This is a genomic window from Ruegeria sp. CG8 (assembly GCF_056537165.1).
The window spans coordinates 163,968-274,715 of sequence record NZ_JBQFRA010000005.1; the positions used below are offsets into that span (position 1 = coordinate 163,968).

General features: G+C 62.0%; 113 protein-coding genes, 1 tRNA gene and 1 riboswitch (2 of these 115 running past the window's edge). Of the genes, 48 read left to right on the forward strand and 66 right to left on the reverse strand.

Translation table 11 applies throughout. The annotated features are described in order from the left end of the window. From ACR0EF_RS15695 to soxR, 3 genes are all read right to left on the reverse strand, one after another. Window positions 1-1,551, reverse strand: partial view of a tetratricopeptide repeat protein gene (locus ACR0EF_RS15695; RefSeq protein WP_170372292.1) — the 5' portion only. It extends 162 nt beyond the left edge of the window; only the first 1,551 of its 1,713 coding nucleotides appear in the window; it begins with the start codon at window positions 1,549-1,551; the stop codon falls past the left edge of the window. A 105-nt stretch (window positions 1,552-1,656) separates the two neighbouring features. After that, window positions 1,657-3,303: an electron transfer flavoprotein-ubiquinone oxidoreductase gene (locus ACR0EF_RS15700; RefSeq protein ID WP_170373095.1), complete on the reverse strand. Its 1,647-nt coding sequence runs from the start codon at window positions 3,301-3,303 to the stop codon at window positions 1,657-1,659. A gap of 136 nt (window positions 3,304-3,439) precedes the next feature. Then, window positions 3,440-3,895: a redox-sensitive transcriptional activator SoxR gene (gene soxR, locus ACR0EF_RS15705; RefSeq protein WP_170342262.1), complete on the reverse strand. Its 456-nt coding sequence runs from the start codon at window positions 3,893-3,895 to the stop codon at window positions 3,440-3,442. Between the two features lie 89 nt (window positions 3,896-3,984). Between soxR and ACR0EF_RS15710 the strand changes: the two genes are divergently transcribed. The 3 genes from ACR0EF_RS15710 (at window position 3,985) to ACR0EF_RS15720 (ending at window position 6,079) form a co-directional block, all read left to right on the forward strand. After that, complete coding sequence (locus ACR0EF_RS15710) at window positions 3,985-4,365, forward strand: VOC family protein (protein WP_170373096.1); 381 nt, start codon at window positions 3,985-3,987, stop codon at window positions 4,363-4,365. Between the two features lie 238 nt (window positions 4,366-4,603). Then, on the forward strand, window positions 4,604-5,074 hold the full coding sequence (gene greA / locus ACR0EF_RS15715) for a transcription elongation factor GreA (protein WP_170372294.1): 471 nt from the start codon (window positions 4,604-4,606) through the stop codon (window positions 5,072-5,074). A 12-nt stretch (window positions 5,075-5,086) separates the two neighbouring features. Continuing rightward, the gene (locus ACR0EF_RS15720; protein WP_170372296.1) at window positions 5,087-6,079 is read left to right on the forward strand and encodes a hypothetical protein; all 993 of its coding nucleotides are present in this window, start codon (window positions 5,087-5,089) and stop codon (window positions 6,077-6,079) included. Here ACR0EF_RS15720 and ACR0EF_RS15725 read toward each other — a convergent pair. From ACR0EF_RS15725 to ACR0EF_RS15745, 5 genes are read right to left on the reverse strand one after another with little or no spacing between them, the layout of a single operon-like run. Continuing rightward, the gene (locus ACR0EF_RS15725; protein WP_367646420.1) at window positions 6,076-6,672 is read right to left on the reverse strand and encodes a GNAT family N-acetyltransferase; all 597 of its coding nucleotides are present in this window, start codon (window positions 6,670-6,672) and stop codon (window positions 6,076-6,078) included. The two genes, ACR0EF_RS15720 and ACR0EF_RS15725, sit on opposite strands and share 4 nt — an antisense overlap. Continuing rightward, window positions 6,669-7,928: a molybdopterin-binding protein gene (locus tag ACR0EF_RS15730; RefSeq protein ID WP_170372298.1), complete on the reverse strand. Its 1,260-nt coding sequence runs from the start codon at window positions 7,926-7,928 to the stop codon at window positions 6,669-6,671. The genes ACR0EF_RS15725 and ACR0EF_RS15730 overlap by 4 nt, the downstream gene beginning before the upstream one ends. Window positions 7,929-7,948: 20 nt before the next feature. Beyond that, window positions 7,949-8,458: a molybdopterin-guanine dinucleotide biosynthesis protein B gene (gene mobB / locus ACR0EF_RS15735; RefSeq protein ID WP_170373097.1), complete on the reverse strand. Its 510-nt coding sequence runs from the start codon at window positions 8,456-8,458 to the stop codon at window positions 7,949-7,951. Then, entirely contained in the window at window positions 8,455-9,111 is a 657-nt protein-coding gene (gene mobA / locus ACR0EF_RS15740) for a molybdenum cofactor guanylyltransferase MobA (protein ID WP_170372303.1), read from the reverse strand. The genes mobB and mobA overlap by 4 nt, the downstream gene beginning before the upstream one ends. After that, window positions 9,101-10,045 (reverse strand): formate dehydrogenase accessory sulfurtransferase FdhD, encoded by a 945-nt coding sequence (locus ACR0EF_RS15745; RefSeq protein ID WP_170360056.1) that lies wholly within the window; start codon window positions 10,043-10,045, stop codon window positions 9,101-9,103. The genes mobA and ACR0EF_RS15745 overlap by 11 nt, the downstream gene beginning before the upstream one ends. Between ACR0EF_RS15745 and ACR0EF_RS15750 the strand changes: the two genes are divergently transcribed. Next, complete coding sequence (locus tag ACR0EF_RS15750; RefSeq protein ID WP_170342980.1) at window positions 10,044-10,760, forward strand: AzlC family ABC transporter permease; 717 nt, start codon at window positions 10,044-10,046, stop codon at window positions 10,758-10,760. The genes ACR0EF_RS15745 and ACR0EF_RS15750 overlap by 2 nt on opposite strands. Continuing rightward, window positions 10,757-11,089, forward strand: coding sequence for an AzlD domain-containing protein (locus ACR0EF_RS15755; RefSeq protein WP_170360054.1), 333 nt, complete (start codon window positions 10,757-10,759; stop codon window positions 11,087-11,089). The genes ACR0EF_RS15750 and ACR0EF_RS15755 overlap by 4 nt, the downstream gene beginning before the upstream one ends. Here ACR0EF_RS15755 and ACR0EF_RS15760 read toward each other — a convergent pair. From ACR0EF_RS15760 to ACR0EF_RS15790, 7 genes are all read right to left on the reverse strand, one after another. Then, the gene (locus ACR0EF_RS15760) at window positions 11,078-11,710 is read right to left on the reverse strand and encodes a hypothetical protein (RefSeq protein WP_170373098.1); all 633 of its coding nucleotides are present in this window, start codon (window positions 11,708-11,710) and stop codon (window positions 11,078-11,080) included. The two genes, ACR0EF_RS15755 and ACR0EF_RS15760, sit on opposite strands and share 12 nt — an antisense overlap. 16 nt (window positions 11,711-11,726) lie before the next feature. Next, window positions 11,727-11,861 (reverse strand): aa3-type cytochrome c oxidase subunit IV, encoded by a 135-nt coding sequence (locus ACR0EF_RS15765; RefSeq protein ID WP_093963530.1) that lies wholly within the window; start codon window positions 11,859-11,861, stop codon window positions 11,727-11,729. Between the two features lie 91 nt (window positions 11,862-11,952). Continuing rightward, window positions 11,953-12,513 carry a hypothetical protein gene (locus tag ACR0EF_RS15770; RefSeq protein ID WP_170372307.1) on the reverse strand — a complete coding sequence of 187 codons (561 nt, stop codon included), beginning with the start codon at window positions 12,511-12,513 and terminating at the stop codon, window positions 11,953-11,955. Next, complete coding sequence (locus tag ACR0EF_RS15775) at window positions 12,500-14,338, reverse strand: glycerophosphodiester phosphodiesterase family protein (RefSeq protein WP_170373099.1); 1,839 nt, start codon at window positions 14,336-14,338, stop codon at window positions 12,500-12,502. Before ACR0EF_RS15775 ends, ACR0EF_RS15770 begins: the two co-directional genes overlap by 14 nt. Before the next feature lie 64 nt (window positions 14,339-14,402). Beyond that, window positions 14,403-14,855, reverse strand: a complete 453-nt coding sequence (locus tag ACR0EF_RS15780) for a DUF6173 family protein (RefSeq protein WP_170342276.1) — start codon at window positions 14,853-14,855, stop codon at window positions 14,403-14,405. 4 nt (window positions 14,856-14,859) lie between these two features. Beyond that, window positions 14,860-15,906: an MBL fold metallo-hydrolase gene (locus ACR0EF_RS15785; RefSeq protein ID WP_170373100.1), complete on the reverse strand. Its 1,047-nt coding sequence runs from the start codon at window positions 15,904-15,906 to the stop codon at window positions 14,860-14,862. Next, a complete protein-coding gene (locus tag ACR0EF_RS15790) occupies window positions 15,906-17,609 on the reverse strand; it encodes an acyl-CoA dehydrogenase (RefSeq protein WP_170373101.1) in 1,704 nt (567 codons plus the stop codon). The genes ACR0EF_RS15785 and ACR0EF_RS15790 overlap by 1 nt, the downstream gene beginning before the upstream one ends. A gap of 136 nt (window positions 17,610-17,745) precedes the next feature. Here ACR0EF_RS15790 and ACR0EF_RS15795 point away from each other — a divergent pair, with 136 nt between their 5' ends. After that, entirely contained in the window at window positions 17,746-18,696 is a 951-nt protein-coding gene (locus tag ACR0EF_RS15795; protein ID WP_170372315.1) for an L-threonylcarbamoyladenylate synthase, read from the forward strand. Here ACR0EF_RS15795 and ACR0EF_RS15800 read toward each other — a convergent pair whose 3' ends face one another. Next, window positions 18,697-19,251 carry a YqgE/AlgH family protein gene (locus ACR0EF_RS15800; protein ID WP_170367594.1) on the reverse strand — a complete coding sequence of 185 codons (555 nt, stop codon included), beginning with the start codon at window positions 19,249-19,251 and terminating at the stop codon, window positions 18,697-18,699. It abuts the gene before it with no gap. A gap of 142 nt (window positions 19,252-19,393) precedes the next feature. Between ACR0EF_RS15800 and ACR0EF_RS15805 the strand changes: the two genes are divergently transcribed. Together ACR0EF_RS15805 and ACR0EF_RS15810 are read left to right on the forward strand one after the other, a co-directional pair. After that, complete coding sequence (locus tag ACR0EF_RS15805) at window positions 19,394-20,206, forward strand: protein-disulfide reductase DsbD domain-containing protein (protein ID WP_170372317.1); 813 nt, start codon at window positions 19,394-19,396, stop codon at window positions 20,204-20,206. 4 nt (window positions 20,207-20,210) lie between these two features. Beyond that, on the forward strand, window positions 20,211-20,642 hold the full coding sequence (locus ACR0EF_RS15810) for an NUDIX hydrolase (RefSeq protein WP_170372319.1): 432 nt from the start codon (window positions 20,211-20,213) through the stop codon (window positions 20,640-20,642). Here the strand turns inward: ACR0EF_RS15810 and ACR0EF_RS15815 are convergent. The 6 genes from ACR0EF_RS15815 to ACR0EF_RS15840 all read right to left on the reverse strand — a co-directional run bounded on the left by ACR0EF_RS15815 (window position 20,609) and on the right by ACR0EF_RS15840 (window position 28,107). Continuing rightward, the gene (locus tag ACR0EF_RS15815; RefSeq protein ID WP_170372321.1) at window positions 20,609-24,010 is read right to left on the reverse strand and encodes an efflux RND transporter permease subunit; all 3,402 of its coding nucleotides are present in this window, start codon (window positions 24,008-24,010) and stop codon (window positions 20,609-20,611) included. The genes ACR0EF_RS15810 and ACR0EF_RS15815 overlap by 34 nt on opposite strands. Window positions 24,011-24,015: 5 nt before the next feature. Then, window positions 24,016-25,470: an efflux RND transporter periplasmic adaptor subunit gene (locus tag ACR0EF_RS15820; protein WP_170372323.1), complete on the reverse strand. Its 1,455-nt coding sequence runs from the start codon at window positions 25,468-25,470 to the stop codon at window positions 24,016-24,018. A gap of 107 nt (window positions 25,471-25,577) precedes the next feature. Continuing rightward, window positions 25,578-26,120 carry a molybdenum cofactor biosynthesis protein B gene (gene moaB, locus ACR0EF_RS15825; protein WP_093963541.1) on the reverse strand — a complete coding sequence of 181 codons (543 nt, stop codon included), beginning with the start codon at window positions 26,118-26,120 and terminating at the stop codon, window positions 25,578-25,580. A 6-nt stretch (window positions 26,121-26,126) separates the two neighbouring features. Then, window positions 26,127-26,747, reverse strand: a complete 621-nt coding sequence (locus ACR0EF_RS15830) for a LysE family translocator (protein WP_170367589.1) — start codon at window positions 26,745-26,747, stop codon at window positions 26,127-26,129. Beyond that, complete coding sequence (locus ACR0EF_RS15835) at window positions 26,744-27,343, reverse strand: metallophosphoesterase family protein (RefSeq protein ID WP_170373102.1); 600 nt, start codon at window positions 27,341-27,343, stop codon at window positions 26,744-26,746. Before ACR0EF_RS15835 ends, ACR0EF_RS15830 begins: the two co-directional genes overlap by 4 nt. Beyond that, window positions 27,340-28,107 (reverse strand): uracil-DNA glycosylase, encoded by a 768-nt coding sequence (locus ACR0EF_RS15840; RefSeq protein ID WP_170373103.1) that lies wholly within the window; start codon window positions 28,105-28,107, stop codon window positions 27,340-27,342. Before ACR0EF_RS15840 ends, ACR0EF_RS15835 begins: the two co-directional genes overlap by 4 nt. Window positions 28,108-28,192: 85 nt before the next feature. Between ACR0EF_RS15840 and ACR0EF_RS15845 the strand changes: the two genes are divergently transcribed. The 9 genes from ACR0EF_RS15845 (at window position 28,193) to ACR0EF_RS15885 (ending at window position 34,304) form a co-directional block, all read left to right on the forward strand. Further along, window positions 28,193-28,807 carry a scavenger receptor class F, member 2 gene (locus ACR0EF_RS15845; protein WP_170372329.1) on the forward strand — a complete coding sequence of 205 codons (615 nt, stop codon included), beginning with the start codon at window positions 28,193-28,195 and terminating at the stop codon, window positions 28,805-28,807. Window positions 28,808-28,872: 65 nt separating this feature from the next. After that, window positions 28,873-29,808: an aspartate carbamoyltransferase catalytic subunit gene (locus ACR0EF_RS15850; protein WP_170343014.1), complete on the forward strand. Its 936-nt coding sequence runs from the start codon at window positions 28,873-28,875 to the stop codon at window positions 29,806-29,808. Next, window positions 29,805-30,323, forward strand: coding sequence for a hypothetical protein (locus ACR0EF_RS15855; RefSeq protein ID WP_170373104.1), 519 nt, complete (start codon window positions 29,805-29,807; stop codon window positions 30,321-30,323). Before ACR0EF_RS15850 ends, ACR0EF_RS15855 begins: the two co-directional genes overlap by 4 nt. Further along, window positions 30,308-30,694, forward strand: a complete 387-nt coding sequence (locus tag ACR0EF_RS15860; protein WP_367646421.1) for a hypothetical protein — start codon at window positions 30,308-30,310, stop codon at window positions 30,692-30,694. The genes ACR0EF_RS15855 and ACR0EF_RS15860 overlap by 16 nt, the downstream gene beginning before the upstream one ends. Continuing rightward, window positions 30,691-31,971, forward strand: a complete 1,281-nt coding sequence (pyrC, locus tag ACR0EF_RS15865; protein WP_170373105.1) for a dihydroorotase — start codon at window positions 30,691-30,693, stop codon at window positions 31,969-31,971. The genes ACR0EF_RS15860 and pyrC overlap by 4 nt, the downstream gene beginning before the upstream one ends. Then, the gene (gene plsY / locus ACR0EF_RS15870) at window positions 31,971-32,576 is read left to right on the forward strand and encodes a glycerol-3-phosphate 1-O-acyltransferase PlsY (protein WP_170365480.1); all 606 of its coding nucleotides are present in this window, start codon (window positions 31,971-31,973) and stop codon (window positions 32,574-32,576) included. Before pyrC ends, plsY begins: the two co-directional genes overlap by 1 nt. Then, entirely contained in the window at window positions 32,573-32,842 is a 270-nt protein-coding gene (locus ACR0EF_RS15875; protein WP_170373106.1) for a hypothetical protein, read from the forward strand. Before plsY ends, ACR0EF_RS15875 begins: the two co-directional genes overlap by 4 nt. 198 nt (window positions 32,843-33,040) lie before the next feature. Beyond that, entirely contained in the window at window positions 33,041-33,514 is a 474-nt protein-coding gene (locus ACR0EF_RS15880) for a YHS domain-containing (seleno)protein (protein WP_093963550.1), read from the forward strand. A gap of 256 nt (window positions 33,515-33,770) precedes the next feature. Then, window positions 33,771-34,304, forward strand: coding sequence for an outer membrane protein (locus ACR0EF_RS15885; RefSeq protein ID WP_093963551.1), 534 nt, complete (start codon window positions 33,771-33,773; stop codon window positions 34,302-34,304). Window positions 34,305-34,352: 48 nt separating this feature from the next. Here ACR0EF_RS15885 and ACR0EF_RS15890 read toward each other — a convergent pair whose 3' ends face one another. Next, entirely contained in the window at window positions 34,353-35,336 is a 984-nt protein-coding gene (locus ACR0EF_RS15890) for a quinone oxidoreductase family protein (protein WP_170373107.1), read from the reverse strand. Between the two features lie 192 nt (window positions 35,337-35,528). Here ACR0EF_RS15890 and ACR0EF_RS15895 point away from each other — a divergent pair, with 192 nt between their 5' ends. Then, complete coding sequence (locus ACR0EF_RS15895) at window positions 35,529-36,386, forward strand: DUF2189 domain-containing protein (protein WP_170373108.1); 858 nt, start codon at window positions 35,529-35,531, stop codon at window positions 36,384-36,386. A 35-nt stretch (window positions 36,387-36,421) separates the two neighbouring features. Here ACR0EF_RS15895 and ACR0EF_RS15900 read toward each other — a convergent pair whose 3' ends face one another. Then, window positions 36,422-37,408, reverse strand: coding sequence for an NAD(P)H-quinone oxidoreductase (locus ACR0EF_RS15900; RefSeq protein WP_170373109.1), 987 nt, complete (start codon window positions 37,406-37,408; stop codon window positions 36,422-36,424). 64 nt (window positions 37,409-37,472) lie between these two features. Continuing rightward, the gene (locus tag ACR0EF_RS15905) at window positions 37,473-38,165 is read right to left on the reverse strand and encodes a COQ9 family protein (protein WP_170372341.1); all 693 of its coding nucleotides are present in this window, start codon (window positions 38,163-38,165) and stop codon (window positions 37,473-37,475) included. 111 nt (window positions 38,166-38,276) lie between these two features. On the opposite strand from ACR0EF_RS15905, the gene rpsU reads away from it, so the two are divergent. After that, a complete protein-coding gene (gene rpsU, locus ACR0EF_RS15910) occupies window positions 38,277-38,483 on the forward strand; it encodes a 30S ribosomal protein S21 (RefSeq protein WP_005614280.1) in 207 nt (68 codons plus the stop codon). A gap of 308 nt (window positions 38,484-38,791) precedes the next feature. Next, a complete protein-coding gene (locus ACR0EF_RS15915) occupies window positions 38,792-39,868 on the forward strand; it encodes a CAP domain-containing protein (protein WP_174825238.1) in 1,077 nt (358 codons plus the stop codon). Window positions 39,869-39,913: 45 nt separating this feature from the next. Here ACR0EF_RS15915 and ppk2 read toward each other — a convergent pair whose 3' ends face one another. Together ppk2 and ACR0EF_RS15925 are read right to left on the reverse strand one after the other, a co-directional pair. Continuing rightward, window positions 39,914-40,831 carry a polyphosphate kinase 2 gene (gene ppk2, locus ACR0EF_RS15920; RefSeq protein WP_170360005.1) on the reverse strand — a complete coding sequence of 306 codons (918 nt, stop codon included), beginning with the start codon at window positions 40,829-40,831 and terminating at the stop codon, window positions 39,914-39,916. Between the two features lie 150 nt (window positions 40,832-40,981). Further along, window positions 40,982-41,440, reverse strand: coding sequence for an Lrp/AsnC family transcriptional regulator (locus tag ACR0EF_RS15925; RefSeq protein ID WP_093963556.1), 459 nt, complete (start codon window positions 41,438-41,440; stop codon window positions 40,982-40,984). Window positions 41,441-41,575: 135 nt separating this feature from the next. On the opposite strand from ACR0EF_RS15925, the gene ald reads away from it, so the two are divergent. Further along, the gene (gene ald / locus ACR0EF_RS15930; RefSeq protein WP_170342313.1) at window positions 41,576-42,694 is read left to right on the forward strand and encodes an alanine dehydrogenase; all 1,119 of its coding nucleotides are present in this window, start codon (window positions 41,576-41,578) and stop codon (window positions 42,692-42,694) included. Window positions 42,695-42,782: 88 nt separating this feature from the next. Here ald and ACR0EF_RS15935 read toward each other — a convergent pair whose 3' ends face one another. Beyond that, window positions 42,783-43,589 carry a mechanosensitive ion channel family protein gene (locus tag ACR0EF_RS15935; protein WP_170373111.1) on the reverse strand — a complete coding sequence of 269 codons (807 nt, stop codon included), beginning with the start codon at window positions 43,587-43,589 and terminating at the stop codon, window positions 42,783-42,785. Window positions 43,590-43,803: 214 nt separating this feature from the next. Here ACR0EF_RS15935 and ACR0EF_RS15940 point away from each other — a divergent pair, with 214 nt between their 5' ends. Beyond that, window positions 43,804-44,502 (forward strand): glutathione S-transferase family protein, encoded by a 699-nt coding sequence (locus ACR0EF_RS15940; protein WP_170372345.1) that lies wholly within the window; start codon window positions 43,804-43,806, stop codon window positions 44,500-44,502. A gap of 48 nt (window positions 44,503-44,550) precedes the next feature. Here ACR0EF_RS15940 and ACR0EF_RS15945 read toward each other — a convergent pair whose 3' ends face one another. Together ACR0EF_RS15945 and ACR0EF_RS15950 are read right to left on the reverse strand one after the other, a co-directional pair. Next, window positions 44,551-45,000 carry a YtoQ family protein gene (locus ACR0EF_RS15945; protein ID WP_170373112.1) on the reverse strand — a complete coding sequence of 150 codons (450 nt, stop codon included), beginning with the start codon at window positions 44,998-45,000 and terminating at the stop codon, window positions 44,551-44,553. Window positions 45,001-45,089: 89 nt separating this feature from the next. Next, the gene (locus ACR0EF_RS15950; RefSeq protein WP_170372348.1) at window positions 45,090-45,722 is read right to left on the reverse strand and encodes a class I SAM-dependent methyltransferase; all 633 of its coding nucleotides are present in this window, start codon (window positions 45,720-45,722) and stop codon (window positions 45,090-45,092) included. An 84-nt stretch (window positions 45,723-45,806) separates the two neighbouring features. On the opposite strand from ACR0EF_RS15950, the gene ACR0EF_RS15955 reads away from it, so the two are divergent. Continuing rightward, complete coding sequence (locus ACR0EF_RS15955) at window positions 45,807-46,691, forward strand: LysR family transcriptional regulator (protein WP_170372350.1); 885 nt, start codon at window positions 45,807-45,809, stop codon at window positions 46,689-46,691. Between the two features lie 46 nt (window positions 46,692-46,737). On the opposite strand, the gene pheT is transcribed toward ACR0EF_RS15955, so the two are convergent. The 7 genes from pheT to ACR0EF_RS15990 form a co-directional block, all read right to left on the reverse strand. Further along, a complete protein-coding gene (gene pheT / locus ACR0EF_RS15960; protein WP_170373113.1) occupies window positions 46,738-49,134 on the reverse strand; it encodes a phenylalanine--tRNA ligase subunit beta in 2,397 nt (798 codons plus the stop codon). A 74-nt stretch (window positions 49,135-49,208) separates the two neighbouring features. Then, window positions 49,209-50,282, reverse strand: a complete 1,074-nt coding sequence (gene pheS / locus ACR0EF_RS15965) for a phenylalanine--tRNA ligase subunit alpha (RefSeq protein ID WP_170372354.1) — start codon at window positions 50,280-50,282, stop codon at window positions 49,209-49,211. A 73-nt stretch (window positions 50,283-50,355) separates the two neighbouring features. After that, complete coding sequence (locus ACR0EF_RS15970; RefSeq protein ID WP_170373114.1) at window positions 50,356-51,423, reverse strand: Hint domain-containing protein; 1,068 nt, start codon at window positions 51,421-51,423, stop codon at window positions 50,356-50,358. 112 nt (window positions 51,424-51,535) lie between these two features. Then, window positions 51,536-52,906 (reverse strand): glutamate--cysteine ligase, encoded by a 1,371-nt coding sequence (locus tag ACR0EF_RS15975; RefSeq protein WP_170343046.1) that lies wholly within the window; start codon window positions 52,904-52,906, stop codon window positions 51,536-51,538. A 77-nt stretch (window positions 52,907-52,983) separates the two neighbouring features. Further along, a complete protein-coding gene (locus tag ACR0EF_RS15980) occupies window positions 52,984-53,511 on the reverse strand; it encodes a hypothetical protein (protein ID WP_170373115.1) in 528 nt (175 codons plus the stop codon). Continuing rightward, window positions 53,508-54,356: a GNAT family N-acetyltransferase gene (locus tag ACR0EF_RS15985; protein WP_170373116.1), complete on the reverse strand. Its 849-nt coding sequence runs from the start codon at window positions 54,354-54,356 to the stop codon at window positions 53,508-53,510. The genes ACR0EF_RS15980 and ACR0EF_RS15985 overlap by 4 nt, the downstream gene beginning before the upstream one ends. Next, window positions 54,356-55,081 carry a 16S rRNA (uracil(1498)-N(3))-methyltransferase gene (locus tag ACR0EF_RS15990; RefSeq protein ID WP_170343052.1) on the reverse strand — a complete coding sequence of 242 codons (726 nt, stop codon included), beginning with the start codon at window positions 55,079-55,081 and terminating at the stop codon, window positions 54,356-54,358. The genes ACR0EF_RS15985 and ACR0EF_RS15990 overlap by 1 nt, the downstream gene beginning before the upstream one ends. A gap of 12 nt (window positions 55,082-55,093) precedes the next feature. Between ACR0EF_RS15990 and ubiA the strand changes: the two genes are divergently transcribed. The 3 genes from ubiA to ACR0EF_RS16005 all read left to right on the forward strand — a co-directional run bounded on the left by ubiA (window position 55,094) and on the right by ACR0EF_RS16005 (window position 58,363). Then, window positions 55,094-56,056 carry a 4-hydroxybenzoate octaprenyltransferase gene (ubiA, locus tag ACR0EF_RS15995; protein ID WP_170372361.1) on the forward strand — a complete coding sequence of 321 codons (963 nt, stop codon included), beginning with the start codon at window positions 55,094-55,096 and terminating at the stop codon, window positions 56,054-56,056. Window positions 56,057-56,121: 65 nt separating this feature from the next. After that, entirely contained in the window at window positions 56,122-58,041 is a 1,920-nt protein-coding gene (locus ACR0EF_RS16000; RefSeq protein ID WP_170373117.1) for an OmpA family protein, read from the forward strand. A 1-nt stretch (window position 58,042) separates the two neighbouring features. Then, window positions 58,043-58,363 carry a hypothetical protein gene (locus tag ACR0EF_RS16005; RefSeq protein WP_093963571.1) on the forward strand — a complete coding sequence of 107 codons (321 nt, stop codon included), beginning with the start codon at window positions 58,043-58,045 and terminating at the stop codon, window positions 58,361-58,363. Between the two features lie 4 nt (window positions 58,364-58,367). Here the strand turns inward: ACR0EF_RS16005 and ACR0EF_RS16010 are convergent, their stop codons facing one another. From ACR0EF_RS16010 to pgsA, 3 genes are read right to left on the reverse strand one after another with little or no spacing between them, the layout of a single operon-like run. After that, on the reverse strand, window positions 58,368-58,811 hold the full coding sequence (locus tag ACR0EF_RS16010) for a molybdenum cofactor biosynthesis protein MoaE (protein ID WP_170373118.1): 444 nt from the start codon (window positions 58,809-58,811) through the stop codon (window positions 58,368-58,370). A 4-nt stretch (window positions 58,812-58,815) separates the two neighbouring features. Further along, window positions 58,816-59,061: a molybdopterin converting factor subunit 1 gene (gene moaD / locus ACR0EF_RS16015; RefSeq protein WP_170373119.1), complete on the reverse strand. Its 246-nt coding sequence runs from the start codon at window positions 59,059-59,061 to the stop codon at window positions 58,816-58,818. 3 nt (window positions 59,062-59,064) lie between these two features. Next, on the reverse strand, window positions 59,065-59,733 hold the full coding sequence (gene pgsA, locus ACR0EF_RS16020; protein WP_170342342.1) for a CDP-diacylglycerol--glycerol-3-phosphate 3-phosphatidyltransferase: 669 nt from the start codon (window positions 59,731-59,733) through the stop codon (window positions 59,065-59,067). Between the two features lie 191 nt (window positions 59,734-59,924). Between pgsA and ACR0EF_RS16025 the strand changes: the two genes are divergently transcribed. Next, the gene (locus tag ACR0EF_RS16025) at window positions 59,925-60,824 is read left to right on the forward strand and encodes a DMT family transporter (RefSeq protein ID WP_170373120.1); all 900 of its coding nucleotides are present in this window, start codon (window positions 59,925-59,927) and stop codon (window positions 60,822-60,824) included. Here ACR0EF_RS16025 and uvrC read toward each other — a convergent pair. The 8 genes from uvrC to ACR0EF_RS16065 form a co-directional block, all read right to left on the reverse strand. Further along, window positions 60,809-62,683 carry an excinuclease ABC subunit UvrC gene (uvrC, locus tag ACR0EF_RS16030; protein WP_170343065.1) on the reverse strand — a complete coding sequence of 625 codons (1,875 nt, stop codon included), beginning with the start codon at window positions 62,681-62,683 and terminating at the stop codon, window positions 60,809-60,811. The genes ACR0EF_RS16025 and uvrC overlap by 16 nt on opposite strands. Window positions 62,684-62,973: 290 nt before the next feature. Further along, entirely contained in the window at window positions 62,974-63,753 is a 780-nt protein-coding gene (locus tag ACR0EF_RS16035; protein WP_170342348.1) for an SDR family oxidoreductase, read from the reverse strand. A gap of 22 nt (window positions 63,754-63,775) precedes the next feature. Beyond that, window positions 63,776-64,726, reverse strand: coding sequence for a calcium/sodium antiporter (locus tag ACR0EF_RS16040; protein WP_170365514.1), 951 nt, complete (start codon window positions 64,724-64,726; stop codon window positions 63,776-63,778). Window positions 64,727-64,894: 168 nt separating this feature from the next. Next, window positions 64,895-65,692 (reverse strand): S49 family peptidase, encoded by a 798-nt coding sequence (locus tag ACR0EF_RS16045; protein ID WP_170373121.1) that lies wholly within the window; start codon window positions 65,690-65,692, stop codon window positions 64,895-64,897. A gap of 104 nt (window positions 65,693-65,796) precedes the next feature. After that, window positions 65,797-66,558 carry an ABC transporter permease gene (locus tag ACR0EF_RS16050; protein ID WP_170372374.1) on the reverse strand — a complete coding sequence of 254 codons (762 nt, stop codon included), beginning with the start codon at window positions 66,556-66,558 and terminating at the stop codon, window positions 65,797-65,799. After that, entirely contained in the window at window positions 66,555-67,484 is a 930-nt protein-coding gene (locus ACR0EF_RS16055; protein ID WP_170343068.1) for an ABC transporter ATP-binding protein, read from the reverse strand. The genes ACR0EF_RS16050 and ACR0EF_RS16055 overlap by 4 nt, the downstream gene beginning before the upstream one ends. 91 nt (window positions 67,485-67,575) lie before the next feature. Then, complete coding sequence (locus ACR0EF_RS16060; RefSeq protein WP_170343069.1) at window positions 67,576-68,100, reverse strand: SRPBCC family protein; 525 nt, start codon at window positions 68,098-68,100, stop codon at window positions 67,576-67,578. Between the two features lie 85 nt (window positions 68,101-68,185). After that, a complete protein-coding gene (locus tag ACR0EF_RS16065) occupies window positions 68,186-69,460 on the reverse strand; it encodes a TAXI family TRAP transporter solute-binding subunit (RefSeq protein ID WP_170372376.1) in 1,275 nt (424 codons plus the stop codon). Window positions 69,461-69,645: 185 nt separating this feature from the next. Between ACR0EF_RS16065 and ACR0EF_RS16070 the strand changes: the two genes are divergently transcribed. Continuing rightward, window positions 69,646-70,740, forward strand: a complete 1,095-nt coding sequence (locus ACR0EF_RS16070) for a CaiB/BaiF CoA transferase family protein (protein WP_170372576.1) — start codon at window positions 69,646-69,648, stop codon at window positions 70,738-70,740. A gap of 53 nt (window positions 70,741-70,793) precedes the next feature. Here ACR0EF_RS16070 and hemE read toward each other — a convergent pair whose 3' ends face one another. After that, window positions 70,794-71,828, reverse strand: a complete 1,035-nt coding sequence (gene hemE / locus ACR0EF_RS16075) for a uroporphyrinogen decarboxylase (RefSeq protein WP_170372378.1) — start codon at window positions 71,826-71,828, stop codon at window positions 70,794-70,796. A 106-nt stretch (window positions 71,829-71,934) separates the two neighbouring features. Here hemE and hemC point away from each other — a divergent pair, with 106 nt between their 5' ends. Continuing rightward, window positions 71,935-72,897 carry a hydroxymethylbilane synthase gene (gene hemC / locus ACR0EF_RS16080; protein WP_170367559.1) on the forward strand — a complete coding sequence of 321 codons (963 nt, stop codon included), beginning with the start codon at window positions 71,935-71,937 and terminating at the stop codon, window positions 72,895-72,897. A 232-nt stretch (window positions 72,898-73,129) separates the two neighbouring features. Here the strand turns inward: hemC and ACR0EF_RS16085 are convergent, their stop codons facing one another. Both ACR0EF_RS16085 and ACR0EF_RS16090 read right to left on the reverse strand, forming a co-directional pair. Beyond that, window positions 73,130-75,364, reverse strand: coding sequence for a CHASE2 domain-containing protein (locus ACR0EF_RS16085; RefSeq protein ID WP_367646422.1), 2,235 nt, complete (start codon window positions 75,362-75,364; stop codon window positions 73,130-73,132). A gap of 38 nt (window positions 75,365-75,402) precedes the next feature. Further along, window positions 75,403-76,188, reverse strand: coding sequence for a FecR family protein (locus ACR0EF_RS16090; RefSeq protein ID WP_342355393.1), 786 nt, complete (start codon window positions 76,186-76,188; stop codon window positions 75,403-75,405). Window positions 76,189-76,896: 708 nt separating this feature from the next. Here ACR0EF_RS16090 and ACR0EF_RS16095 point away from each other — a divergent pair. Together ACR0EF_RS16095 and ACR0EF_RS16100 are read left to right on the forward strand one after the other, a co-directional pair. Beyond that, window positions 76,897-76,986: transfer RNA gene (locus tag ACR0EF_RS16095), tRNA-Ser, on the forward strand. A 341-nt stretch (window positions 76,987-77,327) separates the two neighbouring features. Beyond that, window positions 77,328-78,383 carry a DUF262 domain-containing protein gene (locus ACR0EF_RS16100; protein WP_170373122.1) on the forward strand — a complete coding sequence of 352 codons (1,056 nt, stop codon included), beginning with the start codon at window positions 77,328-77,330 and terminating at the stop codon, window positions 78,381-78,383. 1,120 nt (window positions 78,384-79,503) lie between these two features. Here ACR0EF_RS16100 and ACR0EF_RS16105 read toward each other — a convergent pair. Genes ACR0EF_RS16105 through ACR0EF_RS16120 form a run of 4 tightly spaced genes read right to left on the reverse strand, consistent with a single transcriptional unit; the run spans window position 79,504 to window position 82,683 of the window. Next, complete coding sequence (locus tag ACR0EF_RS16105; protein WP_170372389.1) at window positions 79,504-80,532, reverse strand: FecCD family ABC transporter permease; 1,029 nt, start codon at window positions 80,530-80,532, stop codon at window positions 79,504-79,506. Next, the gene (locus ACR0EF_RS16110) at window positions 80,533-81,486 is read right to left on the reverse strand and encodes an ABC transporter substrate-binding protein (protein WP_170373214.1); all 954 of its coding nucleotides are present in this window, start codon (window positions 81,484-81,486) and stop codon (window positions 80,533-80,535) included. A 1-nt stretch (window position 81,487) separates the two neighbouring features. After that, complete coding sequence (locus tag ACR0EF_RS16115) at window positions 81,488-82,288, reverse strand: ABC transporter ATP-binding protein (protein ID WP_170372393.1); 801 nt, start codon at window positions 82,286-82,288, stop codon at window positions 81,488-81,490. Beyond that, window positions 82,285-82,683, reverse strand: a complete 399-nt coding sequence (locus ACR0EF_RS16120) for a DUF1636 family protein (protein WP_170373215.1) — start codon at window positions 82,681-82,683, stop codon at window positions 82,285-82,287. The genes ACR0EF_RS16115 and ACR0EF_RS16120 overlap by 4 nt, the downstream gene beginning before the upstream one ends. 103 nt (window positions 82,684-82,786) lie before the next feature. Then, window positions 82,787-82,994, reverse strand: a riboswitch (cobalamin riboswitch). 645 nt (window positions 82,995-83,639) lie between these two features. Here ACR0EF_RS16120 and ACR0EF_RS16125 point away from each other — a divergent pair. From ACR0EF_RS16125 to ACR0EF_RS16155, 7 genes are all read left to right on the forward strand, one after another. Beyond that, window positions 83,640-83,939, forward strand: coding sequence for a hypothetical protein (locus ACR0EF_RS16125; RefSeq protein WP_170372398.1), 300 nt, complete (start codon window positions 83,640-83,642; stop codon window positions 83,937-83,939). Window positions 83,940-84,263: 324 nt separating this feature from the next. Beyond that, window positions 84,264-84,602, forward strand: a complete 339-nt coding sequence (locus tag ACR0EF_RS16130) for a hypothetical protein (RefSeq protein ID WP_170367557.1) — start codon at window positions 84,264-84,266, stop codon at window positions 84,600-84,602. 55 nt (window positions 84,603-84,657) lie between these two features. Continuing rightward, window positions 84,658-85,272 carry a hypothetical protein gene (locus ACR0EF_RS16135; protein ID WP_170373216.1) on the forward strand — a complete coding sequence of 205 codons (615 nt, stop codon included), beginning with the start codon at window positions 84,658-84,660 and terminating at the stop codon, window positions 85,270-85,272. A 49-nt stretch (window positions 85,273-85,321) separates the two neighbouring features. Beyond that, on the forward strand, window positions 85,322-85,627 hold the full coding sequence (locus ACR0EF_RS16140) for a hypothetical protein (protein WP_170343103.1): 306 nt from the start codon (window positions 85,322-85,324) through the stop codon (window positions 85,625-85,627). A gap of 41 nt (window positions 85,628-85,668) precedes the next feature. Beyond that, the gene (locus ACR0EF_RS16145; protein ID WP_170372404.1) at window positions 85,669-85,842 is read left to right on the forward strand and encodes a hypothetical protein; all 174 of its coding nucleotides are present in this window, start codon (window positions 85,669-85,671) and stop codon (window positions 85,840-85,842) included. 782 nt (window positions 85,843-86,624) lie between these two features. Further along, a complete protein-coding gene (locus ACR0EF_RS16150; protein ID WP_170372406.1) occupies window positions 86,625-88,058 on the forward strand; it encodes a hypothetical protein in 1,434 nt (477 codons plus the stop codon). 67 nt (window positions 88,059-88,125) lie between these two features. Continuing rightward, complete coding sequence (locus ACR0EF_RS16155) at window positions 88,126-88,989, forward strand: metallophosphoesterase family protein (protein ID WP_367646426.1); 864 nt, start codon at window positions 88,126-88,128, stop codon at window positions 88,987-88,989. Here ACR0EF_RS16155 and ACR0EF_RS16160 read toward each other — a convergent pair whose 3' ends face one another. Beyond that, window positions 88,990-89,712: a DUF4956 domain-containing protein gene (locus ACR0EF_RS16160; protein ID WP_170373218.1), complete on the reverse strand. Its 723-nt coding sequence runs from the start codon at window positions 89,710-89,712 to the stop codon at window positions 88,990-88,992. A gap of 79 nt (window positions 89,713-89,791) precedes the next feature. Here ACR0EF_RS16160 and ACR0EF_RS16165 point away from each other — a divergent pair, with 79 nt between their 5' ends. Beyond that, window positions 89,792-90,835, forward strand: coding sequence for an SdiA-regulated domain-containing protein (locus tag ACR0EF_RS16165; protein ID WP_170373219.1), 1,044 nt, complete (start codon window positions 89,792-89,794; stop codon window positions 90,833-90,835). Between the two features lie 176 nt (window positions 90,836-91,011). Here ACR0EF_RS16165 and gyrB read toward each other — a convergent pair whose 3' ends face one another. After that, entirely contained in the window at window positions 91,012-93,429 is a 2,418-nt protein-coding gene (gene gyrB / locus ACR0EF_RS16170; protein WP_170373220.1) for a DNA topoisomerase (ATP-hydrolyzing) subunit B, read from the reverse strand. A 125-nt stretch (window positions 93,430-93,554) separates the two neighbouring features. Beyond that, entirely contained in the window at window positions 93,555-94,127 is a 573-nt protein-coding gene (locus tag ACR0EF_RS16175; RefSeq protein ID WP_170373221.1) for a TetR/AcrR family transcriptional regulator, read from the reverse strand. A 97-nt stretch (window positions 94,128-94,224) separates the two neighbouring features. On the opposite strand from ACR0EF_RS16175, the gene ACR0EF_RS16180 reads away from it, so the two are divergent. Beyond that, window positions 94,225-94,791 (forward strand): carboxymuconolactone decarboxylase family protein, encoded by a 567-nt coding sequence (locus tag ACR0EF_RS16180; protein WP_170373222.1) that lies wholly within the window; start codon window positions 94,225-94,227, stop codon window positions 94,789-94,791. A 5-nt stretch (window positions 94,792-94,796) separates the two neighbouring features. Here the strand turns inward: ACR0EF_RS16180 and recF are convergent, their stop codons facing one another. The 7 genes from recF to mutM all read right to left on the reverse strand — a co-directional run bounded on the left by recF (window position 94,797) and on the right by mutM (window position 101,422). Next, entirely contained in the window at window positions 94,797-95,897 is a 1,101-nt protein-coding gene (recF, locus tag ACR0EF_RS16185; RefSeq protein WP_170373223.1) for a DNA replication/repair protein RecF, read from the reverse strand. Between the two features lie 59 nt (window positions 95,898-95,956). Beyond that, the gene (gene dnaN, locus ACR0EF_RS16190) at window positions 95,957-97,078 is read right to left on the reverse strand and encodes a DNA polymerase III subunit beta (RefSeq protein WP_170343114.1); all 1,122 of its coding nucleotides are present in this window, start codon (window positions 97,076-97,078) and stop codon (window positions 95,957-95,959) included. A gap of 221 nt (window positions 97,079-97,299) precedes the next feature. After that, window positions 97,300-98,691, reverse strand: a complete 1,392-nt coding sequence (gene dnaA, locus ACR0EF_RS16195; protein WP_170372420.1) for a chromosomal replication initiator protein DnaA — start codon at window positions 98,689-98,691, stop codon at window positions 97,300-97,302. A gap of 76 nt (window positions 98,692-98,767) precedes the next feature. Then, a complete protein-coding gene (locus tag ACR0EF_RS16200) occupies window positions 98,768-98,995 on the reverse strand; it encodes a hypothetical protein (protein ID WP_170343116.1) in 228 nt (75 codons plus the stop codon). A gap of 238 nt (window positions 98,996-99,233) precedes the next feature. Continuing rightward, window positions 99,234-99,497 (reverse strand): 30S ribosomal protein S20, encoded by a 264-nt coding sequence (gene rpsT, locus ACR0EF_RS16205; RefSeq protein WP_093963612.1) that lies wholly within the window; start codon window positions 99,495-99,497, stop codon window positions 99,234-99,236. A gap of 230 nt (window positions 99,498-99,727) precedes the next feature. Further along, window positions 99,728-100,504 carry an enoyl-CoA hydratase gene (locus ACR0EF_RS16210; protein ID WP_170373224.1) on the reverse strand — a complete coding sequence of 259 codons (777 nt, stop codon included), beginning with the start codon at window positions 100,502-100,504 and terminating at the stop codon, window positions 99,728-99,730. A 66-nt stretch (window positions 100,505-100,570) separates the two neighbouring features. Next, window positions 100,571-101,422 (reverse strand): bifunctional DNA-formamidopyrimidine glycosylase/DNA-(apurinic or apyrimidinic site) lyase, encoded by an 852-nt coding sequence (gene mutM / locus ACR0EF_RS16215; protein WP_170372422.1) that lies wholly within the window; start codon window positions 101,420-101,422, stop codon window positions 100,571-100,573. Between the two features lie 86 nt (window positions 101,423-101,508). Between mutM and ubiE the strand changes: the two genes are divergently transcribed. Continuing rightward, complete coding sequence (ubiE, locus tag ACR0EF_RS16220) at window positions 101,509-102,261, forward strand: bifunctional demethylmenaquinone methyltransferase/2-methoxy-6-polyprenyl-1,4-benzoquinol methylase UbiE (RefSeq protein ID WP_170342404.1); 753 nt, start codon at window positions 101,509-101,511, stop codon at window positions 102,259-102,261. Window positions 102,262-102,264: 3 nt separating this feature from the next. Further along, window positions 102,265-103,794, forward strand: coding sequence for a 2-polyprenylphenol 6-hydroxylase (gene ubiB / locus ACR0EF_RS16225; RefSeq protein ID WP_170372424.1), 1,530 nt, complete (start codon window positions 102,265-102,267; stop codon window positions 103,792-103,794). A gap of 94 nt (window positions 103,795-103,888) precedes the next feature. Here the strand turns inward: ubiB and ACR0EF_RS16230 are convergent, their stop codons facing one another. Further along, window positions 103,889-105,064, reverse strand: coding sequence for an acetyl-CoA C-acyltransferase family protein (locus tag ACR0EF_RS16230; protein WP_170373225.1), 1,176 nt, complete (start codon window positions 105,062-105,064; stop codon window positions 103,889-103,891). Window positions 105,065-105,181: 117 nt separating this feature from the next. Here ACR0EF_RS16230 and ACR0EF_RS16235 point away from each other — a divergent pair, with 117 nt between their 5' ends. From ACR0EF_RS16235 to ACR0EF_RS16260, 6 genes are all read left to right on the forward strand, one after another. After that, window positions 105,182-105,748, forward strand: coding sequence for a helix-turn-helix domain-containing protein (locus ACR0EF_RS16235; RefSeq protein WP_170343122.1), 567 nt, complete (start codon window positions 105,182-105,184; stop codon window positions 105,746-105,748). Window positions 105,749-105,865: 117 nt separating this feature from the next. Next, complete coding sequence (locus ACR0EF_RS16240) at window positions 105,866-107,050, forward strand: glycine C-acetyltransferase (RefSeq protein ID WP_170373226.1); 1,185 nt, start codon at window positions 105,866-105,868, stop codon at window positions 107,048-107,050. Beyond that, entirely contained in the window at window positions 107,050-108,000 is a 951-nt protein-coding gene (locus ACR0EF_RS16245) for a PLP-dependent cysteine synthase family protein (RefSeq protein WP_170372432.1), read from the forward strand. Before ACR0EF_RS16240 ends, ACR0EF_RS16245 begins: the two co-directional genes overlap by 1 nt. 20 nt (window positions 108,001-108,020) lie before the next feature. Next, entirely contained in the window at window positions 108,021-109,049 is a 1,029-nt protein-coding gene (gene tdh, locus ACR0EF_RS16250) for an L-threonine 3-dehydrogenase (protein ID WP_170367774.1), read from the forward strand. 64 nt (window positions 109,050-109,113) lie between these two features. Then, window positions 109,114-110,001 carry a tryptophan 2,3-dioxygenase gene (locus ACR0EF_RS16255; protein WP_170359924.1) on the forward strand — a complete coding sequence of 296 codons (888 nt, stop codon included), beginning with the start codon at window positions 109,114-109,116 and terminating at the stop codon, window positions 109,999-110,001. Between the two features lie 3 nt (window positions 110,002-110,004). Continuing rightward, window positions 110,005-110,748, forward strand: partial view of an alpha/beta hydrolase gene (locus ACR0EF_RS16260; protein WP_170367540.1) — the 5' portion only. 84 nt of this gene lie beyond the right edge of the window; the window shows 744 of its 828 coding nt (coding positions 1-744); its start codon is at window positions 110,005-110,007; its stop codon lies off the right edge, out of view.

Here is a 110,748-nt window from a genome sequence, read left to right on the forward strand (position 1 = left end):
ACGGGTGCGCCCGACGGCCCAGTAGACGTCGCCCAAGTGGTCGTTGACCACCGGGTCCACGGCCATCAGTTCAACGGCGCGCTCCATATGTTCGACCGCCTCGTCGTACCGGCCCAAGCGAAACAGAACCCAGCCCAAGCTGTCGACGATATAGCCGCTGTCAGGCTGGATCGCGACAGCGCGCTCGATCATGTCCAGCGCCTCTTCCAGTTTTTCCTGCCGCTCGACCAGCGAGTAACCGAGATAGTTCAAAACCTGCGGCTGATCCGGATTCAACTCCAGGGCACGCCTGAAATCCGCCTCGGCCTTGTCCCAGGCCTTGAGCCGTTCGTGGCAGATGCCGCGGGCGTAGTGCAGGAACCAGTTGCCACCCGAACCGGTTTCGGTCAGTTCGATGGCTCGGTCATACGAGGTGACAGCTGCGGCGTAGTTTTCCTGACGCCGCTGCAGGTCGGCCAAGGCGACGTGGACACTGGGCAGGTTGGGCTGCCGGGCCGCCAGATTTTCCAGCACTTCGATCGCCGCATCCGGTTTCCCCGACTGAGCCAGGATTTCGGCACGCCCCAGCTCGGCTGCGTGGAAATCGCTGCTACCCGTGGGAACCTTTCGATAGGCTTCGGCGGCCAGGTCGTACTGGCTCAACTGCTCAAGCAGTTCCGCGCTCAGCAGGATCGCATCGATGTGATCGGGCCGGAGGAAAGTCGCGATCCGCGCGTAGAGCAGCACATAGTCATGTGCGGCCTCGGTGTTCAACGCCGCCCCGACCGAGAAAAAGACCTCGGCCACGCCTTCGGTGGCCGATCCGACATGGGTGAATGGCAAGGTGCCACCGGCGCTGAGCGTGTCCACGTAGGACTCGATCGACGGATCGCTGCCTGCCGCAAAGACGTTTTCCAGGAATTGCAGAGCTTCGTCATTGCGGTTGAGCTGCGACAAGACTTCGACCCGCGCCAGCGCTGCACGTCGCGAGAATCGCGCAACGATACTGTCGTCGGCCGCAAAGATCGCCTCGGCCCCCTCGAAATCGCCAACCGACGCCAGCGCCAACGCCTTGTGATACAGCGCGAATTCCCGCAGACCGTCCTGCTGGGCGACCTCATCGAACTGCGCCATCGCCTTGGTCATTTCGCCCTTGCCCAGATGCGCCCAGGCCGTCATCAGCCCATCGACCAGCGGGCCAACGCCCTGATTTTCCGGGTCACGGGCCAGCAATTCGTCGAACTTTCCGTCAGATACCAGTTTGGCGGAAACAACCATACGTGCGGCCTGGTTGGGCTGCCCGTTCGCCTCCATGTCCTCGGCGATCGGCAATGCACGTTCCACATCGCCAAGCGCCACGCGCGCCAGTAGCACGCTTTCCTTGAGCTTGGTGTTGCCCGGATCGAAAATCAGGGCCTTGGAGTAGTACTCCTCGGCAGCCTTGTAGTCGCTTTCATAGATGGCCTGGCGTCCAGCCAGATAGGATCCCGCGCCGGAATCCGCGTGAACCGGAACGACAGCCGCTGTCGCAAGAAACACGGCCAGCGCCGTGCGACGAACCAGTGAAACCACCTAATACCTGCCTTGTCTGCCTATGATTGCAGAACAAGCTAGGGCCTTGGCCCGCCAGAGGCAATGGCCGAGCGTTCACGGCCCCGCCATTGCCCGGGTTTTTGCCTACATGTTGGGGTAGTTCGGTCCGTCCCCACCCTGCGGCGTGGTCCACGTGATGTTCTGGCTGGGATCCTTGATGTCACAGGTCTTGCAGTGGACGCAGTTCTGGAAGTTGATCACGAATCGCGGCTCGGCCTCGTCCTTCACCACTTCGTACACGCCCGCCGGGCAATACCGCTGCGCCGGTTCGTCAAACTTGGGCAGGTTGACCTTCACCGGAATCTCGGGGTCGGTCAGCTTCAAGTGACAGGGTTGGCTTTCTTCGTGGTTGGTGAACGAAAACGCCACGTTGGTCAGACGATCGAAAGACAGCGTGCCATCGGGCTTCGGATAGTCGATGGGGGGGTGCTTGCTGGCATCCTCGGTCGCCTCGGCGTCGTTCTTGCCATGGCCCAGCGTCCCCAGCAGCGAGAAGCCCAGCGTGTTGGTCCACATGTCCATGCCACCCAGCACCAGCGAAGCGGTCAGGCCGTATTTCGACCACAGCGGCTTGACGTTGCGAACCTTCTTGAGGTCGCGGCCGATCGTACCGTTGCGCACCTCGTCTTCATAGGCGTACAGCTCGTCGCCAGACCGGTCGGCCTTGAGGGCCTCGAACGCGGCCTCGGCCGCTGCCTTGCCCGACAGCATCGCGTTGTGGTTGCCCTTGATGCGCGGCACGTTGACCATGCCCGCCGAACAGCCCAGCAGCGCGACACCCGGCGCCACCAGCTTCGGCATCGACTGATATCCGCCCTCGGTGATCGCGCGGGCGCCATAGGCCACGCGCTTGCCGCCTTTCAGCAGGTCGGCCACCACCGGGTGGTGCTTGAACCGCTGGAATTCCATGTAAGGAAACAGGTGCGGGTTCTTGTAGTTCAGGTGAACCACGAAGCCGACATAGACCTGGTTGTTTTCCAGGTGATAGATGAACGACCCGCCCCCGGCATTGCCGCCCAGTGGCCAGCCCATCGTGTGGGTGACGCTGCCTTCCTTGTGCTTGGCGGGGTCGATCTCCCAGATTTCCTTCATGCCGATGCCGTATTTCTGCGGCTCTTTCCCGGCGGACAGGTCGTATTTCGCGATCACTTCCTTGGACAACGACCCGCGCACCCCTTCCGACAGGAAGACGTATTTGCCGTGCAGTTCCATGCCCGGCTCGGTGTTGGGGCCATAGGACCCGTCGGGTTCCAGCCCGAAGACACCTGCCACGACACCCTTGACCTCGCCATTGTCGCCATAGACCAGTTCGGAACAGGCCATGCCGGGGAAGATCTCGACGCCCAGTTCTTCGGCCTGTTCGGCCATCCAGCGGCAGACATTGCCCATCGAGACGATGTAGTTGCCGTGGTTGTTCATCAGCGGCGGCATCGGCCAGTTCGGGATGCGCAACTGGCCGGCCTCGCCCAGCATATAGAAGTTGTCTTCGCGCACGGGCACGTTCAGCGGCGCGCCCTTTTCCTTCCAGTCGGGGATCAGCGCATCCAGACCGCACGGGTCCAACACCGCGCCCGACAGGATATGCGCGCCCACTTCCGAGCCCTTTTCCAGCACGACCACGTTCAGGTCGGCGTCCAGCTGTTTCAGACGAATGGCCGCCGACAGGCCCGCCGGGCCTGCGCCCACGATCACCACGTCGTATTCCATCGCTTCGCGTTCAATTTCGGCCATCGTGGGCTCCTCCGCTAACTATCCGAATTGGCGCCTGGGGCGCGGGCTCGGCGAAATTTTGTTTCCCGGCTGATTACCTGCTGGAAAAGACCTTGGTCAATCAAAACACGGCGTAACATTGCTGCAATGCGGCAGATCAGCCCTCGGGCGCGTCACCCATCAAGTACCTGGGACCGCTACCATGGGCCTTGGCCCGGTCGTCGGGGTTGTAGAGCGCGCATTTCGGAAGGCTCAGACAGCCACAGCCGATGCAGCCGTCCAGATTGTCGCGCAGACGCAGCAGAGTATCGATTCGCTGGTCCAGATGCGCGCGCAGGCCGACGCTGATCTTTTTCCAATCCGCCGGCGTGGGCGTGCGGTTGTCGGGCAGCCCGGCCAGAACCTCGCGGATTTCGGGCAGGGTCAGACCGAACTGCTGGGCAATCATCACGAAGCTCAGCCGACGGATGTCGGCGCGCTGATACCGCCGCTGACCGCCCGGATTGCGCCAGGGGGAAATCAACCCCTGCGCCTCGTAATAGCGGATGGCGGATACCGCCAACCCCGTGCGGCGCGCCAGCGCGCCGATGGAAAGGCCTTCGGATGCGGGCATGCTCTCCTCCTGAAAAAATCTCTTGAGCTAAAGTTAAGTTTAGGAATTACGGTGAGTCGAAACAAGCCTGAACATGAGAAGGAGACCCCATGATGGCGACGCTGGAACACACGAACTTCACCGTCCGCAACCCGCAGGCAACCGCCGCCTGGATGCAGGACGTCTTCGGATGGAAAACCCACTGGGAAGGCCCCGCCATCGCGGGGGGCTATACCGTGCATGTGGGCAGCGCGCATACCTATCTGGCGCTTTATGCCCCGGCCGACCCGAAACCGTCGGGCGAAAGCAGCTATGACATCGTCGGCGGGCTGAACCATGTGGGCGTGCTGGTCGAGGACATCGACGCGACCGAGGCCAAGGTTCGCGCCGCGGGTTTCGAGCCGCACAACCACGCCGACTATGAACCCGGCCGCCGGTTCTATTTCGACGATGACAACGGCATCGAATTCGAGGTCGTTCAATATGATTGAGATGCTCTGGTTCGGCGCCGAGGCGCATCGCTGGAAACGCGGTGATCTGCTGGGGCATAGGCACAATCGGAAACCCCCACCGCCCCGACGGCGTTAAGTTGCGGATTGCAGGGGCCGAACCCCTTGGCCTCTTGCATTTCGCGCCATATTTGGGTCAGGTAATTGCCAACCCATCTTTCGCCCCGACGCTGGTCTCATGCGGCGGGGCGACTCAATTTGTGCGTGGAAAAAAGAAGATATGGAAAAGATCCCCATGACGCCCGCGGGCTTTGCCGCGCTCCAGGCAGAGCTCAAGCAACTCAAGTCCGTTGAACGCCCCGCCATCATCGAGGCCATCGCCTCGGCGCGCGAACTGGGCGACCTGAAGGAAAACGCCGAATACCACTCGGCCCGCGAAAAACAGGGCTTCATCGAAGGCCGCATCAAGGAACTGGAAGGCGTTCTGTCGCTGGCCGAGGTGATCGATCCGACCAAACTGTCGGGCGCGATCAAGTTCGGCGCCAAGGTCACCCTGGTGGACGAGGACACCGACGAGGAAAAGACCTGGCAGATCGTGGGCGAGCATGAGGCCAATATCGAAAAGGGCCTGCTGAACATCAAATCGCCCATCGCCCGCGCCCTGATCGGCAAGGAAGAAGGCGACAGCGTCGAGGTGCGCACCCCCGGCGGCGTGCGCTCGTACGAAGTGCTGAGCATCCACTACGCCTGATCGGAGCGCGTCATGTCGGGCCAAGCCCCTGATCCGGACAGCAAACGCCCCACCTGGCTGGGCATCTATGACCGTCCGGGCCGACCCAGCGTCACCGGGATCGAGATTGCGGCCGCGGCCCTCAGCCTGATCTGGCTGGTGGTGGCCGTGGTCTTTCTGGTGCTGCCCGAGCAGACGCAGGCCGGCGGTTTCATCGTGATGCTGCTTGCGGTTTTCATGCCGGTGGCGATGATCTGGGTCGCGGCACTGGCCATGCGCGCCAGTCGCATCATGCGCGAAGAGAGCGCCCGGCTGCAGACCGCGATCGACGCGATCCGCCAAGCCTATGTATCGCAGCAACAGCGGTCGGCCAGCACCTACGAACCCGCGGTGGCCCGGAAACTGGATGAAATCGCCGCGGCTGCCCGGCACACCCAAAGCACGCTGGCCACGTTCTCCAGCAAGCGGCGGGATCTTGCGCCGCTGGCAAGACCTGCGGCACCCTCGGGCCAGACCTCGTTGGAACTGGGCACTCCGGCCGAGGAGATACCGACTCCTCTGCCCACCGACATTTTTATACGCGCGCTGAACTTTCCCGAAACCGCCGAGGATACCGAAGGCTTCAACGCCCTGCGCCGCGCGATGAAGGACCGCAAGACCGCGCAACTGGTGCAGGCCGCCGAGGACGTGCTGACTCTGCTCAGCCAGGAAGGCATCTACATGGACGACCTGCGCCCGGACATGGCCCGCCCCGAGGTCTGGCGCCAGTTCGCCAAGGGCGAACGCGGGCGTGCGGTCGCTGCTTTGGGCGGCATCCGCGACCGGTCGTGCCTGGCGCTGACCTCGGCGCGGATGAAACAGGACCCGATCTTTCGCGATGCGGTGCATCACTTCCTGCGCCGCTTCGACACCATGATCGTCGAGTTCGAACCTGTGGCCAGCGACGCCGACCTGACCGCCTTGGGCGACACGCGCACGGCGCGCGCCTTCATGCTGCTGGGCCGGGTGGCCGGGACCTTCGACTAGCCACCGTCGGTCACGACCCACCGCATTTTCGTAGCCGAACTGAATCCGAACAGATGCTTGAACGGGCCGGTATAATCCTGCCCGATCGCCTGAAACCCTTCGCGCTCGTACAGGGTCCGCGCGCTCGGGTTGGTGTTGATCACGTCCAGGTGCACCTCGTGCATGCCCAGCCTCTGCGCTTCGTCCTTGATCGCCCGCAGCAATAGGGTCCCGACACCCTGCCCGCGCGCCTCGGCTGCCACGCATATGCCATCCATCTGGAACACGCCCGGCTTCAGGTCGCGCTCCAGAACGCTCAGGACAAGGCCCCGCCACAGGGCGCCGAACCAGCCATAGACCCGGGCCAGATCCGCCAACCTTCCCTGCGTCAGCCCACCGTCGCAGGTCTTGTACCCGGCCAGCCCCAGCATCCGCCCATCCGCATCCCGCGCCACCAGGGCGAAACCGGGGTTCAGCACCCGTTCAAAAAAGGCCAACCCGCGCGCGTCCGGCCCCATGACGCGCGACAGTTTGCCCGAAAACGCCTGCCAGAACAGCGCGGCCGCCCGCGCGCGCTCATCAGGGGAAAACCCGCACGAGACCGAAACCGTCACAGGCCGAAACTGCCATAGGGTATGAAACGCACAGGGTCTCCGGGCTGGATGTCAAGAGGACCGTCCGGCAGTTCGACCAGCCCTTCGGCCCAGCTGAGCCCGCTGATGCGACCCGACCCTTCCGAATGAAACACCTCGACCCGGCCGTCGCGGACCCGGGCGCGCAGGTATTCACGGCGGCCCGGTTTCTTGCACTTGGCGAACCCGGCGGGCAAGTCAAAGCCCTGCGGCTGCCGCCACCCCTCGCCCGCCATCAGGCCCAGCGCGGGCCGGGCAAAGATCAGGGTGCAGACCATCGCCGCAACCGGGTTGCCCGGCAGGCCGAACACCGGCGTGCCCTGCCACAGGCCCAGCGCCAGCGGGCGGCCCGGTTTCAGCGCGATGCGCCATTCCTGCAAGGCCCCCGCCGCGCGCAACAGGGCCGAGACATGATCCTCGTCCCCCGCCGAAGCGCCGCCACTGGTCAGGATCGCGTCGGTCTGTTGCGCAGCTTGGTCCAAGCGGTCCCGCAGCGCGGCCCGGTCGTCGCCCACGCGGCCCAGATCGACCGGCACAAAACCCATCCGTTGCAGCATCGCCAACAGCATCGGGCGGTTCGCATCATAGATCTGGCCCGGCCCCGCGGCCTGACCCGGATCACGCAATTCATCGCCGGTGGACAGAACCCCCACGCGCAAGGGGCTGCGGACCGGGACCTCGGCCACGCCCACCGCTGACAGCAGCGCCAGATCGGCGGGTGTCAAGCGTCGCCCGGCCGGCACAGCCAAGGCCCCGGTCTGCAGGTCTTCGCCCGCCTTGCGCGTGTTTGCGCCGGCCTTCAAAGGCCCGTTGAAGGCGATGTGGCCGTCCTGCACGGTCACGTCCTCTTCCAGAATGACGGTATCCACCCCCTCGGGCAGCGGCGCGCCGGTCAGAACGCGCAGCGCCTGCCCCTCCGGCACGGCCCCCGCGAACGGCACGCCCGCCGCCGCGCGCCCCTGGGCCAGCGGCAGGACATGCGGGCCCTCGGGCCGACCACCGGCAAAACCGTACCCGTCCACCGCCGTGTTGGGCAGCGGCGGATTCGACCGTTGCGCGATCACGTCCTGCGCCAGAACGCGCCCGCAGGCTTGACCAACGGGCAGGGTCTCGACGCCGGCCACCGGGTGCAACCGGTCGCGCAGCAGGGCCAGCGCGTCATCGACCGGGGTCCATTCGACCCCCGGCGGCAGGGCGAAACAGTCGTTTTTCAGCGGTGGAGGCGCGATCTTCGGCATGGTCCGGTCCTCGGGCATGGTCAGGGGCTTGGCCGCCGCCCCAAGCCGACCTCGGCCAGGATGAAATCGGCAATGGCAGGCGTGTCGTTCAGATCGAAAACCGGACGGTCCAGATCCAGCGGCGTGTCGCTGGCCACCGCGCGGATCGTCGGATCGTCAGCGGCAATCAACGGATTTCCAGGCTGGGCGCGAAAAGCCTCGACCTTGGGGTGGCGCGCGCGCTTGTACCCCTCGACCAACACCAGATCGACCGGGGAAAGACGCGCCAGAAGGTCGTCCAACGGCGGCTCGGGCGCGCCGCGCAGTTCCTGCATCACGGCGATGCGCCGGCTGGATGCAAGCAGAACCTCGGACGCACCGGCGGTTCGGTGGCGGTGGCTGTCGGTGCCCGGCCGGTCCACGTCAACCGCGTGATGAGCGTGTTTGACGGTCGAGACACTGAACCCGCGCCCGGTGATCTCGGCCACCAGCCGCTCGACCAGCCCGGTCTTGCCCGCATTCTTCCAGCCGGTAACGCCGTAAACCTTCATGCCTGCTCCAACAGGTGCTGCGCCCGGATCAGATCTTCGGGCGTGTTGACGTTGAAGAACGGATCGAACGGGTCGGCCGGAAACAGCGCCTCGCGCCCGTCATGGCGGTCGGTCCACAGGACCACCTTGCGCAACCCGTCCGTCAGGGCCGCGCGCAGATCGTCGCGCAGCGACACGGGCCACAGACCAAAGGTCGGGTGCCGGTTCACCCGGCGGCCACCGCCCGATTTCAGCGCCTCGTCACCGGTGCGCGGCGTGGTGGCCAGAGCCAGCGGATGAGCCTGCCCCTGCGCCGCCCGCGTCAGCCGCTCGACCAGATCGCGCGGAAAGAACGGCGTGTCGGCGGCAGCGGTGACGATGCAATCAGCGCCCTGCCCCGCCGCCCAATCCAACCCGGCCAGAACGCCCGCTAACGGCCCGGCGTAACCCGCGATGCTGTCCGGCAGGACCGGCAGGCCAAGATCGGCAAAGCGCGCAGGGTCGCCATTGGCGTTCAGCGCCAGCCCGGCCACCTGCGGCGCCAACCGGTCGATCACATGCGCCAACAGGCTTTGCCCCCCCAGTTGCAGAAACCCTTTGTCTCCGCCGCCCATCCGCGTGGCCAGACCTCCGGCCAGTATGACGCCGAGGGGGCGTGATGCTTCAACTTCCATCGGCGCTTTTCCTTCGATGCTTCCTGTCCTCGACCGGGACGGTGGCCGGGTCCGCGTCGCGCAGCAGCCGGTCTTCGCCCGACAGGCAGACGAAACGTTGGCCGCGCATCCGGCCGATCAGGGTCAGGCCGACCTCGCGCGCGATTTCGACGCCCCACGCGGTAAAGCCGGACCGCGAAGCCAGAACCGGGATGCCCATCATCGCCGTCTTGATCACCATTTCCGAGGTCAGCCGCCCGGTGGTGTACAGGATCTTGTCGCCGGACGCCTCGCCTTCGGACAACATCCAGCCCGCGATCTTGTCCACCGCGTTGTGGCGGCCCACGTCCTCCATATAGACCAGCGGGCGACTCTCACGGCACAGAACCGTGCCGTGGATCGCCCCGGCCTGCAGGTACAGCGACGGCGTGCGGTTGATCTTGGCCGCCACATCATACAGCCACGAGGTGCGCACCTGAACCTGCGGCAGGCGCACTCCCTCCAACCCCTCCATCATGTCGCCGAACACCGTGCCCACCGCGCAGCCGCTGGTGCGGGTCTTTTTCTTCAGCTTGTCCTCGTACGAGGTTTCGCGGGTCGTGCGCACCACGACGGTTTCCAGATCGTCATCGTAATCGACACGCGTGATCTCGTCATCGGGGCGCAACATGCCCTGGTTGCGCAAAAAGCCCAGCGCCAGATATTCGGGGTAGTCGCCGATGGTCATCGCGGTCACGATCTCTTGCGAATTGAGGAAGATCGTCAGCGGGCGCTCCTCGACAACCGAGATGCGGCTGACCTCGCCGTTCTGGTCCACCCCCTCGACCACGCGGGTCAACCGCGCCGCGCCGGGATCGGGGGCGATGATGTATTCCGACAGATCGGTTTCGGTGGCCAATTGCAACCCTCTCGCTGACCCGCTACTGCTGCGCAGACCACCATAGGATCTAGCCATGGCAACCTCCACATCCAAGTCATACTATTGGCAGGGTTTTCGCGACGGGACCCCGTTCATCTTCGTGGCGGTGCCCTTCGGCACCCTGTTCGGCGTCTTCGCGACCGAGGCGGGCCTGAGCATTCTGCAGACCATGGTGTTCACCGCAGCCGTATTTGCAGGCGCCGCGCAGTTTGCATCGCTGCAGCTGCTGCAGGACGGCACACCCACGGCCATCATTCTGGTTTCGGCACTGGCCGTGAACCTGCGGATGGCCATGTATTCAGCGTCTTTGACGCCTTATCTGGGCGCGGCGCCCCTGTGGCAACGGGCCTTTGCCGCCTATCTTACGGTCGACCAATCCTATGCCTGCTCGATCGTCCAGTTCGAAAAGGAACCGGACATGTCGGTTCCGCAGCGCATGACCTATTTCATGGGGTCGGTTTCGCCGCTGGTGCCCATGTGGGTACTGGCAACCTTTATTGGCGCCTACCTGGGAACGCAGATCCCGGATAGCTGGGCACTGGATTTCGCGCTGCCGATCACCTTTCTGGCCATGATCGGCCCGATGATGCGCACTCCGGCCCATGTGGTCGCGGCTCTGGTCGCCATCGTCGTGTCGCTGCTATGCGTGGCAATCCCCTACAATCTCGGCCTGCTGATCGCGGGCTGCGCGGGCATGATGGCCGGTGCGCAGGCCGAAGTGATGCTGGAACGCAGAAAGGTAGCGTTATGACCACCCCCGATCAGACAACGGTCTGGACGATCATCGTCGGGCTGGCGCTCGGCAGCTATGCCCTGCGCTTCGTGTTCATCGGCTTTGTCGGAGACCGTCCGTTGCCGCCATGGTTGCTGCGGCATCTACGCTATACGGCGGTGGCCATCCTGCCGGCCCTGATTGCCCCTCTGGTCATGTGGCCCACGGCCACCGAGGGCCAGCCGGACCTGCCGCGCATGGCCTCGGCCGTGGTTGCCCTGAGCGTCGGGTTGATCACCAAGAACGTGCTGGCCGCCATCTTTGCCGGGGCCGGCACGCTGTATGGTCTGTTGTACCTAGTTGGTTGAAGCCGCTTCCAGCTGGTTGAGCGCGGCGTTGTTGGCCGCCAGCCCCGCCTGCAGATCGGCGCTGTCGTTTTCACGATATTCGGTCGTGACGACCCCCGGAATCTGCCCGAACTGATCGGACAACTTGACCGGGTAGAAGGTGGTCTGGATCTGCTCGAACCCGGGAACCTGCTGCAGCAGCCGAGCCGTCGAGTTGGCGCAGTAGGCGCCCGGAACCGGTCCGGACTGTTTGGCCAGCTGATAGGCGATCTCGGCCTGCTGGGGGGTCACCTGGATGGTCTGGATGCGCGCATAATGCGTTTCGCGTGCGTGCGAGCTGCGATAGGCACGCTCGACCGCGGGGGTGATGCCATACAGCACGTCATCCTTGATCGGCACCACATCGGCGCGGAACGACCCGGCGGGGTCGAAAATTACCCGCTCGCTGGCGCTGATCATCAGCGAGGTATGCGCGCCAGACCCCGTACGCGTGTTGATCATCGTGTACAGGGTCAGCGTTGAGGGCCCCGGGTCACGGTAGGATCGCGCAACGATCTCGGACTGGTCGGCCTGAGGGCGCTGCGACGTGGCACAGCCTGCGACGGTTGCTGCCAGCAGGCAGGCAATCAAGATGCGAAACATGACCCGTCAGTCCGGCTTATGCCCCGAAGATCGCAAGAAATAGGGCAATGAAGCAGATCACCACGACGCTGTAGGTGGTGAATTTGATGAACCCGTTGAAGGTTTTGGTCTGGACGGTGATGTCCATCTCGCCGTGTTTGTGTTCAGCCATTTCGAAAGATTCCCAATTCGCGTGTTTGCCGGTTTGGATAAATCATATTTTCCGGCCTGTCACGACGTCAATCGCGCGCAGGTGCCCGAGTTCAGTCGCCCGCAGCCTCATCGGTGGCAAAAACCGAGCAGCCGGGATACCCGAAGCCCCACCGCCACGGCAGGCCGGTGCAAGGGCCACCTCCGAATCGGACGGCCATGAACATCGCCTCGGCGGTGATCGACATGGCCGACGTCACCTGCTCGGGCGTCATGTCGTATTGCGTGGCATAGTCCTGCGCATGCTGGGCTCCGAATTCCTTGACGCAGGCGCGCAGGGCGCGGTCAGCCTCCAGCCGGGCGTCGAAACTGGCGCCGGCGGACGTGGCGCCCCCGGCGGTGTGATACGCGCGATCATGAGTCACGCAGCAGGACTCCCACGGCGGGTGGCTTTCATAAACCGCGCGAAATCTGGGAAAGGTTTCTGCCACCAGCCGCCAGCTGGACGACATGCCGCCCGAGCAGCCATCGGTTTCAAACGCGCTCAATGGTTGCCCAACCGATTGCGCGATCAAAGCCCGATGCGCGGGCATCTCGACGCCGCGCATCAGATCCTGCGCCGAAGCCGACCCGGCAAGGCAGGCAAGCAAAAGACCGAAGCTAGGGGCTTTCATCGCGCATAGCCTCGGTATCGACCGACAGGCCGAAGGTCGTGGCCAGCCACAGCAGCAAGCGCTCGCCCGGTTCCATTTCGGCGCGGACACGTAGCACTTCACGCGCCATGGCGGGGCGGTCAGTGATCAGACCGTCGACACCCATCGAGGCCATCGACGACATCTGCAGCGGGTCATTCACCGTCCAGACATAGATATCTTTGCCTGCATCATGGACCGAGCGGATCAGCCCAGGCGTGACCATCCCGGCATTTACCGCGACGAAATCGCCCTCCAGCCCGGTCAGATCGCCCACCGCCGTGGCAGCCAGAACGCCGGCGCGCCAGTCCGGGCGCAACGCTTTCATCTTCTGCACCGCCGGGTATTTGAGCGACATCGTGGCGATGTCCTGCTCCATCCCGAATTCTTCGACGATGGCGGCCACGCGGTTTTCCAGGTCCACATCATGGCCATAGTATTTCAGTTCGATGATGACCTTGGATTTGCCCTTCGCGGCCTTCAGAACCTCGCGCAGGGTCGGAGTGCGCTGATCGGCATATTCGGGGTCGAACCAGCTGCCGATATCGATCTGCGCCATATCCTCCATCGTGGCATCCCAGACCTTCATATTGACCCCGCCCAGCTTCATGAAGTCGCTGTCATGGGCCACGATCACCTGGCCGTCGGCGTTTTCCTGAACGTCGATCTCGACCCAGTCGGCCCCGTCTTCGATGGCCTTCAACACCGCAGCCATCGTGTTTTCCGGCCGCAGCGCCGCCGCGCCCCGGTGGCCGATCACGTCGGCATGATCGGGTGCCGAAATCTGGTCCAGCACGTCCTGGCCGAACCAGATCCCGGCCAACAAGGCCACAACGGCCGCGGCAACGGTCACCAGAACCGGGGCGCGCAGATTTCCGGCTTCGGGATGGGGAAGCTCTGCCGCCCGGGGTTCAAAAAACCCATCCAGCAGAACCGCCAGCGCGCCTAACGCCACCGCCGCTAGCACCAATCCGGCCAGAGACCACAGCCCGGCCACCAGCAGGCTGAGCGTCAGGGCAAACCGCAGGTTCGTGCCCTGTTCCAGAGGTACAAGGTGGAACAACAGGCTGGCCACGGCGGCAATCAGCGCAGCGATCGCCAGACGTACGACCAGCCACAGCGCCAGTTCGATCTTCAACCGGCCGCGTTTGCCCTCCATTCGGCGGGCGCTTTCGGCAAAGGCGTCCGAGGGCGCAATTCCCTCGAACAGCACCAGATGCAGGGCGAGCGCCCAAGCCGACAGGCGGCGGATCAGCACCCAGGCCAAGGCCAGCACCACCAACCCGATCAGTGCGACGGCCACCTGGAACGCGGGCGGATGGAAGGTCAGATAATAGTTGATGTCGTATTCGGTCAGCGTCCACCACGCGATCAGGCCCGCGACCGCTACGAAGGGCACCGCCAGAACAAGCACCCGCAGAATGAAGCGCACCGCGAAGGAAAACAGCGTCGGCAGGCGCGACAGGATCAATCGCAGCGCCGACCCGCCGGCCCCCCACGGGTCGCTCTCGCCCATCCTGAGCGATCCGGCCATGACCGAAAAGACGAACACCTCGGCCAACAAGAACAGGCCCAGAATGACCACCGCCGCCACGAAACCAACCGGCGACAGGATGAACATGGCGATGTCCTGATCGGTCAGCGCGGTTTGGTCGGACAGCATCACCGCGAGGTTCACGGTGAAGGCCACGCCGGGTGCGATCAGCGCGATCAGCAGCAGACGCACCGCCATATAGATGGGAACAAAGGTCCGGCGTCGGGCCCAGGCCCCGCGATAGGCATCTGTTACGGTTGAGAAATGTGACACGCCGGCCCCCTTTGAATGCTGAATTCATTCAAGGCCGCGCAGATGTGAATTGCAAGCGTGACGCTCAGCTTTCCTCAAGCTTGGCCGCGAGGCGGAAGCCGATCCGGTTGGCGGGCTTGTCCTCGACCGTTTTGGGCAGGGCGCGCAGCATGACGTTCAGCTGGCTGACATGCTGCACCAGCTGGGTGCGTGCGCCCGAACCGTCCGAGCCGTAGAAGGTGATCACGTCGGGGTCAAAATATCCCATCCCCTCGATCCGCATCACCCCGGCGTCACCGCCGGTAAAGCCCATGGCGACCTCGTGATCGGCATCGAGGGTCTGCTCGAAGTTCTGGATGTACAGGATCAGCCGTTCATACGCCCATTGGGCGGGGCTTTTGCTGTCGACCGGCTGGCGCAGGGGTTCGGGCAGGTCCTTGGTGCCCGACGTGCTGTCCGGGTCGGCATGCACCTCATAGCACCGGGGCAGAGCTGCCGCTTCGGCGGCCTCGGCCGAGGTTTCGATCTTGTCCTGCATCGTCTCAACCTTTGCGCTGATACACCCATGCGCCGTCCTCACGACGCGCCCGGGTCACGGCTCCAGTGTGATAAAGATGGTTCAGATGCGCAACCGCCTCGACCAGCGCAAGACCGTATTCGCCGTCGCGGATGGGGCGTTTGAACAGGGTCACGAAACAATCCGACGCCGCCTTGGGAGCGTCCAGATCGTCGAGCAGGCGCGCAAGAGCGCCGTGATGGTTCTCGATCAGTTGCTTCATGCGGATCGGCAGGCCGATGAAGGGCAGTTTGTGCCCCGGCAACACCACCTGATCGGGCCGCGCCAGCTGTTGCAGGCGCTCGCAGGCTTCAAGCCAGTCGGACACCGGGTCGGCCATCGGCTCGGTGGCATAGACGCCCAGGTTCGGGCTGATCGAACTGAGGATCTGGTCGCCCGAGATCACCAGGTTGTCGTCGCGGCTCCAGAACGTGGCGTGTTCGGGGGCATGTCCATTGCCCATATGCACGTCCCAGTCCCGGCCGCCCATGCGGATCACGTCGCCCTGCTTGATGCGGACAAAGCCCAGAGGCATCGGATAGACCGTGTCGGCAAAGTTGAAGGGCCGCTCGGCCATGCGTTTGGCCAGGATCTCGGGGGCCATGCCGGCGCTGCGGTAGAATTCCAGCGTCTCTTCCGGCCAGCTCTCCTGCACGTCCAGCGTCAGCATTCGCGCAAACAGCCATGCGGTACGGCTCGAAACCAGATCGGCGCCGTGCTCCGACTGGAACCACCCGGCATTTCCGACGTGGTCGGGGTGGTGATGCGTGACCACAACCCGGGTCACCGGCTTGCCCGCAAGCGGCCCGGCCATCAGGTCGGACCACAGGCCGCGCGTCTTTTTCGATGAAATCCCGGTGTCGATCACCGTCCAGCCATCGCCGTCATCCAGCGCGTAGACATTGACGTGGTCCAGCGCCATCGGCAGCGGCAGGCGCATCCAAAGCACGCCCTCGGCGATCTCGGTGGCTTGTCCGGGCGCGGGCGGCTCGGGCCAGGGATGGCGAAACGCCGGAGGCCGCGCGCCGTCCATCACGCGGCCAGTTCGTCGGCGCTGAGCGCGAACAGGTCTCCGGCTCCGATCTGCGCCTGATCCAGCAGGCCCGCGTATTCCGGCAGGCGCGCGGTGATGTAGTACCGCGCGAGCTTGGCGCGCGGACCATCCGGATCGGCCAAAGCGGCGATCAGGTGGTAATGCGCACCCAGCACGCGGGCAAAGGCGTTCAGATAGGCCACGGCCCCGGCAAAGCGATTGTTCATGTCCTCTTGCGCCGCCAGCCACTCGGTCGCCTCGCGCAGGGATTCGGTCGCCTCCCATACCGGGCCGGCCAACTCGGGCACGGTGGCGCGGGCGCGCTCGGCATGATCTTCGATCTCGTCCAGCAGGCGGGCGGCGGCTTCACCTCCGTCCATCATCTTGCGGCCAACAAGGTCCATGGCCTGAATGCCGTTGGTCCCCTCGTAGATCGCGGTGACGCGAACATCGCGGTAATACTGTGCGGCGCCGGTTTCCTCGATGTATCCCATGCCGCCATGCACCTGCAGGCCGGTCTCGGACACGCGCATGCCGGTCTGGGTGCCGAAAGCCTTGCAGATCGGGGTCAGCAGGGCCGCCCGCGCGGCCCAGTCGGCGTTGTCGGTGGCCTTGGCCATGTCGATAGCCGCGGCATTGGCCAGCATGATCGCACGGGCGGCGAACAGGTCGGCCCGCATGTCCATCAGCATCCGGCGCACATCGGCATGATCGATGATCGTGCCCGAAGGCGTCTTGCCCTGCTTGCGTTCCAGAGCATAGGCCAACGCGTGCTGATAGGAGCCCTCGGCCGCGCCCACGCCCTGCCCGCCGACGCCGAGGCGCGCGTTGTTCATCATCGTGAACATGGCGGCCATGCCCTTGTGTTCCTGGCCCACCAGCCAGCCCTTGGCGCCGTCATACTGCATCACGCAGGTGGGCGAGCCATGCAGTCCCATCTTGTGTTCCAACGACACCACCTTCAGGTCATTCGCCACGCCCGGATTACCGTTTTCATCGGGGATGAACTTGGGCACCAGGAACAGGGAAATCCCCTTGGTCCCCGGCGCGCCATCGGGCAGACGGGCCAGAACCAGGTGGCAGACATTCTCGCAGAAATCATTGTCGCCCCACGAGATGTAGATCTTCTGCCCGGTGATCGCATAGGTACCATCGCCGTTGGGTTCGGCCTTGGACGTCAGCGCGCCGACGTCAGACCCGGCCTGCGGTTCGGTCAGGTTCATCGTGCCCGACCATTCGCCCGACATCAGTTTGGGCAGGTACAGCGCCTTGAGCTCTTCGCTGGCGTGGTGTTCCAGCGCCTCGATCTGACCCTGGCTCATCAACGGGGCCAGCTGCAGCGACAGACAGGCGGCGCTCATCATCTCGTTGACGGCGGTGGTCACGGTCATGGGCAGGCCCATGCCGCCGTATTCGGGGTCACCGCTCATGCCGATCCAGCCACCCTCGGCGATCGCCTTCCAGCCATCGGCATAGCCGGGCGAGGTCCGCAATACCCCGTTTTCCAGCCGCGCCGGCTCAAGATCGCCGGGGCGCTGCAGGGGAGCCATTACCTCTTCGCACATCTTGCCGGCCTCGGACAGAATGGCGCTGACCACGTCCGGAGTGGCCTCGGCGAATTTCTCGGTCGCGGCGACGTCCTTGAACCCCACCACCTTGTCCATCAGGAACTCGTAATCAATGACAGGAGCGCGATATGGCATGGTTTCCCCCCGGAAATCGTGTGTCGGTCGCAATGGCGGGCTTGGAATCCATGGCCCGCGCCGGTATTCATCTAAGCTTGTTCGATTACCTATCCGTCCCCCTGTTGCAAGCAACCAAAACGCCGCGTCACCACCCATGATCCCCAACAGCACGCAATATCTGGATGCTGATCCCGCCGGGATTGCAGCCGCGGCCGACCTGCTGCGTCAGGGACTGCTGGTCGCCTTCCCGACCGAGACCGTCTACGGGCTGGGCGGCGACGCCCGCAACGGCGAAGCGGTGGCAGCGATCTACGCCGCCAAGGGACGACCCAGTTTCAACCCGCTTATCGCGCATGTCGCCTCGGTCGAGGCTGCCAAACGCTATGTCGAGTGGTCGGACAATGCCGAACAACTGGCAGCTGCGTTCTGGCCCGGTCCGCTGACGCTGGTGCTGCCGCTGCGCGCAGGGCATGGCGTGTCCTCGCTGGTGACGGCGGGGCTGGAGACGCTGGCCGTGCGGGTGCCAGCCCACCCAACCGCGCGCGCATTGCTGAGCGCAGTTGACGGACCCGTCGCTGCCCCATCGGCAAACCCCTCCGGTCGGATCAGCCCGACCACTGCGGCGCATGTGCGCGCAGGTCTGGACGGTCGGATCGCCGCCGTACTGGATGACGGACCCTGTTCAGTCGGGTTGGAATCGACCATCGTGGGCTTGGCCGGCAGCCCCGCTTTGCTGCGGCCCGGCGGTGTCGCTCTGGAGCAGATCGAAACAGTTCTGGGCACGCGCCTGACCCGCCACAAGCCCGGAGATCTGCTGACCGCTCCGGGGCAGTTGCTGTCACATTATGCTCCGGATGCACCGGTGCGGCTGAACGCCACCGAGCGGCGCGGGGACGAGCTGCTGCTGGGATTTGGCAATGTCGATTGCGACCGCAACCTGTCTGCCAGGGGTGACCTGATCGAAGCGGCGGCAAACCTGTTTGCGTATCTGCACGAACTGGACGGTACGGGGCGGCCGATTGCCGTCAGCCCGATCCCTTCCCAGGGCGTGGGGGCGGCCATCAACGACCGCCTGCGCCGGGCCGCGGCGCCGCGCAATTCCTGATCAGGCCCGACCGGCGCTGGCCGACAGCGTCAGCGGATCGACACCCAGCGTGGCCAAGGCGGCCTCCCACTTTTCGTCGTCGGCAACGTCAAAGACAAGTTTCGATGTGGCATCGGTCGTCAACCAGCCATTGGCCGCGATCTCATCTTCCAGCTGTCCAGGCCCCCATCCCGAATAGCCCAGCATCAGCATCGAGTTCAGCGGCCCTGTGCCAGAAGCGATATCTTCGAGCACGTCCAGCGTCGCCGTCATGCTGAAATCGCCGGCCACGTGCAGCGAATGCAGATTTGCGTCGTAGTCCGCGCTGTGCAGGACAAACCCCCGGGACAATTCGACGGGACCACCAAAATGCACAAGGCGTTCTCCGACAACCGGGATGCGGCATGCGATGTTCAACTGTTCAAGAAGCGTCTTGATCCGCAAATCCGACGGTTTGTTCACGATCAGACCCATCGCGCCGTCATCGCCGTGGCTGCACAGGTACACCACTGAATGATCAAAGCGCGGATCGCCCATGCCGGGCATCGCAATCAACAGTTTTCCAGTCAGATCCATCAAAAAAACTCGTGCGGCTTATTCCCTTACAATGACCTTGCGGAACCCGGATTGGCAAGGGATCACGCCTGAAATCCCGCGATTTCTGCCGGTGACCAGAACGTGACTTGGCAAACCTGCCCGCACATCGCATTTATGGATCATGAGATCACTGTTCAAACCCGTCCTGACCATTGTTTCAGCTTGTCTGGCCCTGGCCGCACCTGCGCAGGGGCAATCGATCGACTCGATCGTCCGGCTGGACGTGATCGATGGCGGCCAATCCGAGGATGGAACCTATCTCACCGCGATCCGATTGGATCTGGAGCCCGGATGGAAGACCTATTGGCGGGCCCCCGGTGACGCCGGCATACCGCCTGAATTCGATTGGCGCCGCTCCGGCAATGTCGGCGCGGTTGCGATCACCTGGCCCACGCCGCATGTCTTTGACCAGAACGGCCTGAAGTCCATCGGCTACGAAAAGCAGCTGGTGTTGCCGGTTCGGATTACGCCCAAGGACGCATCCAAACCGGTCCGGTTGCGCGGCGAGGTCGATCTGGGAGTGTGCAAGGATGTCTGCATTCCCGCATCTTTGAAATTTGACCACGAACTGGACGCCGGCGCAGCAAGAAATCCGGCGATCGCGGCTGCGCTTGCGCAACGGCCCTTCTCTGCACGCGAGGCTGGCGTTACCGGCGCGGCCTGTCGCCTGAGCCCGACCGCGGACGGTTTTCAGGTGCAGGTACAGATCGACATGCCCTCGGCCGGTGGCGCCGAGCTTGCGGTGATCGAACCGGGGAATCCGGCCCTGTGGGCCTCGCAGACTGAAACCAAGCGGCAAGGCAACCGGCTGACCGCCACGTCCGAGGTGATCAGCCCAGACGGTCAGCCCTTTGCCCTGGACCGGTCCGCCGTGCGGATCACGGTTCTGGGGACCAAACACGCGGTCGACATTCTGGGCTGCAGCGCGGGCTGAGCGGATGCAGCAGGTTCCCCGGATCGGCGCACTGGCGGTTGTCGTAGATCAGGGCCATGTCCTGCTGGTGCAACGCAGCAAGGCCCCCGATGCCGGTCTCTGGGGATTTCCGGGCGGCCATGTGGAGTGGGGAGAAACCGTCCTGCAGGCCGCCGCGCGCGAGCTGATGGAAGAAACCGGTATCGAAGCAACCCCGCAGGCGTATCTGGGCAACCTTGATCTGCTGGTCCGGGATGCAGCCGGACAGATCACCGCCCACTATTTGCTGGTCGGCGTGTCCTGCCGCTTCGAATCCGGCACTCCGGTCGCAGCGGATGATGCGCAGGATGCGCGTTGGTTCCCAATCCGCCAAGTGCTGGACCGCGACCTTGCCATGAGCGCCCGGGTGCCCGACCTTCTGTCTCAGGCACTGGCCCGGGATGAAAGCCTGACATAAAGCGCCCCGGACACGATCAGGCTGACGGCCAGAATGGCAACCGCACCGGCCGCGAACGCTCCCAGCCCCATTCTCAACAACGCCAGACCTTCCTCGCCGCCGTACAGCCCGGACAGCACACCCAGCGGCGCGCCGGCCAGAACCGGCCAGACCATCGTGACCAGCAGCCAGAGGATCATCGCCCCGCCCGTTCCCGCGGCCGCGACCCGGACCACCTTGTCCGGCGCCCGCAGGGCGCGGCGCATCGCCGTCATCGGGCGAGAGATATCACTCAGGATCGCCAGCAACGCGGGAACCAGGAGCAGCACCAGCACCATGCCGAACCCGAGCCCGTAGACCAGCGTGATCACCGTGGGTTTGAGGAATTGCGCCTGCTGCGACCCTTCGTACAGCAACGGGGCCAGCCCCATCACCGTCGTCAGCGTGGTCAGCATCACCGGCCGCAACCGGTCAGCGGTGCCTTCTATGATCGAGGGCACCAGCCCGCGATCCTGCTGATACCCATCAATGGTCGTTATCAAAACGATCGAGTCATTGATGATGATCCCGGTCATGCCCAACAGGCCGACGACCGTGAACATGCTTAGCGGAACGCCCCAGATGTAGTGCCCCCAGATGGTGCCGACCAGTCCAAAGGGAATGATCGCCATCACCACCAGCGGCCTTGTCCAACTGGCGAAGATCCACGCCAGAACAAGGTAGATTCCGGTCAGGCACAGGATCAGACCGGTACGCGCCTCGGTCAGGAACTCGTCCTCCTGTTCGCTCAGACCGGCCATGCGCCACTCGACCTGAAACTCGGCGGCGATATCCGGCAGGATTTCCTCGCGCATGGCGCGGGTGATTTCCGCGGCCTGGGCCGGGTCATCCTCGGATATGTCCCCATTCACTGCGATCACCCGCAGGCCATTTTCCCGGCGCACCGTCGAGAACCCCGACTCGCGCTTGACCGAGACGATGTCAGCCAGCGGGACATAAACCCCGTCCGGTGACCGCATCAACGTGCGTTCCAGGAAATCTGCGGTCAGCTCGCTTTCGGGCAGTTCGACCCGGATCTCGGCGCTGCGAGGACCGTCGGGGAATGTCGCCGCCTCGATCCCGTTCAGGCGGTGACGCAGAACCCGGCCCAATGTCTCGATGCGGAAGCCCAGCGCCTCACCCTGTGCCGTCAGATCCAGAATGTACTCTTCCTTGTCATAGGCCAGATTGTCTTCCAGCGCTGAAACCTCGGGGTATTTCGACAGTTCCGCCTGCAGGGCCTCGGACGCGGATTTCAGTGTGTTCACGTCCGCGCCGAAAAGCTGCACGTCGATGGCATCACCACCCGGACCCGAGCGCCAGCCGCGGAACGTCAGCAATTCGACCTTGGGATGGCGCGGCACGAATTCCTGCAGCTCGCCCACGAATTCAAAGCTGGAATAAGGTCGCAGGTCGGCATCGATCAGCTCGATCGAGATACCGCCCAGCAAATCGCCATCCTTGCCATCGGCGGCGGACAGACCATAGCCGGCGCTGCCCCCGATCTCGGCCAGAACATAGTCGATCGGGTTGCGACCGTGGCGTTCTTCGTAGATCTGGCCCAGCTCTTCGGTGGCGCGCTGCAGAATGTGCATCATTTCGATCGTGTCGGCGCGGGTAGCGCCTTCGGCCATGATGAAATTGCCGGTGACCGAGCCCCGCTCGGGTGCGTTGAAAAACCGCCAATTGACGTCGCCCTTGATGAACAGCGCTATCTGGCTGGCCAGAATGGCGATCATCAGGGCCACGACCACGTATCGCGCCCAGATTGCCCACGCCACCAAAGGTCGGAAAAGAGTGTCGCGCACCCAGCGAAAACCCCTGTTCACAACCCGGTTGGGCCAGTCATACCAGTGTTCCTTGGCCGAATGTGCGATGGCATGCGCCATGTGGTTCGGCAGGATCAGAAAACACTCGATCAACGAGGCGATCAGTACAGCGATCACCGTAAAGGGAATGTCGCGGATCAGCTCTCCGAACCGTCCACCAATGGCGGTCAGACCAAAAAAGGCGATCACGGTCGTGACCGTGGCCGCAAAAACCGGCATCGCCATGCGCCGGGCGGCGCGCTCGGCGGCAACGACCGGTGGCTCGCCCAGACGGCGGGCCCGGAAATCGGCGTGTTCCCCCACCACGATCGCATCATCCACCACGATACCCAGCGTGATTATAAGGCCGAACAACGAGACCATGTTGATCGACAGCCCGCCGATATACATGAAGGCGATGGCCGCCGACATGGCCACCGGAATACCGGCTGCGACCCAAAAAGCGATGCGTGCATTCAAGAATAGGAACAGCAGGCACACCACCAAGCCCAGCCCGACCAGCCCGTTGTCGATCAGAATGTCCAACCGGTCGGTGATGGCCTGCGCCCGGGTACGGATCAGCTCGACCGAGATACCATCCGGCAGGCTCGCCTGCATCTCGGCAACCACATCCTCGACCGTGTGCTGAATGTCGATCGCGTCCCCCAGGTTCGACCGGTCCACCCGGACGGACATGGCCGGATTTTCCCCCACAAAATAGCTGCGATTGCGGGTAACGCCCTCGACCCGGATCTGCGCGACATCGCCGACCACCAGCTTGGACCCGTCCGGATAGGTGCGCAAAGCGATGCGCTCGATCTCCTCCGGGGTGCGCTTTTCGACACCGGTGCGGATCCGGGCGTTTGCGCCGGTCACGTCCCCGGCCGGATTGGCCGTGACCTCGGCCGCGACCGCCGAGGCGATCTCGGACAGGGTGATGTCGTTGGCGATCAACTGCGCGGTGGGAACTTCGACCACGATGCGTGGGGCCGCAAGGCCGCGGATCGTGGTCCGCGTGACACCGGCAGCGAACAGCCGATTGATCAACTCATCCGTGAATTTGGCCAGCTGCCCGGTCTCGATCGGGCCGGTGAGGACAACATCCGTCACCCGGTCTCGCCACGCGGCCCGCCGGATGGACGGTTCTTCGGCGTCCTCAGGCAGGTTGGTCACGCTGTCGACCGCGGTGCGTACTTCTTCGACGGCGCGGCTCATGTCCCAGTTGGGTTCAAATTCCAGCGCGATGCGGGCCGATCCTTCGCGAGAGGTCGACTCGGTGCTGGCAACGCCTTCGACCGCCAGCAATGCAGGTTCAAGGATCTGGACAATCCCGTTGTCCACATCCTCGGGCCCCGCACCATCCCATTCGACGTTGACATTGACCCGTTCCAGGATCACGTCCGGAAAGAACTGCGCCCGCATGTTCGGCGCCGAAGCCGCGCCAAGGACCAGCATGACCACCAGCAGAAGGTTGGCAATGGTCCGGTGACGCGTGAAATAGCTGAGGATGCCGCTGGCCGCGCCCGGGATCTCGCGCATCATGGCGCCTATCCCCCGGCCCGGTTTTCAAGCCGCCGCAACAGAGACGACGGCACCTTCGCCTCGCTCAACTGAGCAAGAACACGGGTCTTGACGTCCTGAGACATGCGGTCGCTGGCCTCGACCTGCGCCACCAACCGCGCGCGGTGTTCGTCCGTCAGCTCGACCATGTCCGGCTCGACCGCGGCGCTGTCTTCGATGCGAACCGGGCGCACGCGGACCCCCGACCCCAGCAGAGGGGTCCGACCCACCACGACTTCGCGCCCTTCCAGCCCGGCGCCGCGCAGCAACACTTCATCCCCTTGCCGGCGCACCAGCTCGACCGGGAGCGTTTCCAGCCGGTCGTCGTCGCCCAGCACCAGCACGGTGCCTTGCGCATCCAGAACCGAAGACGGGAGACGCACGACATTTTCCAGCGGCTGTTCCTCGACCGAAACGGTCACGAAATCGCCGGGCTTGAACCCCGGCGCGTCATCAAGCCGGGCATAAAGCAACCGGCCGGTCTGGCCCTCGCCGGCCGACCCGCTGTCGCGGCTTATCCGACCGGTGGCGCTCAGGTCCGTGCCCGTCACCTCAAGCGAGATGGTCACTGGTGCCGGGATCAGCTTGCCCTGATCGTCCAGCAACCGCACGTATTGCGCAGTCGAAACACGGAACGCGACCTCCAGCGCGAACGGGTCGACCAGTTCGGCCAGCTTTTCATTTGCCGTGACCAGGCGCCCTTCAACCAGCGTGACACCAGTCAGCGTCCCGTCGAACCGGGCGCGGATGGTCATGTCTTCCAGATCGCGTTCCGCCGATTCCAAAGCGATACGGGCCCGCGCCAGCAACGTCGTTGCCTGATCGACGCGGGACTCGGCCTGCGCCAAAGCGATACGGCGCGACAACACGGTCTGCCGGGCCGAGGCCGCGGCCAATTCGGCCTCTTCAACGCTGGCGGTCGCGCCCACGCCACGGTCCAGCAAATCCTTCTGACGCTGCAGGGCCCGTTCCCGCAGATCCGATTGGGACTCGGCGGCCTTCAATTCATCCTGTGCCAAAAGCAGGGCGCGTTCGGCATCGCGTTCTTCAAACTGGGCATCCAGCAGGTCCGACCGCGCCCGGTCCAGCGCCGCCTGCGCATCGGCCGGGTCCAGCTCGACCAGAACTTCGCCTGCGCGCACAACCCCGCCATCCTCGAAGTTTTCCGCCAGCCCGATGACACGGCCACCCAGCGCCGCCCGCAATTCCAGACGCCTGCGGCTTTGAACTTCGCCGAATGCCTCCAGATAGGGGGTGGCGGTTTGTGGCTCGGCCTTCTGAACAGTGACGGCGAACACGCGTTCGCGCGCCTGCGGGGGTTTGTTGTCGCGGGTCATGACCTCTTGCACTGCGCCGGTGATCATCTGCGCCGCGACAATCAACAGCGCAAGCATCAGGGATGCCAGAAAGACACCGATGAGGCTCTGCCGCAGAAATCGCATAGATCTTTCACTCCGGTTGCAACGGGACGCAGTCTGTTAATAGGTAGCCAGGCCGGAAAAAATACCAACCCACAAGGCGGTTATGAGCCGTTAAACGTACGACCAGTCTACTTCCGTCGCAGATGTTCGTCCAATCTGGGCATGATTTCCACGAAATTGCAGGGCCGGTGGCGATAATCCAGCTGTTTTTCCAAAATGCCGTCCCAGGCATCCTTGCAGGCCCCCGGGCTGCCCGGCAGGGCAAACAGATAGGTTCCGCCGGCGACGCCACCTGTGGCCCGCGACTGTACAGCCGAGGTTCCGATCTTCTCCATCGAAATCAGGGTGAAGACGGTGCCAAAAGCCTCGATTTCCTTTTCGTAGACATCGCGATGCGCCTCGACCGTGACATCGCGCCCGGTCAAGCCGGTGCCGCCGGTCGAGATCACCACGTCAATCTCGGGGTCGGCGACCCACGCCCGCAACTGCTCGGCGATCTGGGCGCGCTCGTCCTGAATGATCTTGCGGTCGGCCACGGTGTGCCCCGCACGCTCGATCCGGTCGACCAATGTTTGGCCCGAACGATCTTCGGCCAGTGACCGCGTGTCCGATACGGTCAGAACAGCGATGCGGATGGGGATGAATTCCATGGTTTCATCAATTCGGGACATGTCGTGTCAGGCTCTTTCCATAATGGCCAGCCGGGCCGCCAGAGCGACGAACACGCCGCCACTGACCCAGCCGAGAATTCGCGAAGCCCGCGGGCTTGAAATCAGCGCTCGCCCGGCGCCGCCGGCAAATGACCCCACCAGGGCATTCACGACGAACCCGCCCACAGCGATGATCGCGCCCAGCAGCAGAAACTGAGCCAGAACCGATCCGTTGGCCGGCGATACGAATTGCGGGATGAAAGCCAGAACAAACAGAATGATCTTGGGATTCGTCATGTTGACCAGCATCCCCTCGCGAAAGGCATGGCCCGAAGGCTGCATTGGAGCGTCAGTCCGGACCGCACCGTTCCGGATGGTGCCCCAGGCCAGATACAGCAGGTAGGCCACGCCCAGCCAGCGAATGACGTCGAACAGCCAGGGCATAGTCGCGACCGCCGCGCCAAGTCCCAGCCCAGCCAGCAGAACATGAACCATCAGACCAGTCGAGACACCGGCACTGGCCACGATGGCCGATCGGGCGCCCGACCGAAGCCCAAGCCCGAAGCAGAACATCATGTCAGCCCCCGGCGTCATGTTCAGCGCGATGGCGGCTGGGATGAAGGTCAACAGCGTTGCGTATTCGATCATGGATCGACCTCGAACCAATTCACCTTGGGCCCCAGATTTGCGATCCGGGTGCGACCGATCTCGCCGCGATAACCCCAGCTGTCGTGGATATGACCGCACAGAGCAAAGTCAGGTTGAATCCGTTCCACCGCGTCGCGCACCGCGCTCGATCCGATCGATTGCCCCTGCGAGGTCCGATCGCCTTTGCCCTTGGGCGGGGCATGCGTGATCAGGATGTCGGCCGACGGGCAGCGATTGAGCAGCTCTGCGGCCTCGGCTTCGGTCAGGTCGCAGGACCAGTCACCAAATGGCGTGACCGGTACGCCATAGCCAAGTCCGAACAGGCGCAGCCCGTCCACGGTCATGCCTGTTCCGTGCAGAACATGCACGCCGTCCGGCACGGCCGCCGCCAGTTCCTCGGCGCTTTCGGCGTTGCCGGGAACCAGAACCATCGGCGCGGATATGCCGGAAAGCATTTCCATCGCCTCGTCCAGCCCCTGACGCATGTTGCAGTAATCACCCGCGCCGATCACCAGGTCAGCGTCGACGCTGGCTGCCACCAGTTCCGCAGCCCGATTGCGGGCCATGTGCAGGTCGGAAAAGGCCAGAACCTTCATCCCTTGTTCTCCAGATATGCGCGCAGATCCAAAAGATCGGCCCAGGCCTGGCGCTTGGCATGGGGCTGGCGCAGCAGATAGGCGGGGTGCAGCATGGGCAGAACCGGCAGATTCAGCGCCTGATCCCACTGCCCGCGAAGCCGCGTAATGCCGCGCTTGTTCAGAACCGCCTGGCAGCTGATGTTGCCCATTACCACCAGGACCTTTGGCTTGGACAGGGCCACGTGCCGTTCCAAAAACGGCTGCATCATCGCGATCTCGTCCGGCCGCGGGTCCCTGTTCTGCGGCGGACGCCAGGGCAGAACATTGGTGATGTAAACGTTCTTGGCGCGGTCCAAATCTATCGCGGCCAGCATCCGATCCAGCAACTGCCCGGCGCGGCCAACGAACGGCTTTCCAGCGCGGTCTTCTTCACGGCCCGGGGCCTCGCCGACGATCATGACCGGCGCACCGGGTGTCCCATCAGCAAAGACCAACTGTCGCGCGCCACGCTTCAGATCGCAGTGTTCGAACGCCTCCATAGCGGCGCGCAGCTGATCCAGAGACGATGCCGCAGACGCAGCCTTTTTTGCCTCGACCACCGGATCGGCCTTGGCGGGCTTCTGCACTGCGGGCTGCGCTGCGGCGGGTTTTTTGACCTTTGGCGCGGTATCCGGCAATGCATAGCGGTCAACCGGTGCGTCGACGATCGCGTCGGTTACGCCCAGCTCAACCTGCCATTCCAGCAGGGCACGCGCGGTGTAGGGGTCAAGGGCCGATTCCATGACCATCAATCTACTCAGCTTTGCGGGAAGGGAAAGCAAATTGGCCTTGCCTTGGCGCATTGCCGGGCCGACGATGGTCCCCGTCATGACGCGAACCCTGGGCTTTCTGCTGATCACTCTGTTCGCCCTGCTGCCCGGCGGGTCGGAGGCACAGTCGTTTCTCAACAATCAAGGCCAATGCCGTGGGGGCCAGTTTCAATGCGGTCTGAAATGCTGCTCGGTCGGCCAACGCTGCAGCTATGACGGATTCTGCATTCAGGCCGGGGGCACCTATTGCGGCGGCGGGCGGTCCTGCGGACCGTTCGAGAAATGCGTGGCCGGAGGCACCCGATGCGCGCCGGCAGGGGCAAACAAATGCGCCTCGCGGCTGGATTGCCCCAGCGGGTCCTTCTGCAACGCACGCGGCGAATGCGAGCGCAGTTCGCCCGACTTCGACCCCTCTCCGCAACCGGCAACGCCCTGCGACGACGGGCGGACCTGCGCAGCCGGTTCGACCTGCCTGCCGGGCGGCGGCTGTACGCGCCCCGGCTGGTATCTGTGCGAAGAGACCGGATCGCAATGCCGCGCCGGGTTCAAATGCTCGGCCAATCAGGGCTGCGTGCCCAGAAAGGCCGTCGATTGCGGATACGGCAAGTGGTGCCGGCCCGGCGAGCAGTGCCTGCCCGAAGGCGGATGCGAGAAACTGCCCGATGGGGACTGACTCCAGTTGCCCCGACGCGCTGCGCTTTCTATAAGCGGCGCGACTGTCAGACAGGAGCCCGGCCCATGCGTTTCGCCCATCGTCACCTACTTGGCATCGAGCATCTGTCCCAATCCGACATCACCGCCATTCTGGACCTGGCCGAAAAATACGTCGATCTGAACCGGCAATCGGCCAAGCACTCGGACGTTTTGGCGGGGCTGACCCAGATCAACATGTTCTTCGAGAACTCGACCCGCACGCAGGCCAGTTTCGAACTGGCGGGCAAGCGGCTGGGTGCGGATGTGATGAACATGGCGATGCAGGCCAGCTCGATCAAGAAGGGCGAGACCCTGATCGACACGGCGATGACGCTGAATGCGATGCATCCCGACCTGCTGGTAGTGCGGCATCCGCATTCGGGCGCGGTAGACCTGCTGGCGCAGAAGGTCAACTGCGCGGTGCTGAACGCCGGCGACGGGCGGCACGAGCACCCCACGCAGGCGCTGCTGGATGCGCTGACCATCCGGCGTGCCAAGGGGCGGCTGCACCGGTTGAACGTGGCGATCTGCGGGGATGTGGCCCATTCCCGCGTGGCCAGGTCGAACCTGATCCTGCTGGGCAAGATGGAGAACCGCATCCGCCTGATCGGCCCGCCGACGCTGGTGCCCGCGCAATTCGCCGAATTCGGGGCCGAGATCTATGACGACATGACCGAGGGCCTGCGCGATGTGGACGTGGTGATGATGCTGCGCCTTCAGAAAGAGCGGATGGATGGCGGGTTCATCCCGTCGGAACGGGAATACTATCACCGCTATGGCCTGGACGCCGCCAAGCTGGCGCTGGCCAAGCCGGACGCCATCGTGATGCATCCCGGCCCGATGAACCGCGGGGTCGAGATCGACGGCACGCTGGCTGACGACATCAACCGCTCGGTCATCCAGGAGCAGGTCGAGATGGGCGTCGCCGTGCGCATGGCCGCGATGGAACTGCTGGCCCGCAACCTGAAGGAGTCGGCATGAGCGATCTGGACATCTCCGCTGGTGAGCGCGGCGTGATCCGCCTGTTCGCGCTGGACATGCGCCCCGAAGAGGCGAAGTTCCTGCGCGAGCCCGGCGCGGCGGATCAGGTCCTTGGCGTCACTGGGCTGGACCCCCAGCAGATCGACGTGTTTCCGGTGTCCGACCTCGAGGACCTGGGCCTCTACGGCTATCTCAGCGAGGGCTGCGGCGTGTCCGAGGACCAGCTGGACCGGGCCAAACTGGAGTCGGTCGACGGCTGGGTTTTGGTGCTGCGCAGCGCGGCCCTGAGCGCGCGCGCGGCCACGCTGAGCCCCGACCCGCGTCTGCGCCTGATCGGGCTCTACACCGAAGAGGCCACGAACTGGAGCGGCAGCCCCATCGAGACCGAGAGCGCGCGGCCATTCTCGGCCGCGCCGAGCCCGGTTTCGAGCGAGCAACCCCGCCGGACGGGATCGGCCGTGCTTGCCTTGATCATCCTGTTGGTCATCGGAGGTGCTCTGTGGCTGATCCTGTGACCTTTGCGCCGGACAAGGGCGCCTATGTCCGTACCAACGCCTGGTTGGCCGCGGGCGCGATGGCGGGGGCGATGCTCGTGCTGTGGCTGATCGGAAATCCCTATGTCTGGACCGGCGCCCCGGCCGGTCTGGCGGCGGTGGGCGTCCGGGCGTGGTACCTGGCGTCGGAGGAACTGGTGGCCAACTGGCAGATGACCGACACCACCCTGACCGGACCCGGCGGGCGCAGCGTGCCGCTGAACCAGATCGCGGCCGTGAATATCATGGGCAGCTTCGTGCAGATCGTCACCAAAGGCGGCGACAAGCACCTGATCAAGTACCAGGCCGACCCGGCCGCCACCAAAGCCGCGATTGAAAGGGCAATGGCATGACCAACCTGATCTTCACCAACGCCCGCCTGATCGACCCCGAAGCCGGAACCGACGCGCTGGGCTGGCTGCATGTGGCCGACGGGCGCATCGTGGCCAGCGGCGACGGCCCGGCGCCCGAGGCGGACGCGCAGGTGATCGATTGCGGCGGTCAGTGTCTGGCCCCCGGTATCGTCGACATCGGCGTCAAGGTCTGTGAGCCGGGCGAGCGGCACAAGGAAAGCTACAAATCCGCGGGTCTTGCCGCCGCGGCCGGGGGCGTGACCACAATGGTCACCCGCCCCGACACCCTGCCTGCGATCGACACGCCGGAAACGCTCGAATTCGTCACCCGACGCGCTCAAGCTGACACGCCCGTCAACGTGCTGACCATGGCCGCCCTGACCAAGGGCCGCGACGGGCGCGAGATGACCGAGATCGGGTTTCTGATGGATGCGGGCGCGGTGGCTTTCACCGACTGCGACCATGTGGTGACGGACACCAAGGTATTTTCCCGCGCGCTGACCTATGCCCGGGCCTGCGGCGCGCTTGTCATCGCCCACCCACAGGACCCGGGGCTGAGCCACGGTGCTGCCGCCACCAGCGGCAAGTTCGCCGCCCTGCGCGGTCTGCCTGCCGTTTCGCCCATGGCCGAGCGCATGGGGCTGGACCGCGACATCGCCCTGCTGGAAATGACCGGCGCGGCCTATCACGCCGACCAGATCACCACAGCCCGCGCCCTGCCCGCACTGGAACGGGCCAAGCGAAACGGGCTGGACATCACCGCCGGCACCTCGATCCACCACCTGACGCTGAACGAGCTGGACGTGGCCGACTATCGCACCTTCTTCAAGGTCAAGCCGCCGCTGCGCTCCGAGGATGACCGGCAGGCGGTGATCGAGGCCGTGCGGTCCGGCCTGATCGACACGATCAGCTCGATGCACACGCCGCAGGACGAGGAAAGCAAACGCCTCCCGTTCGAAGAGGCGGCCTCGGGCGCGGTGGCGTTGGAAACCCTGCTGCCGGCCGCGCTGCGCCTTTATCATGCCGATCAACTGGACCTGCCGACCCTGTTCCGGGCCATGACACTGAATCCGGCGAAACGACTGGGGCTGGACTGCGGCCGCCTGAGCGCGGGCGCCCCGGCCGATCTGGTTCTGTTCGACCCGGATGTGCCCTTCGTGCTGGACCGGTTCACGCTGAAATCGAAATCGCAGAACACCCCGTTTGACGGACAGCGGATGCAGGGTAAGGTCACCGCAACCTACGTTGCAGGCAAAGAAATTTTCCGGAGATCCTGATGCCCGTTTTCGACAGCTCGACGACCCAACTGATTATCTGGGCCGCGATCGGATACCTGATGGGGTCGGTGCCTTATGGCATGATCGTTGCGCGGGTGATGGGGCTGGGCAACCTGCGCCAGATCGGTTCCGGCAATATTGGTGCCACCAACGTGTTGCGCACCGGCAGCAAGGCGGCGGCGGCACTGACTCTTCTGTTCGACGCCGGCAAAGGCGCGGTCGCGGTCCTGCTGGCCCGGGCACTGGCCGGCGACGATGCCGCCCAGGTCGCGGCGCTGGCGGCCTTTGTCGGCCATTGCTATCCAGTCTGGCTGAGCTTCAAGGGCGGCAAGGGCGTGGCAACGTTCCTGGGCCTGTGGCTGGCACTGGACTGGCGGGTGGGCGTTGCGTGTTGTCTGACATGGCTGGTCGCTGCTGCGATCTGGCGGATCTCGTCCCTCGGCGCGCTGGCCGCGGCAGCTCTGTCGACAACATGGGTGATGATCTTGACGGACGGGTCGACCTTTTTGCTGGGCGTCGTTCTGACGCTGCTGATTTACTGGCGCCACCGCGAAAATCTGGCCCGCATCAAGGCGGGAACAGAGCCCAAGATCGGGAAATCGTGACCGCGCCGACCGACTTTTTGGACGCATTCTTTGCCTTGCCGGAGGGTTCTATTACCGGAACTGCAAACGGTCGAAGCTACTCGGTCACGAGGGTGGCGATGGCGGGCGGCAAATCGCACAAGCTGGTCGCCCATGAACGGGGTGGCGCAGACTACATCAGTATGAACCTGTACCTGACGGATCAGAGCGGCGCTTTGCTGCGCCCCTGCGAGATGCCTGCCGCCAAGGTCGTACGCTTTGTTCTGGCCCTGGTACCCGACAGCTGAACCGCGGACCGATCTGCGCTTGCGAACAGACCGCCTGGTATTTCTGCACATTCACGTTTGATTGCTTTGAACGTGATCGCCGCCTTTCCCACCTGAGTTTTCGTGACGCTCAATTACCGGGTGCACGAAACGCAATTTCGGTGCTGAAACGCCCGCGCTTGGACATGCCGGGCAGCCCCGATCACGAAAGGTGGAACCATGAACAAGATCAAATCCCTGTTGGGCGGCGTGGCGCTGTCCGTGGCAATCGCAAGCTCGGCCCTGGCGGCCGGCGTGGAAATCAACGCCTCGTCGACCGGCCTGGCGATGCAGGGTTACGACCCTGTGGCCTATTTCACCGAAGGCGAGCCGACCAAAGGCAGCTACAAGATCACGGCGTTGCACAACGATGCGCTGTACCGTTTTGCCACCGAAGAGAACAAGGCCGCGTTCGAAGCCAATCCCGAGGCCTACCTGCCCGCCTACGGCGGCTACTGTGCCTTCGGAGCGGCCATGGGGTTCAAGTTTGACGGCGATCCGACCTACTGGAAGATCGTGGACAACAAGCTGTACCTGAACCTGTCGGAAGACATCCAGCAGCGTTGGGAAGGCGACATCCCCGGCTTCATCGAAAAAGCCAGCGTCAACTGGGAAACGATCGCCGACAAGGATCCGGCCGAACTGCAGCAATAATCTGCTGAATTGGCGGCAAGGATCGGCGGCAGAATGCTTCTGCCGCCGATCGTGATTTGAAGCCCCACGACCCCGAACCTATCTGATCAGAACAACACTCCAAAAGGGCGGCCAGGCGCCGACCTTGCGGAAATCCGGGTCGGAATAACAGCGAAAAACCAATGATCCGGTCCACCGACCGGAACGTAATGATCAATACAAACCTTCAGGCCAACCAAAGGCCGAGGCAGATAACTTCCAACGAAAGGATAGCAAGATGACGAGCAAACTGGCACTTTTGACCACCGTTGCAACTTTTGCAGCCGGCACCGCCATGGCGCAGTCCTCGGGCGATTGGACCGGGTTCTATGCAGGTGCGCAGGTCGGCTACGCGGATATCGGCACCAGCCTGTCCGGTGTGGACGGAGACGGCGCCATCGGCGGTCTGATCCTTGGTTACGACTATGATCTGGGCGACTGGGTCGTGGGCGGCGGCTTTGACTATGACTGGTCTGATGTCGACCTTTCGGGTGCCGCAACGGTCGAAGACGTCTGGCGGCTGAAAGCCCGCGCCGGCTACAAGGTCAACCCGCAGGGGCTGTTGTATGGTGTCGCCGGTTACGCAGATGCGGGAACCGACACGCTGGGCAGCGACGATGGATGGTTCATCGGCGCCGGTTATGAACAGATCGTCGCGCCGAACGTCAGCATCGCGGGCGAGCTGCTGTACCACGAGTTCGACAATTTCAACTCGACCGGTGTCGACGTGGATGCAACCACGTTCCAGATCCGGGCAGCATACCGCTTCTGATCCCTCGCGCAGAATCGAACGGGCCCGGCACGGCGTGCCGGGCCTTTTTCATGGCACTAGGATCGTGCTTCCGGTTGTCTGCCGCGCCTCCAGTGCGCGGTGCGCATCGGCGACCTGATCCAGTTCAAAGCGTTGATCGATGTGAATCTTGACCTCGGCGCCGGCCACCTTGCCGAACAGCCGCCGGGCCATGGCCTGACACACGGAATGGTCCGCGATATGGGTGAACAGCGTCGGCCGGGTGATCTTCAACGACCCTTTCTGCCCAAGAATGCCGATGTTGAATGGTGGCACGGGTCCAGACGCATTGCCGAAGGAAATCATCATCCCCAATGGCTTGAGGCAGTCCAGCGAGCCTTCGAACGTATCGGCACCGACAGAGTCCATGACCGCATCGACCCCTTTGCCGCCAGTAATCTCGGCCACGCGGGACGCAAAATCCTCGGTCCGGTAGTTGATGCAGTGTGTGGCGCCGTTGAACTGGGCCAGACGGCACTTGTCATCGGTCCCGGCCGTACCGATCAGCTTGATGCCTTCGGATTTGGCCCACTGGCACGCGATCAGGCCGACACCCCCGGCGGCGGCATGGAACAGAACCGTATCACCACGTTTCAGCGGCGTGGTGCGGTGAAACAAGTATTCAACCGTCAAGCCCTTGAGCATCATGGCCGCCGCGGTCTCGAATGAGATGCCGCCGGGCAAGGGACACACCTGCGACGCGGGCATCACCCGCGCTTCGCAATAGGCACCGGCCGGCACCGCGGCATAGGCCGCCCGCTGGCCCGGTTTCAGATGCGTCACGCCTTCGCCGACCGCCTCGATCACCCCGGCGGCTTCCATTCCCAGCGCGTGCGGCAGTTCCATCGGATACAGACCGGTCCGCTGGTAGACATCAATAAAATTCAGACCGCAGGCGTGATGGCGGATCCGAACTTCACCCGGTCCCGGGTCACCCAACGGTCTATCCTCGATCTTCAGCACCTCGGGGCCGCCGGTTTCGTGAATGACTACGGTACGCGCCGTTTTCTGCATGCTGACCTCCTTTTGCCTGGATCCAAGCTATCACTTCGGCGCCGCAGGGCAATCCGGCGATCTCGCAGGGGTGAACCAGGATTGGAAAAAACTGTGGTACACTAGGGTCAGGCGTTGCCGGGTCATCCGGCCACGGGCAACTTTTCGCCGGATGCATCCTGCGGCGCACCTGCGCCAAGGAAAGGGATGACAATGGCAAAGACAATCGGAAACCCGATCAGTTGGACCGCGCAGCAACTCGGCGCGACCAGCGATCACATCGCTGAAAACGTAACGGGCATCGGCAGCGCTGACACCCAGCATCTGCCGACGGTACAAACGCTGACGTTGCAAGACTTGCGAGAGTGCCTGCGCGCCGGATACGAAGACTTTCTGGCGATCCGGGCCGATGCCATTTTCATCGTTCTGATCTACCCGATCGCGGGGCTTTTGATGTTCGGATTCGCGATGCAAGCCAACATGGTGCCACTTCTGGCTCCTCTGGTGGCCGGGTTTGCGCTGATCGGTCCGGTCGCTGCACTGGGCTTGTATGAGATCAGCCGCAAGCGGGAACAGGGGCACGAGGTTCACTGGCTGGACGCGTTGGGTGTTTTTCGATCCCCCTCGTTCGGCGCCATACTGGCACTGGCCTTTTACCTTGTCATGCTGTTGCTGGTCTGGCTGATGGTGGCACACGCCATCTATATCGAAACACTGGGTCCGCAGCCGCCAGAGACGCTGGGCCAATTTCTGACACAGGCTCTGACCACCGGCCCCGGCTGGACCATGATCATCGTCGGATCGGCGGTTGGGTTCCTGTTTGCTCTGGTGGCCTTGGCCGTCAGCGTTGTCAGCTTCCCGTTGCTGCTTGACCGCAAGGTCGGCCTGCCCGTGGCCGTTGTCACCTCGGTCCGGGTCCTGCGGCACAATCCGACCGTGATCCTGACCTGGGGCTTCATCGTCGCCGCGCTGCTGGTTCTTGGTGCGATCCCGCTGCTTTTGGGCCTGATCGTCGCAATGCCTGTCTTGGGGCACGCGACATGGCACCTCTATAGACGCGCCATCGCCTGAGCAAAGCGCGGGGCACCCCCCCCGCGCTGATAGGCCTAGCCTGATACTTTCAAGACGATCTTGCCAATGTGGCCGGAGCTTTCCATGCGGGCATGCGCAGCGGCGGCATCGGCCAGATCAAATTCGCTGTCCATGACCGGGGCAACTTTTCCAGCCTCAAGCAGCGGCCAGACCGCCTCGTGCAGATCCTGCGCGATGCGTGCTTTGGCCAGATCGCTCTGTGGCCGCAGTGTGCTGCCGGTCAGGGTCAGGCGTTTGACCATCATCATAGCAAAGTTCAACTCGACGACGGGTCCTTGCAGAAACGCGATCTGAACCAGCCTGCCATCTTCGGCCAGCGCCTTGACGTTGCGAGGGATGTAATCGCCGCCAACCATGTCGAGAATCAGATCCGCCCCACCTTCGGCCCGCATGGCAGCAACAAAATCCTCGGTCTTGTAGTTGATCGCCCTCTCGGCCCCCAGGTCCAGACAGGCCTGGCATTTCTCGTCCGAACCAGCCGTCACGAAGACCCGGGCTCCGAAAGCGTTGGCCAGTTGAATGGCCGTGGTACCAATCCCGCTCGATCCCCCATGTACAAGGAACCGTTCGCCAGCCTTCAGCCCGCCACGAGTGAATACGTTTGACCAGACCGTAAAGAAGGTTTCGGGCAGGCAGGCGGCCTGTTTCAGGCTCAGGCCCGAGGGCACAGGCAGGCAATGTGCCGCTGGTGTTACCACGTATTCTGCATACCCGCCGCCAGGCAACAACGCACAGACCTGATCCCCCAATGCCAACCCCGAGACGCCGGACCCGATGGCCACCACCTCGCCCGAAGCCTCGAGCCCGGGAAGGTCGCTGGCCCCCGGCGGCGGATCATAGGCCCCGGCCCGCTGCAGAGCGTCCGGGCGATTGACGCCGGCATAGGCCACTTTCAAAACCACCTGACCATGACCCGGCTCGGGCATGGGGCGTTCCGTCAGCTTGAGAACGTCCGGACCTCCGGGCGTGGTGATCTCAATGGCGCGCATCATCTGGGGCATTGGCAAAACTCCTTTGCGCAATGGGTATCAGGCGAATCGGGAAAGGCCCAGCAGCAAGAGGCAGTTACTTGCGCGGGTTCAGAAGACCCGGCAGATCGGCCCGCATCCTGACTGGCGCCCGAACCTGACTTGCCAGCCAGTTGGGAACCGCAAGGAACGGTTTGAACAGCGGATTGTTGTTCACCTGCGCCTTGAGCTTCTCGAACTGCATCACATCCGCAATGCGGCGATCCAGGAATTCCCAGGTCCGCTGGTGGTCCGGGCTGTCATCGCCCAACCAGAACAACAGGGTCGAGGAATACACACCCGACAGTGTTGCGCGTTTGGTGTACCAGTTGACATCATCCGAAGTGTCGCCCAGCGCATCCCAGATCAGGTCACAGGTGCCCCAGACCGCTTTGGCGCCATCTGCTGCATATGACGGCAACGAAAACAAAATCACGCCTCGGCGCACCGCCTCCCTGTCGGGGACAGCCTGCAGGCGGAAGCGCACTGCGGCGGCAATCCTGTCGCGGAACTTCAGATCGCTCAGGTCCTCGGACTTCAGCCGTTCAAGCATCTCGGCGTCCCCGCGGGCGTGAAATGCGAGCGCCAGATCCACGGCGCCCCGCGGGCAGATGACACGGGCCAGACCTTCGTCCAGATCGCAGTCGGCAATGGCCGCGCGAAAGCTCTCTTCGGACCAACCATCAAAAGGAACATGGGTCAGAATTGCGTCCAGCAATTGCTGTTTTGCATCTTCATAGGTCACGGTCATGGCGGTCCTCCGACTGTTGGGCCCAGTACTAGACAAGTTAGGTCCGCTTTGCTATACGGCCAACTCCTGCAATTTCCTTGCAACTCTATCTAGAAAGGTGGTGACAACCACATGCAGGTTAGTGTTCGCGACAACAATGTCGATCAGGCGCTTCGTGCCCTGAAGAAAAAGCTGCAGCGCGAAGGCGTGTTCCGTGAAATGAAGCTGAAGCAACATTTCGAGAAACCGTCCGAGAAAAAAGCGCGCGAGAAAGCTGAAGCGATCCGCCGTGCCCGTAAACTGGCACGCAAGAAAGCCCAGCGCGAAGGTCTGCTCTAAGATCTTCCTCGTCCAGCTTTGGATGACACTATTTGACGACCCCCGAGGCATCGCCCGGGGGTTTGTCGTTTCTGGGGAACAAATCCCCGGTGTGCCTGCAAATCCAAGCCCGAAAACTGACGCCGTCTGGCATCACTCAGCAAGTTGCCGCACATGAATCAGCAAGTTTTGGTGGCAATTCGCCGTCCGATTCCACCCGGCAGATTTGTGACTTTTCTACGCCAAATTCTCGCCACTAATGTCGCCTCAAAATAACGCAATCCAATGGAGGCAGAATCGTGTCAGTCGCAAGTTCACTTGAAAGGCAAATGCTGGAGCTCATTAATGCCGAGCGCGCCAGCCGAGGCCTGCAGCCCGTCCAGCTGGAACTGAGGCTGAACGACGCCGCTGAGGATCACAGCCAATGGATGCTGGACGTAGACAAGTTCAGCCACACGGGTGTCGGCAAGTCCCAGCCGTGGGATCGGATGGAAGATGCCGGCTTTGTGTTTTCAGGCAGCTGGCGTGCGACCGAAAACATAGCATGGCAAAGTGTCCGCGGTGCCCCAGGTCTGGCCGATGACGTCCAGAACCTGCACGACAGCCTAATGAACAGCCCCGGCCACAAGGCCAACATACTCGATCCGAACGTGACGGTGATCGGGATCGGGATCGAGACCGGGAAATACCTGCATAACGGCGTGAATTACGACGCCATCATGGTCACGCAGAACTTCGCGCGGACTTCGGCGGCGGTCCAACTGGATACCGGCGGTTCCGGCGGCGGAGGAACTCCGTTGCCATCCCCCGCCCCGGCCCCAACACCCGCCGGCCCTGTGGAGATTTTTGTCAAACCCGGAAAGACAGGGAATGCCGAAGACAACTGGTTTACCCTGGAAGTCGGGAAAGCCGGGCGACTGGACGGGCGCGGCGGCGATGACACTCTGACCGGGCAAAGTGGTCGAGATACCCTTCTGGGGCGGTCCGGGGATGACACTCTGCGCGGCGAAGGCGGCCGTGACAGGCTGTTCGGCGGGCAGGGCAATGATACTCTGGAAGGCGGCGATGATCGCGATATCCTGAAAGGTCAGGCCGGCGACGATATGATGTCGGGTGGCACGGGTGACGACGTTCTACGTGGCGGCAGCGGAACCAACATCATGACCGGCGGCACCGGCGCAGATGACTTTTTCTTCAGCAACGGTATCAACCGCGTTACCGATTTCGAAGACGGCGACCAGGTTGTCCTGCGCAGCAGCGCCGCCATCAAGAGCTACAAGGATCTGATGAACAACCATATCTCTCAGTCAGGCAACGATGTGGTGATCGACGATGGCAAAGGCCACATGGTGATCCTCGAGGATACCTTGCTGGCTGATCTCGACCGCGACTCATTCATCTTCTGAGGCAGTTGCGGCCGAAAAAAGTGCCCCGATTCTGGGCACTTTCTTTCAATAAATCTTGGGCACGTACAATTCGTCCGGCAGAACCCGCCGTTCATACTCGGGATTGTATTTCCGATCCGGCAGAGTGACCTTTTCGTGGGGCACCTCTTCGTACGGAATCTTGGTCAGAATATGCTCCATGCAGTTCAACCTTTCCCGCTTTTTGTCGTTGCCTTCGACAATGTACCAGGGGGCCTCGGGAATGTTGGTTCGGAACAGCATATCTTCCTTGGCCTTGGTATAGTCTTCCCAGCGGATCCGCGATTCCAGGTCCATCGGTGACAGTTTCCACTGCTTCATCGGATCGTGGATTCGCATCAGAAAGCGCAGTTGCTGTTCTTCGTCCGTGATCGAGAACCAGTATTTCAGCAAGATGATTCCCGACCGGACCAACATGCGCTCGAATTCGGGAACGTCCTGAAAGAACTGCTCGACCTGGGCCTCGGTGGCGAAGCCCATCACCCGTTCGACGCCCGCCCGGTTGTACCACGACCGGTCGAACAGAACGATCTCACCCGCCGCCGGCAGATGCGGCACATAGCGTTGAAAATACCACTGGCTCTGCTCGCGCCGGCTGGGGGCAGGCAAAGCAACGACACGTGCAACCCGCGGGTCCAGCCGTTGGGTGATCCGCTTGATTACCCCGCCCTTTCCAGCGCTGTCGCGCCCTTCGAACAGGATGCAAACCTTGGCGCCGGTATGCTGCACCCAGTCCTGAACCTTGATCAGCTCGGCCTGCAGGCGCAACAGGTTGCGGAAATAGACCTTGCGATCCAGCATTTCAGGATGCTGTTCGCGATAGATCTTGCGGACCTCCATCGACAGCATGGGTTCACTGAACTCGATCTCAAAATCCTCGTCCAGTGTGTCCTGCAACTCGGCTTCCAGCCAATCGTCGACTGTGTTCTCATAGTCTTCAGCCAAGGGCCTGCTCCTTATCTTTCAACAGTCTCGGACCATATCGGGTACGTGTAACCGGCCAATGTCATGCCGACCTTTTTCCCGCCCCGAAGGCCAATATTGAACCGGCTCAACGGCAGATACAACCGCATCGGCAAGAGTGACGCACCAGGATCAGACAGGCAGTGCTGTCGTCTTGAAAACGGTCCGCAGGGCGAACGAGCTTTGCATTTGCGCAACTCCGGGCAGGCGCGACAGATACTGGCGGTGGATGCGCGCAAAATCCTCGGTGTTTTCGGCGACCACCTTCAGGACATAATCCGCCGACCCGGCCATCAGGTGGCACTCCAGAACGTCTGGAATCCGCCGGACCGCCCGCTCGAAAGCCTCCAGCACCTCCTCGGCCTGACCCTGCAAGGTGATCTCGACAAATACGGTTGTCGGCACCCCCAGTTTGCGCGCATTCAGCAGCGCGACATAATCCCGGATATAGCCTTCCGCCTCAAGCCGCTGGACCCGGCGATGGCAGGCCGACGGTGACAGGTTGACCTGCTCGGACAGTTCCGCGTTCGACATGCGCCCCTTGCGCTGAAGGGCCGCCAGAATCTTTCGGTCAGTCGCATCAAGTGACATTCACGCACATCCGTTGCAAGATTTTCTCATTTCATCGAAAAATTTCCCACATATTAGCGCAGTTGCGCACCGAGTTTCACAGAAATTGCGCCGCTTTCTGCACATAATTTGTGCAGTTTATTAATGGAGAGCCCCATGAAAATCGGTTGCCCGAAGGAAATCAAACCGCAGGAATTCCGCGTCGGCATGACCCCGAACGCCGCGCAGGAAGCGGTTGCCCGTGGTCACGAGGTCATCATCGAAACCGGCGCCGGGCTGGGTTCAGGCTTTGACAACGACGCCTATGTCGCCGCAGGCGCGCGCATCGTGGACACCGCGGAAGAGGTGTTCGCGACCGCCGACATGATCGTCAAGGTCAAGGAACCGCAAGCGGTCGAGCGTAAGATGCTGCGCGAAGGCCAGCTGCTGTTCACCTACCTGCACCTTGCACCCGACCCGGAGCAAACCCACGATTTGCTGGCCTCGGGCTGCACGGCGATCGCCTACGAAACGGTGACGGATTCCAACGGTGGTCTGCCACTGCTTGCCCCGATGTCCGAAGTCGCAGGGCGTCTGGCACCGCAAGTGGGTTCGTGGACCCTGCAAAAAGCCAATGGCGGGCGCGGCGTTCTGATGGGCGGCGTCCCTGGTGTGGGCCCGGCCAAGGTTGTTGTGATCGGTGGCGGCGTCGTCGGCACGCATGCGGCTCAGGTGGCGGCGGGCATGGGCGCTGATGTGACCGTTCTGGACCGTTCGCTGCCGCGCCTTCGTTATCTGGATGACGTCTTCGGTGGCCGGTTCAAGAACCAGTACTCGACCGCCGGTGCTACGGCCGAGCTGATCCAATCGGCGGATATGGTGATCGGGGCTGTTCTAATCCCGGGCGCGGCCGCCCCAAAACTGATCACCCGCGAGCAATTGTCGACCATGAAGCCGGGCGCTGTGCTTGTCGACGTTGCCATCGACCAGGGCGGCTGTTTCGAAACCTCCAAGGCAACGACACACGCCGATCCGATCTATGAGGTCGATGGCATCATGCACTACTGCGTGGCCAATATGCCGGGCGCGGTGGCACGGACCTCAACCATCGCGCTGGGGAACGCAACGATGCCGTTCATGCTGGCGCTGGCCGACAAGGGCTGGAAACAGGCATGTCAGGACGATCCCCACCTTCTGGCGGGCCTCAACGTGCATGCCGGCCAGTTGACCTACTATGCCGTAGGCAAGGCACTCGGGATCGACGTGGTTTCGCCCGCAATGGTCGTCAAGGCCTGATCGAAACGCAACAGCGCCGCGCATCTGCGCGGCGCTTGGCCCAACCGGAGAAGGGCATTTCCAATGCCCGACGGACGGGCGGGAGCATTCAGCCCTCTTTGTGGATTTCCACCGAGTGCGGGTAGGGAATCGAAATGCCCTTGCTGTCAAAGGCCTCCTTGACGGCCTTGGTCAGATCAAACTTGACGTCCCAATAGTCGGCGGCCGCGCACCACAACCGCGCGGTCAGATCTACCGAGCTGTCTCCCAAGTTGGTCACACGCACCCAGGGCTCGGGGTTCGAGTGAATGCGCTTGTCCGCCTTGGCCACATCCAGAATGATCTTCATGGCCGCATCCGCATTGTCGCCATAGTCGATCCCGAATACCAGATCGACACGCCGCGTGTCGTGGGCCGAGTAGTTGGTGATGATCGACCCCCAGGCCTGACCATTGGGAACGATAATCTGCACATTGTCGGGCGTGACCAGTTCGGTCGTGAACAGGTTCAGGTCCTTCACCGTGCCGGCTGTCCCACCGATGTCCACGAACTGACCCAGCTTGTATGGCCGGAAAACCACCAGCATCACACCTGCGGCAAGATCGCTGAGCGTGCCCTGCAGCGCAAGGCCGATGGCCAGCGAAGCGGCACCCAGAATGGCAACGATACTCGTCGCTTCGATCCCGAAGATGCCAAGCACAGCAACCAGGACAATGGCCAGGATCACCCATTTGACGGTGCTGGCAACGAAATTCCCCAAAGTCGGATCGATTTGCGGGGTCGAATTAATTCGGCGGCGAACGATCCCTGCGATCATGCCAGCGGCTATCCAGCCAACAACAAGAACGATCAGGGCTTTGACCGCGCTCATGATCAATGGGGCAAATGCCCCTACCTGCGTCACGACCTCATCCACGGGCGTCTCCTTTCCAACAGCAACAAACCCGCGACTTTTGCGCGGGATTTCCGCAACATTGGGCGATAAAACCGCACAGGTCTAGGTTTGAAATGTCCCGGATTTCCCCGCTGTGCTTCAGCAAACAGTCGCTGCCCGGGGTTGCACAGACCGCCATCTAACAATCCGCCCCCGAATGCCTAGCTTGCAATAGTACCCGAACAAGGAGCTTGCCATGCTGGACACCGCCACCTTCCCGATCATGACCAAATGGCCCCCGCATTCGCCGGAGCGGATCCAACTCTATTCCTTCCCGACGCCGAACGGCGTGAAGGTGTCTATCATGCTCGAAGAAACAGGCCTGCCCTACGAAGCGCACAGGGTCACCCTGTCAGACGCCGACGTCAAAAGCCCCGAGTTTCTGTCGCTGAACCCAAACAACAAGATTCCGGCGATCATCGATCCTGACGGCCCTGACGGACAGCCCTTGGCGCTGTTCGAAAGTGGTGCGATCCTGCTGTACCTGGCCGAGAAAACCGGCAAGTTCCTCGGCCAGAACACGGCCGACAAGTACCGGATCACGCAATGGCTGATGTTCCAGATGGGCGGCGTGGGTCCGATGTTCGGGCAGTTGGGTTACTTCCACAAGTTCGCCGGCAGCGCGATCGAAGACCCGCGCCCGCGCGAGCGGTATATCAACGAGGCCAAACGGCTGCTGAATGTCATCGAGACCCAGTTGCACGGGCAGGACTGGATCGCCGGTGAGTACTCAATTGCCGATATCGCTTTGGCCCCGTGGCTGCGCGGCCTTGATTTCTACGGCGCCAAAGAATTGGTCGGCTGGGACGATCATCGCAACACCATCGCCTATCTGAACCGATTCCTGGACCGGCCCGCGGTTCAAAAGGGTCTGGTCACGCCTCCGCGCGGGTAAGGGATCACGCCGTCGCCGCCTTGCAAGCGGCGTCGGCATTCCGTGCCATCAACCAGGCAGTTTCCCGGTCAGCACATAGCGTAGAATCTCGACCACCTGACGGGGCTCCTCGGCCACCGCCAACGCGGCGGCATCGACCTCTTTCAGCGCATGTTGATGGTCGGGGCCGTGCAACACGATGATCGACTTGCCCAGGGCCGCAGCATAGCCCGCGTCAAAGGCCGCGTTCCACTGCTTGTACTTGTCGCCGAACCGCACCACGACGACGTCGGCATCGGCGATCCCCTTGCGGGTACGGATCGCGTTGACCATCGCGCCTTTGTGGTCGTGCCAGTATTTGTTCGGCTCGGCCCCCAGAATGGCGACCCCGCAATCGTCGCTGGCCGCATGATCGGTCACCGGGCCGTTGAACGCGACATCCAGCCCCTGCGCGCCTTCGATGATCTGTTCGCGCCAATCCGTGTGGATCTCGCCCGACAGGTAGACATTCAAACCCATTGCAGCCTCCGCATTTTGCTTCTGGCCCTGTTTACTGTCCAAACCCGCAAAGCCCAATGCGGAAGTTGCCTGCCGATGCGGCGCTGGCGTTACAACTTGCGAGCCACCAGATAGCGCGAGGGCGGTTTCGCCGGGAAGTTCCCGCTTTCGATAATCTCGAACCCGGCCTTTTCAATGGCGGTTTCCAGCGTCTTGATGTCGAATTGACTGACGAATGGCGCCTTGCCCAAAAGCTGCATGATCGGCAGCAGTAGCTTGAGCAAGCCGAACTTGAACCCCAATCCACCCTGGGCAAGACAGGGCGTTTTTGAAATGAACAGACCGCCGGGTTTCAACACCTCATGAACCCCGGCCAGCGTCGCCTCCAGATCCCGGATCAGGTGCAGCAGATTGAACGCCATCACCACATCATAGGCCCAATTCGGGGGGCGGTTCGCGTCGGCCTCGACAAAGACGACGTTTTCGATCTGCTCCTCTTGTGCCAACCTGCGGCCCACGGCCAACATGCCCGGAGAGACATCGCTCGCCGTGATCGTGTCCGCATGGCCGGACAGCCGCAGCGCGGTGCGCCCGGTTCCGCAGCCCAGTTCCAGCACCTGATCGGTTTGCTTCAGATAGGACACCGTGCGTTGCAACGTGTGCTCGTAGGACTCCATGTCCCGGATCGGGGATTTCGCGTATTTCTCGGCGATTCCGTCCCAGAATTTGGCTGTGGCGGTCATGTCGGCTCTCCTTTGAGCGCAAGGTAGTGATACGCGTTTCAAAGGTGAATTGCCGAAGTACGCAGAATCCTTATACATTCATGCATGGATGATCCGCGCAAATTCGACTGGAACCATATCCGCGCCTTTCTGGCCACGGCCGAGACCGGCTCGCTTTCGGCGGCGGCACGGCGATTGGACCAGACGCAACCGACCCTCAGCCGCCAGATCGCCGCGCTTGAATTCGACCTGGGCGTGATGCTGTTCGAACGGGTCGGCCGATCACTTCAGATCACCACCGCCGGGATCGAGCTGTTGGAGCACACCCGGACCATGGGCGCCGCCGCAGATCGCATTGCGCTGGCCGCGTCCGGTCAGGCGCAGTCGATCGAAGGGCAGGTGCGGATCACCGCAAGCGACGTGATGTCGGCCTATATCCTGCCGGATCTGCTTCGCGAGATTCGCGCGCAAGCTCCGAAACTGCGGATCGACGTGATCGCCGCGAACGACATTCGCGATCTGATGCGGCGCGAGGCGGATATCGCCATCCGACATGTCCGCCCCGACCAGCCCGACCTGATCGCAAAACTGGTGCAGGAGGCCGACGGGCATTTCTATGCCGCCACCGCCTACCTGAACCGGGCTGGGCGCCCCAAGTCCCTGTCGGAGCTATCCCGGCACGAGTTCATCAGTTTCGGCGACACCGCGCAGATGATCGCCTATTTCGAACCGATAGGCCTGCATCTGACCGAAGAAAACTTCCGCCTGGGGTCGCAGAACGGCATCGTCTCGTGGGAATTTGCCCGGCAGGGCTTTGGCATCGCGCCCATGTCCGAGCCGGTTGGCGATGCCACACCGGGTATGGAGCGCGTCCTTCCCGACATGGAGCCGCTGCGGTTCCCGATCTGGCTGACCACCCACCGCGAGCTGCATACCAGCCGGCGCATTCGGCTAGTCTTTGACCTGCTGGCAGAGTTCTTCGCAAAATGAAACACGCGCACCATCGGCGCGCGTGTCTCTTCGGGTTAGAGCCGCTTCAACCGCGCAGAACGCCGCCGGTTGCCTTGGTGACCTTGGCGATGATCTTTTCCGCCACCGCCTCGATGTCTTTTTCCTTCAGCGTGCTGTCGGTCGGCTGCAGACGCACGGTGATGGCCAGAGATTTCTTGCCCTCACCCAGGCTGCCGCCGATGAATTCGTCGAATACGCGCACCTCTTCGATCAGCGCCTTGTCGGCTCCGGCGGCGGCATTCACCAGCGTCAGCGCCTCGACATCGGCATCGACGACAAAGGCAAAGTCACGCTCGACCGCCTGCAGGTCGCGCAGTTCCAGCGCCGAGCGGGTGGTGCCGGATTTGCGCGGCAGCGGCACCTCGTCCGGCCAGATGGTGAAGGCCACGGCCGGGCCCTTGATGTCCAACTGCTGCAGCACGCGCGGATGCAGTTCACCGAACACGCCCAGCACCTTTTTGGGGCCAAGGCAGATCTTGCCGTGACGGCCCGGATGCCACCAGGCGTCGCCGTCGCGCAGGATCTGCACCTTGGCCGGGGCCCCGATGGCGGCCAGCACAGCCTCGTCATCGGCCTTGGCGTCGAACAAATCGACCGTGCGGGCGGCGCCATGCACATCCTTGGGTCCGGTCCGCCCGACCAGAAGGCCTGCGATCTGGGTGCGTTGCTCGCCGGGTTCCCCGTCATGAAAGACCGGGCCGACCTCGAACAGGGCCAGATCGGCAAAGCCGCGCGCCTGGTTGCGGGCCGCGGCCTGCAGCAGGCCGGGCAGCAGGTCGGGGCGCATGTGGCTCATCTCGGACGAGATCGGGTTTTCCAGCATCGTCGCGTCATCGCCGCCACCGAACAGCGCGGCCGAAGCCTGATCGATGAAAGTATAGCTGACGCATTCACTGTACCCCAGCGCCGCGCAGGTGCGCCGCGCCATCGACTGACGCCGCTGGGCCGGAGTCATGACCGGCTTGGGTATACCATCCGTGACACGCGGCAGCGGCTTGCCCTGCAGCTTGGTCAGCGATGCGATGCGGGCGACCTCCTCGACCAGATCGGCCTCGCCCTGGATGTCGGGGCGCCAGCTGGGCACATGGGCCATGTCGCCTTCCAGCCGGAAGCCCAGCCGGGTCAGGGTCTGGCGCTGCTCGCTTTCGGGGATGTCCATGCCCACCAGCGACTGCACCCGCGCCGCATCCAGCCGATAGGCGCGCGAATGGTCCGGCGCCTTGCCGGCCTCGACAACCTTCGAAACCTCGCCGCCGCAGATATCCAGGATCATCTGGGTCGCGTGCTCCAGCCCTTCCAGCGTGTATGCCGGATCGACTCCGCGTTCGAACCGGTACCGCGCGTCCGAGTTGATCTTGAGCGCGCGCCCCGCCAGCGCGATCTGGACATGATCCCAGAAGGCGCTTTCCAAAAACACGTTCACCGTGTCCTCGGTACAGCCGGTCTCTTGCCCGCCCATGATGCCGGCGATGGATTCCGGGCCGTTGTCGTCGGAAATCACCATCATCCCGGGCTGGAGAGTGTATTCCTTTTCGTCCAGCGCCACCAGTTTCTCGCCGCCCTTGGCGCGGTGCACCCGCAGGTTGCCCTTGACCTTGTCGGCGTCAAAGACGTGCAGCGGGCGGTTGCTGTCGAACGTCATGTAGTTGGTGATATCCACCAAGGCCGAAATCGGACGCAGACCGATCGCCTTCAGCTGATCCTGCAGCCATTGCGGGCTGGGGCCGTTCTTGACGCCGCGGATCAAGCGACCGGTGAAATGCGGGCAGCCATCCAGCGTGTCGTCGTCGATCGTCACCTTGATCGGGCTTTCGAAATCCCCCGGCACCGGGGCATAGTCGCGCTGCTTCAACTTGCCCAGACCCCGCGCCGCCAGATCGCGCGCGATGCCCGCAACGCCCAGCGCATCGGGGCGATTGGGGGTGATGGCGATCTCGATCACCGGGTCGATCTTGGCGGGGTCGTTCTCGGCCAGCCAGTCGACGAACCGCTGGCCCACCTCGCCCGAGGGCAGCTCGATGATGCCGTCATGTTCGTCCGACAGTTCCAGCTCGCGCTCGGACGCCATCATGCCAAAGCTTTCGACGCCGCGGATCTTGCCAACGCTGATCGTCAGATCCAGACCGGGGATATACATGCCCGGCTTGCAGACCACGACGGTGATGCCCTCGCGCGCGTTGGGGGCGCCGCAGATGATCTGCAACTCGCCCTCGTCGGTGTCCACTTTGCAGACGCGCAGCTTGTCTGCATCGGGGTGTTTCTCGGCATGTTTCACATAGCCAAGGGTAAAATCCTTGAGCTTGTCGGCCGGGTTGATGACCTCTTCGACCTCGAGCCCGAGATCGGTCAGCGCCTCGGCGATCTCATCAACCGAGGCGTCGGTGTCCAGGTGGTCTTTCAGCCAGGAGAGGGTGAATTTCATTTCTGTTTTCCTGTCCGGTAAGGCGGGCCAGCCCGCCGAATTCTCTTGGGCAGCAGGGCAAGCCCCACGCTATTTCATCGCGACAAACCACCATGCAGGTTCGGCATATCCAGCGCCGTAAACCCGTAGTGGCGCAGCCAGCGCAGGTCGGAATCAAAGAACGCCCGCAGATCCGGGATGCCGTATTTCAGCATCGCCAGGCGGTCGATGCCGATGCCGAAGGCAAAGCCCTGATAGACCTCGGGGTCGATCCCGCCGGCGGCGATCACCTTGGGGTGGACCATGCCGCTGCCCAGAATCTCCATCCAGTCGTCGCCCTCGCCGATCTTTAGCTGACCGCCTTCCCAGGAACAGCGGATATCGACCTCGGCCGAAGGTTCGGTGAACGGGAAATGCGAGGCGCGGAAGCGCAGTTCGACGTCGTCGACCTCGAAGAACGCCTTGACGAATTCTTCCAGAACCCATTTCAGGTTCGCCATCGAGATGTCCTTGTCGATGGCCAGCCCTTCGACCTGGTGGAACATCGGCGTGTGGGTCTGGTCATAGTCGGCGCGATAGACACCGCCCGGGCAGATCACGCGGATCGGCGCGCCCTGCTTCTCCATCGAGCGGATCTGAACCGGCGATGTATGGGTGCGCAGCACATGCGGCGGGCGATTGTCGCCCGGCGCGCGGTGCATGTAGAACGTGTCCATCTCGGCCCGCGCGGGGTGGTGGCCGGGGATGTTCAGCGCGTCGAAATTGTACCAATCTGTCTCGATCCGCGGACCTTCGGCGACGGAAAAGCCCAGTTCGGCAAAGATCGCGGTCAGTTCCTCGGTCGCCTGGCTGACCGGGTGGATCGAGCCTTGGCGGCGCGGGCGCGCGGGCAGGGTCACGTCCAGCCACTCGGTCCGCAGACGTTCGTCCAGCGCGGCATCGGCCAATGCGGCCTTCTTGGCGGCCAGCGCCGAATTGATCTCGTCCTTCAGCGCGTTCAGCGCGGGGCCGGCGACCTGGCGTTCCTCGGGCGTCATCTTGCCCAGTTCGCGCATCTTCAGCGCCACTTCGCCCTTTTTGCCCACCGCGGCCACGCGGATCGCTTCCAGCGTGCTTTCGTCGCCTGCGTCAGCGATCTGACCCAGGTATTTTGCCTTAAGATCGTCCATGACGGTCCCCTGAATTCTGTTGCTGTCCTGCTATCACAGCAGCGCGCGAAAGCAAGAGGGCCGGGCCGCGCGATCAGGTCGCGCGCAGAACCGCTGCCTGTCGATCACACCGGACCGGGCGGATCGTGGGGCCATAGCCCTGCGGATGGGTCTGCAGTTCGGGGAACAGCGCAAACAGTTCGCGCGCGGCCTCCTGCTCCAGCCCCGAGAGCGCCTCCTGCCCCGGAAAGAAGCTCTCGGACACAAGACCCGAAGTGGTGACCAGCTGGTGCCGGTCGAAGAACAGATGGACATAGCGGACGATGTCGCAGGGCTGCACGGTGACGGTGTCGCCGTTGACCAGAGATTTGGCAGGAACCAGAACCTCATCCTCGCCGAACAGAAGCTGGGCTTGCCAGCCGCCGACCAGAATGCGGTGCTGGGGCGAGACCAGAATGTCTGTCTTGGCGCCCAGAACACCCGCGCGGATGCGCACCGGCGCGAAACGACCCACGCCGCGCACCGTGCGGCGGCCGATCCAGCGCACTCGGCAGGGGCCGTCATCGACGGTCAGGACAGTGTCGCCGGGCTGCAGCGTCTCGATCCGGCGCGGCCCCTCGGGGGTATCCACCAAGGTACCTGCTGTAAAACAGGCGGCCCCGGTATCCCCGGGCGACAAGGGGCCATAGGTCAGCGTGTCGGGATCGGGCTGGTTGAACTGCAAGGTCGTCGTGGTCTGGTTCGGCCCGACCAGCACCGGCAGGTTGACCGAGGTTTCCCCGGCCGCCAGCCCATCGACCGCGACGATGTTCTGCGTGCCGCCACCGATGTCGTAGAAATCTATCACCTCACCCGTGGCGGTGTTGGTCAGCGCATAGGCTTCGTAATTGGTTGGGCCGCCGCCATCCGGATCGGTCAGGAAGATCGGGAAATCATCGGCCGAGATGACATAGACGATCTCGTTGTTGTCGGGGTCGACGGTGACCTGAACGGAGGGATCGTTGAGTGGGATCTCGATCCCGACCTGCCCGTTCGCCTGATAGAAGGACACGGTGAAATCCGCCGGGTCTTCGCCGGGGCGAAGGGACACCTCCAGGAATTCGGACACGCCCGAATTCGCGGCATAGGCATTGGAATAATGCAACTCACTGATACGCGCCATGAAAGCACCACGACCGGAAAACCTGACCCGAATGTATCGCGCAAACGCCGCCGCCGAACAAGGCGCGATCCGGGAATGTGGCTAACAGGCCCCTAATTGCAACAGGTCGCGGTCAGTAGCTGTATTCGGGGTAGATCCGCGTCAGATCGCCCTGCCAGTCGCCGTGATAATGCTCGAGCAGTTCATCGGCCGGCACCTTGCCGGACTGGATGCTTTCCTTAAGCGCGTTCAGGAAATGCGTCTCGTCCGGGACGAGACCACCCGCACCCGGCCGCGCCCGCGCCTTCAGGCCGGAATCGGCGATGGCCACCACCTCGCGCGCCAGATCGTGCATGTTGATGCCGCCGACCTGCGCCTGCAGCCCGTCCCGGGCCGCGGCGACGCGCAGCCCCTCGCGGGTTTCGGCGTCCCAGCCTTTGACCAGATCCCATGCGGCATCCAGCGCGGACTGGTCATAGGTCAGCCCCACCCAGAAGGCGGGCAGCGCGCACAGACGGCGCCACGGGCCGCCGTCGGCCCCGCGCATTTCCATGAATTTCTTGATCCGCGCCTCGGGGAAAGCGGTGGTCAGGTGATCGGCCCAATCCGAAAGCGTCGGCGTCTCGCCCGGCAGCGCGGGCAGCTTGCCCTGCAGAAAATCGCGGAACGACATGCCCAGCGCATCGATATATTTGCCGTCGCGATAGACGAAGTACATCGGCACATCCAAGGCATATTCCACGTAGCGCTCGAACCCGAAGCCGTCCTCGAACACGAAGGGCAGCATGCCGGTGCGCGCGTCATCCAGATGCCGCCAGATGTAGCTGCGCCAGCTTTTGTGGCCATTGGGCTTGCCCTCGAAGAAGGGCGAGTTGGCAAACAGCGCGGTCGCCACCGGTTGCAGGGCCAGCGCCACGCGCAGCTTCTGCACCATGTCCGCCTCGGACCCGAAATCAATGTTGACCTGCACCGTGCAGGTCCGGCGCATCATGGCGCGGCCCATGTCGCCGACCTTTTCCATGTAGTCGTTCATCAGGACATACCGGCCCTTGGGCATCAGCGGCATGTCCTCGTGCTTCCAGATCGGCGCGGCGCCCAGCCCGATGAAGCCTACGCCGATCTTGTCGGCAATGTCCTTCACGTCGCGCAGATGCGCGTTCACCTCGTCGCAGGTCTCGTGGATGGTCTCCAGTGGCGCGCCTGACAGCTCCAGCTGCCCGCCCGGTTCCAGTGAGACGTTGGCCCCGTCCTTTTCCAGCCCGATCAGCTTGCCCGCCTCTTCCACGGGGGTCCAGCCATGCCCGTCGCGCAGCCCCTGCAGTACCGCCAGGATCGAGCGTTCGCCTTCATAGGGCAGCGGCTTCAGCGTGTCCTTGCAATAGCCGAATTTCTCGTGCTCGGTCCCGATGCGCCATTCGCTTTTGGGTTTGCAGCCATCGGCCAGGTATTCGGCCAGTTGTTCGTGGCGTTCGATCGGCCCGCCGCCGGACTGAGGAATGGACATGAACCGTGCTCCGATCCTGAAGTGTCGAGTCGTGGGGGTCAGTGGTGGTCGCAATCTCCCCCGGTGTCAATGCACCGTCAGTTCAACCGGATGTGTGCCGGGCGCGAGGGATGGCGTTCCCAGATGACCACCGGATGCGACGCCCCGCCCTTGAGTTCCGACAGCATCCGCTCGGTCCGCAGCCCCGGCAGGGCCGAGAACACGTCGAACAGCGCCTCGGCACCCTCGGCATTCACGGGAATGTGAAGCGGCGGCTGGCCGGGCTGCTGCAGCACCCAATGCGCGGGGCTGGCGGTAGGGTCCAGAGTCAGGCTCTCGATTTCGCGGGTGGCGACGATGCCACCTTCCAGCGGCCCCAGATAGGCGATCTGCCCTTCATCCACCGACACCACGCCCGGCCCGCCCGCGCCCATCCGGAACCGCGCGCGCTGTATGCCGATCACGGCCAGCGCAACCGAGACCAGCACAAGCACCCAGCCCAGCCAGCCCAGCAACCCGCCCGGACCGCCGATCCAGCTGAGACCAAGGATCAGAACGAACCCGGCGGCCAGCACCTCGCGCCAGCGCCACAGGGCCAGTTTGGCTTCGGGTCGGATGAAACTCATGACGCGGCCTCCATCTGATCGCTGAACAGGACCAGTGAAAAGGTCCCGGCAGGGGCAAACCCAATCGCAACATAAGCACTTACGGCGGCGTTTGAAGCCGCGAACAGAACGGCCCTGCGCACTCCGGCGGCCCGCGCCTCGGTCAGATGCAGGGCGACGGCGGTGCGGGCATAGCCTCGCCCGCGCAGCGCGGGCGGCGTAAACACGCCGCCGATCTGGACGATCTCGGGCAACGTGGCATTGAAGCCCGTCATGCTGACGGGCTGGTCGTCGACCATCAGCAGCCGGTGCGAGTCGCGCTGAATATATCCGTCGATGTCCTTCTGCGCAGCCGCGCGGGCCATGCCCGGGTCGGTGCCCAAAGATTCCAGGTGATAGGCCTCGCGCCAGCGGATCAGCAGGCTGCGGTCGCCGTCAGACAGAGGCACCAGCCTTGCGTTTTCCGTTGGTGGAACGATCAGGTCGCGCAAGTCCAGCGCAAAAGAGGGCTCATCCCGGTCCAGACGGGCGGCGCGGTCCTGCCATCCGGCCTGTCGCAGAAACCGGCGGGCTTGCGTGGCCTCGCCCGCCAACCCAATGACCGTGCGGCCCCGGATCAGGTCCGCTGCCTCGGACAGGCCGGCCTCGGGCAGATCCGGGCACTGCGGCAGGATCATGCCTTCGTTGGTGATGCCGAACACGCCGCGCAGCGGGTCGCCCAGCATCCACATGCTCATCGCGCGCGGCGCGGGTACGTTCAGGCCAAACTCTCGCAGGTTGGCCAGCGCGAACATCGAGCTTTGCACATGGTCCAGAAGAAACCGTTCGATCGCCGGAATGTCCTGTTGCTGCGCCAGCCGCCACATCAGGACCAGTCCCCTAGCGCCTGCTGCCACAGGGTCATCGCGGCCACCGCCGCCGTGTCTGCCCGCAAGATGCGCGGCCCCAGGCTGACCACATGCGTGAACGGCAGATCCTTCAACCGCTGGCGTTCGGCATCGGAGAACCCGCCCTCGGGGCCGATAAGGATGGCCCACGGTCGGCCCTTGTCCTGTGCGGCGAGGCGCAGGGCCGACCCGGCCTCGGCCTCGTCGCAGAACATCAGTTGGCGGCCGTCGGGCCAGTTGTCCAACAGCTTGTCCAGCCGCTGCAGGTCGCAGACCTCGGGCACGAAAGTGCCGCCGCATTGCTCGGCCGCCTCGACCGCATGGGCCTGCAGCCGGTCCTGGCGGATGCGTTCGGAATTGGTGAAAGCAGTCTGCACCGGCATGATCTTGGCGGCCCCCATCTCGGCCGCCTTTTCGACGATGAAATCGGTCCGGGCCTTCTTGATCGGGGCAAACAGCAGCCAAAGGTCCGGCGGCAGTTGCAGTGGCCGGGTCTGTTCAAGACAGCTCAGAGTACCGCCCCGCTTGCCCGCCTCGGCCACCTGCGCCAGCCACTCGCCATCGCGGCCGTTGAACAGGGCCACCTGCCCGCCCACGGCCAGACGCATCACGCCGAACAGGTAATGGGCCTGCTCGCGCGTCAAAGGAACCGATTGCCCCGCACCCAAAGGGTGATCTACATACAGCCTGATCTTCGCACTCATGAGACCCTACATATGCAAGGCAATGCCCCAACACCAGACGGTCAGGTCGCCGACGCCGTTACCGGCAACTGGGTCGATACCCGCGCCCCGGCCTTTGCCCGCCCCTATCTGCGGCTGTCGCGCGCGGACCGGCCGATCGGGACGTGGCTGCTGCTGATTCCGTGCTGGTGGGGCCTGGCGCTGGCGATCCTGCATGACGGTGAGCCGCGGTGGGGCGATCTGTGGATTGCCGTGGGGTGCGCGGCCGGGGCCTTTCTGATGCGCGGCGCGGGCTGCACCTGGAACGACATCACCGACCGCAAGTTCGACGCGCAGGTCGCCCGTACGCGCTCGCGGCCCATCCCCTCGGGGCAGGTCAGCGTGCGGCAGGCGGTGATCTGGATGGGCCTCCAGTGCCTTCTGGCGCTGGCGATCCTGCTGACCTTCAACCAGGCGGCCATCGCGATGGGCGTCCTGTCGCTGCTGCCGGTGACGATCTATCCCTATGCCAAGCGCTTCACCTGGTGGCCGCAGGTGTTTCTGGGGCTGGCCTTCAACTGGGGCGCCCTGCTGGCCTGGGCGGCGCATCGCGGCACGGTCGAATGGCCCGCGATCCTGCTGTACCTGTCCGGCATCGCCTGGACGCTGTTCTACGACACGATCTATGCCCACCAGGACGCCGAGGATGACGAGCTGATCGGCATCAAGTCCACCGCGCGCCTGTTCGGGACCGACACCGCGAAATGGCTGAAGTATTTTCTTGTGGCGACCGTGGCGCTGATGGGGCTGGCCATCGTCGAGGCCGCGCTGCCCAATTCCAGCGTGCTGGCGCTGGTCGTGGCCATCGGTGGACCTTGGGCAATGGGGTGGCACATGGCGTGGCAACTGCGCGGGCTGGACATCGAAGACAACGCGAAACTGCTGCAGCTGTTTCGCGCCAATCGGGACACCGGCCTTATTCCGCTCATCTTCCTTTGCGTCGCATTGCTCCTCTGATTGCACCTCGGTACCGGTGCCTGTAAGAGTCCCGCCCAATGGCCCGAGGAGATAAGAAACCGCTCATGCGCTTGCCGTATTTCCTGACATCAGCCCTGATCTTTGTCGTGTCGGCGGGGGTCTGTCTGCTGGCCGCCGGATTCGCGGTGACCAAGATCGAAGAAACCTCGGAAACTGCCGTTCGAAATGCACTGAGCATGCAGGGCCACGAGTGGGCCGAAGTGCAGGCGGATGGGCTGCGCGTTGTGCTGACCGGTACTGCCCCGGACGAGGCCACCCGATTCAACGCGCTGACCGCGGCCGGTACACAGGTCGACACTTCTCGGGTGATCGACGAGATGGACATTGCCCCGACGGCTGACCTGACTCCGCCCAAATTCTCGGCCGAAATTCTCCGGAACGACAGCGGCATTTCCGTGATCGGGTTGGTTCCGGCCAGCGTGGATCGCAACGCACTGATGGCCCGGCTGCAGAAGCTAGACCCGCAGGCGCGGGTGTCGGACCTGCTTGAGACCGCAGACTACAAGAAACCCAAAGGCTGGGACGACGCGATATCCTATGCCATCCTTGCCCTGTCCAAGCTGCCGCGAGCCAAGGTTTCCGCCAGCCCCGACCTGGTCAAGATCACTGCCATCGCTGACAGCCAGCAGGAAAAAGAACGGCTGGAACAAGAGCTGACACGCGCCGCGCCGCCCAGCTTGCGCATCGGTCTGGCGATTTCGGCACCGCGCCCGGTGATCACTCCGTTCACCCTGCGCTACCTGATTTCGGAGGAAGGCGGCCAGTTCGACGCATGTTCGGCACAGGATGAAAAGGCGCGTGACACCATTGTAGCGGCCGCGCAGGATGCCGGGCTGTCAGGGCCCTATACCTGCACGATCGGCCTGGGTGTGCCATCGCCCCGATGGGCACAGGCCGCTGAACTGAGTATCCGGGCTCTGTCCGAGATCGGGCAAGGATCGGTCACGATGTCGGATGCCGACATCACGCTGATTGCTGAACCGAACACCAGCCCGGCCACCTTCGACAAGGTCGTGGGCGAGTTGGAAAACGCCCTGCCCGAAGTGTTCGCCCTGCACGCGGTTCTGCCTGAACCCGAAAACAACGAACAGGCCGGACCTGTGGAATTCACCGCCACACGCAGCCCGGAAGGTCTGGTACAACTGCGCGGCCGTTTGGGCGACGATTTGCAGCGCGACATGATCGACAGCTACGCCCGGGCTGCCTTCGGATTCGATCAGGTTCACAGTGCCGCCCGCGTGGTCGACCAGATGCCGCAGGACTGGCCCGTGCGCGTTCTGGCGGGGCTGGAATCCCTGTCCTGGCTGAACAACGGCGTGCTGACCGTAACGCCTGACAAGGTCGAGTTGACAGGCGTCAGCCATGATGAAGACGCCAAGGCACAGATCGCGGGCCTGCTGTCCGACAAGCTGGGCGATGCGCAGGACTTTGACCTGTCGATCACCTATCAGCCCCCGCCCGAACCCGAAGACGCGCTGCCAGACCCAGAGCAGTGCGAAAGTCGCATCGCCGAGGTTCAGGAAACCCGCAAGATCACGTTCGAGCCCGGGTCGGCTACGGTTTCATCAGAGTCCCGCGACAGTCTGAACCAGATTGCCGAGATCCTGCGCGAATGCGGACCGATCCGGATTGAAATCCAGGGTCATACCGACAGCCAGGGCCGTGAAGAGATGAACCAGCAGCTGAGCCAGTCACGCGCCCAGTCCATCCTTAACGAATTGCGCGCTCGCCGGGTGCCGACCAAAAGCTACTCGGCCGCAGGATATGGTGAGACGCAGCCCATTGCAGACAATGACACCGAAGACGGGCGCGAGAAAAACCGGCGCATCGAATTTCGCCTGATCCGGCCCGAGCCGGTCGCCAATCAGGAAACCGGTCTGGAAGCATTGGAGACCCAGACAAGCGCAACCGAACCTGCGCCAACAGAAGAAGAAGCATCCGAAACGGATGCAGGGGACCAGTAAGTTGAACAGAACCGAATTCATCATCGCCACCGCCGTCATCCTGTTCGCCGCCTTCTGCATGGGCTGGTTCGCCAACTGGCTTGTGCACCGCCTGTCGCGCGTGCGCCAATCCGACGTGGCCGATCTGGACCGCATGAGCCAGGAGCTGCACGAGGCCGAGGAAACCCGTGATCAGGCGATCACCTATCTGCAGCAGCGCGAGGCCGAGCTGACCAACCAGCTGACCCAAACCGAGGCCGAGCTGGCCGCGGCTATGGACGGGCTGCGCGCCGCCCGCCAAGAAGCCGAGGAATTGCGCGGCCGGATCAACAACGCCGACTGAGCGCCTACCAGCGCGACAGCGCGTCCTCGTCCTCGTCCTTGGCGGCAACCCACTCCGCGCCCAAACCTGTGATTTCCTTCTTCCAGAACGGGGCGCGGGATTTCAGGTAATCCATCAGGTATTCAGCGGCCTCGAACGCATCTTTGCGGTGCGGGGCTGCCGTTGCGACCATCATGATCCGGTCACCTGGGGCCAGCCGCCCATGGCGATGGATCACCAGCACGTCACCCAGCGACCACCGGCTCTTGGCTTCCTCGGCGATCTTGGCGATGGCGCGTTCGGTCATGCCGGGATAATGCTCGATCTCCATGCAGGCCAGATCGGTCTGCGCCAGATCTCGCACGACACCGGTAAAGGTGACGATGGCGCCATTGGCCGTGTCACCTGCGGCAAAGGCATTGGCCTCGGCCCCCAGATCGAACGGCTCTTGCTGGACGGAGATCCGCATTGCCTTATCCGCCGGTCATGGGCGGGAAAAAGGCCACTTCGCGGACGTCGGCCAGGGGCGCGTCGAAATCCGACAGCTCCTGATCCAGCGCGACCCGCAGGGCGGAGATGTCGGCAAAGGCCGCGGCATAGCGGTCTTCGCGGGCGCTGAGTTCCGCCACCAGATCGGAGACCGTGGCCGCAGTGGTTTCGACCTTTTCCTTCGGCACGCCGATCCGCTCGCGGACCCAGGCGAAATACAGGACATCCATGCGTCAGCCCTCCTTCAGATGGGGCATAGCTTTACGTAGGTAGTCGTAGCCGGTGATCAATGTCAGCGTCGCCGCAATCCACAGCAGCCACAAGCCGATGCGGCCCGACCAGAACATGCCATCCAGCTTCCATTGCAGGCCCGAGATGTCCTCGACCTGGCCCGACAGGATCTGGTCGATCAGCGCGGCATCCATGCCGAAGGTGGACATGACGAAATAGTGCTCGAATATGCCCTGCGAAAACAGCACGGCGATCGCCACCATCTGCGCGGTCGTCTTCCATTTGGCCAGCTTGGTGACCTTGAGCGTTCCAGCCACATCGCCCAGATACTCGCGCAGGCCCGAGACGAAGACCTCGCGGAACAGGATCACGGTGGCGGGTAGCACCAGCCAGGGCGTCCAGTGCTCGGTCGAATAGCCGACCAGGATCATCAGTGCGATCACCACCATCGCCTTGTCGGCGATCGGGTCCAGCATCGCACCCATCTTGGTTTCCTGCTTCCAAGCGCGCGCCAGATAGCCGTCGAACCAATCGGTTATGGCCGCCGACAGAAACAGGATCAGCGCGAACCAATCGGCATAGGGCCGCGTGAAATACAGAAACATCACCGCCAGGCCGGGCGCGGCCAGTAGGCGCAGCAAAGTCAGAATATTCGGCAGGTTCCACTTCATGCGCTGGACCCTACAACCATGGCCGGGAACAGAAAAGACGGCACGACAAAAAACTGCCAAGAACACAGGTGTTTGGACCACGACAGGTCAGACCGTCGCAGGCGGAGGATCGACGACCGTTTCCCCCTTGGCGTGGCGCGAAGAACGGGTCAGGTTGCGCGGGTATAGGCACATCAGGAAAGATCCGCCCCGTGACCTCACATATCAGAACCGATGCGCGCGCCAATCTGATCGGCAGCGCCTGGATGATCGCGGCCATGGCCGGGTTCGCCCTGGAGGACGCGCTGTTGAAAAGTGCCGCCAAGGTGCTGCCCATCTGGCAGATTCTGGTGCTGTTCGGACTGGGCGGCGCGTTGGTTTTCGCCGGGGTCGCGTTGCTACAGGGGCGGCGGTTGCTGCACCCCGATGTCCTGTCCAAGCCGATGAAGATCCGGGTGCTGTTCGAGGTCTTCGGCCGCCTGTTCTATGTGCTGGCCATCGCCCTGACGCCGCTGTCCTCGGCCACGGTGATCCTGCAGGCCACGCCGCTGGTCGTGGTGGCGGGTGCCGCGCTGTTCTTCGGGGAAACCGTCGGCTGGCGGCGCTGGAGTGCCATTCTGGTTGGACTGATCGGAGTGGTGGTCATCATCCAGCCAACCGGAGACAGTTTTTCAGCCCTTTCCATTCTTGCGGTACTGGGAATGCTGGGCTTCGCCGGCCGCGATCTGGCCAGCCGCGCGGCCCCGGCCACGCTGGGCACCACCGTTCTTGGGTTTTACGGCTTTCTGTCAATTGTCGTCGCCGGTGGTCTGTACCGGGCTTTCGAAGGCGCGGCCGCGATGCCGGTGGACGCCCAAACCGCCCTGCACCTGACAGGAGCCGTGGTGATGGGCGCGGTGGCCTATGCCTCGCTGATGCTGGCCATGCGGACGGGCGAAGTGTCGGCCGTGACACCGTTTCGCTATACCCGCCTTCTGTTCGGCATCGGGCTGGGCGTGCTGATATTCGACGAGCATCTGGACCAGACCATGTGGCTGGGCAGCGCGCTGATCGTGGCCTCGGGGCTGTACATTCTGTGGCGCGGGCGCCGGCGGCCTCAGCCCTTTTCGTGAAAGAAATCATAGACCTTCTGCGCCAGACCGGCCGAGATCCCGTCCACCGCCTTCAGATCCGCCAGATTGGCGCGGCTGACCGCCTTGGCGCTGCCGAAATGTGCCAGCAGGGCGCGTTTGCGGGCTGCGCCCACGCCCGGAATTTCATCCAGGGGCGTCGCCCCCATCGCCTTGGCCCGTTTGGCGCGGTGGGTGCCGATGGCAAAGCGGTGCGCCTCGTCCCGTAGCCGCTGAATGAAATACAGAACCGGGTCGTTGCGTTTCAGGGCAAAGGGGCGCTGGCCGATGCGGTGGAATTCTTCCTTGCCGTGGTCGCGATCGACGCCTTTGGCGACGCCGACCATAGGGATGTCCTCGACCCCGTGTGCCTGCATGATCTCGTGCACGGCGCTCACCTGCCCCGCACCCCCGTCGATCAGCAACAGGTCGGGCCACAGGCCCTTGTCGCGGTCGGGGTCCTCTTTCAGCAGGCGGGTAAAGCGGCGGGTCAGCACCTCTTTCATCATGCCGAAATCGTCGCCCGGCGTCAGGTCGTCGCCGCGAATGTTGAACTTGCGGTAGGCGTTCTTCATGAACCCCTCGGGCCCGGCCACGATCATCGCGCCCACTGCGTTGGTGCCCTGGATATGCGAGTTGTCATAGACCTCGATCCGGTTCGGCGGCGCGTCCAGATCGAAGGCCTCGGCCAGACCGCGCAGCAGCTTGGCCTGCGTCGCGCTTTCCGACATGCGGCGTGCCAGCGCCTCGCGCGCGTTGCGCAGCGCGCCCGAGACCAGCTCGAGCTTTTCGCCCCGCTGCGGCACCAGGATCTCGACTTTGCGACCGGCCTTTTCCGACAGGGCTTGCTGCATCAGGTCGGCGTTCTCGATCGCGTCCGACAGGATCAGTTGGCGCGGCGGTTCCTTGTTGTCGTAGAACTGGCCCAGAAAGGCCTCCATCACCTCGGCCGGCGAGACGTCGGGGCCGACCCGCGGATAGAAATCGCGGTTGCCCCAGTTCTGGTTGGCGCGGATGAAAAACACCTGAACACAGGCCTGACCGCTGTCCATATAAAGGCCGATCACATCCGCCTCGGCCACACCGCGCGGGTTGATGCCCTGCGCCGTCTGCACCTGCGTCAGCGCGCGGATCCGGTCGCGCAGGGCGGCGGCGCGCTCGAACTCCATCGCGTCCGAGGCTTCCTGCATCTGCGCGGCCAGTTCCTCCTGGATTCGGGTCGAGCGTCCGGACAGGAACCGCTCGGCGTCGCGCACGCTTTCGGCATAATCGGCCTGCGAAATCATGCCCACGCACGGCCCCGAGCAGCGCTTGATCTGATAGAGCAGGCAGGGCCGGGTGCGACTGTCGAACATCGAATCCGAGCAGTTGCGCAGCAGAAACGCCTTCTGCAGCTGGTTCAGCGTGCGGTTCACCGCGCCTGCGCTGGCGAAGGGGCCGAAATAGGCACCCTTTTCCTTCTTGGCGCCGCGGTGTTTCTTGATCTGCGGAAATGGATGGTCCTTGGCCACCAGAATGTTGGGAAAGCTTTTGTCGTCGCGCAGCAGCACGTTGTATTTGGGCTTGAGCTGCTTGATCAGGTTCTGTTCCAGCAGCAGCGCCTCGGTCTCGGTCCGAGTGGTCAGGAACATCATCGACGCGGTCGAGGCGATCATCCGCTCGATCCGGCCGGAATGGCCCGGGCGGGTGTAGTTCGACACCCGCGCCCGCAGGTTGCGCGCCTTGCCGACATACAGAACCCGGCTGTCCGCATCCAGCATCCGATAGACACCCGGCGAACTGTCCAGCGTCTTCACGTATTTCTGGATGCAGGCATAGCCGGTCGGCTGAGGCTGGGATTGAGGGGCGCTGTCGGCGGTCATGAGAGAGAGATACGATTCTCTGACCGTGGCTGCAATCTTGCGCGCCTCAGATCAAGAGAAAACAAATCCACGATTCTTGTGGATAACTGTGCGGACAACTTTCCCTGCACCGTGATTTTTCCTTGAATCCTTGTGTTTTCACTGCGTTGCACAATAAATAGGCACAATTTTAACATACTGATTCTAAACGATATTTTTATTCTCGTTTTACAAGTGTATGAAAAAAAAGACATTTTTGTAACGAACCTGTAACAGGATCGAGAGCGGTGCAAAACTTGCAGGGCCAATACCTATTCAAGGCCCACTACATCAGGCGTTTGCCAGCCCAGATGCTGGCCGCCATCAACGCACAAAAGCTGGCCCGTGACCGCATGTGCGTCCAGAAAATACCCAAGGGCCGCGTTGATATCCGACGGGTTTGCACCGCGTTCCAGGACCGTGTTTTCGCGTTGCGTCTTGAAGTGCTGGGGGCTTTGCCGATGTCCCTGCAGGGTTGGACCCGGCCCAATGGCATTGACGCGAATGGCTGGCGTCAGTGCCTGGGCCGCCGTCCGGGTCAATGCCCATAGCCCCATCTTGGCGATGGTGTAGGACATGAACTCAGGCGTCAGTTTGCGCACCCGCATGTCGACCATATTCACGATCAAGCCGGTCGCGACGGGTTCGTCATTCTCATCCATCTCGGGTTCCAGACCCTGGCTTGCCATGGCCTGCGTCAGCACGAAGGGCGCGCGCAGGTTGCTGTCCATGTGGCGATCCCAGCTTTGCCGGGTGGCAGTGCGGATGTTGTCGTATTCGAAGATCGACGCATTGTTGACCAGACAGGTGATCGGACCGCCCAGCGCCTCGGCCGCGCGCGGCAAAAGGGTCTGCACCTGATCCTCGTCCAGCAGATCGGCCTGCAGCGCCACGGCATTGCGGCCCATCGACTGGATCTCGGACACGGTCTCGGCGGCGGCTGCGCCCGAGGTTGCGTGGTGTACGGCAACATCCATGCCACGTTTCGCCAGGTACAACGCCATGGCCCGCCCCAGTCGAATGCCGGCGCCGGTCACCAGTGCTCGGGTCATGTAGGGGCTCCTTTCAGTCAGATCAGGCCAACAGGATCACGACGTATGTGACGTAAAGCAGCGTCAAGATGAACCCCCAGACCCGGGTGATGTCTTGCTTGAAGAAAACGAACGGGATCAGCAGCAGGGACGAGCCCAGCATGACCCAAAGATCGAATTGCAGGAATTCGGGGTCCACGGGGATGCGCCCGAACAGCGTGGCGATACCGACAATGCCCAGAAGGTTGAACATGTTCGAACCGATGACGTTGCCCAGAGCAACATCGGCCTGCCGGCGCAACGCGGCCATGACGGTAGTCGCAAGTTCAGGAAGCGAGGTTCCGACCGCGACCAGCGTCAGCCCGATCACCGTTTCACTGACCCCGTAGGTCCGCGCAATGATGGTCGCGTTGTCGACTAGAAGATGCGCGCCCATCGGCAGGCCAATCAGCCCCAGCACCAGATACAGCGACACCTTCCAGTACGGCATGTCCGGGTCGGCCTCTTCCAGCGCTTCCAGGTCCTGCTCTTCCGAGCAGGAGTTGCGATGCGCGTGCGCTTCTCGGAAGGCGTTGAGCAGGATCAGAGCCAACCCCGCCAGCAGGATTGCCCCGCTGAACAGGTTGAATTCCCCGCAAAAGGCCAAACCGATGAACAGAACCGAGGCCAGCAACATGAAGATGTAGTTTCTGCGCGTGTTGCACTCGCTGCTGTGGATCGTGGCCAGCAAGGCCGGCAAACCCAAGACCAGCAGGATGTTGGCCGTGTTCGAACCGACGACATTGCCCAACGCGATACCGGGCGCATTTTCCTCGATGGCCTTGATGGCAATCAGAAGCTCAGGCGCCGAGGTACCGAAGGCCACGATCGTCAGGCTGACGATCAGGGCGGGAACACCCAAGCGCAGGCTGAGATTCACCGCACCCCGCACCAGCGCGTCACCGGCCAACAGCAGGATCAACAAGCCAAGACCGGAAAGCAGCCAGGCCGTCATCGACGCCCTCCTTGCTCACATTTGCAGGGGCCCTTGCCGATCCGGAATCGACCGCAGCGCGGACATTTCGCGGAGTTCAATCGCTGTTGGCCGGGAAAGCGCAGCTTTCCGAACATCGCCAGGACCCCCATGGCAACCAGAAACAGAATGACGACCTTGACGATCACGTCACATACCAAAGCGCGCGTAGGCCGCGCGCTCCTCGAGCAGGGAAATGGCGTCCTGCGCCATGTCCGTTCCGAAACGCGACCAGATCGGTCGGCGCAACCCGTAGCGCCGGAATTTGACCTTGTCGCCAAACACTTCCTGCATCTTTGGCTTCAGATGCGCGATGCCGTCGATCAGCCCAAGTTCATGCGCACGCCGCGCCAGCCAGATTTCACCGGTAAACAGATCGGCGGCCTCGTCCAAGCGACTGCCGCGCCGAGCTTTCACATAGGCAATGAAATTCTGGTGGATGTCCTCCAACAGCCCCTTGAGACGCGCGACATCCTCTTCTTTCTCCGGAGAGAACGGGTCCAGCATCGATTTGGATTTCCCGGCGGTGTGCACGCGCCGCTCGATCCCCTGACGGGCCAGAAAAACATGGGCTCCGAACCCCGAGGAGATGACCCCGATCGACCCCAGAACCGAGCTGTCATCCGCCCAGATCTCGTCCGCCGAAGCCGCAAGCCAATAACCACCCGAGGCCGCCACGTCCTCGACAAAGGCATGGACTGGCACCTTGAACTCGTCGGCCAACCGTCGGATCCGCGCACCGATCAGCGAGCTTTGCACCGGCGATCCGCCCGGCGAATTGATCTCGAGCGCGACGGCGGTAGGTTTTCCCTTGCGGAAGGCTTTTTCCAGAACCGGCGCTAAAGAGGCATCGTTCAGCGAGGCTCGGCCAGCCATACCAATGGCTCCGGACAGGCGAACGACAGCCACGGTTGGCTGCTTGTTGAGAAACGGCAGGCTGAGTTTCATGGGTGCCGATGTAGAGTGCGTCCGCCCCTTAAACAAGGGACCCCACCTGCCATGAACGTGACGTGAACCAAAATCCTGTTCAGCCACGGCAAAAATGCAACGCCCTAGCTGCGGATGCGCCACCCGGTTTTGAAGATCCAACCGATGACCGCCAGGCAAAAGCCGGTAAAGGCAAGGATCGCCAGAAGGCTAAGCAGAATGGGCACGTCCGAAAGCCCGTAAAACGACCAGCGAAAGCCCGAGATCAAATAGACTACCGGGTTGAACAACGAGATCGTCTGCCATAACGGCGGCAGCATCGAAATCGAGTAGAACGTGCCGCCCAGAAAGATCAGAGGCGTGACGACAAGCTGCGGCACCAGCGACATCTGTTCGAAATTGCTGGCCCAAATCCCGATGATGAAGCCCAGCAGGGAAAAGCTGAGGCAGGACAGGATCAGAAAGGCGGCCATCGCGAAGGGGTGCTCGATGCGGATGTCCACGAAGAACGTGGCGGTGGTCAGGATCACCAATCCCACGAACAACGCCTTGGTCGCGGCGGCGCCCACATAGCCGATCACGATCTCGATGAAATTCACCGGAGCCGAGAGCAGTTCGTAGATCGTGCCCAGGAACTTGGGGAAATAGATGCCAAAGGACGCGTTCGAGATCGACAGCATCACCACCGACAGCATGATCAGCCCCGGCACGATGAAGGCGCCGTAGGAGACGCCCTCGACCTCCTGGATGCGACTGCCGATGGCGGTGCCGAACACCACGAAATACAGCGAGGTCGACAGCACCGGCGACAGGAAGCTCTGCGCGAGGGTGCGGAAGAACCGGGCCATTTCGAACCGGTAGATGGCGGCGATGGCGGACCAGTTCATGCGGCATCTCCGGACACGAGGTTGACGAAAATCTCTTCCAGGCTCGATTGCCGGGTCTGAACGTCACGCAGCACCAGCCCCGCCTCGGCCACGTCATTCAGCAAAGTGGTGATGCCAGTGCGATCGGCATTGGTGTCGTAGGTATAGATCAGCGCATCGCCCTGCCCGTTCAGCACCAGATTGTGGTGGGCCAGACTGCCGGGAATGTCCGAGATCGTGCGGGTCAGCATGACCTCGATCTGCTTCTTGCCCATCTGCGCCATCAAGGTGTTTTTGTCCTGCACCAGCATCAGTTCGCCCTTGTCGATCACACCGATCCGGTCGGCGATGGCTTCGGCCTCTTCGATGTAGTGGGTGGTCAGAATGATGGTGACACCGGCAGCCTTCAACTCGTCGACGATGGCCCACATATCCTTACGCAGTTCGACATCCACACCGGCGGTGGGTTCATCCAGAAACAGCACCCGCGGCTCGTGCGCCAGCGCCTTGGCGATCAGCACCCGCCGCTTCATGCCGCCCGACAATTCCTTGATCGCGTTCTTGCGCTTGTCCCACAGCGACAGCTTGCGCAGGATCTCTTCGATCCGGGCACTGTCCTGCCCATAGCCGAACAGACCGCGCGAAAACCGTACGGTGTTCCAGACCTTCTCGAACGGCTCCAGCGCAATTTCCTGCGGCACGAGGCCGATCATGCGCCGGGCGGCACGAAAGTCCGTGAGGATGTCGTGCCCCCCTACGGTGACCGTCCCAGACGTGGGCGTGGTAATCCCGCAAACCGTCGAGATCAGGGTTGTCTTTCCCGCCCCGTTCGGGCCGAGCAGGGCCAGGATCTCGCCCTCTTCGATGTCCAGCGATACGCCTTTCAGCGCTTCGAACCCGCCGGCATAGGTTTTGCGCAGATCCTTGATCGAAAGAATTGTAGTCATGCGTTTTCCCAGTTCTGGCCGGGACAGTATCGCGCCAGAGGATTGCCGAACAGACCAAATCCGCACAGTCCTCTGCGCGCAAACGCAGGTTTCACTCGCGCCCGGTCAGGCGACCCAGCCAGCCTTTCTTTTCCCCCTCGGGGGTGTCTTCGCCGCCCTCTTCCGGCGCTGCAGGGCCTTCGAAATGCTGCTGAAGGTTCGAGAAGAACTGATCAGCCATTTTTTTGGCAAAGCCGTCGATCAAACGGCTGCCTAGCTGCGCCAGCTTTCCGCCAACCTTGGCATCCACGTCATAGGCCAGAACCGTTCCACCGTTGTCACTGGCGCTGAACGTGACACTGGCGCTGCCCTTTGCAAAACCCGCCGCCCCGCCTTTGCCCTCACCGGCGATGGTCAGGTTTTGACCCTCAACCATGTCGGACATCGTGACGGTGCCTTTGAACGTGGCCTTTACCGGCCCGACCTTCTGCACCACGGTCGCCTCGTAACCGTCCATAGGATTGCCCGAGACCTCTTGCGCACCGGGCACGCAGTTTTTCAGCACCTCGGGGTCCAGCAGGGCCGCATAGACATCGGACGGCGCCGCCTGAATTTCACGCGTGTCACTCATTTGCATGGGACCACCCCCCTTTTTTGAAATGTCTGATATTCGACCAAAGACCTATCCACGAACTGCCGTTGCGGCAACCGTGTTCCACACATTATCCGCCGCCCCCGGAATCCTGAGCCCGCATGTCGGCAATCCGTTTCTGCACCAGTTCCAGATGCAGACGGGCATCATACTGCCCTTGCCGGTAGGCCGCTGGCAGCCTTAGGTCCGCCAGCTTTTCGTCCAGCACCTGCAACTGGCCTTGCATCCGCACGAGGTCTTCCGCGGAAGGGTTGTCGGCCAGGTCCTGTTCGATCAGACGAATTTCCGGGTAGTGCTGCCAGACACGCCATCGTTGGAAATAGGCGTAGATGCGCGGCAACAATCGGACCAGCGGTAGGACAATGAAAAAGAACGGCAGGAACAGAAGGAAAACCCGATTGACCTGCGCCGCCACCCAATAAGGCAACCAATCATGCCAGGTGGATGGCCCTTCAAGTATCAGTTGCCGCGCAGTGTTGTTGAGGGGCAATGCGGTCCCTTCGATCCCCGGAAAGGCCCCGGGGTCATTGATGATGCCCTGAGCCTCGTGCAAGGCTATCGCCGCCATCGTCAGCCGGTTGACCAACGCCGGATGCAGTCCCGGCCGCACAACCAGTCGCGCCTCGAGAGCGATCAGATCTACCGGGCGCGGCGGCAGAACCGGGTTCAGCGACATACCTCCGGTCGGTACGGTCACCACAGTGGCATAGGACAAACGACGCGAAATCGCCTCGACATGTTCAAGGTTCAGCACCTTCAGTCCCGGCACCTCGTACGCGGCCAGCAGGTAGGGGGCTTCGATCGGCGCAACAAAGACGGCGATGTCCAACGTTCCGTCCAGCAAGGCGTCGGCCGCCTGGTCATAGGGCAGTGCAACATGCACGTTATCCTCTTGGGCCAGCCCGACCGCGCGCTCGAAGTCGCGGAATGCGTCCGCGGTGCCGGACCCGGGCGCACCGCTGTTGATGCTCAACCCACGCCATAACGCGGGATTGGGCGGAATCCACGCATCCTCGCGCGCCATGAAAATCATCGGCTCGAAAAACACCGTCCCGATGGCCTGCGCCCGATCCGGGTCAACTTCGATGCCGCCCTGCAAGAAGGCCACATCCACAGCCCCGTCTTCCAGGAGACGCGCATTTTCGACCGACCCTGCGGTTTCGACGATCTCGAGCCGAATGTCATCCTCGGCAAGGATATCGGAATAGTCCTGCGCCACTTCGATATAGGCACCACCCGCCGGTCCGGCTGCCATGCGCAGGTCGCCGGGTGGGTGCAGCAGAAGGATGATTGCCGCCAGAACCGCCAAGACCATGGCGGCACTGATCGTGATCCAAAGACGCATCCTACCCCTCGCTGATCCACCCCGGACAGCACGCTACGCCGCTGGCCCCAAGCTGGCAAGTATTCCGATGTGTTTGTTGATTTTTCCCGTTCCGGATCAGACCGATGCCAGACGCCGCGTCGCTGCCGGTCGGTCTTGCATTCCTGCTGGGCCCCGGCCAGCATCGCCGCGAGGGAGTGCTGCTCATGCTGAACGGAATCCGTGTTGTCGAAATCGAGGGTCTTGGCCCCGGCCCGTTCGCCGCCATGATGCTGGCGGATCTGGGGGCCGATGTCGTGACCATCCACCGCAAGGGGGGCGCCGTCACACCCGGCATGCCGGACCGATCCGTGCTGGACCGGGGCAAGCGCTCGATCGCGCTTGACCTCAAGGACCCCGGCGACCTCGAAACCGCCCGGCGCCTGATCGCAACTGCCGATGCGTTGATCGAAGGCTTCCGCCCCGGCGTGATGGAGAAGCTGGGCCTGGGGCCCGAAGCCTGCCACGCCCTGAACCCGGCGCTGGTCTATGGCCGCATGACCGGCTGGGGCCAGGACAGCCCGCTTTCCGACACCGCAGGACATGATCTGAACTACATCGCCCTGTCGGGGGCACTCTGGTACGGCTCACCACCCGGCACCGAACCGATGACCCCGGCCACGCTGGTCGGCGATATCGGCGGCGGTGCGATGTATCTGGTCACCGGCATACTGGCCGGGCTGCTGAACGCGCGCGCAACGGGCACAGGCACGGTGGTCGACGCCGCCATCTACGACGGGTCCGCGCATATGATGAACCTGCTGATGAGCTTGCGCCAGACCGGCAACCTGTCCGACACGCGCGGCCAGAGTCTGCTGGACGGCCCGCATTGGAGCCGCACCTACGCTTGCGCGGATGGCGGCTTTGTTTCGGTCCAATGCCTCGAACCGAAATTCTATGCCCAATTCCTCGAAATCCTCGGCCTGTCCCAAGACCCGGCGTTCCAGCAACAATATGACAGCACGCTCTGGCCAGACCTGACCCGGCGCCTGGCGGAAATCTTCGAAACCAAACCGCGCGACCATTGGGCCAAACTGTTCGAAGGCTCAGACGCCTGCGTCGCCCCGGTGCTCAGCCCCGACGAGGCCGCAACCCATCCGATGAACACCGCCCGCCAAACCTGGCGCGCGGCCGACGGCACCCTGCAGGCCGCCGCCGCCCCGCGCTTCTCCGCCCATCAATGGCAGCCGAAACCCAGCCCGACCCGCGGCCAACACACGATCGAAATTCTGAACGAACTTCAGGCTCTCAAAAAGACCTGACACATCCTTCATCTGGCCAACGGCCAAGGGGGGCTGGCCCCCTCCCGCGCCGCCTACCCGCCGCGCACCGTGTCGATCATCAACTGCACGTTCTCCGGGTCGGCATCCGGCGTGATCCCGTGACCCAGATTGAAAATATGCGGCCCCTTGGAAAAGGCGCGCAGGATGCGGCGGGTCTCATCCACCAGCGCCTGCCCGCCGGTGACCATGTGCGACGAGGCCAGGTTGCCTTGCACGCAGCCATCCACCTGCACATGTTCGGCCGCCCATTCCGGCGCAACCGAGTTGTCCAGCGCCACGCAATCGACACCGGTGGCCTTTGCGAAACCGACATAACCCTCGCCCGCCTCACGCGGGAAACCGATGACGGGAATGCCCGGGTGGCGTTCCTTGAGCGCCTGGGTGATGATCCGGCACGGCTCGACCGCATATTTGGTGAAGGCCTCACCTTTCAGCGACCCGGCCCAGCTGTCGAAAATCTTGACCACCTCGGCCCCCGCTTCGATCTGAGCCGACAGGTATTCGATCGTGGCCGCGGTGATCCGGTCCAGCAACGCCTCGAACAGCGCGGTGTTTTCCTCACGCAGGGCGTGGGCAGGGCCCTGATCAGGGGTGCCACGCCCGGCAATCATGTATGTCGCAACGGTCCACGGAGCGCCGGCAAAGCCGATCAGGGTCGTTTCGGACGGCAGCTCGCGCGACAGGATGCGCACGGTTTCATAGACGGGCGACAGGGTCTCGTGAATCGCATCAACCGGCTTCAACGCATCGAAATCCGACTGCTGCGTGATCGTCGACAGGCGCGGCCCTTCGCCGGTGACGAACCAAAGATCGGCGCCCAGCGCCTGCGGCACCAGCAGGATGTCGGCAAACAGGATCGCGGCATCGAACCCATAGCGGCGGATCGGCTGCAGTGTCACCTCCGCCGCCAGATCGGGGGTGTAGCACAGCGACAGGAAATCGCCCGCCTGTTCCCGCGTCGCGCGGTATTCCGGCAGATAGCGTCCGGCCTGTCGCATCATCCAGATCGGCGGCGTGTCCAGTACCTCGCCCGCCAGCGCCCGCAGCAGTTTCTTGTTCTCGGCCATGTCAGCCCCCACTATTCCGGTTTGCGCAACGGGTCCGCCTTCAGCGGCAAAATGTCAAGCGTGGCCCCCATTGTCAGGGCAATGTGACGCGACTAAAGCTGTGCCCATGACTTTGACCCTGCCCACCCCCGCATCGCCGCTGAAGATCGGCACCCGTGGTTCGCCGCTGGCGCTGGCCCAGGCCCATGAAACCCGTCAGCGGCTGTGCGATGCCTTCGATCTGCCGGAACAGGCGTTCGAGATCGTGGTGATCAAGACCACCGGCGACAACCGCGCCATGATCGACGCGGACCGCCCGTTGAAAGAGATCGGCAACAAGGGCCTGTTCACCAAGGAAATCGAAGAGGCGATGCTGGGCGGGGACATCGACATCGCCGTGCACTCGACTAAGGACATGCCCGTCGAACAGCCGCAGGGGCTGGTGCTGGACACGTTCCTGCCGCGCGAGGACGTGCGCGATGCCTTCATCTCGCCCCGCCTCAACTCGATCCATGACCTGCCCGAAGGCGCGGTCGTCGGCACTTCGTCGCTGCGGCGACGGGCCCAATTGCTGCACCGCCGGCCCGATCTGAACGTGGTCGAGTTCCGGGGCAACGTACAGACCCGGCTGAAGAAGCTGGCTGATGGTGTGGCCGAATGCACGTTCCTGGCCATGGCCGGCCTCCGCCGCCTGAACATGCAGGACGTACCTGCCACCGCGATCTCGCCCGACGACATGCTGCCGGCTATCGCGCAGGGTACGATCGGCATCGAACGCCGCGCGGACGACCACCGGGCCGCCGAGATGCTGGAAGCCATTCATCACTCTGAAACGGCCTGTCGCTTGGCGGCCGAGCGCACGTTGCTGGCCGCGCTGGACGGGTCCTGCGAAACTCCGATTGCCGGTCTGGCCGAACTTGCCGATGGGCAGTTGCGCCTACGCGGCGAGGTCCTGCGCCCGGATGGATCGGATGCCATCACCGAAAGCCAGACCGGTTCGACGGAGGACGCAGCGGAAATGGGCCGGGCCGTGGCGGCAGAACTGCTGCACCGTGCCGGGCCCGGATTCTTCGAGTGGAGAAATTTGTAAAAAGTTTCTGCGAATGTGAACTGCTTCACTGTCGCCCCGGTTGAAATCGGGCATCAATGTGTCATCCCGATTGGGAATGTGGATCAGTCTCGAATGTATCGAAGTTTTAGTTCGTGATTTTGTAGATAGTATTCGAGGGGGCGAGACTGAGAACCCTGTCCGATCGAAACGGGTCGTGCCTTTGAAAAAAGGCGCGGCCCGTTTTGACTCTGCGGCTCGCAATGGGTCCCTGTCATCCGGGAAACCGGTGCACGTTGCCATGATGACTGAACATCGCCTGGCCCGAGCGGATGTCGAACCGGAAATCAGCCGACCGTCCCGGCAAGGCCGCATAGAACGCGCGCAGGCCCGGCTCGACCAAGCCAGCTTGGATGCTGCAGGCTTCGCTCAAGCGCTGTATTTCGTCGTGAGACCGCCGTGCACGTATCGCAATGATCAGATCCTGATGCATCTCCTGCAGCTTCCGGAAATCCGCGCTATGGGCCAACACGCTGTCACCGACCAAAGCAAATAACGGCTCCAGTTCGGTCTTGCCTTTCAGATGAACAAGCCCGGCTTCGAGCATCGCGAGATCGGCGCCAGCAGCCTGTGAGACTGAGCTTGAGATCAGGATGTCATATTCGACCTGGCGGCAACTCTGCTCGATTCGAGCGGCGACGTTGACCACATCTCCGATCACCGTGTAGTTGAATCGCCGCCGCGAGCCAATGTTGCCGACGCAGGCCATTCCCGTGGCACATCCTGTCGCCAATGCGATCGGAGGATGCCCGCGCATCGTGTCCGAAGCATTGAACTCGGCCAGAGCTCGCCGCATCTGCAACGCAGCCTGTGCCGCCAGAAGCGGGTGCCGCTCCACCGGAACCGGCGCGTTCCAGAACGCCATGACCGCATCCCCGATGAATTTGTCGATGGTGCCTTTTTCGTGCAGGATCCGGTCTCCGATGACCGAAAACAGTTCATTGAGCAGCGCGACCAGGTCCGTGGCCGACACCCGCTCGGACAACGGTGTAAACCCGCGAATGTCCGAGAACATGACCGTGATTTCCTGCGTTTCACCGCCCAGTTGAAGTTGGTGTCCGGTTGCATCCATCTCGTCCAGGATCTCGGGCGCGACATAGTGCGAGAAGATCCGCCGGATCACCCGCTTTTCCCGCTCGGTCGATATGAACAGATAACCGGACAACAGCCCGAAATTGGCCATCCCGCCGGCAAGCGGGAAGGTTGCATCGAACAGCACGGACTGGTTCTGAAATGCCAACCAACTGACCCCGACAACCACGGCCGCCGCGATGCCGCCGGCCATGAACGAGGCAACGGCCCCGAAACTGGACATGACGACCGTGACGACGACTCCAAGGATGATGAAAGCCAGAAGTTCGAGGGCGGCGGTGACATCCGACCGGGTCAGCATGTCGCCCAGCAGCGCCTGCTCGATGACTTGGGCGTGGATGGAGACGCCGGGAACGGACTCTCCCAACGCAGTCTGATGCATGTCGAACAGACCTGCCGCCGATGTTCCGATCAATACGATCCGGCCTTCGATCTGGCTGCGCAGAACCGGATCATCTGCGGATTGCAGTATGTCATTGGCCGACAGGTAGAGCCCGGGATCATCCGGTCTGTACCTGACCCAGACCTCTCCGTTTTCCGTTGTGGGCAGGACCAGACCGGCCAATTCGACCGACAGCACGATGCCGGCCTCGCCCTGAGCCCCTTCGATGAAGATCACCGGCTCGCCCGTCGCGACCCTCAGAGCCTCCAGCCCAAGTCCGGGAAGAACACCGCTTGGCCCCTGCCACAACACCGGAACCCGGCGCACCACGCCCGTGCCGCCCAATGGTGAAACATTCACACCGCCGATCCCGGTTGCATCCCGGTCCAGCGGTGGCGCCAGCGGAGTCCAGTGGGGCACGGACACCAGCCCGGCGGCCGGGTTTTCGCCGATCTCCACGATCCCGGCCTTCGGGGCAATGTCCTGATCCCCTCCGGTCAACCGCGCCGCCACACCCATCACGACGGGCCAGTTCGAAACCTCGGCCCCGAACAAGATGTCATTGTCCAGTTGGGCGGCCTCCTTTTTGGCGCTGAGAATGTCAGCCAGGGCCGGATCACTCAGCAGCCGCGACGGTGAATACCGATCGGGCTCGGCGAACAACATGTCAAAAGCGATTGAAGCGGCGCCATAGTCGCCCAAACGCTCGACCATCTGCGTCAACAGGGTCCTGGGCCAGGGCCATTGGCCCCAATTCTCGAGCGACGTTTCGTCGATATCGACGACCCGGACCGGCAAATCGGGATCGAAGGCGCGCGGGGACAAACGCTGCAACACGTCGAAATAGATCAGCCGGGACATGCGGACCGGATAAGGGTCCAGTACTCGCAGCAGACAACCAAACAGGATCAGACCCAGGCCCACCAGCCGAAAAGCACGGCGCCGTCCGGCTTTCTCGTGCTGCCTGACACTCACGTCAACCTCTGCTCGCCAGCAACGACATGGACAACGCTCTAGCCATCGCCGCCGGACCCAAAGACACCGCCGCCAGCATCCCGCCGATCATCGACAGTTTCGGGCCGGTCGCCCGGCCTGTCGAACTGCCCAACCGGATCCGGTTGTTCGGGCGGCGCGGCAACCGCTGCCTTGACCTGCCTCTGCGGTGGTGCGGACCGGCGCGGTTCGGGCGCGTCCGATTTTGCGCGCGGCGCAGGTTGGGATTCACCCGAGCAACCTTCGACATCCACCTGCAAAGGCGGTTTGAGGTCTTTCTGCGACTGAATGAAAGGAAAACCGCTGACCACGGCCTTGTCATACATCGCCTGATCGACCGGTCGCCCGACCGCACCGCGCTGGCTGGTTGCATACAAGCTGCAAATCCGGCCAGTCGATCGGCAAGAGCCGCCGAGGCCACACATCTGAACCGTGCCGTGCAGCACGAGCATCGCGCTTTGGTTTCCCGGCGCGATCCACATGTCAAATACCGTGCCCCGCACCGCCATGGTGGCCGTCGGCGTCTTGATGGAGTAGGCGCGTTTCCTGCTTTTGCCTGAGATGAACCGGAAGCTTCCGCCCAGCGCCTCGACCGCAAAGCTCTTGGCCTTGCGGTTGCCGCGCAACATCTTCACGTCCAGAACCATCCGTGCATTGGGACCAACCGCGATCTTCGTGTCATCCACAAAGACAAGCTGAACCACGCCATTCGCATCCGTGACGATCGAGTCGCCGGACAACACCTCCATCCCATTACGCAGGGGCAGCGTTTTGCCGCCACGGGTCACGTCCGCCCCCTGTTTCACGCTGATTACGGTTCCGATATTTGCCCAACTGAGGGCAGGAACGCAAAGAACGAAAAAACCAACCAGAACAATCTTCAACCAAGCCAAAATGCCAGCCCTTCCCCCAAAGGTTACTGTCGAGCGCGGATGCGCTCACTGCCCGGCCAGCCTCTGAAACTGTTTTTTGGATCAATCAAAATGACTAAAATCTTAGCAAATATGCATCCATTGGCATGTAATTGGCAAGTTTTCTGTTCTTATGCCTGTTCAGCGGAGAAGCTGAGCCGCCGAGTTTAGTCAAAATAAACGGCCTTTTCTGCAGGTCAAACCACCTGACACTGGTGATCCAAAAGAGCGCGCTCCAACGCCAAAGGCAGGCAACCTCTCCAATTGGTTCAGCCGTTTGCGACACCCATCATTTTGCAGATGCAGTTCCCCACCGCACCTGGCTCGCCATAATTTTTGTGTCCGATTACGTACTCTGACCGCGCGTGCATTCTCAAGCCAACCGACGTTGGGACAGCGAAACCAAATCGAAGCAGAACGCGAATCCACGCCTAGTTCTTGAAAATCCAACAGCAAGACATGGTGACCACGCCTTAGCCCAAGCGGGTGCAGACCTAAGCGATTCCAAGCGTTTTCAAGGGTTTCGCCCAATCCGGCAAAAATTTCCGACGGTGCAGGAATTGGCCTTGTATTTCCGTCGCTTGCACGGCTATACCCGTCGGCGGAGACGTGGCCGAGTGGTCGAAGGCGCTCCCCTGCTAAGGGAGTAGGCGGGAAACCGTCTCGAGGGTTCGAATCCCTTCGTCTCCGCCATAAATATTTGTTTTACATAGTAAATTTTTTTTCGCTGCGTCGCAGAAAAAGGCTTCTTCGGCTTAATTGGTATTGTTCCATTTTCACATTGTTTGGAAACGAAACTTTTCGAGTAACAAGAAAAACTGACACAGAACTCGCACAGAATCAGCCCGGTTGCTCTCCATGTAAAGAAATTTTCAGAAGCACCCTCGCACCTGCAGAAGAATAGAGCTGCTGCGCTCACCTCGGTCAGATACAAGAGCTTAAATTCTAAACCAAAAATCCCACGCAAATTGAGATTGGCGGCTTCCAGTGACCTCACTTCAAGCCTATGATCTCGAAAAACTGAGGATACCCGTATGGCAAGCGTCCCACAGACCTACACAATTTCTGACTTTATTGAATGGTACGGAAAGAAGCAGCTTATGCTTGATCCCGACTTTCAGCGCGGCTCAGTATGGTCTCCGGCTGCGAAGGTTTTCTTGATTGACACGATACTCAACGACCTACCACTGCCTCAGATCTACTTCCGTACAAAGGTAGACCCGGTCCAACAGACGACGGTTCGCGAAGTTGTAGATGGCCAACAACGTTTGAGAGCCATTCTTGAATTTGCAGCAGGTAGATTACAGCTGACGTCGAAAGCGCCTAACTTTAAGGGAAAGACTTACGAGACATTGGAAACAGAGCAGAAGGAGCATTTCCTCTCCTACAAAGTTCCCGTTGTCCAGCTCTTGAACGCATCAGATGCAGATGTTTTGGAGGTCTTTGCACGTCTAAATTCGTACAGCGTAAAAGTTACACCAGCTGAACTTCGCCATGCCGAATACTCGGAGCCGGTAAAGTGGGCAATTTACGATACTACACGACGTTGGTCTGCGTTGTGGGACAAGTACAAGGTCGTAAGTGTTCGAGACAGCGTGAGGTTAAAAAATACGTCTGTAGTGGCCGAACTATTCATGATCGTTGAGAACGGAATTGGCGATGGCGGCGAGTCTTCAATCTCAAAATACTATCGCGAACGAAAGAGTGCGAAAGAAGAACACTTTGGGCCAATTTGTCGGGTTATCGATGAAATAGTCTCAGAGATTGTCGACGTTCTTGGAGAAGACTTCGTAGACACAACTTTCTTCGATGCCCCAAACTTCATTGCGCTGTTCGCAGCATGCGCGTTCCTAAAAGGACAGTCCCCTGAAACTACCGCTACGCAAGAGGTAAGTGCGTTCCGAGGAACCGGTATAGATTGGCAATCGGCCAAAACCAATCTTGCGCAGATTGCTCAAGCTTTTGACGAAGAAGATGACGAAGGTGGCATGTACCACCGATTTGTTTCTGCAACTCGAAGCTCAACCCATCGCGTCTCGAGCCGAAAACCGCGTGTCTCAATTCTGGTCGAAGCTATACGTCAGCAATGAAAATAAGTAGGCGACTAAACCGCTTCCACAGTTCGCTTGATAAGATCGGAAACCACCTCAAACGTGTAGAAGCGTGTTCTGCACCCAAAGAGGAAGATATCTTAATAGTGGAAAGGTGCTTAATTCAGCTGCAGATAGAATGGGAAAACTTTGTCAGGAACTTCATTTTGGATAGTGCCACCGGGAGGTACCGTGACAACAGTGGCCCAATAGTTAGCAATTTGTCGAGCGCACCAAAATCTCGAGAGCAAGCCGGGCACCTCTTAGTTAGCCTTTACCCGAGGCGGCAGTTTGAACCCGACTGGTACCTCCCGGCCCAGGCGATTGATGCAGCTCAGCGACTTAGAGTTTCAAATGCCCCGAATATCGCCTTGCAATTGGGTGTCACGCCATGGGATTTGGATGATTTGAGACTTCTGCGGAACTTTCTATCCCACAGGTCAAAGAGATCGGCATTGAGTTTGAAGAGTTGTCGGAACTGGCTCGGTACCAATCGAAGTATCTCGAGTCTCGATTTCGCCTTTCAAAGCAGTCGCGCCGGGAACGCAAATTTTGAGATGTGGCTAATGTCTATGAAGTATATTTCAGGACAATTGGCGGCGTGAATTTTTGCCGATGAGTCTTATGAAGGCCCAAAACTCAGTCTGAGAAGTTCTCTAGCCCCACCCAACCATGCTGGGAATTCTTGCTACTGGACGTACTCGAAGAAGCCCTAGGCAATCGTGCGTTACCCATTTTAACGTGCATTGGCGTTCGAGCGCACAACCGCTTGCTACTATTGGAATAAGAATAAAATTGTGAGGCCAAATCGCACGTTAAAAATCAAAGTTGCAGCTTTCACCGTGCAAATTTGGCACAAAATTGACACAAGCGCGGATGCAATCATATTAAATACTTGTTTTATAATAACAAAATACGATAGCCGCGTCCTCTGCTAAGGGAGTAGGCGGGAAACCGTCTCGAGGGTTCGAATCCCTTCGTCTCCGCCATTACCCATTGATACGGCTAAGATAGTGAAGGGCTTGCTTGCAAGTTCTACACTTTTGCTGCGCGCCTTCGCCGGTGCTCCGCCAGCTTCAAGCACCGTTTGGCTGATGATCCGCCAACGGGCCTCGAACACTCAGCGTTTCAACAACAGAATAAAGAAGATCCCTCCCAAAAGACCCGTGACGACGCCAACGGGAATGTCCTCGGGGGCCATTGCGGTTCTGGCGACCACATCCGCCCAGAGCAGAAACAAACCACCCAGAATTGCCGACAGAGGAAGGACGCGTCGGTAGTCTCCGCCAACCAGGAACCGCACAATATGCGGAACCATAAGACCGACGAAGCCGATCATGCCCGAGAAGGCCACCATGACTCCGGTGATCAGCGCGCCAGCTGCAAAGACACCAAGCCGAAACTGCGCCACCGCAATGCCCAGCGAGCTTGCGGTTTCATCCCCGATGGTCATCGCATTCAGCCTGGCGGCCTGAAGCCAAAACCAAGTACCGCATGGCAGCAGGATCGCCAGCGGGTAGATCAGGTATGACCATTGAGCCAATCCCAACCCGCCCAACATCCAGAACACGACCGTATGAGCCGCCTTGGGATCGCCGAGGAAAATCAGAATGTTGGCGCCAGCCATGATGACGAAAGAAACCGCCACACCGGTCAGGACCAGGCGGTCCGCGCTTGTGGCGCCGGCCCAGCGGGCAACGCTCAGGACCGTCAGCGTGGCCGCCAGGGCGCCCAGAAACGCCATGACCGGCACGGTCAGAAGCCCCAGAAACAAGCCGGTATGCATCAAGGCAAGAATGGCTCCAAACGCGCCGCCGGCCGAAATGCCCAGCAGGTGCGGATCGGCCAGCGGGTTTCTTGTGACCGCCTGGAGGGTGGCCCCGACAATCGCCAGTCCGGCCCCGACCATGACGGCAAGCAAGGCGCGCGGAAAACGGATTTCCCAGATAATCGCGGCGCGGCCCTTTGACCATGTCGGCTCGTCCGAGGATAGGCCGGCTTCGTGCAGCAACACTCCCCAGACGGTCTTGGTGGGCACCGAAATGGCCCCCACCGAGATCGCAAAGGATAAGGACGCGACCAACACGACTAGTCCCACCAGCATCGCCGCCCAGAGCGGTAGTACCCGGCGCGCCCGCACTACGCGCATTTAGTTGCCGACCGAGGCAGCCGGGCCCCAAAAGCCATGGGCGAGCTTCCGAACCGCCTTGATGTTGCGCGGTCCGGGTGTGGCCTCGACATATTCCAGAACCACGAAACGATCGTTCTTGACCGCGTCCAGATCTGCAAACGCAGGATTATTGACCATGAAGTCCCGCTTCTGCTCGGCGGTGACGTCGCCATAATTGACGATCACAATGACTTCGGGGTTGCGATCGACGACTTCCTCCCAGGTGACGGTCGCCCAGCTTTTCTCGAAATCATCCATGATGTTGACGCCGCCTGCGGCCTCGATCAGAGCGGTCGGCATGGCATAGGGGCCGGCTGTGAACGGCGTATCCTCGCCGCTGTCGTAGACAAAGACACGCGGCGGTTCGCCCGAAGGATTCAGGCCAGAGGTGATCTCAGCAAGTTCGGCCTTGTACCCCTGAACCAGCTTTTGCGCCCTGTCTTCGACACCGAAGATACGACCGAGATTCAGCAGATCGTTGTACATGTCACCCATGCTGGCTTTGGGCTTGTCGCCAATGTGGATGCAGCTTTCAGTCAGTTCGTAGACTTTGATCCCGAAGGGCTCGAGCGTCTCCGGCGTCACCTCGCCACCCACTTTCATCCCGTAGTTCCAGCCTGCGAAATAGAAATCGGCATCTGCGCCGACCAGCACCTCTTTGCTGGGATATTTGGCCGGCAGCTCGGGCAGTTGCTGCACTCCGGCGCGCATGTCTTCGTCCAACGTCTTCCAGCCGGAAATGCCGGTATATCCCACCATCCGGTCGGCCAAGCCCAGCACCAGCATCATTTCCGTCAGGTTCACGTCGTTCGAGACCGCCGCCTTGGGCGGTTCGTCAAAGGTGACGGTTCGATTGCAACTTTGCACGGTGGTTTCCGCGGTCGCGGTGTTGGTGGCCAAAGCAAGGCCCAGGGCCAGGGTGGTCGGTTTCATTTCAAGCTTCCTTCTGGTTGGGGGTGGGGAGTTGATAGGTCAGGTGAGGTTTGTGACTGAGGCTGAGCTGCTCTTGCCGGGCGGTGACTTCGAACGTGTCAGAGACCAGCCTGTCACTCAGCACTGTCTGGGGTGGGCCAAAGCCGCAGGGTCGACCGTTCTTCAGAACCAGAACACGGTCGCAGACATCGGCAGCCAAGTTCAGGTCGTGCAGCGAGGTGACGATCGTCAGGTCGAGGTCCCGGATCAGCCGCAACACCTCTAGCTGGTGGCGGATGTCCAGGTGGTTGGTAGGCTCGTCCAGCACAAGAATCCGGGGTTCCTGGGCAAGGGCGCGCGCGACCATCACACGCTGACGCTCGCCGCCGGACAGAGTGGCCAGCCCACGGTCGGTAAACCCGTCCAGATCCATTCGGTGCAGCGCGGATTCGATGATCTGGTGGTCACGACTGCCGGGCGTGGACAGGCCCAACCGGTGCGGCACCCGCCCCAACGCCACGATGTCGCGCACGGTCAGCGCGAAATCCGAGGGCTGCTCCTGCAGCACGGCGGCTACCTGACGCGCCAGCGCCCGGGGGGCCATTCTTTTGACGGATCCGCCGTCCACCAGAATGTCGCCCGAGGACGGACGGTGATAGCCGTAGATCATCCGCAGAAGGGTTGTCTTGCCGGCACCGTTCGGCCCCACAACCCCCATGACCTGCCCGCGCATCAGCGCAAAACTGGTCTCGTGCAGCACCAACGGCGCTCGTTTTCGCGGCGCCCAAGTGACGGCATCCACCGACAGCAAAGGCGCGCTCATGAGGCGCAATCCGCATCTTCCGAAGACGCAGCCATCGCGGCTGGAATGCGGGCCAGTGTTGCGTGGCGAAGCCCGGCCGGGCGGTCGACCGAGCTGCACCATCCATCGCGCAACTGCTGGTACAGCCGGGCGAATTCCACCAATGCCCCGGTCTCTTCAGACGTAATACCGCCAACCAGGTAAGATGCCTTGCCCGGCCCGTGATAGGCGACGGTACAGGGTCGGGTGCACCCGGCCATGCAGGCGGCACCGGAAACGTCAAAACCTGCCAAACAGTCGTCTTCGGCCAGCGCGGCGCGCAATCGTCCGATCAGGTCAGGCCCGGGGCGTGCGGCTGCGCCCTTGGGTCGGCAAGATAGGCAAACCGTGATGTGATGTGTTGATTGTCGGTTCATTTCGCCCTCCGCGAAATCGCGGGGCGGAAAGGGAACCAGTCATGTCAGCGGCGTAAGCCGAAAATGCCATCTTGGCCTCCTTCCGGGACACCCCGCCCGGGTTGAGTTGCGTTTGATGATGGCAGGTCTCCTGACTCGCGGTGTATGGCTTGCCCCGCCTTCCCAGACCTATCGGCCCAGTGGCATCCGGGGGTCGCACACCGCCTACAGTTGCGGGGGCAGTCACGGCATTGGCGTCAGAACGGCGCCGCACCGTATTCCCATTTACCCGACCGCCGAAACGATCGGGAACCATCAGCGCCAATCTCATCCATGAATCGAGTTGCACTGTCAACGACTTACTGGGCGGGTGCGTAATGGAGGTATCCAGGCGACCCTTCGGCACCGCCTGAGCGACAGACCGGGCGGCTAATTACGTCGTTTTGACCAAATGACTTAAGATAGCCCGGAAGGTCCCGAAACACGGCGGCGCAAGCGGGCTGACTGCCAAGCCTCCGTGAGCGGCCTCGCCCTTTCCCTTTGATTGCAGAAGCCTATTGTTGCCAAGCTTACAAAATTTACGCGCGGAAAAATCATTGATTTATCTTGTGATTGATTCAAACATACGAATTCGACACAACTTTAGCTTTACCTCCGTTGTTGTCGCTGTCGCCCGTTTCGTCGGGCCCTTCCGACTGCTGGAGTGAGTGCTGGCAGTCGGAAGGCATTTCACGAAGATCAGCGTTGGGAGGACGCGGTGCCCGGACTTAACGTACGAACCCTTCCTCGAAACTTCGCACCGGTTTTTGCCCATGACGTCATTGCGTCAGCACGCTTTGTTTACGGTCCCGGGGATCGGCAGAATTTCTGTCTGCCAGCCATGTCTTTGGCGGCAAAACCGGGGACCGCATAGACGCAGGCGCGCAAAATAAAACCACCTATTCCACAAGCATCAGCAAACCCAAGAGGAGAAGAAAGTGATTAACAAAGTCATGATGATTTCAGGCGCGACGTGTTTCGCACTGCTAGCGGCCTGTGACGACACCAGCACGTCAAGCACACCTGCCGAACTGACGCCCGCTCAACAGGCGTGTCTGCGAGACGTGGCCAAAACAACCAACAATCCGCAAGTGGTCGTGCTCTCATCCGCGTTCAGCGAGGCTGGAACACAAGTCACCGTTGGGGTTGGAGAGGATCGGGCTCCGTGGAATTGTATTGCCTATAGTGATGGCGCGACAGCTGGTATCGAGTTCCTGGGCGACGAAGGCGCGTTGTGACCCGTTTTATGCCTAGTTGAAATCGGCTGTGCTGCGCTTGCTTGATACGCAGAGGTCCGGCTTGGTCTGCAGAATAACCATCATCGCGTTTGCGACCCTTTACCTGTTGGCGTTGTTTGCGTTCCTGACGGGCACTTTTGGCTGGTTCGGACAGGAACGAGACCCATTGTCCGGCGTGTTCCTTTTGCCGCTGGGTCTGCCTTGGGTCCTTGCGGTGGACCTTTTCTCAGAGGTCGCCAAACCGTGGTTCGCAGCGATAGCACCGGTGCTCAACCTGTTGGCACTGGTTTTGATATGCAGATGGGCACGTGGTTTGCGCCAGGAATGAAGGCGGAACTCTTTCCCGCAAAATGGGAGGAAAACATGGGAAAAGTGATCTTGGGGCTTGTGATCGGGCTCATCCTCGGCGTGGTTGGAGCGATGACCTTGGGCGGCGGGGCCGCGATGGGTGTCGGCGTTGCGACAGGCTTGTCCGCCGGTGTGTGCACCACATTGAAGGGAGCTCAGGCCGAGAACCTGATCACCGCCGAGCAAGCAGATCAGATCCTCAATCGCGTGAACTCCGAGATGGCATCATTGCAAGGAATTGAAACGACGGACGAGATCGTCGGCAGCGCACAGGCATGCGATGAATTTCTGGCAAAGTTGCGGGAAGCGAAGTGAGGTTTCTGCTCACCGGAAACACAACACTTAGGATAGACCAACAGAGGACCTGCTCATGAAACGCAGTTTTTTGAACCTTTTAACTCCCGCCCTTGCGCTCAGCGGAACAGCCGCGCTGGCCATGTCAGACGCCGACGACGCGTGTATCGACCATCTGCGGCAGGTCGGTGGACCGGACGGTCAGTCCGGCACGATCGAAAGCTCACAGTTCTCGGAAGCCGGCACGCTCGTCATGCTGCGTGACGCGGGCGGAACACTTTGGCGTTGCATTGCGTACAAGGATGGAAGCATCGGCGAGATGTCGGTTGTCGAGGCGATGGATGATGGTGGCGGAGCCATGGACGGCGCTTCCGGGTCTACAGGTAGCCAGCGCGTCAAATTCGATGCCGGGTCCACCGGCGCCGAGCTCGTCGGCCAACTCGCGCCAGGGGCATCGCAGCAATACGTTCTTGGCGCGAAGAATGAACAGTTTCTTTACGTCCGCGTTGCTCCGCGAAATGGATCCCTGGACTACGTCATTCGCAACCCCGATGGGTCTGAATTGCTGGGATTGATGTCTGCGGACAAGGAGTATCGCGGACAGCTGTGGCAATCCGGCGATCATGTTGTCGAGGTCATCAACCGCAGCAACTCTGCCGTCGACTACAACGTCATTTTTGGAATTGAATAGGTGATCGCCCCGAAACCATGAAACGCATTTCCAAAAAATAGGAAAGCAGATGAAATCCAAGACCCTAGTGGCGATCGGCGCGGTCAGTGTCTCTGTGCTTGCAGGATGCGACGAAAGTGGCGGATCAGTGGAAGCAAGTGCTCCTACCGTGGGCAGTTCCAGCGATCTGTCGTCATTTGAAGGCGCAAGAGCGGGTCAGGCTGAAATGGGCATTCAAAGTCTCGGGTTTGAACTCATCCGAAGCGAAGGGCTGACCTCGTACTGGTTCAACAAGGAGACCGGTGCCTGTGCTCGGATCACGACATCTGAGGGAAGATACTCGGACGTAGCGATGCTGCCGTCTGGTGACTGCTGACACACCTCATCAATCCCAAATCTGCAAAAAGGAGCTCCAACTTGCATTTCGACCTGGCACATGCGGCGATTACCGTTGTCGCCTTGATAATCACCAACCTGGCCTTGAAGTCGGCCGGCGTGATCACCGAAGACAACAAACACCAATGGAACTGGAAAGTTGTTCTGGCCTACTTCGTGGTCGTCTATATCATCAACATGGTGTGGCCGATTTAAAGCTGAAGGGCGAGATGCCAACCGCCGACCTGACCTGGTTACCGTGAACGCGCCTCTCCGCGGGATTTCCGGCAGGAAAAGCGTGAGCATCGCCGGCTGAAAACAGAAAGGAATACGCATGCGGTTTTTGACATCCCTCATATTCATCGGTGTTCTGGCAACTGCGGCGAATTCTGACGTCACCAGTCGAAACGGTGGCCCAAGCAACAGCCAGATGCTCTCTAGGGGCAGCGACGGAGGCATCGATGGCGTCGCTTTCTTTCGCCCAGTCCTAAGCGGAGTTTTGTATCGCTCTGGCTTCAAGGGCGGCGACAAGGGTCGAACGGGCTTGAGCAACGCTCAGCGCGAAACACTGTGCGATGAAGGGTTTTCGGCCGGGTTTTATGCGGACTTCGGCAAGAACACCGAATACGGCCGCACCAGCTGTGGAAACGGAGCCTTTGACTATCAGAGCGCCAGATCGTCCCGCCCCGGCAGTGTCATGGCCGCCATACACCAGGTGATTGAGGACCCTGGAAAGGGTCCTGTCCTGGTGCACTGCATGTGGGGCGTTCATTCCTCAGGCGCCTTGTCGGCAATGGCGCTTGTTCAGTTTTGCGGCTGGACGGAAGACAGGGCCAAGAAATATTGGAATGATGCCCGAAACGGGGCCCCATGTTCGGGCGGGTGTGACCAGTGGATTGACTCGAAATTCTCAAACTTCAGTGTCGACCCCAGTTTGAAGATCTCCGCCGAACAACAGGCCGCGATTTGCCCCAAATGACATCCGGAGGACTATCCAAATGAGATTCAATCTTCTGGGGTCACTGGCTTTCATTGCGCCCACTGCCTTGTGGGCGAGCGACGATGTTCGCGGAGAAGCCACGACATTTGCTAGTCCCAATGGTGTTACGGAACGCTGCATTCGGATCGAAAAAGTCCCAATGGGCGAGTACAAGAACAGCGATCTTGAGGAAGAAACTGCCTATTGCGAGATCGATTTCTATGCACCCGAAATCGCTATTTGTCCAAAAACCTGGAGCACCAGCCCAGGAATGGCCGTCTACGATATTTCGGAAGGACCCTACGTGGGGAACCGCTCTGAGTTCGAGAGAAACGCTTGCAAAGAGGGCAAGTCGGCAAAAGAACTGGCCAAGGGCAGAGTGGCCAAATTCAAATCCACCATGAACCAAAAAGGTACAAGCGGAACGTTTTCCACCTCGTCGCTGCTCTACTACCATTTCTCAAGGTATTTCGACGCGACGGTGAAAGTTCCGGTGGCGGTCTGGCGCAGCATGGACGATCAGGCGCATCTTACCGAGGTTGCGGAGCCTGGCCTTGCGATTTCCGGTGGATCTCATGGCGGGCGCATGAACCATGAAGGCTGGCGGGTCTTCGTGGCTGCGGATGCCGATCCGAACTCGTACCAGCCAACCGATGATCTGTTCACCGCGGATCGAACGCAGATATACGGTGTCCTGCTTGATAGCCCCGGTCATCGCTACGGCTCGGAAATCAACGGCACCCGCAAGTCCGGTTGGGGCAAAGGCCAAAATCGCGATTTTCAGGAAACACCCGCTTTCCTGGCCTTGCGGTCGTCAAAACCCTTGCCCGAGGCCATTGCAGAGGGTGTCAGGAAAGGCCGAAAGGATCGTCAGATCAACAAGGACCTCGGGCCCGATGTCAGCGACCGGCAGATGGCATTCTGGATGCAGGAGCTTACCGAGATTGTTCTGCTCGACTTCATCTTCAGCCAGCAGGACCGTGTGGGAAATATTGATTTCACGCCCTACTGGTATTGGGTCGAAGACGGAAAACTGAAGAACCAGAAAACGAAGCACCATCAGCCGAATGATGGAGACGTTCCCGCCGATGCAATATTGATCCGTCGCAGCAATCTGAACGACAACGATGCCGGTGGGCGGGTCGAATATGCCAACTTCGCGAAATCCACTCAGATGCTGGAGAAAATGCGGCATTTCTCTCCAAACACATACCGGCGGCTGGTTGCGTTGAACAGTGACCTTCAAACGCAAGGCCCGGTTTACGGCTGGTTGTCACAAAGCTTTGGGTTGTCGGACCGTCAGATTGCGCAGGTCGTCAAAAACACTGCGCTGGCAACATCCATCCTCAAGAGCAATTGTGCCAAAGGCGATCTGGTGTTTGACTTGGACCCTGTCACATTCTTTTTGAACAAAAATACCGAGGCGGAGGGCCTGGACTGCAATGATCCGTAAGCGTTCGATCACTGTCGCGGCGTTCGTTTGGACGGTCGCGCTCGCCTGCAAAGCGGCCGCTTTGGATGTGATCGTCATATCGGATCTGAACGGCAGCTATGGCTCGGTCAAATACGATGCCCGCATCGAAAAGGCGATCAAGCGGATAATCGAGATTGATCCCGATCTGGTGATTTCGACGGGCGATATGGTCGCCGGACAGCGTATCCCCAACCTTTCAGACAAACAGGTCAGAGAGATGTGGAAGGCGTTTCACATGACGGTATCCGACCCGCTGGAGGCTGCCGGAATTCCATTTGCGGTCACGCCGGGAAACCATGATGCGTCGGCCTATCGCGGGTTCGAGCGCGAGAGAAAAATATACGCCGAGGAATGGGGCCCGAGAAAACCAAACGTCAACTTCCTGATGTCGGATGACTATCCGTTCTTCTACGCGTTTGAAATGCAGGGGATAACCTTTGCATCTTTGGATGCCACGACCCTTGGGCCACTATCCGGCGATCAGCCGGACCAACTTGTGCAACTTGGGGCAGGTGGAGACCCGATTGTCACGTTCAGCCACCTCCCGCTGTGGCCGTTTGCGATCCAGCGCGAACGCGAAATCATCGGTGACCCGACGCTTGAAAGAATCTATCTGCAAAGCGGCGTCGTTCTGCACCTGTCTGGACACCATCATGCTTTTTACCCTGGCTGGAAAGACGGCGTGGCCTATGTTTCGCAAGCTTGCTTGGGTGGTGGCCCGCGGCGGCTAATCGGTGATCGCGCCAGGTCACCTCACAGTTTCACGCATGTCACCTTCCAGCCGAACGGAGAGTTTGGGATAGCAGTATATCGAGGGCCGGATTTCGAAAGGTCTGTCGACTTCAAGTCGCTCCCGAAAGAGATCAGATCCCCGAATGCGGTGTTGAAACGTTTAGACCTTGTGAAATGACTAGAAGCTGAGTTTCAACTCGACTTTTTCGGGGACCAAATCGTTTATCATCACTTCGATGCGGGCCTCGGAAAGTCCACCCGAGGTAATGAAAAGCAATGAAATTCGGGATTTGCCGGGTACATGGTGTTTTCTGATCAGCTTCCAGCCGGCGTCGGCGGCCATCGCTTCAATGGCGCTGCTGACGTTCAATGAGTGCTCCTCGTCCGAAGCCTTAAGCGATATTTCAACGCCCTTGTTTCGCCCTCCGAGCCAAATGAAACACCAACAGACAACCGCCACCAATGTGGCCATCAGCGGCAGGCCCAACCCGACCGCAAGCCCAAGAACGGTTACGACGATCAATTCGACAGTGTCTATCGGATCATCCAAATTGGAGCGAAACCTGAGCAACGCTCCGATGCCGAAGATAACGAACCCGATCATTGACCCGTGCTGGACGACCAGGAACCCCACCGCCATGCCGATCAGCGCATATAGGAAGAAAAGCCTGGGCATGACGATGTCGCCGACACTTCTACGGGCTTTGCGCCGCACCGGATGATAGACGATCAAGCCAGCCAGAACGATCGTGACCAGCACATCAAGAGAAAAGAAATACAGTTCCTGTTTGCCGCGAAACTGCGTCCATCTGCGTTCGATCAGAATCTCCGATTCCGAAGCCCCGGCTAGCATCGTCGCCGGGTCGATTTGCGACATCGCCGTACCGGGCAAAAGCAGCATCAACAACACAGTCACAAACGGGAAAATCGTATTCAACTCATCTTCCTTCCTGCTTGCGCCCAGACAATGCCCGTCACAAGTGAATCCCAACAAGCAGGATCAGGTAAAGAGTTCAAAGCGCATTCTTCCGACATCACAGACAAGTTGTGATACGAATGCGATAAAGGGGTGTGTCACACACACGAAAATATCGAAGGGCAGAAAGCACGTGTTTCCGTCAAAACCTGAAGTTTCACGGCGCTTCTGCAAATTTGGGAGATCCGCTCTTGCGGCCAGCTTCCTAGCGGCAGCGTTTTTGCCTTGGTCTGGCTCTGCCCACGCCAAAAGTGCTGATCTGGTTCTGGTCGATAGATTCAAGGTGGCGGACGAATCAAAGGGATTCTCAGAACCTTCCGGTTTGTCGCTGTCCCACGCTGAAGGCTTCTTGTGGTCTGTAAGCGACGCTGAGCCGAAACTGCACCTACTTGGAGTCGACGGAGTATTGGGAAACTCCTTCCAGTTGCCGCCTTTCGCCGGATCAGATTTGGAGGGCGTCGCGTCGCGAAAAGATGGGTCGGTTTTGCTCCTTCAGGAAACCGATCGATCGATATTGGTCGTTCAACCAACCGACCCTATCCAACTGACAAGGGTCCCACTTGCGTCCCTCAAGGGGTACCCGGCCGCTGCCGAACTGCTTGTCGGCAACCCGCTGAACAAGGGGCCTGAGGGCATCACCGTCGACCCGGACACTGGGCGAGTATTCGTTGTCATTGAAGGACAACCGCGTCTGTTGCTGGTTGTCTCACCGGACCTGACTGAAATTCAGGAAGTCATCCCTTTGGATCGTGGATCTGGTTTTGTCTCGGATCGCGTGAATGACGATGAACTGGATGTAAGCGGTTTGGCTTGGTCCGTGTCGGGTGTGCTATGGATTCTCAGCGACAAGGGACGCCAGATCTTTTTGTACGATCCAGAGACGAGAAAAGCAGATACGATTGAACTGACGTATATGAAAAATGGAGACCGAAAGGTCGTGAAGCACCCCGAAGGGATCGCCTTGGATGAGGCCAAAGGGCTTCTCTACATCCTCACGGACGATGCCGAGAAGTCGCGCCTGTACGTTTTCAATATCCCTGAGTTTTGATCGCTACTGCACGGCACTCACCCCGTACGGATGACTTAGCCAAGAAAGCCCGCATTGGGTCCAACTTCCTTGATCCGCGCCACTCAGAACCGCTCCCAGGCCGCGTTTTTTGGCCGTAGGAGGGTCCTGAAAAAAGCAGCCTTCAGTTGGGCCGGTTCAGTAGTCTTGCGAAGCGACTAGAAATCCAGGTTTTCCACGCTCAGCGCGTTTTTCTGGATGAATTCACGGCGCGGCTCGACCACGTCGCCCATAAGCTTGGTGAACAAGTCATCGGCCTCGACCATGTCATCGACACGCACCTGCAGCAATGTCCGCGCATCCGGATCCAGCGTAGTTTCCCACAGCTGATCGGGGTTCATCTCACCCAGGCCCTTGTAGCGCTGGAGCGACAGACCTTTTTCGCCCTCTTCCAAAATGGCGCGCAGCAGATCCAGCGGGCCGTGGATGACCTGCGACCGGTCGCGGCGGACCAATGTGGCCGGCAGGTTGTAGACGTCCTGCAGGCTCTGGGTAAAGCTGCCTGTCTTGCGCGCTTCGCCGGAACGCAGCATCGGACCGTCCAGCGTGCGGACTTCTTCGACGCCGCGCAGGATGCGCGCTAGTCTGATACCGTGATCCTGAGTGATCCGGCCCTGCCAGCCGCGCTCGTATTCCAGCGCAATCAGGTCCAGTCGCGCCGCGACCTTGTCGGCCACGCCCTGCAGGTCGGCATCCACCGCCCCGGGCACAAACGCCCCGGCAACGGCGGCCTGTTCAAGGATGTGACGCGGGTAATGCGTCGGGAAGGCATCCAACACGCGCTTGAGCTGGCGCGCCTCGTCCACCACACGGGTCAGATCCTGACCCACGATCTCTTCACCCGAGCCCAACTTGAGCACGGCGCCCTCGACACCCTGGTTGATCAGATAGTCGTCAAGCGCCGCCTGATCCTTCAGGTAAACCTCTGACTTTCCACGTGAAACCTTGTACAGCGGCGGCTGCGCGATGTAGAGATATCCACCTTCGATCAACTCGGGCATCTGACGGTAGAAAAACGTCAGCAGCAGGGTCCGGATATGTGCACCGTCCACGTCAGCATCGGTCATGATGACGATCTTGTGGTAGCGCAGCTTCGAGATGTCGAACTCGTCCCGGCCGATACCGGTGCCAAGCGCCATCACAAGGTTGCCGATTTCCTGGCTAGAGAGCATCCGGTCGAACCGCGCACGTTCGACGTTCAGAATCTTGCCGCGCAGGGGCAGAACCGCCTGCGTCAGACGATCGCGACCGGTCTGCGCTGATCCGCCGGCCGAGTCCCCCTCGACCAGGAAAACTTCGCTTTTGGCCGGGTCCTTCTCAGAGCAATCCTTGAGCTTGCCGGCCAGATAGTTGACATCCATCGCCGTCTTGCGTCGGGTCAGTTCGCGGGCTTTCCTCGCCGCTTCCCGCGCCAAGGCGGCCTCGATGATCTTGCCGACGATGGTCTTGGCCTCGTTGGGGTTCTCCTCGAACCACTCGGCCAGCTTCTCGTTCATCAACCCTTCGACAGCCGGGCGCACTTCCGAGCTGACAAGCTTGTCCTTGGTCTGGCTGGAAAACTTCGGGTCAGGTACTTTGACGGACAGCACGCAGGTCAGGCCTTCGCGCGCATCATCGCCGGTGAAGCTGACCTTTTCCTTTTTCGCGATCCCGCTGGACTGTGCGTAGTTGTTGATCGTGCGGGTCAGCGCTCCACGGAAGCCAGCGACATGCGTGCCGCCATCCCGCTGGGGGATGTTGTTGGTAAATGGCAGGACGGTTTCGTGATAGCTGTCGTTCCACCACATCGCGATCTCGACCCCGATATCGTCGCGCTCGCCCTTGATATAGATGGGCTCGGGCATGGCCGGAGTTTTCGACCGATCGAGGTATTTCACGAATTCCTTGACGCCGCCCTCGTAGAACAGTTCTGTCTCAAGCCGCTCGGCCGGACGCTCGTCAATCAGGATGATCCGCACGCCCGAGTTCAGGAAGGCCAGTTCGCGCAACCGCTTCTCCAGCGTCTCAAACGCATACTCAAGGTTCGAGAACGTATTGGTCGAAGCCAGGAACCGCACCTCGGTTCCGGTCCGGTCGCCGCATTCGCCGACCACTTTCAGATGCTCCGAGGTTTCGCCGCCTTCAAACCGGGCGAAATGCTCTTTGCCGTTCCGCCAGATGCGCAGCTCCAGCCAATCGGACAGTGCGTTCACCACCGAAACGCCCACGCCGTGCAGACCGCCCGACACCTTGTACGAGTTCGAGTCGAATTTCCCGCCGGCGTGCAGCTGGGTCATGATGACCTCGGCCGCCGAGACGCCTTCTTCGGGGTGGATGTCCACCGGAATCCCGCGACCATTGTCGCTGACCGAGACGCTGGAATCGGCGTGAATCTTGACGGTCACATGGTCGGCGTGACCGGCCAGAGCCTCGTCAATGCCGTTGTCCACGACCTCGTACACCATGTGGTGCAGACCGGACCCGTCGTCGGTGTCACCGATATACATACCGGGGCGTTTGCGGACAGCCTCCAACCCCTTGAGAACCTTGATGGAATCTGCGCCGTATTCCTGATTTGCCTGTGCGTCTTCGGACATGCCGTCAGTACCTATATTATTTTGGTAACTTATACGTTCTCTGGTGGGGAATGTCACGTCATCCCCCCAGATTTTGTGCCGGTTCTTTCAGGCGCGAGCCGAGCTGATCGGCCGACCTCAGACGGTCACAATCCATCCAGATCGGCGGCGATATCAGCAGCGATTTGGCGGGCATCGACATCGCCGCGCTCGGCCGACAGGCGCAGGCCCAACAAGTCGGACTGGTAGCGCGCCGCCAGCCGTTCGGGATCATGGTCGGCGCCGATCTGCCCCTGCGCCTGCGACTGCCGGAACAGATCGGCGAAACAGGTTTTCATCCGTGACAGATGGGTCGCAGCCAGTTGCGCCAGATCGTGGTCCTTTGCGCTCAGCTCGGCATAGGTCTTGGCCAGCATGCAGGCCTTTGCGGGCGCGTTCGCGGCCTCGACGACCAAACGCGGCTGGGTCTTGAGCGCACCCAGCGGCCCCAATTCCCGGGCCAGGGCTTCAAGCCGAGCAACACCTTCATCCGCATAGCGTTCCAGCGTCAGGGCATACAAGGCGTCCTTAGACCCGAAGGCCGCGTAAAAACTGCCGGGCTTCAGCTTCAGCCCACGCTCGAGATCCTTCAGGGACGTGCCCGCCCAGCCCTGGCGCCAGAACAGGTCTCGGGCCTGCGCGATCAGCGCGTCACGGTCATAGGCAGGTTTGCGGGGCATGTGATCACCAATTCTTGAACGATTACTCAAATATATACTTGAGTGATCGCTCAATAAAGCCTATTTCGGACTCAGCCGCCAGAAAAGGAGACCCGAAATGGCCAATTTTCCCTCGCATGACCTGAACACCGCCCCCGAAGGTTCGAAACCCCTGCTCGAGAAATCGCAGGCCGCGTTTGGCCGCCTGCCGGGCCTGCACAAGGTCATGGCCGAAAGCCCACAGCACCTTGAGGCCTATCAGGTTCTGCACCACCTGTTCCTGCAGACCGATTTCGACAACGACGAGAAAACCGTCGTCTGGCAGACCATCAACGTGGAAAACGAATGCCACTATTGCGTTCCGGCCCATACCGGCATCGCCAAGATGATGAAGGTGCCCGACGAGATCACCGAAGCGCTGCGCAATGAGACCCCGCTGCCCTCGCCCAAGCTCGAGGCGCTGCGCACGTTCACGCTGCAGGTGATGAACCAGCGCGGCAACGTCACCGACGCGCAGTTGCAGGCGTTCTTCGATGTTGGCTATTCGCACCGCGCCGTTCTGGACGTGATCTTGGGCCTGGCGCAGAAAACCATGTCGAACTACGTCAACCACATGGCCCAGACACCGGTTGACGAGGTGATGCGTCCCTTCCTGTGGGAACGCAAGGTCGGCGAGCCGGCCTGATCGGCTCAGGCGGGGGTGACGGTCGAGCCGTCACCCGCGTCATTGACCACGAAAGACTGCGCCCGGTCGCCCAGTTCGGCGAACAACTCGGGGCCTGTTCCGGTCATCCAGGCCTGCGCCCCCAGCGCGCAGATTTCGTCATACAACGCCGCCCGGCGGTCCGCGTCCAGATGGGCCGCAACCTCGTCCAGCAACAGGATCGGTGGCGCTCCGACCTGCGCGGCCAGCGCCCGCGCGTTGGACAGAATCAACGACACCAGCAGCGCCTTCTGCTCTCCGGTCGAACATTCACTGGCCGCAACGCCTTTTGCGGCAAAAACCCCATACAGATCCGACCGGTGCGGCCCCACCAATGTGCGCCCCGCCGCTAGGTCGCGGAACCGGCTTTCGGCCAGCGCCTCCAACAGATCCTGCGCGCTTTCGGGCATGTCCCCTTCGGACTGAACAAGTTCCAGTTCCGCCGAGGGAAAGGCGGTCTCGGCCTGTTCCTGCGCCGCGCGCAACTGCGCCAGAGCACCCAGCCGCGCGGTATGAATGCGATGCCCGGTTTCGGCCATCTGAGCCTCGAGCGCCGCGTACCAATGCGCGTCACGCACCTGCTCTTTCAGCAGGCGGTTCCGTTCGCGCATGGCCTTTTCATAGATCAACGCGGCCTCGGCATGGCTCGGATCGAAACTCAGCGTCACCCGGTCCAGAAAGCGCCGTCGGCCTTCGGCGCCTTCGATCCAAAGCCGGTCCATCGCGGGCATCAGCCAGACGACCCGCGCCAGCTTGCCCAGATCGATCTGGCTGGCTGCCTTTCCGTCGATCCGGACCTGCCGCGCTGCGCCCCCCTCGGACCAGGTTTCGATCTCGGACCGGCGGCCCTGAACGTCCAGAAGACCGCTCAGCTTCCAGCCCAGCGCCTCGGGCCGGCGCGTCATCTCGGCGGCGCTGGCCCGGCGCATGCCGCGGCCGGGTGAAAACAGGGATACCGCCTCGAGAATATTGGTCTTGCCGGCCCCGTTCGGCCCGAACAAGGCCACCGGCCGCCCGTCCAGCGCCATGCGCGCCAGCTTGTGCGACCGAAAATGCGAGACCGTCAATTCGGTCAGGGCCAAAGCCATGACCCCTCCCTTCATCCTTGTACAAACACGCGCGCCGGACGCATCCCGCGCCCGCGCGATCAGACGCGCATCGGCATCACGACATAGACCGCGCTGTGGTCATTGCCTTCGCGCATCAGGGTCGGGTCGCCCGCCGAGTTGAACAGGAACACCGCGTTCTCGCGGTCCACCTGGCTTGCGATTTCCAGCAGGTACTTGGCGTTGAAGCCGATTTCCAGCCGTTCGTCGCCATAGGCCACGGCCAGCTCCTCCTCGGCGGCGCCGCTGTCGGGCGCATTCACCGACAGGACCAGCTTGTCGCCGTCCAGCTGCAGCTTTACCGCACGGGACCGCTCGGACGACACGGTGGCCACCCGGTCGACAGCCTGGGCGAACTCGGCCGCGTCCACTTCCATCTTGCGGGTGTTGTTCTGCGGAATCACGCGGGTGTAGTCGGGGAAAGTCCCGTCGATCACCTTCGAGGTCAGCGTGATGTCGGGTGTGGCAAAGCGCACCTTGGTTTCGCTGACCGACACCGCGATGTCCATGTCGTCATCTTCCAGCAGCTTGCGCAGCTCGCCCACCGTTTTGCGCGGAACGATCACGCCAGGCATATCGGCGGCCCCGTCGGGACAATCCGCGTCGATCCGCGCCAGACGATGCCCGTCCGTGGCCACGCAGCGCAACACCTTGCCGCCCTCGGGGCCATCCGTCACATGCATGTAGACGCCGTTCAGGTAATACCGGGTCTCTTCCGTCGAGATGGCGAATTTCGACTTGTCGAACAGCCGCCGCAGCAGAGCCGCCGAAGCGGTGAAGTTCGACTGGTATTCCGAGGACGCCATCACCGGGAAATCCTCTTTCGGCAGGGTCGCCAGCGAGAAGTTCGACCGCCCCGCCTCGACCGTCAGCCGGCCAGCCGCGCTGTCGGCGGTCAGCGTGACCAGCGCGCCATCGGGCAGCTTGCGCACGATCTCGTGCAGAGTCGTTGCCGCAACCGTGGTTGCGCCCGCCTTTTCGACCTGCGCGGGGGCCTTGTCGACCACCTCGATATCCAGATCGGTCGCGCGGAACAGAACCTGATCGCCCTCTGCCTCGATCAGCACGTTGGCCAGGATTGGAATCGTGTTGCGGCGTTCCACAACGGACTGGGCCTGCGAAACGGCCTTGAGCAGCGTGCCGCGTTCGATGCTGATCTTCATACCCTCAATTCCTCTGATTTGAGTGCTTACATGGGCGGGACTGGCAAGTTAGCGGTTCAGCCCTGAGGCACAAGGATTTTTTACCGATTTCTGGGTCGGAACGCGCAAACCGTCAAGGTCCCGAGCGGCCCTGTGCCCCAGTTCCGTGGAAATCGTGGAAAAATGCGCACAGAAAAACCGCCCCCGCGCAAGGCCAGGGCGGTTTTTCGAATTGCAGGGGCTCAGGCTTCGAGCGCCCGGCGCAGCATTTCCACATCTTCGGCGATCTGACCGTCGGTCAGCTTCAGCTCTTCGATGCGTTTGACGCCGTGCATGACGGTGGTGTGGTCACGCCCGCCAAAGCGGCGGCCGATCTCGGGTAGCGACCGGCTGGTCAGCTGCTTGCACAAATACATCGCCACCTGACGCGGGCGGGCATAGGACCGCAGGCGTTTCGGCCCGATGATGTCGGACAGGCGGATGTTGTAGTAGTCGGAAACCTTGCGCTGGATCTCTTCGACGGTGATCTTGCGTTCCGAGGCGCGCAGCACGTCGGCCAGACAGTCCTGCGTCAGTTCCATGTCGATCTCGCGGCCGACCAGCGAGGCAAATGCGAACAGCCGGGTCAGTGCCCCTTCCAGAACGCGCACGTTGGTCGAGATGCGATGGGCCAGGAATTCCAGCACGCCATCGGCGATCTTCAGGTCGGGATAGGTCTTGGCGTATTGCTGCACCTTGTTCTGCAGAATGCCCAGGCGCAGCTCGTAATCGGTCGGGTGCAAGTCAACCACCAGTCCGCATTGCAGACGCGACTTGACCCGTTCCTCCAGATCCTTGATCTCACCCGGCGCGCGGTCGGCCGAGATTATGATCTGTTTGTTCTGATCCACCAGCGCGTTGAAGGTGTGAAAGAACTCCTCCTGCGTCGAATCCTTGCCGGCGATGAACTGCACGTCATCGACCATCAGCACGTCGACCGAGCGGAACAGGTGTTTGAAATCCATCATCCGGCGTTCGCGCAGGGCCTGTACGAAGCGGTACATGAACTGTTCGGCAGACAGGTACAGCACATTGAGCTCGGGGCGTTTGGTCTTCAGCTCCCAGGCGATGGCATGCATCAGGTGCGTTTTACCGAGGCCAACACCACCGTACAGAACCAGCGGATTGAATGTGACGGGGCCGCCTTCGGAAACACGGCGCGCGGCGGCATGGGCCAGTTCGTTCGGCTTGCCGACGACGAAGGTGTCGAAGGTAAAGCGCGCGTCCAACGGTGCGGCCTGCAGCGACTCGAGCGCTTCATTGGTTCCGTTGCTTTCTGGTGCCAGCTCGAAATTGACCGGCTCCGGCTGGTCTTCGACCGGCTGGACCGCGGCGGCGGGACGCGCTGGTGAGTTGGCGGCCACCCGGAAGGCCAGGCGCTGAACCGACTCTCCGGCCGTGTTCAACTCGTACAGAATGAGGTCTGCAAAATTTTGACTGACGTAGTTCCCCATGAAGTTGGTCGGAACCGAAAATACGGCCACGCCACCCTTCAATTCCTGAAATTCCAAAGGTTCAATCCAGGTCGTAAAATTGTTCCGGCCCACGGCCTTCAGCAATTTGTTACGCAGTTGTCCCCATTTTTCTTGTGTCATCCAGCGCCTCACGCATCCCAATATTTTTGACCTAATCGGCCTTATGATTGTGACCGGTATCCCGGTTCTTATACGTTCACTCGCGCGCAGATATTCTGTCGCCGAAACCCCAAGAATCGGCGGGAATATCAGTGGTCACGACGCTTGCCTGTTTGACGACGACCAAAAAGTACAGCCGCCCAAACCGCGGTTTGCGCCACGCAGTTCCAGTTTTCGACAGGGCCAAGATCATCGGAGTAGCCGAGATCCGCAGCAGATCGTCAAACCGGTTGGCACCGGTTGCCGACATTCGCCCCTGGATCATTCTGATGCCCGTCAGTCCGATCGCAGGAACAGCCTGTCCCCCCAAGCGAGTGAATCGCTGAACCTGTCGTAGCAAGAGGCAGTGGGGCCGGGCAACGAAACTCTGATATTGACTCGGGTCTTTGGGCGAAAGAATCTCTCGGTTTCGTGAAGGCGCGGCATTCTGGCAACAACGCAAAAGGCGCCGCACGGGGCGACGCCTTCGAAACCGGAATGAACCAGCAAATGTTGACGCTAGGTCAACCCAGCGCTTTGACGCGCGCCGACAGGCGCGACATCTTGCGGGCTGCGGTGTTCTTGTGGAACACGCCTTTGGTGACGCCGCGCATCAGCTCGGGCTGGGCCGCGCGCAGAGCGGCGGTTGCCGCGTCCTTGTCGCCGGATGCGATTGCTTCTTCGACCTTGCGCAGGAAGGTGCGGATGCGCGAACGACGTGCTTTGTTGATTGCATAACGCTTCTCGTTCTGACGAGCGCGTTTCTTTGCCTGGGGCGAGTTTGCCATGTGTCTCTGACCTTTGTTCGGTACGTTTTTCTAGGGTTGCACGTCACGGAATTACCCGCACCGGATCAGAAATCACGAGTGTGAATCGGGCCAAGCGGGCCGCACGCGCATGTATGGTGGCGGTCAATAGCCAAGTTTTCAGACTTTGCCAAGCCGATTCTTGGCCTTGTTGCTCGCCACGAAAAAAGGCGGGCAACGCCCGCCTGATCCTACCGTCCTGTCGGCGCCGGTTATTTGTCGCGGAACTGGGCCGCGCGCTTTTCAAGGAATGCGGCCATGCCTTCCTTCTGGTCTTCGGTCGCGAACATCGAGTGGAAGACGCGCCGCTCGAACAGCATGCCCTCGCTCAGCGGAACCTCGTAGCTGCGGTTGACCGCCTCTTTCGCGGCCATCGCGGTCAGCAGCGATTTCTCGGCAATCTTCTGGGCCGCGCCGGTCGCCTCTTCGATCAGCTTCTTGACCGGCACCACGCGCGACACGAGGCCCGAGCGCTCGGCCTCTTCGGCATCCATGAAACGCCCGGTCAGGTTCATGTCCATCGCCTTGGACTTGCCCACGAACCGCGTCAGGCGCTGGCTGCCGCCCATCCCGGCGATGACGCCCAGATTGATCTCAGGCTGGCCGAACTTGGCGGTGTCTGCGGCGATGATGAAATCGCACATCATGGCCAGCTCGCACCCGCCGCCCAGAGCATAGCCCGCCACCGCCGCGATGATCGGCTTGCGGATCGCGGTGATCCGGTCGTTGGCGTCGGCGAACAGGTTGGTGGTGTAGACATCGACAAAGCTCATCTCGGACATCTCCTTGATGTCCGCGCCCGCAGCGAATGCCTTTTCCGATCCGGTGATGACGATGCAGCGCACCTTGTCATTGGTGTCCGCGTCCTCGAGCGCCTCGCACAACTCACCCAGAAGCTGAGTGTTCAGCGCGTTCAACGCATCGGGTCTGTTGAGCTTGATTAGGGCGACGTGGTCTTCGATTTCGACGATGATCGTCTCAAAAGCCATGAGGTCTGAGCTTTCGGTTGTTCCGTTCAGGTCCAATTCCTTACCACGCGGAAAACTCGGATCAAGCTATCTTTGGCATTGCGCGCAATAGAAGGTTGAGCGTCCCGACTGGGTGATTCTGCGGATTTCGGCCCCGCAGCCCTCGGTCCGGCAGGGCTGGCCCTCGCGCCCGTAGACGTCGAAACTGTGCTGAAAATATCCAAGCTCTCCATCGGCTTGCCGGAAATCGCGCAGCGAGGATCCGCCGGCCTCGATGGCCTCGGCCAGCACCGTCCGGATCACCGGAACCAGGGCTCCGACCCGCCCGGCCGAGATCTGACCCGCCTTGCGACGTGGCGACACTCTGGCGCGGTAGAGCGCCTCGCAGACATAGATGTTGCCCAGCCCGGCAACGATTCTCTGATCCAGCAGCGCCGCCTTGACCGGTGTGGCCCGGCCGCGGAAGGCCTCGATCAGATAGGTCTCGTTGAATTCGTTGCTCAGCGGCTCCGGCCCCAGCACGGTCAGCAGCTTGTGCTGCTCGGCGGTAGCCGTGGGCATCAGGTCCATCGCCCCGAACCGGCGCGGATCATTGAAGGTGATGCGCGCGCCGTTGGCCATGTGAAACACCACATGGTCATGTTTCTGCGGCATCGAGTGATGATGCACGAACTGGCCCAGCGGATCACCCGACACGGTCATGCGGCCCGACATGCCCAGGTGAATCAACAGGGTTTCGCCGCCGCTCAGATCGGCCAGGATGTATTTCGACCGTCGCCGCAGACGTTCGACCCGCTGGCCGGTCAGCCGTTCGGCCATCCGCTCAGGGAAGGGCCAGCGCAGATCGGGGCGGTTCACGTCCGCCCTTTCGATCACCACACCTTCCATCGCTGGGGCAAGGCCGCGTCTTACTGTCTCGACCTCGGGCAATTCGGGCATTAGACGGCTCCTATTCCAAAGGGCCGCATTGTGCCCCGGTTTCCAGGCCCTATAACAGAGACGAAATTCGACGAACGGCAAGGCTTATGTCCGACAACAGCGACAAGACCACTCATTTCGGTTTCGAAACCGTCCCCGAGGCCGAAAAGGCCGGGCGCGTGCAGGGCGTATTCAACTCGGTCGCGTCGAAATACGACGTGATGAACGACGTGATGTCGATGGGCATCCACCGGGTCTGGAAGGACGCGATGATGGACTGGCTGGCGCCACGCCCCGGCCAGCGCCTGCTGGACGTGGCTGGCGGTACGGGCGACATCTCGTTCCGCTTCCTCAAGCGGGCGGGCCACGGCCATGCCACCGTTCTGGACCTGACCGAGCCGATGCTGATTGAGGGTCGCAAACGCGCCGAGGCCGCGCAGATGGCCGACAGCCTGGACTGGGTGGTGGGCGACGCGATGGCCCTGCCGTTCGAGGACAACACCTTCGACGTCTACACCATTTCCTTCGGCATCCGGAACGTGACCCGCCCGCAAGAGGCCCTGAACGAGGCCTACCGCGTGCTCAAACCCGGCGGCCGCCTGATGGTGCTGGAGTTCAGCCGACTGCCCAATGACGGGCTGCAAAAGCTCTATGACCTCTACAGCTTCAACGTGATACCACGAATGGGCAAGCTGATCGCAAACGACTATGACAGCTATCAATACCTGGTCGAATCGATCCGCAAATTCCCCGATCAGGATACCTTTCTGGGCATGGTCCGCGCCGCCGGTTTCGAGATCGCGAAATACCGCAACCTCAGCATGGGCATCGCCGCCCTGCATTCCGGCTGGAAGATCTGACGTATGCGCGGCCCCCACAACATCATCCGCCTGATCCGCACGGGCGCCACGCTGGAGCGCACTGGCGCCATGAACGTGGTGCTGGACGCTTTCGAGGCTCCGCGTGCGTTGCGGATCGTGGCCCACACTCTGGGCAAACCGTTCCAATGGCTGGGCTACAAGGGCGACCCGTCCATGCCGCCGGCGACCCGGGCGCTGACCGCCCTGGGCCCGGCCTACATCAAGTTCGGTCAGGTCCTGTCCACGCGCCCCGATGTCGTCGGCGAAGAGCTGGCCGAACAGCTGCGCGTCCTGCAGGACAAGCTGCCCCCCTTTCCACGCGACGTGGCCATGGCCGAGGTCGAAAAGGAGCTGGGCCAACCTCTGGACGAGATGTTCTCGGAGTTCAGCGAACCGATCGCGGCCGCCTCAATCGCGCAGGTCCACAAGGCGAAATTGGCCAGCACCGGCGAGGACGTGGCCGTCAAGGTCCTGCGCCCCGGCATCGAACGCGCCTTCCGCAAGGATGTGGATGCGTTCTATTTCGCCGCCCGGATCGTCCAGCTTTTCGCCCCCGGTGCGCGCCGACTGCGCCCGATGGAAGTGATCGAGCATTTCGACGGCGTCGTCCGCGGCGAACTGGATCTCAGGCTCGAAAGTTCGGCGGCCTCGGAATTTGCCGCCAACACGCAGAATGACGAAGGCTTCTGGCTGCCGCCCGTGGTCTGGTCGCTGTCCGCGCGCCGGGTCATGACGCTCAGCTGGGCCGACGGTATCCCCTTGGGCGACAACGCAGCGCTGGACGCCGCAAATCACGACCGCCGCGACCTGGCCGAGCGGGTGCTGCGCCTGTTCCTGCTGCACGCCCTGCGCGATGGCTTCTTCCACGCCGACATGCATCAGGGCAACCTCAAGGTCGCCGCGAACGGCGACATCATCGCCTATGACTTCGGCATCATGGGCCATATCGACGAATACACCCGCCGCGTCTATGCCGAGATCCTCTTCGGCTTCATCCGCCGCGACTACAAGCGCGTGGCCGAGGTGCATTTCGAGGCCGGCTACGTCCCGGCCGACCAGGATGTCGATGAATTCGCCCGCGCCCTGCGCGCGGTGGGCGAGCCGATCTTCGGCATGGATGCCACCCATATCTCGATGGGCCGCCTGCTGAACTACCTGTTCGAGGTGACCGAACGCTTCGGCATGGAAACCCGCACCGAACTGATCCTGCTGCAACGCACGATGGTGGTGGTCGAAGGCGTCGCCCGCTCGCTCGACCCGCATATGAACATCTGGGAGGTCGCCCGCCCCGTGGTCGAGGACTATATCAAGCAGTCCATCGGCCCCCGTGCCGCGCTGCGTGATTTTGGAAAAACAGCGCTGGTTCTTGCGCGGTTTGGGCCCCGCCTGCCTGATCTGGTCGAGAATGCCCTGATTGCCCAAACCCGCAAGGATGATCCATCCGGGTCAGATTTCTGGCCCAAGGCCATTCCCGCCGCGATCGGAGCAGTCGCCGGGGCAGTGACCGTCCTGATCCTTTCGGGCCTGGGCTGAAAGGCGCGGTCGCTTCATCTGGCCAAAAACATCCTCGGGGGGAATCGCGCCCCGGCGCGATGGGGGGCAGACAGCCCCCCTGCCCAGCCTGAAATCAGAGCCGTTCGATGGCGATGGCAATCCCTTGCCCGCCACCGATACACATGGTGATCAGTCCTTTCGACCCGCCGATGCGCTCCAACTCGTACAGAGTCTTCAGCGTGATGATCGCCCCGGTGGCCCCTACCGGATGACCCAGGGCGATGGCTCCGCCATTCGGGTTCACCTTGGCCGGGTCCAGCCCAAGCTCCTTGTTCACTGCCAGCGCCTGGGCGGCAAAGGCCTCGTTGCTTTCGATCACGTCGAAATCGCCCGCCGACAGGCCGGTCCGCTCCAAAAGGTTGCGCACGGCCGGAACCGGGCCGATCCCCATCACTTCGGGGCGGACACCTGCATGAGCATAGCCCAGGATGCGCGCCTTGGGCGTCAGGCCGGCTTTCTCGGCGGCATCGGCCGTGGCCAGAACCATCGCCGCCGCGCCGTCATTGATGCCCGAGGCGTTGCCCGCGGTCACACGCCCGTCCTTCTGGAACACCGGGCGCAACCCGGCCAGGGCTTCGGCCGTGGTCGCCTTGGGATGCTCGTCGACCTTGAAATCGACCATGTCGCGCTTGACCTTGACCTGCACCGGCGCGATCTGGCTGTCGAAATAGCCCGCCTCAATCGCAGCCGCCGCGCGCTGCTGGCTGGCCAGCGCAAACGCGTCCATCTCCTCGCGCGTGATCTGGTGTTCATCGGCAACGTTCTCGGCGGTGACGCCCATATGCCCGGTGCCAAAGGGGCAGTTCAGCGCGCCCAGCATCATGTCCAGCGACTTGATGTCGCCCATCTTGGCGCCCCAACGCGCCTGCGGAACGATGTAAGGGCTGCGCGACATGCTCTCGGCGCCGCCGGCCACGGCAAATTCGGCATCCCCCAGCATCAGCGATTGAACTGCCGATACGATGGCCTGCGCGCCCGACCCGCACAGCCGGTTCACGTTCATCGCCGGGGTGCCGTTCGGAATGCCCGCCTGCATCGCCGCGACGCGCGACAGGTACATGTCGCGCGGCTCGGTGTTGATGACATGTCCGAACACCACATGCCCGATCCGGTCGCCTTCGACGCCGGATTTCTCAAGCGCGGCCTTGGTCACGACGGTGGCCAGATCAATCGGCGGGGTCGCGGCCAGCGACCCTCCGAACGTACCGATTGCGGTGCGGGCACCGTCCAGAATCACGATGTCGGTCATGTCTCTCTCCTCTTGGATTTGCGCGCAGTATGCACCCGCAGCATGGGCCTGTCGCGCGGGACGTTCCGTCATCGGCGGAATTGACAATTCACACCCGGACGCGCAAGAAATTCCGCCATGACGGAAAACTCAGACGATATCCTGACACGCCTGCCCGCCCGCCTGAAAGAGGCCCGGCGCGCCAAGGGACTGTCACTGGAAGCGGTGGCCAATCTCAGCGGCGTCTCCCGGTCGATGGTCAGCCAGATCGAACGCGGCGAAAGCAGCCCCACGATCTCGACCCTGTGGAACCTGACCCGTGCGCTACAGGTCGATTTCGCCGGTCTTCTGGAAGAGTCCGAGACCACCGACCAGATCGAAGTGCTGCGCAGCGCCGAGGTGCCCAGCATCGACAATATGGGCCAATCCTGCCGGATCCGCATCCTCTCGCCACCCGAGGAGGCCGGCGGCCACGAGGTCTATGATATCCGGTTCGACGCAGGTGGCGCACTGAACAGCCAGCCCCATGCCCGCGGTGCGCGCGAACAGCTGACCGTGCTGGAAGGGACCGTCCGCGTCACCTCGGGCGCCGCGACGATGGAACTGCGCCAGGGCGACACGGCCCGGTATGCGGCCGATGTGGCCCACGCCATCGCGGCGCCGGACGGACCCGCCCGCGTGTTCCTGATCGTCAAGAACGCCTGATCCGCACATATCGGCCAATTTCCGCCTTCACGGATTTTTTTCCGCCATACTGAAAATCTCCTATTTGGGAAGCGCGTCCGTTATGTTAGATACGCGACTCAGAAGAAGGAGATCGCCATGGCTGATGCATTCCTGTCCCACGTTTCGGACACCCTCTCGCAGATCAAGGCGGAAGGCCTGTACAAGACGGAACGAATGATCACCTCGCCCCAAAGCGGCGAGATCACGGTGGGCGGACGTCAGGTCATCAACCTGTGTGCCAACAATTACCTGGGTCTGGCCGACCATCCGGCGCTGATCGAGGCCGCGAAGAACGCGATGGAGCCCAAGGGGTTCGGCATGGCCTCGGTCCGGTTCATCTGCGGCACGCAGGACATCCACCGCGAGCTGGAGCAGCGGCTGGCCAAGTTTCTGGGCAAGGACGATTCGATCCTGTTCGCGGCCTGTTTCGACGCCAATGGCGGGCTGTTCGAACCCCTGCTGGGCCCCGAGGATGCCATCATCTCGGACAGTCTGAACCATGCCTCGATCATCGACGGGGTCCGGCTGTGCAAGGCCAAGCGCTATCGCTACATGAACAATGACATGAACGACCTCGAAGCCTGGCTGAAACAGGCGCGCGAGGACGGGGCGCGGCACATCATGATCGCGACCGACGGTGTGTTCTCGATGGATGGCTACCTGGCCAACCTGCCCAGGATCCGCGCACTGGCCGACAAATACGACGCGGTGGTGATGGTCGATGACTGCCACGCCACCGGCTTCATGGGGCCGCGCGGGGCGGGCACGCCGGATCATTTCGGCGTGGACGTGGACATTCTGACCGGGACATTGGGCAAGGCACTTGGGGGGGCAATCGGCGGTTACATCGCCGGGCCGCAGCCAGTGATCGACCTGCTGCGGCAGCGGGCGCGGCCTTATCTGTTCTCGAATTCGCTGCCGCCTTCCATCGTCGCCGCCGGGCTCGAGGCGATCCGCCTGGTCGAAGAGGGCGACATGCTGCGCAAGCAACTGTTCGGTAACGCGAAATACTGGCGCGCCGGGCTGGAGAAGCTGGGGTTCGACCTACTTCCGGGTGAACATCCGATCATTCCCGTGATGCTGGGCGAGGCGCAGCTGGCGCAGGACATGGCCGCCCGTCTGTTCGACGAAGGCGTCTATGTCTCGGGCTTCTTCTTCCCGGTGGTCCCGCGTGGCCAGGCCCGCATCCGCACCCAGATGAACGCGGCGCTGACCCGCGACGAGCTGGACCGCGCCCTGGCCGCCTTCGGTAAGGTCGGCAAGGCGTTGGGGGTCATCTGATGGTTCTGAACTCGGTCATCGACGCGATCGGCGATACGCCCCTGGTCGAGCTGTCCCGGGTTTGCCAAACACTGGATCTGGGCGGCCGTATTCTGGCAAAGCTGGACTATTTGCTGCCGGGCTTCTCGAAAAAGGATCGGGCCGCCCGGTCCATCATCGAACAGGCCCGCGCCGACGGCAGCCTGATCCCGGGGCAGACGGTGGTCGAGCTGACCTCAGGCAACATGGGCACCGGTCTGGCGATTGTCTGCGGCATTCTGGGGCACCCGTTCGTGGCGGTCATGAGCGCAGGGAACTCGGTCGAACGCGCCCGCATGATGCGCGCCATGGGCGCCGAGGTGGTGATCGTCCCTCAGGCCGAAGGCGGCAAACCGGGCGAAGTCTCGGGCGCCGACCTGGCGCTGGTGGATGACGCCGCCCGCCGCATCACCGCCGAGCGCAACGCATTCCGCGCCGATCAGTTCGGCCACGCGGGCAACCCCAAGGCCCATGCCGCCGGGACGGGTCCGGAAATCTGGGCCCAATCAGCAGGTGCCGTGACAGCCTTTTGTGATTTTGCCGGCTCTGGCGGCACACTTGCCGGGGTCTCTGACTACCTGTCACCCCTTGGGGTGCGGTGCTATGCGGTCGAGCCCGACGGCGCTCGTGCCTTGGCCGGTGAACCCGTCCGTGCGCCCGATCATCCGATCCAGGGCGGTGGTTATGCGATGTCGGTTCTGACGCATCTGAACGGAGCGAAATTGGCCGGTCATCTGTCCGTCACCGGCGCATCAGCGCGCGACGCCGCCCGCCTGTTGGCCCGCACCGAAGGCATCTTTGCGGGCTTTTCCGCCGGGGCGAACCTGGCTGCCGCCATCGACCTGCTGCGTGGCCCCGAACGCGGTGGCTGCATCGCCATCGTGATGTGTGACAGCGGCTTGAAATACCTGTCGACCGATTTGTGGGAGTGATCCGGATGCGACCCAACACGATGAAAGCGCTGGAGAAGTCCAGGCCCGAAGAAGGGCTGTGGATGGTACAGGCCCCGGTCCCCGAGATCGGCCCCGACGAGGTTTTGATCCGCGTGAAAAAGACCGGGATCTGCGGCACCGACATCCATATATGGAACTGGGATGAATGGGCGTCGCACACGGTGCCCGTTCCCATGATCACCGGCCACGAATTCGCCGGCGAGATCGTCGAGCTGGGCCGCAACGTGACCGGGTTGAAGATCGGCCAGCGGTGCTCGGGCGAGGGTCACCTGATCGGCACCGACAGCCGCCAGAGCCGCGCGGGCAAGTTCCACCTTGACCCGGGCACGCGCGGGATCGGGGTGAACGAACAGGGCGCCTTTGCCCAATATCTCAAGCTGCCGGCCTTCAACGTGGTGCCCCTGCCCGACGACATCCCCGACGAGATCGGCGCGATACTCGACCCGCTGGGCAATGCCGTGCACACCGCGCTGAGCTTCGATCTGCTGGGCGAGGACGTGTTGATCACCGGCGCCGGCCCGATCGGGATCATGGCCGCCGCGGTGGCCCGCCACGCCGGCGCCCGGCATGTGGTGATCACCGACATCAACCCCGACCGGCTGGCGCTGGCGCAGCATGTCGTGCCCTCGGTCCGAGCGGTGAACGTGGCCAAGGAAGAGCTGCAATCGGTGATTTCCGACCTGGGCATGAGCCAGGGTTTTGACGTGGGGCTGGAAATGTCGGGCTCGCAGGCGGCGCTGGATCAGATGGTCGAGGCACTGGTGATGGGCGGCAAGATCGCCCTGCTGGGTATTCCGCCCGGAAAATCACCCGTCGACTGGAGCCGCATCGTGTTCAAGGCGATCACCATCAAGGGCGTCTACGGCCGCGAAATGTTCGAGACCTGGTACAAGATGATCGCGATGTTGCAGAACGGTCTGGATGTCAGCCGGGTCATCACCCATCGCTTTGCCGCCGATGACTTTGCGCAGGGCTTTGCCGCCATGAAGTCGGGAAAATCGGGCAAGGTGGTGCTGGACTGGGCCTGACCCTCTGGATAGTTGCAAACGCACCTTCTAGACAGGTGCGCACACATGCCGGGGAGGAAATGAAATGGCCGACAAAGCCAAGGGCGACCGCCCGCTGGAACGGGGAATCGAAGACACGCTGGTAACCGATTTCGCGGACACGCACCGCAAAAGCTATGGCGATTTCCTGCAACTCAAGACCCTGCTGAACTTGCAGAAAACCTTTCAGGACCCGGCCCAACCCGATGAGATGCTGTTCATCATCATCCATCAGGTCAGCGAGCTTTGGCTGAAACTGATGCACCATCAGCTGGTCGAGGTGCGCCGGTTTCTGCAGCAGGATGAGTTCGGCCCCGCGATGAAGAACCTGGACCGGATCAAGGCGATCCAGCGCCAGTTGATCGCCGCGTGGGAAACCCTGCTGACCATGACGCCCGCCGACTATATGACCTTCCGCAAGGCGCTGGGCAATTCATCCGGCTTCCAGAGCTACGGCTATCGCCAGATCGAGTTCATCCTGGGCAACAAGGACACCGCCACGCTGAAGGTGCATGAGCACGACCCCGAAGTGATGGAGATGCTGACCGCCGCTCTGGTCAAACCGTCGCTGTATGACGAGGTATTGCACATGCTGGCGCGGCAGGGGTTCGACGTGCCGCAGGACCTGCTGGACCGGGACTATTCAAAGACCTATTCCGGCGATCCGCGCATCGTGAAGATCTGGGCCGAGATCTACCGGAACACGGGCCGGTACTGGGACCTGTATGCGCTGGGCGAAAAGCTGATGGATGTGGAATCGCTGTTCCAGCGGTGGCGGTTCGACCATGCGACCGCCGTGGAACGTGTGATCGGCATGCAGCCAGGCACTGGCGGCTCCAGCGGCGTGGCTTTTCTGCGCAAGGCGCTGGAGCTGCGATTCTTCCACGACCTTTATGACGTGCGCACCGACCTGATGTACGGCGGACAGGGCTGAGCCATGCTGTATCGCGGATTTACCCAAGCCGAGCTGGAGCGCGAATACGCGCCCAGTTCGATGATCGGCGGCGACCTTGCCCCCTATCTGGCGGCCTATTCAGCGCTCAGCGCGCAGGCGCGGGCGCAACTGACGGTGCAAGAGACCCTCGGCTATGGCGACACTCCCGCGCAGGTGCTGGATTTCTTTCCCGCCCGCGCGCCCGGCGCACCGCTGCATGTGTTTATCCACGGCGGCTATTGGCAGGCGCTCAGCCAGCGCGACTCGGCGATGATGGCGCCCGCGCTGGTCCAAGGCGGGCAGGCCTTTGCGACGGTGAACTACACGCTCGCCCCCGACGCGCGGCTGTACCAGATGGTCGATGAATGCCGGACCGCGCTGATGTGGCTGGCCACTCGGGCCAAGTCGCTGGGGTTCGACGCCTCGCATGTCACCCTGTCCGGGCACAGCGCCGGCGCGCATCTGGCGGCGATGGTCATGGCGACCTCGGCCGACCAATTCGCCCGGATCGGCCTGCGGGTGCGCGAAGTCATCCTGATCAGCGGCGTCTACGACCTGGAACCGATCAGTCTGACCCCGGTCAACGATCCGCTGCAGTTGACTCCGGTCGAGCTGCACGACCTGTCCCCCATCCTGCGCCTGCCCGCGCCCGGGCCGCGTTATCGGGTCACGGTGGGCGAGCGGGACACGGGCGAGTTCATCCGCCAGAGCCGCGACTATGCCGAAGCGTTGCGCAAGGCCGGCCAT

Excerpts from the sequence above, each read along its gene's own strand:
- ACR0EF_RS15700 (WP_170373095.1), bottom strand. The coding sequence starts at position 3,303 with ATGGCCGAAATTGAACGCGAAGCGATGGAATACGACGTGGTGATCGTG.
- soxR (WP_170342262.1), bottom strand. The coding sequence starts at position 3,895 with ATGCCCGCATCCGAAGGCCTTTCCATCGGCGCGCTGGCGCGCCGCACG.
- ACR0EF_RS15710 (WP_170373096.1), top strand. The coding sequence starts at position 3,985 with ATGATGGCGACGCTGGAACACACGAACTTCACCGTCCGCAACCCGCAG.
- greA (WP_170372294.1), top strand. The coding sequence starts at position 4,604 with ATGGAAAAGATCCCCATGACGCCCGCGGGCTTTGCCGCGCTCCAGGCA.
- ACR0EF_RS15720 (WP_170372296.1), top strand. The coding sequence starts at position 5,087 with ATGTCGGGCCAAGCCCCTGATCCGGACAGCAAACGCCCCACCTGGCTG.
- ACR0EF_RS15730 (WP_170372298.1), bottom strand. The coding sequence starts at position 7,928 with ATGCCGAAGATCGCGCCTCCACCGCTGAAAAACGACTGTTTCGCCCTG.
- mobB (WP_170373097.1), bottom strand. The coding sequence starts at position 8,458 with ATGAAGGTTTACGGCGTTACCGGCTGGAAGAATGCGGGCAAGACCGGG.
- mobA (WP_170372303.1), bottom strand. The coding sequence starts at position 9,111 with ATGGAAGTTGAAGCATCACGCCCCCTCGGCGTCATACTGGCCGGAGGT.
- ACR0EF_RS15750 (WP_170342980.1), top strand. The coding sequence starts at position 10,044 with ATGGCAACCTCCACATCCAAGTCATACTATTGGCAGGGTTTTCGCGAC.
- ACR0EF_RS15745 (WP_170360056.1), bottom strand. The coding sequence starts at position 10,045 with ATGGCTAGATCCTATGGTGGTCTGCGCAGCAGTAGCGGGTCAGCGAGA.
- ACR0EF_RS15755 (WP_170360054.1), top strand. The coding sequence starts at position 10,757 with ATGACCACCCCCGATCAGACAACGGTCTGGACGATCATCGTCGGGCTG.
- ACR0EF_RS15760 (WP_170373098.1), bottom strand. The coding sequence starts at position 11,710 with ATGTTTCGCATCTTGATTGCCTGCCTGCTGGCAGCAACCGTCGCAGGC.
- ACR0EF_RS15765 (WP_093963530.1), bottom strand. The coding sequence starts at position 11,861 with ATGGCTGAACACAAACACGGCGAGATGGACATCACCGTCCAGACCAAA.
- ACR0EF_RS15770 (WP_170372307.1), bottom strand. The coding sequence starts at position 12,513 with ATGAAAGCCCCTAGCTTCGGTCTTTTGCTTGCCTGCCTTGCCGGGTCG.
- ACR0EF_RS15780 (WP_170342276.1), bottom strand. The coding sequence starts at position 14,855 with ATGCAGGACAAGATCGAAACCTCGGCCGAGGCCGCCGAAGCGGCAGCT.
- ACR0EF_RS15785 (WP_170373100.1), bottom strand. The coding sequence starts at position 15,906 with ATGGACGGCGCGCGGCCTCCGGCGTTTCGCCATCCCTGGCCCGAGCCG.
- ACR0EF_RS15790 (WP_170373101.1), bottom strand. The coding sequence starts at position 17,609 with ATGCCATATCGCGCTCCTGTCATTGATTACGAGTTCCTGATGGACAAG.
- ACR0EF_RS15795 (WP_170372315.1), top strand. The coding sequence starts at position 17,746 with ATGATCCCCAACAGCACGCAATATCTGGATGCTGATCCCGCCGGGATT.
- ACR0EF_RS15800 (WP_170367594.1), bottom strand. The coding sequence starts at position 19,251 with ATGGATCTGACTGGAAAACTGTTGATTGCGATGCCCGGCATGGGCGAT.
- ACR0EF_RS15805 (WP_170372317.1), top strand. The coding sequence starts at position 19,394 with ATGAGATCACTGTTCAAACCCGTCCTGACCATTGTTTCAGCTTGTCTG.
- ACR0EF_RS15810 (WP_170372319.1), top strand. The coding sequence starts at position 20,211 with ATGCAGCAGGTTCCCCGGATCGGCGCACTGGCGGTTGTCGTAGATCAG.
- ACR0EF_RS15815 (WP_170372321.1), bottom strand. The coding sequence starts at position 24,010 with ATGATGCGCGAGATCCCGGGCGCGGCCAGCGGCATCCTCAGCTATTTC.
- ACR0EF_RS15820 (WP_170372323.1), bottom strand. The coding sequence starts at position 25,470 with ATGCGATTTCTGCGGCAGAGCCTCATCGGTGTCTTTCTGGCATCCCTG.
- moaB (WP_093963541.1), bottom strand. The coding sequence starts at position 26,120 with ATGTCCCGAATTGATGAAACCATGGAATTCATCCCCATCCGCATCGCT.
- ACR0EF_RS15830 (WP_170367589.1), bottom strand. The coding sequence starts at position 26,747 with ATGATCGAATACGCAACGCTGTTGACCTTCATCCCAGCCGCCATCGCG.
- ACR0EF_RS15835 (WP_170373102.1), bottom strand. The coding sequence starts at position 27,343 with ATGAAGGTTCTGGCCTTTTCCGACCTGCACATGGCCCGCAATCGGGCT.
- ACR0EF_RS15840 (WP_170373103.1), bottom strand. The coding sequence starts at position 28,107 with ATGGAATCGGCCCTTGACCCCTACACCGCGCGTGCCCTGCTGGAATGG.
- ACR0EF_RS15845 (WP_170372329.1), top strand. The coding sequence starts at position 28,193 with ATGACGCGAACCCTGGGCTTTCTGCTGATCACTCTGTTCGCCCTGCTG.
- ACR0EF_RS15850 (WP_170343014.1), top strand. The coding sequence starts at position 28,873 with ATGCGTTTCGCCCATCGTCACCTACTTGGCATCGAGCATCTGTCCCAA.
- ACR0EF_RS15855 (WP_170373104.1), top strand. The coding sequence starts at position 29,805 with ATGAGCGATCTGGACATCTCCGCTGGTGAGCGCGGCGTGATCCGCCTG.
- pyrC (WP_170373105.1), top strand. The coding sequence starts at position 30,691 with ATGACCAACCTGATCTTCACCAACGCCCGCCTGATCGACCCCGAAGCC.
- plsY (WP_170365480.1), top strand. The coding sequence starts at position 31,971 with ATGCCCGTTTTCGACAGCTCGACGACCCAACTGATTATCTGGGCCGCG.
- ACR0EF_RS15880 (WP_093963550.1), top strand. The coding sequence starts at position 33,041 with ATGAACAAGATCAAATCCCTGTTGGGCGGCGTGGCGCTGTCCGTGGCA.
- ACR0EF_RS15885 (WP_093963551.1), top strand. The coding sequence starts at position 33,771 with ATGACGAGCAAACTGGCACTTTTGACCACCGTTGCAACTTTTGCAGCC.
- ACR0EF_RS15890 (WP_170373107.1), bottom strand. The coding sequence starts at position 35,336 with ATGCAGAAAACGGCGCGTACCGTAGTCATTCACGAAACCGGCGGCCCC.
- ACR0EF_RS15895 (WP_170373108.1), top strand. The coding sequence starts at position 35,529 with ATGGCAAAGACAATCGGAAACCCGATCAGTTGGACCGCGCAGCAACTC.
- ACR0EF_RS15900 (WP_170373109.1), bottom strand. The coding sequence starts at position 37,408 with ATGCCCCAGATGATGCGCGCCATTGAGATCACCACGCCCGGAGGTCCG.
- ACR0EF_RS15905 (WP_170372341.1), bottom strand. The coding sequence starts at position 38,165 with ATGACCGTGACCTATGAAGATGCAAAACAGCAATTGCTGGACGCAATT.
- rpsU (WP_005614280.1), top strand. The coding sequence starts at position 38,277 with ATGCAGGTTAGTGTTCGCGACAACAATGTCGATCAGGCGCTTCGTGCC.
- ACR0EF_RS15915 (WP_174825238.1), top strand. The coding sequence starts at position 38,792 with ATGCTGGAGCTCATTAATGCCGAGCGCGCCAGCCGAGGCCTGCAGCCC.
- ACR0EF_RS15925 (WP_093963556.1), bottom strand. The coding sequence starts at position 41,440 with ATGTCACTTGATGCGACTGACCGAAAGATTCTGGCGGCCCTTCAGCGC.
- ald (WP_170342313.1), top strand. The coding sequence starts at position 41,576 with ATGAAAATCGGTTGCCCGAAGGAAATCAAACCGCAGGAATTCCGCGTC.
- ACR0EF_RS15940 (WP_170372345.1), top strand. The coding sequence starts at position 43,804 with ATGCTGGACACCGCCACCTTCCCGATCATGACCAAATGGCCCCCGCAT.
- ACR0EF_RS15945 (WP_170373112.1), bottom strand. The coding sequence starts at position 45,000 with ATGGGTTTGAATGTCTACCTGTCGGGCGAGATCCACACGGATTGGCGC.
- ACR0EF_RS15950 (WP_170372348.1), bottom strand. The coding sequence starts at position 45,722 with ATGACCGCCACAGCCAAATTCTGGGACGGAATCGCCGAGAAATACGCG.
- ACR0EF_RS15955 (WP_170372350.1), top strand. The coding sequence starts at position 45,807 with ATGGATGATCCGCGCAAATTCGACTGGAACCATATCCGCGCCTTTCTG.
- pheT (WP_170373113.1), bottom strand. The coding sequence starts at position 49,134 with ATGAAATTCACCCTCTCCTGGCTGAAAGACCACCTGGACACCGACGCC.
- pheS (WP_170372354.1), bottom strand. The coding sequence starts at position 50,282 with ATGGACGATCTTAAGGCAAAATACCTGGGTCAGATCGCTGACGCAGGC.
- ACR0EF_RS15970 (WP_170373114.1), bottom strand. The coding sequence starts at position 51,423 with ATGGCGCGTATCAGTGAGTTGCATTATTCCAATGCCTATGCCGCGAAT.
- ACR0EF_RS15975 (WP_170343046.1), bottom strand. The coding sequence starts at position 52,906 with ATGTCCATTCCTCAGTCCGGCGGCGGGCCGATCGAACGCCACGAACAA.
- ACR0EF_RS15980 (WP_170373115.1), bottom strand. The coding sequence starts at position 53,511 with ATGAGTTTCATCCGACCCGAAGCCAAACTGGCCCTGTGGCGCTGGCGC.
- ACR0EF_RS15985 (WP_170373116.1), bottom strand. The coding sequence starts at position 54,356 with ATGTGGCGGCTGGCGCAGCAACAGGACATTCCGGCGATCGAACGGTTT.
- ACR0EF_RS15990 (WP_170343052.1), bottom strand. The coding sequence starts at position 55,081 with ATGAGTGCGAAGATCAGGCTGTATGTAGATCACCCTTTGGGTGCGGGG.
- ubiA (WP_170372361.1), top strand. The coding sequence starts at position 55,094 with ATGCAAGGCAATGCCCCAACACCAGACGGTCAGGTCGCCGACGCCGTT.
- ACR0EF_RS16000 (WP_170373117.1), top strand. The coding sequence starts at position 56,122 with ATGCGCTTGCCGTATTTCCTGACATCAGCCCTGATCTTTGTCGTGTCG.
- ACR0EF_RS16010 (WP_170373118.1), bottom strand. The coding sequence starts at position 58,811 with ATGCGGATCTCCGTCCAGCAAGAGCCGTTCGATCTGGGGGCCGAGGCC.
- moaD (WP_170373119.1), bottom strand. The coding sequence starts at position 59,061 with ATGGATGTCCTGTATTTCGCCTGGGTCCGCGAGCGGATCGGCGTGCCG.
- pgsA (WP_170342342.1), bottom strand. The coding sequence starts at position 59,733 with ATGAAGTGGAACCTGCCGAATATTCTGACTTTGCTGCGCCTACTGGCC.
- uvrC (WP_170343065.1), bottom strand. The coding sequence starts at position 62,683 with ATGACCGCCGACAGCGCCCCTCAATCCCAGCCTCAGCCGACCGGCTAT.
- ACR0EF_RS16035 (WP_170342348.1), bottom strand. The coding sequence starts at position 63,753 with ATGACCCGAGCACTGGTGACCGGCGCCGGCATTCGACTGGGGCGGGCC.
- ACR0EF_RS16040 (WP_170365514.1), bottom strand. The coding sequence starts at position 64,726 with ATGACGGCCTGGCTGCTTTCCGGTCTTGGCTTGTTGATCCTGCTGTTG.
- ACR0EF_RS16045 (WP_170373121.1), bottom strand. The coding sequence starts at position 65,692 with ATGAAACTCAGCCTGCCGTTTCTCAACAAGCAGCCAACCGTGGCTGTC.
- ACR0EF_RS16050 (WP_170372374.1), bottom strand. The coding sequence starts at position 66,558 with ATGAACTGGTCCGCCATCGCCGCCATCTACCGGTTCGAAATGGCCCGG.
- ACR0EF_RS16055 (WP_170343068.1), bottom strand. The coding sequence starts at position 67,484 with ATGACTACAATTCTTTCGATCAAGGATCTGCGCAAAACCTATGCCGGC.
- ACR0EF_RS16060 (WP_170343069.1), bottom strand. The coding sequence starts at position 68,100 with ATGCAAATGAGTGACACGCGTGAAATTCAGGCGGCGCCGTCCGATGTC.
- ACR0EF_RS16065 (WP_170372376.1), bottom strand. The coding sequence starts at position 69,460 with ATGCGTCTTTGGATCACGATCAGTGCCGCCATGGTCTTGGCGGTTCTG.
- ACR0EF_RS16070 (WP_170372576.1), top strand. The coding sequence starts at position 69,646 with ATGCTGAACGGAATCCGTGTTGTCGAAATCGAGGGTCTTGGCCCCGGC.
- hemE (WP_170372378.1), bottom strand. The coding sequence starts at position 71,828 with ATGGCCGAGAACAAGAAACTGCTGCGGGCGCTGGCGGGCGAGGTACTG.
- hemC (WP_170367559.1), top strand. The coding sequence starts at position 71,935 with ATGACTTTGACCCTGCCCACCCCCGCATCGCCGCTGAAGATCGGCACC.
- ACR0EF_RS16100 (WP_170373122.1), top strand. The coding sequence starts at position 77,328 with ATGGCAAGCGTCCCACAGACCTACACAATTTCTGACTTTATTGAATGG.
- ACR0EF_RS16105 (WP_170372389.1), bottom strand. The coding sequence starts at position 80,532 with ATGCGCGTAGTGCGGGCGCGCCGGGTACTACCGCTCTGGGCGGCGATG.
- ACR0EF_RS16110 (WP_170373214.1), bottom strand. The coding sequence starts at position 81,486 with ATGAAACCGACCACCCTGGCCCTGGGCCTTGCTTTGGCCACCAACACC.
- ACR0EF_RS16115 (WP_170372393.1), bottom strand. The coding sequence starts at position 82,288 with ATGAGCGCGCCTTTGCTGTCGGTGGATGCCGTCACTTGGGCGCCGCGA.
- ACR0EF_RS16120 (WP_170373215.1), bottom strand. The coding sequence starts at position 82,683 with ATGAACCGACAATCAACACATCACATCACGGTTTGCCTATCTTGCCGA.
- ACR0EF_RS16130 (WP_170367557.1), top strand. The coding sequence starts at position 84,264 with ATGAAGGCGGAACTCTTTCCCGCAAAATGGGAGGAAAACATGGGAAAA.
- ACR0EF_RS16135 (WP_170373216.1), top strand. The coding sequence starts at position 84,658 with ATGAAACGCAGTTTTTTGAACCTTTTAACTCCCGCCCTTGCGCTCAGC.
- ACR0EF_RS16140 (WP_170343103.1), top strand. The coding sequence starts at position 85,322 with ATGAAATCCAAGACCCTAGTGGCGATCGGCGCGGTCAGTGTCTCTGTG.
- ACR0EF_RS16150 (WP_170372406.1), top strand. The coding sequence starts at position 86,625 with ATGAGATTCAATCTTCTGGGGTCACTGGCTTTCATTGCGCCCACTGCC.
- ACR0EF_RS16160 (WP_170373218.1), bottom strand. The coding sequence starts at position 89,712 with ATGCTGCTTTTGCCCGGTACGGCGATGTCGCAAATCGACCCGGCGACG.
- gyrB (WP_170373220.1), bottom strand. The coding sequence starts at position 93,429 with ATGTCCGAAGACGCACAGGCAAATCAGGAATACGGCGCAGATTCCATC.
- ACR0EF_RS16175 (WP_170373221.1), bottom strand. The coding sequence starts at position 94,127 with ATGCCCCGCAAACCTGCCTATGACCGTGACGCGCTGATCGCGCAGGCC.
- ACR0EF_RS16180 (WP_170373222.1), top strand. The coding sequence starts at position 94,225 with ATGGCCAATTTTCCCTCGCATGACCTGAACACCGCCCCCGAAGGTTCG.
- recF (WP_170373223.1), bottom strand. The coding sequence starts at position 95,897 with ATGGCTTTGGCCCTGACCGAATTGACGGTCTCGCATTTTCGGTCGCAC.
- dnaN (WP_170343114.1), bottom strand. The coding sequence starts at position 97,078 with ATGAAGATCAGCATCGAACGCGGCACGCTGCTCAAGGCCGTTTCGCAG.
- dnaA (WP_170372420.1), bottom strand. The coding sequence starts at position 98,691 with ATGACACAAGAAAAATGGGGACAACTGCGTAACAAATTGCTGAAGGCC.
- ACR0EF_RS16200 (WP_170343116.1), bottom strand. The coding sequence starts at position 98,995 with ATGATCCAGGGGCGAATGTCGGCAACCGGTGCCAACCGGTTTGACGAT.
- rpsT (WP_093963612.1), bottom strand. The coding sequence starts at position 99,497 with ATGGCAAACTCGCCCCAGGCAAAGAAACGCGCTCGTCAGAACGAGAAG.
- ACR0EF_RS16210 (WP_170373224.1), bottom strand. The coding sequence starts at position 100,504 with ATGGCTTTTGAGACGATCATCGTCGAAATCGAAGACCACGTCGCCCTA.
- mutM (WP_170372422.1), bottom strand. The coding sequence starts at position 101,422 with ATGCCCGAATTGCCCGAGGTCGAGACAGTAAGACGCGGCCTTGCCCCA.
- ubiE (WP_170342404.1), top strand. The coding sequence starts at position 101,509 with ATGTCCGACAACAGCGACAAGACCACTCATTTCGGTTTCGAAACCGTC.
- ubiB (WP_170372424.1), top strand. The coding sequence starts at position 102,265 with ATGCGCGGCCCCCACAACATCATCCGCCTGATCCGCACGGGCGCCACG.
- ACR0EF_RS16230 (WP_170373225.1), bottom strand. The coding sequence starts at position 105,064 with ATGACCGACATCGTGATTCTGGACGGTGCCCGCACCGCAATCGGTACG.
- ACR0EF_RS16235 (WP_170343122.1), top strand. The coding sequence starts at position 105,182 with ATGACGGAAAACTCAGACGATATCCTGACACGCCTGCCCGCCCGCCTG.
- ACR0EF_RS16240 (WP_170373226.1), top strand. The coding sequence starts at position 105,866 with ATGGCTGATGCATTCCTGTCCCACGTTTCGGACACCCTCTCGCAGATC.
- ACR0EF_RS16245 (WP_170372432.1), top strand. The coding sequence starts at position 107,050 with ATGGTTCTGAACTCGGTCATCGACGCGATCGGCGATACGCCCCTGGTC.
- tdh (WP_170367774.1), top strand. The coding sequence starts at position 108,021 with ATGAAAGCGCTGGAGAAGTCCAGGCCCGAAGAAGGGCTGTGGATGGTA.
- ACR0EF_RS16255 (WP_170359924.1), top strand. The coding sequence starts at position 109,114 with ATGGCCGACAAAGCCAAGGGCGACCGCCCGCTGGAACGGGGAATCGAA.